Source organism: Bradyrhizobium sp. in8p8 (assembly GCF_000426845.1).
GTDB classification, from domain to species: domain Bacteria; phylum Pseudomonadota; class Alphaproteobacteria; order Rhizobiales; family Xanthobacteraceae; genus Bradyrhizobium; species Bradyrhizobium japonicum_C.
The window spans coordinates 856,956-971,272 of record NZ_AUGD01000001.1 but is presented as its reverse complement, the minus strand read 5'-3'; the positions used below and the strand labels follow the sequence as shown (position 1 = coordinate 971,272).

General features: G+C 64.8%; 101 protein-coding genes and 1 pseudogene (2 of these 102 cut by a window edge). 46 read left to right on the top strand and 56 right to left on the bottom strand.

The genetic code is table 11. The features are described from left to right. Positions 1–877, top strand: the 3' portion of a protein-coding gene (locus tag K408_RS0104635; RefSeq protein WP_024336983.1) for an aliphatic amidase. It extends 164 nt beyond the left edge of the window; only the last 877 of its 1,041 coding nucleotides appear in the window; the start codon falls outside the window, past its left edge; the stop codon is at positions 875–877. Positions 878–943: 66 nt separating this feature from the next. On the opposite strand, the gene K408_RS0104630 is transcribed toward K408_RS0104635, so the two are convergent. The 4 genes and pseudogenes from K408_RS0104630 to K408_RS37575 form a co-directional block, all read right to left on the bottom strand. Then, on the bottom strand, positions 944–1,765 hold the full coding sequence (locus K408_RS0104630) for an MlaD family protein (protein WP_024336984.1): 822 nt from the start codon (positions 1,763–1,765) through the stop codon (positions 944–946). Between the two features lie 146 nt (positions 1,766–1,911). Then, positions 1,912–4,128 (bottom strand): acetate--CoA ligase family protein, encoded by a 2,217-nt coding sequence (locus K408_RS0104625; protein WP_024336985.1) that lies wholly within the window; start codon positions 4,126–4,128, stop codon positions 1,912–1,914. Between the two features lie 141 nt (positions 4,129–4,269). Continuing rightward, positions 4,270–4,839 (bottom strand): class GN sortase, encoded by a 570-nt coding sequence (locus tag K408_RS0104620; RefSeq protein ID WP_024336986.1) that lies wholly within the window; start codon positions 4,837–4,839, stop codon positions 4,270–4,272. 136 nt (positions 4,840–4,975) lie between these two features. After that, positions 4,976–7,236, bottom strand: a pseudogene (locus K408_RS37575) (marine proteobacterial sortase target protein). Between the two features lie 187 nt (positions 7,237–7,423). Between K408_RS37575 and K408_RS0104610 the strand changes: the two are divergent. Beyond that, on the top strand, positions 7,424–8,194 hold the full coding sequence (locus K408_RS0104610) for a helix-turn-helix domain-containing protein (RefSeq protein ID WP_024336987.1): 771 nt from the start codon (positions 7,424–7,426) through the stop codon (positions 8,192–8,194). Between the two features lie 78 nt (positions 8,195–8,272). Here the strand turns inward: K408_RS0104610 and K408_RS0104605 are convergent, their stop codons facing one another. After that, a complete protein-coding gene (locus tag K408_RS0104605; RefSeq protein WP_024336988.1) occupies positions 8,273–9,496 on the bottom strand; it encodes an ABC transporter substrate-binding protein in 1,224 nt (407 codons plus the stop codon). Positions 9,497–9,569: 73 nt separating this feature from the next. After that, positions 9,570–11,120 (bottom strand): acyl-CoA synthetase, encoded by a 1,551-nt coding sequence (locus tag K408_RS0104600; RefSeq protein ID WP_024336989.1) that lies wholly within the window; start codon positions 11,118–11,120, stop codon positions 9,570–9,572. Between the two features lie 263 nt (positions 11,121–11,383). On the opposite strand from K408_RS0104600, the gene K408_RS0104595 reads away from it, so the two are divergent. The 8 genes from K408_RS0104595 (at position 11,384) to K408_RS0104560 (ending at position 21,180) form a co-directional block, all read left to right on the top strand. After that, positions 11,384–12,520 carry an acyl-CoA dehydrogenase family protein gene (locus tag K408_RS0104595; protein WP_024336990.1) on the top strand — a complete coding sequence of 379 codons (1,137 nt, stop codon included), beginning with the start codon at positions 11,384–11,386 and terminating at the stop codon, positions 12,518–12,520. 126 nt (positions 12,521–12,646) lie between these two features. After that, positions 12,647–13,813, top strand: coding sequence for an acyl-CoA dehydrogenase family protein (locus K408_RS0104590; RefSeq protein ID WP_024336991.1), 1,167 nt, complete (start codon positions 12,647–12,649; stop codon positions 13,811–13,813). Next, positions 13,810–14,466 carry a glutathione S-transferase family protein gene (locus tag K408_RS0104585; protein WP_024336992.1) on the top strand — a complete coding sequence of 219 codons (657 nt, stop codon included), beginning with the start codon at positions 13,810–13,812 and terminating at the stop codon, positions 14,464–14,466. Before K408_RS0104590 ends, K408_RS0104585 begins: the two co-directional genes overlap by 4 nt. Positions 14,467–14,678: 212 nt before the next feature. After that, positions 14,679–15,479: a helix-turn-helix domain-containing protein gene (locus K408_RS0104580; protein ID WP_024336993.1), complete on the top strand. Its 801-nt coding sequence runs from the start codon at positions 14,679–14,681 to the stop codon at positions 15,477–15,479. Between the two features lie 137 nt (positions 15,480–15,616). After that, positions 15,617–16,483, top strand: coding sequence for a beta-keto acid cleavage family enzyme (locus K408_RS0104575; RefSeq protein ID WP_024336994.1), 867 nt, complete (start codon positions 15,617–15,619; stop codon positions 16,481–16,483). Between the two features lie 114 nt (positions 16,484–16,597). Then, positions 16,598–18,214, top strand: coding sequence for an acyl-CoA carboxylase subunit beta (locus K408_RS0104570; RefSeq protein WP_024336995.1), 1,617 nt, complete (start codon positions 16,598–16,600; stop codon positions 18,212–18,214). Further along, positions 18,211–20,187, top strand: coding sequence for an acetyl/propionyl/methylcrotonyl-CoA carboxylase subunit alpha (locus K408_RS0104565; RefSeq protein ID WP_024336996.1), 1,977 nt, complete (start codon positions 18,211–18,213; stop codon positions 20,185–20,187). The genes K408_RS0104570 and K408_RS0104565 overlap by 4 nt, the downstream gene beginning before the upstream one ends. Before the next feature lie 180 nt (positions 20,188–20,367). After that, the gene (locus tag K408_RS0104560; RefSeq protein ID WP_024336997.1) at positions 20,368–21,180 is read left to right on the top strand and encodes a hypothetical protein; all 813 of its coding nucleotides are present in this window, start codon (positions 20,368–20,370) and stop codon (positions 21,178–21,180) included. On the opposite strand, the gene K408_RS0104555 is transcribed toward K408_RS0104560, so the two are convergent. The 7 genes from K408_RS0104555 to K408_RS0104525 all read right to left on the bottom strand — a co-directional run bounded on the left by K408_RS0104555 (position 21,152) and on the right by K408_RS0104525 (position 29,729). Then, a complete protein-coding gene (locus K408_RS0104555) occupies positions 21,152–22,138 on the bottom strand; it encodes an ABC transporter ATP-binding protein (RefSeq protein ID WP_024336998.1) in 987 nt (328 codons plus the stop codon). The two genes, K408_RS0104560 and K408_RS0104555, sit on opposite strands and share 29 nt — an antisense overlap. Next, positions 22,135–23,142 (bottom strand): ABC transporter ATP-binding protein, encoded by a 1,008-nt coding sequence (locus K408_RS0104550; protein ID WP_024336999.1) that lies wholly within the window; start codon positions 23,140–23,142, stop codon positions 22,135–22,137. The genes K408_RS0104555 and K408_RS0104550 overlap by 4 nt, the downstream gene beginning before the upstream one ends. Then, on the bottom strand, positions 23,142–24,035 hold the full coding sequence (locus K408_RS0104545) for an ABC transporter permease (RefSeq protein WP_024337000.1): 894 nt from the start codon (positions 24,033–24,035) through the stop codon (positions 23,142–23,144). The genes K408_RS0104550 and K408_RS0104545 overlap by 1 nt, the downstream gene beginning before the upstream one ends. Before the next feature lie 9 nt (positions 24,036–24,044). Next, a complete protein-coding gene (locus K408_RS0104540) occupies positions 24,045–24,992 on the bottom strand; it encodes an ABC transporter permease (RefSeq protein WP_024337001.1) in 948 nt (315 codons plus the stop codon). Between the two features lie 42 nt (positions 24,993–25,034). Next, positions 25,035–26,633: an ABC transporter substrate-binding protein gene (locus K408_RS0104535; RefSeq protein ID WP_024337002.1), complete on the bottom strand. Its 1,599-nt coding sequence runs from the start codon at positions 26,631–26,633 to the stop codon at positions 25,035–25,037. A 372-nt stretch (positions 26,634–27,005) separates the two neighbouring features. Beyond that, entirely contained in the window at positions 27,006–28,556 is a 1,551-nt protein-coding gene (locus K408_RS0104530; protein ID WP_024337003.1) for an AMP-binding protein, read from the bottom strand. An 18-nt stretch (positions 28,557–28,574) separates the two neighbouring features. After that, on the bottom strand, positions 28,575–29,729 hold the full coding sequence (locus tag K408_RS0104525; protein WP_024337004.1) for an iron-containing alcohol dehydrogenase: 1,155 nt from the start codon (positions 29,727–29,729) through the stop codon (positions 28,575–28,577). Positions 29,730–30,037: 308 nt separating this feature from the next. On the opposite strand from K408_RS0104525, the gene K408_RS0104520 reads away from it, so the two are divergent. From K408_RS0104520 to K408_RS0104510, 3 genes are all read left to right on the top strand, one after another. Next, positions 30,038–31,243, top strand: coding sequence for an efflux RND transporter periplasmic adaptor subunit (locus tag K408_RS0104520; protein WP_024337005.1), 1,206 nt, complete (start codon positions 30,038–30,040; stop codon positions 31,241–31,243). After that, on the top strand, positions 31,240–34,401 hold the full coding sequence (locus tag K408_RS0104515; protein ID WP_024337006.1) for an efflux RND transporter permease subunit: 3,162 nt from the start codon (positions 31,240–31,242) through the stop codon (positions 34,399–34,401). The genes K408_RS0104520 and K408_RS0104515 overlap by 4 nt, the downstream gene beginning before the upstream one ends. A 296-nt stretch (positions 34,402–34,697) precedes the next feature. Then, entirely contained in the window at positions 34,698–35,891 is a 1,194-nt protein-coding gene (locus K408_RS0104510) for an ABC transporter substrate-binding protein (protein WP_024337007.1), read from the top strand. Between the two features lie 66 nt (positions 35,892–35,957). Here K408_RS0104510 and K408_RS0104505 read toward each other — a convergent pair whose 3' ends face one another. The 4 genes from K408_RS0104505 to K408_RS0104490 are packed head-to-tail and all read right to left on the bottom strand — an operon-like array spanning position 35,958 to position 40,556. Then, positions 35,958–36,344 carry an MAPEG family protein gene (locus K408_RS0104505; RefSeq protein ID WP_024337008.1) on the bottom strand — a complete coding sequence of 129 codons (387 nt, stop codon included), beginning with the start codon at positions 36,342–36,344 and terminating at the stop codon, positions 35,958–35,960. Positions 36,345–36,371: 27 nt separating this feature from the next. Further along, positions 36,372–37,454: a lipocalin-like domain-containing protein gene (locus K408_RS0104500; RefSeq protein WP_024337009.1), complete on the bottom strand. Its 1,083-nt coding sequence runs from the start codon at positions 37,452–37,454 to the stop codon at positions 36,372–36,374. Continuing rightward, positions 37,444–39,906, bottom strand: coding sequence for an FtsX-like permease family protein (locus tag K408_RS0104495; RefSeq protein ID WP_024337010.1), 2,463 nt, complete (start codon positions 39,904–39,906; stop codon positions 37,444–37,446). The genes K408_RS0104500 and K408_RS0104495 overlap by 11 nt, the downstream gene beginning before the upstream one ends. Continuing rightward, positions 39,903–40,556 carry an ABC transporter ATP-binding protein gene (locus tag K408_RS0104490; RefSeq protein WP_024337011.1) on the bottom strand — a complete coding sequence of 218 codons (654 nt, stop codon included), beginning with the start codon at positions 40,554–40,556 and terminating at the stop codon, positions 39,903–39,905. The genes K408_RS0104495 and K408_RS0104490 overlap by 4 nt, the downstream gene beginning before the upstream one ends. A 144-nt stretch (positions 40,557–40,700) precedes the next feature. On the opposite strand from K408_RS0104490, the gene K408_RS0104485 reads away from it, so the two are divergent. Continuing rightward, a complete protein-coding gene (locus K408_RS0104485) occupies positions 40,701–42,026 on the top strand; it encodes an MFS transporter (protein WP_024337012.1) in 1,326 nt (441 codons plus the stop codon). 216 nt (positions 42,027–42,242) lie between these two features. Here the strand turns inward: K408_RS0104485 and K408_RS0104480 are convergent, their stop codons facing one another. The 11 genes from K408_RS0104480 to soxX form a co-directional block, all read right to left on the bottom strand. Further along, the gene (locus K408_RS0104480; RefSeq protein WP_024337013.1) at positions 42,243–43,961 is read right to left on the bottom strand and encodes an N-acyl-D-amino-acid deacylase family protein; all 1,719 of its coding nucleotides are present in this window, start codon (positions 43,959–43,961) and stop codon (positions 42,243–42,245) included. A gap of 185 nt (positions 43,962–44,146) precedes the next feature. Beyond that, on the bottom strand, positions 44,147–45,349 hold the full coding sequence (locus K408_RS0104475) for an MFS transporter (RefSeq protein ID WP_024337014.1): 1,203 nt from the start codon (positions 45,347–45,349) through the stop codon (positions 44,147–44,149). 144 nt (positions 45,350–45,493) lie between these two features. Continuing rightward, positions 45,494–45,673: a hypothetical protein gene (locus K408_RS0104470; RefSeq protein WP_024337015.1), complete on the bottom strand. Its 180-nt coding sequence runs from the start codon at positions 45,671–45,673 to the stop codon at positions 45,494–45,496. Positions 45,674–45,744: 71 nt separating this feature from the next. Beyond that, on the bottom strand, positions 45,745–46,782 hold the full coding sequence (locus K408_RS0104465) for an MBL fold metallo-hydrolase (protein ID WP_024337016.1): 1,038 nt from the start codon (positions 46,780–46,782) through the stop codon (positions 45,745–45,747). Positions 46,783–46,983: 201 nt separating this feature from the next. Then, positions 46,984–47,442, bottom strand: a complete 459-nt coding sequence (locus K408_RS0104460; RefSeq protein WP_024337017.1) for a DsrE family protein — start codon at positions 47,440–47,442, stop codon at positions 46,984–46,986. Further along, positions 47,439–49,190: a thiosulfohydrolase SoxB gene (gene soxB, locus K408_RS0104455; protein WP_024337018.1), complete on the bottom strand. Its 1,752-nt coding sequence runs from the start codon at positions 49,188–49,190 to the stop codon at positions 47,439–47,441. The genes K408_RS0104460 and soxB overlap by 4 nt, the downstream gene beginning before the upstream one ends. Positions 49,191–49,244: 54 nt before the next feature. Beyond that, positions 49,245–49,550, bottom strand: coding sequence for a hypothetical protein (locus K408_RS0104450; RefSeq protein ID WP_024337019.1), 306 nt, complete (start codon positions 49,548–49,550; stop codon positions 49,245–49,247). Then, complete coding sequence (gene soxA, locus K408_RS0104445) at positions 49,547–50,410, bottom strand: sulfur oxidation c-type cytochrome SoxA (RefSeq protein WP_024337020.1); 864 nt, start codon at positions 50,408–50,410, stop codon at positions 49,547–49,549. The genes K408_RS0104450 and soxA overlap by 4 nt, the downstream gene beginning before the upstream one ends. Before the next feature lie 2 nt (positions 50,411–50,412). Continuing rightward, the gene (gene soxZ / locus K408_RS0104440) at positions 50,413–50,724 is read right to left on the bottom strand and encodes a thiosulfate oxidation carrier complex protein SoxZ (protein ID WP_024337021.1); all 312 of its coding nucleotides are present in this window, start codon (positions 50,722–50,724) and stop codon (positions 50,413–50,415) included. 16 nt (positions 50,725–50,740) lie between these two features. Further along, positions 50,741–51,238: a thiosulfate oxidation carrier protein SoxY gene (soxY, locus tag K408_RS0104435; RefSeq protein WP_024337022.1), complete on the bottom strand. Its 498-nt coding sequence runs from the start codon at positions 51,236–51,238 to the stop codon at positions 50,741–50,743. A 25-nt stretch (positions 51,239–51,263) separates the two neighbouring features. After that, positions 51,264–51,620 carry a sulfur oxidation c-type cytochrome SoxX gene (gene soxX / locus K408_RS0104430; RefSeq protein ID WP_024337023.1) on the bottom strand — a complete coding sequence of 119 codons (357 nt, stop codon included), beginning with the start codon at positions 51,618–51,620 and terminating at the stop codon, positions 51,264–51,266. A 231-nt stretch (positions 51,621–51,851) separates the two neighbouring features. Between soxX and K408_RS0104425 the strand changes: the two genes are divergently transcribed. Then, positions 51,852–52,523 (top strand): DUF938 domain-containing protein, encoded by a 672-nt coding sequence (locus K408_RS0104425; protein WP_024337024.1) that lies wholly within the window; start codon positions 51,852–51,854, stop codon positions 52,521–52,523. Between the two features lie 106 nt (positions 52,524–52,629). Here the strand turns inward: K408_RS0104425 and K408_RS0104420 are convergent, their stop codons facing one another. Next, positions 52,630–54,696: a prolyl oligopeptidase family serine peptidase gene (locus K408_RS0104420; protein WP_024337025.1), complete on the bottom strand. Its 2,067-nt coding sequence runs from the start codon at positions 54,694–54,696 to the stop codon at positions 52,630–52,632. Positions 54,697–54,895: 199 nt separating this feature from the next. Here K408_RS0104420 and K408_RS0104415 point away from each other — a divergent pair, with 199 nt between their 5' ends. Both K408_RS0104415 and K408_RS0104410 read left to right on the top strand, forming a co-directional pair. Continuing rightward, a complete protein-coding gene (locus tag K408_RS0104415; RefSeq protein WP_024337026.1) occupies positions 54,896–56,143 on the top strand; it encodes an MFS transporter in 1,248 nt (415 codons plus the stop codon). A gap of 212 nt (positions 56,144–56,355) precedes the next feature. Beyond that, positions 56,356–57,591, top strand: a complete 1,236-nt coding sequence (locus tag K408_RS0104410; RefSeq protein WP_024337027.1) for an MFS transporter — start codon at positions 56,356–56,358, stop codon at positions 57,589–57,591. Between the two features lie 179 nt (positions 57,592–57,770). Here K408_RS0104410 and K408_RS0104405 read toward each other — a convergent pair whose 3' ends face one another. Then, entirely contained in the window at positions 57,771–58,265 is a 495-nt protein-coding gene (locus K408_RS0104405; protein ID WP_024337028.1) for a VOC family protein, read from the bottom strand. A 90-nt stretch (positions 58,266–58,355) separates the two neighbouring features. After that, on the bottom strand, positions 58,356–58,901 hold the full coding sequence (locus tag K408_RS0104400; RefSeq protein WP_024337029.1) for a carboxymuconolactone decarboxylase family protein: 546 nt from the start codon (positions 58,899–58,901) through the stop codon (positions 58,356–58,358). A 138-nt stretch (positions 58,902–59,039) separates the two neighbouring features. On the opposite strand from K408_RS0104400, the gene K408_RS0104395 reads away from it, so the two are divergent. The 3 genes from K408_RS0104395 to K408_RS41895 all read left to right on the top strand — a co-directional run bounded on the left by K408_RS0104395 (position 59,040) and on the right by K408_RS41895 (position 61,810). Then, positions 59,040–60,239: an acyl-CoA dehydrogenase family protein gene (locus K408_RS0104395; protein ID WP_024337030.1), complete on the top strand. Its 1,200-nt coding sequence runs from the start codon at positions 59,040–59,042 to the stop codon at positions 60,237–60,239. Positions 60,240–60,393: 154 nt separating this feature from the next. Beyond that, positions 60,394–61,533, top strand: coding sequence for an acyl-CoA dehydrogenase family protein (locus K408_RS0104390; protein ID WP_024337031.1), 1,140 nt, complete (start codon positions 60,394–60,396; stop codon positions 61,531–61,533). A 118-nt stretch (positions 61,534–61,651) separates the two neighbouring features. Next, positions 61,652–61,810 carry a hypothetical protein gene (locus K408_RS41895; RefSeq protein ID WP_155248213.1) on the top strand — a complete coding sequence of 53 codons (159 nt, stop codon included), beginning with the start codon at positions 61,652–61,654 and terminating at the stop codon, positions 61,808–61,810. 21 nt (positions 61,811–61,831) lie between these two features. Here K408_RS41895 and K408_RS0104385 read toward each other — a convergent pair whose 3' ends face one another. The 10 genes from K408_RS0104385 to K408_RS0104340 all read right to left on the bottom strand — a co-directional run bounded on the left by K408_RS0104385 (position 61,832) and on the right by K408_RS0104340 (position 72,949). Beyond that, entirely contained in the window at positions 61,832–62,869 is a 1,038-nt protein-coding gene (locus tag K408_RS0104385) for an amino acid ABC transporter substrate-binding protein (protein ID WP_024337032.1), read from the bottom strand. A gap of 85 nt (positions 62,870–62,954) precedes the next feature. Then, positions 62,955–63,548, bottom strand: a complete 594-nt coding sequence (locus K408_RS0104380) for a L,D-transpeptidase (RefSeq protein ID WP_024337033.1) — start codon at positions 63,546–63,548, stop codon at positions 62,955–62,957. Between the two features lie 208 nt (positions 63,549–63,756). Beyond that, positions 63,757–64,731 carry a hypothetical protein gene (locus K408_RS0104375; protein ID WP_024337034.1) on the bottom strand — a complete coding sequence of 325 codons (975 nt, stop codon included), beginning with the start codon at positions 64,729–64,731 and terminating at the stop codon, positions 63,757–63,759. Between the two features lie 100 nt (positions 64,732–64,831). Beyond that, positions 64,832–65,395, bottom strand: coding sequence for a thioredoxin family protein (locus tag K408_RS0104370; protein ID WP_024337035.1), 564 nt, complete (start codon positions 65,393–65,395; stop codon positions 64,832–64,834). A gap of 29 nt (positions 65,396–65,424) precedes the next feature. Beyond that, on the bottom strand, positions 65,425–66,123 hold the full coding sequence (locus tag K408_RS0104365; protein ID WP_024337036.1) for a cytochrome c biogenesis CcdA family protein: 699 nt from the start codon (positions 66,121–66,123) through the stop codon (positions 65,425–65,427). A 293-nt stretch (positions 66,124–66,416) separates the two neighbouring features. Next, positions 66,417–67,028: a sigma-70 family RNA polymerase sigma factor gene (locus tag K408_RS0104360; RefSeq protein WP_024337037.1), complete on the bottom strand. Its 612-nt coding sequence runs from the start codon at positions 67,026–67,028 to the stop codon at positions 66,417–66,419. Between the two features lie 377 nt (positions 67,029–67,405). Further along, on the bottom strand, positions 67,406–68,143 hold the full coding sequence (locus tag K408_RS0104355; protein ID WP_024337038.1) for a response regulator: 738 nt from the start codon (positions 68,141–68,143) through the stop codon (positions 67,406–67,408). A gap of 10 nt (positions 68,144–68,153) precedes the next feature. Continuing rightward, positions 68,154–69,899 carry an ATP-binding response regulator gene (locus K408_RS0104350; protein ID WP_024337039.1) on the bottom strand — a complete coding sequence of 582 codons (1,746 nt, stop codon included), beginning with the start codon at positions 69,897–69,899 and terminating at the stop codon, positions 68,154–68,156. Next, positions 69,869–71,947 (bottom strand): sensor histidine kinase, encoded by a 2,079-nt coding sequence (locus tag K408_RS0104345; protein WP_024337040.1) that lies wholly within the window; start codon positions 71,945–71,947, stop codon positions 69,869–69,871. Before K408_RS0104345 ends, K408_RS0104350 begins: the two co-directional genes overlap by 31 nt. Before the next feature lie 6 nt (positions 71,948–71,953). Further along, positions 71,954–72,949 carry a TRAP transporter substrate-binding protein gene (locus tag K408_RS0104340; RefSeq protein ID WP_024337041.1) on the bottom strand — a complete coding sequence of 332 codons (996 nt, stop codon included), beginning with the start codon at positions 72,947–72,949 and terminating at the stop codon, positions 71,954–71,956. 296 nt (positions 72,950–73,245) lie between these two features. On the opposite strand from K408_RS0104340, the gene ugpB reads away from it, so the two are divergent. The 11 genes from ugpB to K408_RS0104285 all read left to right on the top strand — a co-directional run bounded on the left by ugpB (position 73,246) and on the right by K408_RS0104285 (position 84,625). Beyond that, entirely contained in the window at positions 73,246–74,568 is a 1,323-nt protein-coding gene (ugpB, locus tag K408_RS0104335) for a sn-glycerol-3-phosphate ABC transporter substrate-binding protein UgpB (protein WP_028145796.1), read from the top strand. Positions 74,569–74,753: 185 nt separating this feature from the next. Then, positions 74,754–75,695 carry an aminoglycoside phosphotransferase family protein gene (locus K408_RS0104330; protein ID WP_028145795.1) on the top strand — a complete coding sequence of 314 codons (942 nt, stop codon included), beginning with the start codon at positions 74,754–74,756 and terminating at the stop codon, positions 75,693–75,695. 288 nt (positions 75,696–75,983) lie between these two features. Next, positions 75,984–77,606 carry an ABC transporter substrate-binding protein gene (locus tag K408_RS0104325; RefSeq protein ID WP_024337044.1) on the top strand — a complete coding sequence of 541 codons (1,623 nt, stop codon included), beginning with the start codon at positions 75,984–75,986 and terminating at the stop codon, positions 77,604–77,606. Positions 77,607–77,800: 194 nt separating this feature from the next. After that, a complete protein-coding gene (locus tag K408_RS0104320; RefSeq protein WP_024337045.1) occupies positions 77,801–78,814 on the top strand; it encodes an ABC transporter permease in 1,014 nt (337 codons plus the stop codon). A 9-nt stretch (positions 78,815–78,823) separates the two neighbouring features. Next, positions 78,824–79,723, top strand: coding sequence for an ABC transporter permease (locus tag K408_RS0104315; protein WP_024337046.1), 900 nt, complete (start codon positions 78,824–78,826; stop codon positions 79,721–79,723). A 94-nt stretch (positions 79,724–79,817) separates the two neighbouring features. Continuing rightward, the gene (locus K408_RS0104310) at positions 79,818–81,584 is read left to right on the top strand and encodes a dipeptide ABC transporter ATP-binding protein (protein ID WP_024337047.1); all 1,767 of its coding nucleotides are present in this window, start codon (positions 79,818–79,820) and stop codon (positions 81,582–81,584) included. Between the two features lie 15 nt (positions 81,585–81,599). Continuing rightward, complete coding sequence (locus K408_RS0104305) at positions 81,600–81,779, top strand: DUF4089 domain-containing protein (protein ID WP_024337048.1); 180 nt, start codon at positions 81,600–81,602, stop codon at positions 81,777–81,779. A gap of 7 nt (positions 81,780–81,786) precedes the next feature. Further along, positions 81,787–83,181, top strand: a complete 1,395-nt coding sequence (locus tag K408_RS0104300) for an AtzE family amidohydrolase (RefSeq protein ID WP_024337049.1) — start codon at positions 81,787–81,789, stop codon at positions 83,179–83,181. A 12-nt stretch (positions 83,182–83,193) separates the two neighbouring features. Beyond that, positions 83,194–83,589 (top strand): oxalurate catabolism protein HpxZ, encoded by a 396-nt coding sequence (gene hpxZ / locus K408_RS0104295; protein WP_024337050.1) that lies wholly within the window; start codon positions 83,194–83,196, stop codon positions 83,587–83,589. Continuing rightward, the gene (locus tag K408_RS0104290) at positions 83,586–84,308 is read left to right on the top strand and encodes a GntR family transcriptional regulator (RefSeq protein ID WP_024337051.1); all 723 of its coding nucleotides are present in this window, start codon (positions 83,586–83,588) and stop codon (positions 84,306–84,308) included. Before hpxZ ends, K408_RS0104290 begins: the two co-directional genes overlap by 4 nt. 101 nt (positions 84,309–84,409) lie before the next feature. Continuing rightward, positions 84,410–84,625: a hypothetical protein gene (locus tag K408_RS0104285; protein WP_029673845.1), complete on the top strand. Its 216-nt coding sequence runs from the start codon at positions 84,410–84,412 to the stop codon at positions 84,623–84,625. A gap of 15 nt (positions 84,626–84,640) precedes the next feature. Here the strand turns inward: K408_RS0104285 and atzF are convergent, their stop codons facing one another. Then, positions 84,641–86,446 carry an allophanate hydrolase gene (atzF, locus tag K408_RS0104280; protein WP_024337053.1) on the bottom strand — a complete coding sequence of 602 codons (1,806 nt, stop codon included), beginning with the start codon at positions 86,444–86,446 and terminating at the stop codon, positions 84,641–84,643. A 182-nt stretch (positions 86,447–86,628) separates the two neighbouring features. Next, positions 86,629–87,135 carry a MarR family winged helix-turn-helix transcriptional regulator gene (locus tag K408_RS0104275; protein WP_024337054.1) on the bottom strand — a complete coding sequence of 169 codons (507 nt, stop codon included), beginning with the start codon at positions 87,133–87,135 and terminating at the stop codon, positions 86,629–86,631. A 148-nt stretch (positions 87,136–87,283) separates the two neighbouring features. On the opposite strand from K408_RS0104275, the gene K408_RS0104270 reads away from it, so the two are divergent. Next, positions 87,284–89,137: a feruloyl-CoA synthase gene (locus tag K408_RS0104270; RefSeq protein WP_024337055.1), complete on the top strand. Its 1,854-nt coding sequence runs from the start codon at positions 87,284–87,286 to the stop codon at positions 89,135–89,137. A gap of 379 nt (positions 89,138–89,516) precedes the next feature. Here the strand turns inward: K408_RS0104270 and K408_RS0104265 are convergent, their stop codons facing one another. Further along, a complete protein-coding gene (locus K408_RS0104265; protein WP_024337056.1) occupies positions 89,517–90,023 on the bottom strand; it encodes a MarR family winged helix-turn-helix transcriptional regulator in 507 nt (168 codons plus the stop codon). Positions 90,024–90,106: 83 nt separating this feature from the next. Here K408_RS0104265 and K408_RS0104260 point away from each other — a divergent pair, with 83 nt between their 5' ends. The 3 genes from K408_RS0104260 to K408_RS0104250 all read left to right on the top strand — a co-directional run bounded on the left by K408_RS0104260 (position 90,107) and on the right by K408_RS0104250 (position 92,935). Beyond that, positions 90,107–91,315, top strand: coding sequence for a cytochrome P450 (locus tag K408_RS0104260; protein WP_024337057.1), 1,209 nt, complete (start codon positions 90,107–90,109; stop codon positions 91,313–91,315). Positions 91,316–91,327: 12 nt separating this feature from the next. After that, positions 91,328–91,651: a 2Fe-2S iron-sulfur cluster-binding protein gene (locus tag K408_RS0104255; protein WP_024337058.1), complete on the top strand. Its 324-nt coding sequence runs from the start codon at positions 91,328–91,330 to the stop codon at positions 91,649–91,651. A 72-nt stretch (positions 91,652–91,723) separates the two neighbouring features. Beyond that, positions 91,724–92,935, top strand: coding sequence for an ABC transporter substrate-binding protein (locus K408_RS0104250; RefSeq protein ID WP_024337059.1), 1,212 nt, complete (start codon positions 91,724–91,726; stop codon positions 92,933–92,935). A gap of 51 nt (positions 92,936–92,986) precedes the next feature. On the opposite strand, the gene K408_RS0104245 is transcribed toward K408_RS0104250, so the two are convergent. Then, positions 92,987–94,249, bottom strand: coding sequence for an NAD(P)/FAD-dependent oxidoreductase (locus K408_RS0104245; RefSeq protein WP_024337060.1), 1,263 nt, complete (start codon positions 94,247–94,249; stop codon positions 92,987–92,989). Positions 94,250–94,551: 302 nt separating this feature from the next. Between K408_RS0104245 and K408_RS0104240 the strand changes: the two genes are divergently transcribed. Continuing rightward, complete coding sequence (locus tag K408_RS0104240; protein WP_024337061.1) at positions 94,552–95,724, top strand: ABC transporter substrate-binding protein; 1,173 nt, start codon at positions 94,552–94,554, stop codon at positions 95,722–95,724. Positions 95,725–96,084: 360 nt separating this feature from the next. Here the strand turns inward: K408_RS0104240 and K408_RS0104235 are convergent, their stop codons facing one another. From K408_RS0104235 to kaiC, 3 genes are read right to left on the bottom strand one after another with little or no spacing between them, the layout of a single operon-like run. Then, positions 96,085–97,569, bottom strand: a complete 1,485-nt coding sequence (locus K408_RS0104235; protein ID WP_063828462.1) for a sensor histidine kinase — start codon at positions 97,567–97,569, stop codon at positions 96,085–96,087. Then, positions 97,569–97,856, bottom strand: a complete 288-nt coding sequence (locus K408_RS0104230; RefSeq protein ID WP_024337063.1) for a circadian clock KaiB family protein — start codon at positions 97,854–97,856, stop codon at positions 97,569–97,571. The genes K408_RS0104235 and K408_RS0104230 overlap by 1 nt, the downstream gene beginning before the upstream one ends. A gap of 3 nt (positions 97,857–97,859) precedes the next feature. Continuing rightward, on the bottom strand, positions 97,860–99,557 hold the full coding sequence (gene kaiC, locus K408_RS0104225) for a circadian clock protein KaiC (protein ID WP_024337064.1): 1,698 nt from the start codon (positions 99,555–99,557) through the stop codon (positions 97,860–97,862). A 319-nt stretch (positions 99,558–99,876) separates the two neighbouring features. Between kaiC and K408_RS0104220 the strand changes: the two genes are divergently transcribed. Beyond that, complete coding sequence (locus K408_RS0104220) at positions 99,877–100,089, top strand: hypothetical protein (RefSeq protein ID WP_024337065.1); 213 nt, start codon at positions 99,877–99,879, stop codon at positions 100,087–100,089. 154 nt (positions 100,090–100,243) lie between these two features. On the opposite strand, the gene K408_RS41890 is transcribed toward K408_RS0104220, so the two are convergent. Further along, positions 100,244–100,420, bottom strand: coding sequence for a hypothetical protein (locus tag K408_RS41890; RefSeq protein WP_035697786.1), 177 nt, complete (start codon positions 100,418–100,420; stop codon positions 100,244–100,246). Positions 100,421–100,587: 167 nt separating this feature from the next. Between K408_RS41890 and K408_RS0104210 the strand changes: the two genes are divergently transcribed. The 7 genes from K408_RS0104210 to K408_RS0104175 all read left to right on the top strand — a co-directional run bounded on the left by K408_RS0104210 (position 100,588) and on the right by K408_RS0104175 (position 106,074). Then, on the top strand, positions 100,588–101,319 hold the full coding sequence (locus tag K408_RS0104210; protein ID WP_024337066.1) for a helix-turn-helix transcriptional regulator: 732 nt from the start codon (positions 100,588–100,590) through the stop codon (positions 101,317–101,319). Positions 101,320–101,401: 82 nt separating this feature from the next. Further along, positions 101,402–102,061, top strand: a complete 660-nt coding sequence (locus K408_RS0104205; protein ID WP_024337067.1) for an acyl-homoserine-lactone synthase — start codon at positions 101,402–101,404, stop codon at positions 102,059–102,061. A 1-nt stretch (position 102,062) separates the two neighbouring features. Next, positions 102,063–102,281, top strand: coding sequence for a hypothetical protein (locus K408_RS0104200; protein ID WP_024337068.1), 219 nt, complete (start codon positions 102,063–102,065; stop codon positions 102,279–102,281). Positions 102,282–102,749: 468 nt separating this feature from the next. Beyond that, positions 102,750–103,667, top strand: a complete 918-nt coding sequence (locus K408_RS0104190) for a branched-chain amino acid ABC transporter permease (protein WP_024337070.1) — start codon at positions 102,750–102,752, stop codon at positions 103,665–103,667. Next, complete coding sequence (locus tag K408_RS0104185) at positions 103,664–104,608, top strand: branched-chain amino acid ABC transporter permease (RefSeq protein WP_024337071.1); 945 nt, start codon at positions 103,664–103,666, stop codon at positions 104,606–104,608. Before K408_RS0104190 ends, K408_RS0104185 begins: the two co-directional genes overlap by 4 nt. Continuing rightward, positions 104,601–105,368 (top strand): ABC transporter ATP-binding protein, encoded by a 768-nt coding sequence (locus tag K408_RS0104180; protein WP_024337072.1) that lies wholly within the window; start codon positions 104,601–104,603, stop codon positions 105,366–105,368. Before K408_RS0104185 ends, K408_RS0104180 begins: the two co-directional genes overlap by 8 nt. Continuing rightward, entirely contained in the window at positions 105,361–106,074 is a 714-nt protein-coding gene (locus K408_RS0104175; protein WP_024337073.1) for an ABC transporter ATP-binding protein, read from the top strand. The genes K408_RS0104180 and K408_RS0104175 overlap by 8 nt, the downstream gene beginning before the upstream one ends. Positions 106,075–106,195: 121 nt before the next feature. On the opposite strand, the gene K408_RS0104170 is transcribed toward K408_RS0104175, so the two are convergent. Together K408_RS0104170 and K408_RS0104165 are read right to left on the bottom strand one after the other, a co-directional pair. Continuing rightward, the gene (locus tag K408_RS0104170) at positions 106,196–107,632 is read right to left on the bottom strand and encodes a glutamine synthetase family protein (RefSeq protein ID WP_024337074.1); all 1,437 of its coding nucleotides are present in this window, start codon (positions 107,630–107,632) and stop codon (positions 106,196–106,198) included. A 161-nt stretch (positions 107,633–107,793) separates the two neighbouring features. Beyond that, positions 107,794–109,152 carry an aromatic ring-hydroxylating dioxygenase subunit alpha gene (locus K408_RS0104165; RefSeq protein ID WP_024337075.1) on the bottom strand — a complete coding sequence of 453 codons (1,359 nt, stop codon included), beginning with the start codon at positions 109,150–109,152 and terminating at the stop codon, positions 107,794–107,796. Positions 109,153–109,263: 111 nt separating this feature from the next. On the opposite strand from K408_RS0104165, the gene K408_RS0104160 reads away from it, so the two are divergent. Next, complete coding sequence (locus K408_RS0104160) at positions 109,264–110,049, top strand: IclR family transcriptional regulator domain-containing protein (protein ID WP_024337076.1); 786 nt, start codon at positions 109,264–109,266, stop codon at positions 110,047–110,049. Positions 110,050–110,094: 45 nt separating this feature from the next. On the opposite strand, the gene K408_RS37565 is transcribed toward K408_RS0104160, so the two are convergent. The 5 genes from K408_RS37565 to K408_RS0104135 form a co-directional block, all read right to left on the bottom strand. Further along, complete coding sequence (locus K408_RS37565; protein WP_024337077.1) at positions 110,095–110,817, bottom strand: transglutaminase-like domain-containing protein; 723 nt, start codon at positions 110,815–110,817, stop codon at positions 110,095–110,097. Positions 110,818–110,908: 91 nt separating this feature from the next. Next, positions 110,909–111,298, bottom strand: a complete 390-nt coding sequence (locus K408_RS0104150) for a VOC family protein (protein ID WP_349509752.1) — start codon at positions 111,296–111,298, stop codon at positions 110,909–110,911. Between the two features lie 120 nt (positions 111,299–111,418). After that, positions 111,419–112,252: a helix-turn-helix domain-containing protein gene (locus K408_RS0104145; protein ID WP_024337079.1), complete on the bottom strand. Its 834-nt coding sequence runs from the start codon at positions 112,250–112,252 to the stop codon at positions 111,419–111,421. Positions 112,253–112,319: 67 nt separating this feature from the next. Beyond that, positions 112,320–112,715, bottom strand: coding sequence for a group II truncated hemoglobin (locus tag K408_RS0104140; protein ID WP_024337080.1), 396 nt, complete (start codon positions 112,713–112,715; stop codon positions 112,320–112,322). A gap of 13 nt (positions 112,716–112,728) precedes the next feature. Further along, on the bottom strand, positions 112,729–113,637 hold the full coding sequence (locus K408_RS0104135; RefSeq protein ID WP_024337081.1) for a helix-turn-helix transcriptional regulator: 909 nt from the start codon (positions 113,635–113,637) through the stop codon (positions 112,729–112,731). 121 nt (positions 113,638–113,758) lie between these two features. Here K408_RS0104135 and K408_RS0104130 point away from each other — a divergent pair, with 121 nt between their 5' ends. Continuing rightward, on the top strand, positions 113,759–114,317 hold the start of the coding sequence (locus K408_RS0104130; protein WP_024337082.1) for a benzoate-CoA ligase family protein. 983 nt of this gene lie beyond the right edge of the window; the window shows 559 of its 1,542 coding nt (coding positions 1–559); it begins with the start codon at positions 113,759–113,761; the stop codon falls past the right edge of the window.

Below are 114,317 nucleotides of genomic sequence, written 5' to 3'. Positions count from 1 at the left end.
GATTTTCCCGGAATATTCCACGCAAGGCATCATGTACGACTCCAAGGAGATGTACGAGACGGCGTCCATGGTGCCGGGCGAGGAAACCGCGATTTTCGCCGAGGCCTGCCGCAAGGCGAAAGTGTGGGGCGTGTTCTCGCTCACCGGTGAACGCCACGAGGAGCATCCGCACAAGGCGCCCTACAACACTCTCATCCTGATGAACGACAAGGGTGAGATCGTGCAGAAGTACCGCAAGATCATGCCCTGGGTCCCGATCGAGGGCTGGTATCCCGGCAATTGCACCTATGTCTCGGAGGGGCCAAAGGGTCTCAAGGTCAGCCTGATCATCTGCGACGACGGCAATTATCCGGAAATCTGGCGCGACTGCGCCATGAAGGGCGCCGAACTGATCGTGCGTTGCCAGGGCTACATGTATCCGGCCAAGGAGCAGCAGGTCATGATCTCCAAGGCGATGGCGTGGGCCAACAACGTCTATGTCGCGGTCGCCAATGCGGCCGGCTTCGACGGCGTCTATTCCTATTTCGGCCATTCCGCCATCATCGGCTTCGACGGCCGCACGCTCGGCGAGTGCGGCGAGGAGGATTACGGCATCCAGTACGCCCAGCTCTCCAAGCATCTGATCCGGGATGCGCGCCGCAACGGTCAGTCCCAGAATCATCTCTACAAGCTGGTCCACCGCGGCTACACCGGCATGATCAATTCCGGTGACAGTCCGCGTGGCGTCGCGGCGTGCCCGTATGACTTCTACAAGAACTGGATCAAGGACCCCGAGGGCACGCGGGACATGGTCGAGGCGATGACCCGCTCGACACCGGGGACCGACGAGTGTCCGATCGATGGCATTCCGAACGGAGCGGCTCCAAGCAATTACTGAGGCATTGCTGCCGCACGTCGCGGGATCGTACGCCGACAGAGCCTTGTGCGCCACGCGTGGGCTGAGCTAGCGCCTCTGCTCCGTAGGCCTGCGCGGTGGTCGCGGCGGCACGGGGGTCCCCGCCATCTTGTTGGCGGTCTCGCTGACATCGAGCAGCGAGCGGCGGATGTCCTCGATGTAGCCCGCCGACTTCTTCTTCATGGTGCCGGCAAGCTCATGCAGTTCCTTGATCTTCTCGAACAGTTCGTCGGCCTTGCCATCGACGAAGCCTGGGACCGCGCCCTCGATCTTCGCGACCGCCTTGTCGAAGCCCGCGAAGGCGCTGTCGACCTTGGCCATGACGGAGTCGATTTCTCCGCCCTTGCTCCTGAGGTCGGCGGTATAGCTCTCGAACGTGTGCAGTCCTTCCTTGATCGCGGGGGCGTTGCTCACGATGGTGCGATCGACACTGTGCAGCGTCTCCACGATGGACTCGGCGTCGCTGAGATCGGCGGTCAATATGGGGATGCCGTCCGCGTCAAGCGGCACCGGCGGTGCGGAGGGGGCGCCGCCGATCAGCGAGATCGCGGCGATGCCGGTGAGACCCTGGAACTCGATGCCTGCGACGGTGTCCTTGCGGATCGGCGCGCTGTTGTCGAGCATCACCAGCGCCACGATCCTGCGGGGACTATCCAGCTTGATCGACTGGATTTGGCCGACCGGTACACCGTCGAAATTGACCGGCCCGCCGCGCCGCAGTCCGCTCGCGGAACCGCCTTCGAACACCACGCGCAATTGGCTGCGGCTCTGGATGGTGCGCCATTTCTGCACGCCGAGCAGGCCGCCGAATGCCACGGCGATCGCCGCCAGCATCGCCGTTCCGATCACAAGATTGCTCGCGCGTGCCATGGAGGGCGATTCTAGGCCCAAAGCGGGGAAGTTGGAAGGAGTTCGCTACGTTAAGTAGGCCGGGTTAGCGAAGCGTAACGCACCGATGCTCATGCGGATGGACCGAGTTGGCGGACGATCCCAGTGGCAATCCTCCCAATGGCACCTCAATGTCCGGCCGCGTGCCTCGCCGCGGCGTTGTTGAGGACGATCAGGGCATCGACCGCCACGCCCGTCCTGGTGTTGATGAGAAACGGGTTGATGTCGACCGAGGCGATCCGGTCGCCGGCGTCTGCGATCAGGTTGGACAGGCCGACCAGCGCCTTTAGCGCCGAGGCTTCGTGCAAGGCCGGCTTGCCGCGATAGCCGCGCATCTTGATGCCGGCCTTGGTGCGGCCGATCAGGAGCTGCGCCTCGGCTTCATCCAGGGGCGCGCCGGCGAGTGCGACGTCCTTCATCAGTTCGATGTCGATGCCGCCGGTCCCGAACAGCACGACCGGCCCCATCTCGGCGTCGAGCGAGGCGCCGATCACGAGCTCCAGCTCCGCCTTGACCTGCTGCGCGATCAGAATGCCGTCGAGCCTCGGCTTGCCCTTGAGCTTCGTCACCCGCGCCGTGATGTCGGCGAACGCCTTTTTCACCTCCGCCGCGCTGTTGATATTCAGGACCACGCCGCCGATGTCGGACTTGTGCAGAATCTCTGCGCTGACGACCTTTGCCACGACCGGGAATCCGATCTGCCTGGCGATCTTCACGGCCTCCGCCGCAGTCTGTGCGATCGCCTCCTTCGAAATCGGAATGCCATAGGCCTTGAGGAGCTTCTTCGAGGCGACCTCGTCGAGCGCGGCGCCGGTCGCCGATCTCAAGGTCTTCTCCAGCACGGCGCGCGCGGCGGGTTTCGAGCCCGAGACGATCTCAGGCACCTCCTTGCGCAGTTTCGCATAGTCGAGCAGCGACTTAATCGCGGTCACCGCGCGGTCGAGGCCCTGCATGACCGCGAGATGCGGCAGCGATTTGCGCAATTCTTTAGTGAATTCAGTGAAACCGATCGACATCGCGCTGATATAGATCACGGGCTTTCCGGCCTTGCTCGCCATATCGTTGACGATACGCAAATTGCGCTCGCGCAGCTCGTGCGGCGCTTTCGGCAGCTCCGCATCGACGATGACGATGTCGATATCGGGGTCGTCGATCATCAGCTTGATCGACTTCATATAGACAGAGGGATCGACGACTGCGGCAAAGCCGGCGTCGAGCGGATTGCCGACGATCGAGCCCGGACCGAGCATCTTCGCCAGCTCGGAGCTGACATGCGCGCTCAGCGGCGCGAAGTTCAGGCCTGCTGCGTAGAAGGCGTCGATCAGCATGCCGCGCTTGCCGCCGGAGAGCGTGACGGCGGCGAGCCGGTCGCCTTTGGGCACGGTCGCGTGAACGAAGCATTCGGTCGTCTCGATCAGTTCGTCGAGCCCGGCGACCCGGATCACGCCCTCGCGCGTGGCAATCGCGTCGAACGTCTCTATCGAGCCCGCGAGCGCGCCGGTATGCGCCATCGCCGCGGCGCGGCCGCCCTCGGACGCGCCGAGCTTGAGGGCGATGACCGGCTTGCTCGCGGCGCGCGCCGCCTTGCAGGCATCGCGAAAAGCCTTCGTGTTCCGCACGCCTTCGAGGTAGACGACGATCACCTTGATGCTCGGGTCTTCGGCGAAATAGCGCATCAGGTCCGGCGTCTCGAGCCCGGCCTCGTTGCCCGTCGTCACCATGTAGCCGACACCGACGCCGCGATCCTCGAGCGCCTGACGGATCGCCATGACGATGGCGCCGGATTGTCCGGCGATCGCCACCGCGCCCTGTTTCATGGTGACGATACGATCGTCGATATTGGTGAAGAGCTTTTCGCCGGCGCTCAGATTGCCGAGGCAATTCGGCCCGGTGACGGCAAGACCCGTCTCGCGCACGGCCGCCTGCAATTCGGCGGCAAGCTTTTGGCTTTCCTCATCCTGCAGTTCGCTGAAGCCTGAGGTAACGATGGTGGCAGAACGAGCGCCGGCCGCGGCAGCGTCGCGAATCACCTGCACGGCGAAACGTGCAGGCACCAGCACCAGGACGTGATCGGGCTTTTCGGGTAGGCTCGCAAAGTCCTTGTAGCAGGGCACGCCCCAGATGGCTTCGCGCTTGGCGTTGACCGGGTAGAGACCGCCCTCAAATCCGTATTTGACCAGATTGTTCCAGATGCGCTCGGCGTAGTTGCCGGGCTTGTCGGTCGCACCTACCAGCACGATGTTGCGCGGGTGCAGCATGGCGTGGATGCCCTTGACGATGTCACTGGCATCGGGCGGCGGAGACCATGGATGGAACGCGGACGCAGCAGACACCTGGGCTTCCATGGCGTGACCTCACCTGTTGTTCTTCTTGGTTGAGCGCCACTCCGTTCTATGGCGAGTCCTTCGGAGTCGCAACCTCGCGGGCGGTATGCCGCCAGATGGAATGAGCGATCCAGGGCGCGTGTCGTCGATTCGGTAAGCGATCTACCTATCGGCTCCAATCAATGTTGCATGCAGAATGTAGCGCTCGGGACCGGGGGTGACGGCGTCGAACGGCCAGCAGGTCGCGAGAATGAGTTCGAAGCCCTGCGTCGTGGCTTCGATGCCCGATGCATCGAAACGGACCACGGCGGAGGCGTCCGCGCGATAGCGAAAATGTTGACCGTCGCGACGTGTGACGTCGATGACGTCGCCAATGGCAACGTTCCGCAGGAAGCGGAAATGAGTGTCGCGATGGGCTGCATAGACGGCAATCCCGCGTTCGCCGGCATCGGCCGTTTGGTGGACGTGGCCGGGTCCAAAAGCGAGGGCCTGTCCGCTGGTGCCTTCCAGCACAATGGCGCTGGCGCCGATCCGCTTGACCTCGATCCGCGCGACCGGCCAGGTGTCAGCCCACGACCATGGCTTGACGGCCTCTCCCGTCGCAACGCTCCGGTCGAACGCCCGCTCCAACAACACCTGCGCCAGCCAGGCCTTGGCGTGGATGTAAGCGCCGTCGCCGAGCAGGACGAGACCGATCAAGGCCAGGACGAGGGGGAAGATGAAGCGGGGCATCTGCTTCTCTTTGGTGGTCATTCCGGGATCGATGCTTCGCATCCCCGAAGCGGCATTTCCTAAAAAGGCGCGCGCGGCCGTTTGCAGGGGACGGGCAGCCGCGCGCGCTGACAGAGGAGTTCGGGGAGCTCCTCTCTCAAACGGAGTCGGTGAGCAAGGTCCGACGCCGGTTGAACACGAACAGGGTCAAGGCGAGCAGGATCAGGATTGCGCCTGCGAACATCCTGAGCTCGGCCGGAGTTGAGGTTTTGGGCAGGCGGATCGCATCGGGCGCGGCGGGTGTCGGGCGCCTCACCGCTGGCGGAGTGCCCGCATCGGCGTGGCGTTCGCGCAATTGCGCCGGGACCTGCGGCCGTTCGCCGAGATCTTCTCGAAGTCCCAGCCCGCCGGCAGGTTGATCGGCAATTCTTCGAGCTTGAGCGGCGCGCCTTCGGGCCGGCTCGGCGTCTTGTCGACCGCAACGAGGCTGGTGAGCCGCGTGACGATCTGGTGATCGAGCGCCAGCGCCAGGATCGTCTTGTCGGCGTCCTCCGGCGACGTCTCGCGCAGCGTGCGCGCCACTTCCGCATCAGCGATCTTGCGCCTGGCCCAGAGCTTGGAGAGGCCCTTGCCTTCGGCTGCGTTTTGCAGCGGCAACGTTACCGTCCAGGAACGGTCGCCGACGCGGCCCTTGATCTCGAGCGAGCCTGCGAGCTTGTCGAGTTTCGCCGCCAGCACCAACGGCTCGTCGCGATAGACGTCGGGAATGATCGCGGGAGTGACATCGGCGGTGGCTTCGGAGAACCTTGCGGTGAGGCCGGTCACGGCCGGGTTCTCCAGCTTGGCGAACAGACCGCGCATGCGCTCCTCCACCTGCTCGACGGAGCCGATGTGGGTGAAGGCACCGCGGCCGAGCTCGGCGGCGCGTGTCATCAGATAGGTGTTGGGCGCGGAACCGATGCCGACCATGAACACGCGCGAGCGGCCGCGCATCGCCGTGATCGTCTCGAACAATTGCTGCTCGTTGCCGATCGCGCCGTCTGTCAGGAACACGATCTGACGAACCATGTCGGTGCCGCCCAGCTTGTCGGTGAGGGCCGCGCGCATTGCCGGCACCATCTCGGTGCCGCCCCGCGCCTGCAAGGCGCTGACAAAGGAGGTCGCCTCACCGACATGCGCGGCATCCGCCGGCACGGAAGCCGGAAACAGCACGTCCATGGTGTCATCGAAGCGGATGACGTTGAAGCGGTCATTCGGCTGCAGGCGACCGAGAGCATAAAGGAGGCTCGCTTTGGCTTGAACGATGGACGTGCCGCCCATCGAGCCCGAATTGTCGATCACGAACACCACCTCGCGCGCCGGCGGCTTGCGCGCCGCCTGGTCCGCGCCAGGCGGGGTGACGAAGGCGAGCAGGTAGTCGGCATCACCGATCCGCTCGTGGAACAGGCCGACCGAAGGCGCCTTCTCCGCGGCCGGTTTCCAGGTGAGTTCAAAGTCGCGGTCGGCGGGGACGGCGCCGTCGGAAAGCGTGACGATGCGCGTAGCGCTGTCCGGACTCTCGACCTTGACGTTATGATGGTGGCTCTTGATATCGCCGAGCGGGAAGCCAGCCTTCAAGCGCACCGTGATGCTGGTAGGATTGACCGGCGCATGTTTTGCGGGATCCAGCACCTCCGGCGAAATACGCTCACGATCCGGAACCGGATCTGACGTCGCTGCGCCCCAGCCGGAGCCGTCCTTGCGGAAGTCGACGCTCTGCACGATCGGTGCCGGATTGTAGCGCGGTCCGGCCACGAGCGGCAGGCGCAACGAATATTCCCTGCCGGATTGATGCACCGGCTCCTGGTACTCGATCTGAACCAGCACGGTTTCGCCAGGCCCGATATTGGCCACCGAGTTGGTGAAGATGTTCGGTCGTTCCTGCTCGGTAAGGGCGGCCTTCCGGCCGGTGCGGCGCGCCTCCTCGTAGATCACGCGCGCCTGCTGCCGCTCCTTGATGTTGCCGATGATGACGCGGTCGCCGACCACCATCTTCAGCGTATCGACGGCGCCGCCGGTCGCGAGCGGATAGACGTAAGTCGCCTCGACCCAGTCCTTGCTCGTGTTGCGGAAGACCTGCGTGACACGGGCGCGCAGCGTCGGGCCGGACACCGTGATGTCAACGTCGGTGCCGAGGCGGACTGCTTCGGCATACGCGCCGTCTTCCTTCAGGCGCAGGGTACCAGACCTTGCATCGCCGGGCTGGAGCAGACTGGCCTGTTCGGTTGTTGCCGACAAACTTGTCCCGAAGCTCACCAGCAGGGCGATGAAGGCGACCAGCATCACCGCAACGCCTTGCGCGAGGAGGAACAATCCGACCTTGATGAGACGACTCAACAAGGGGTGCTCGTCGCTATCGGCCGTGTCGTAGGTGTCCATTTGCATTGCTCCCGAAGCATGTTCTGCTAGCCCTCAGCATCGGTTCGGAGAGGCTGATCTCGCGAGCAGAATGATCGGCAATGTTCCGCCGCGCCCGGCCCGGGATCGTTCGTCGGGGACGGTCATGTGCGGTTTTGTGCTGGTTTGTCCGCCCTGCTAGAATGGCGCTGCTGGAGCAGGGCTAACGATGCAGACGCAGGATAAAGTCACCGACAAGCAACTTACGGACGAGCAAAGCCGCGAGATTGCCGAGACCATTCGCGAGGAGCTCGCCAGACGGCGGATCTCCCGGCAGGCGCTGGCCGAGCAGGCCAAGCTCAGCCTGTCGACGCTGGAAAAGGTGCTTGGCGGCCGACGGCCGTTCACGCTCGCGACCACGGTCCGGCTGGAGCAGGCACTCGGCGTCTCCCTGCGCAGAAGCGCAGTCATGGTGACGCCTCTTGCCGCGAGCGATGTCGCGCCCGACAGCCTCGGCTCCTATGCGCATCGCGCGGTCACCTGGCTCGAGGACGTCTATGTCACCCTGCGGCCCTCGTTCGGCGACAAGGATGCGATCTTTGCCTATCGCACCGAGATCGTGTGGGAGCCGAAGGTCTCGTCGCTGGTCTTTCGGGAGGGCGATCGGACCGATGCCGCCTACGAGCATACCGGCGAAGTCGCCGTTCCCCATCAGTCCGGCTTCATCTACCTCGTCATCATCAAGCACGGCCAGCACCGCGTGATCACGGTGTCGCGGCCGACGGTTTCCGGCGAGATGTACGGCATCATCTCGACGCTCCGCGCCGGGCCCGGTTCGCAGCTCACGCCGATCGCTGCGCCCATTGCCTATGTGCCGGTCAGGAACATCCCGAACCCGTCCTTGGGGCGCGTCGCGCCCGACGACGGCAACTACGCCCTGTATCGAAAGCATTTGCGTCGGACGGTGGAAGAGTCCTTTGCGCTCTTCCTGCCGGCATAGCCTGGCTCCGAGATCACCTGCACAAAAGATAGCGGCCTTCCGGCCGCTATCTGGGTTGGTTAATTCAGCTGATGCGAGCTAGCCGCCCGTTTCCGCGCTGATGATATCACCGAACAGCTCCCACTGGCCGGCCTTGAAGCGGATCATCTTGAGCTGCTCGATCGGCGCGAAGTCGTTGGGACCGGTGTTGATCTTGATACCTGGAATCAACGTGTCGGGCGCAAAGTCCTTCAGGCTCGCGGCCTGCTTCATCACGTTCTCCCGCGTCAGGTTGTCGCCGCACTGCTTCAAGGTCTGGACCAGGGTCTGCGCGGCGGCATAGCCGTAGACGATGTTGGTGTCGGCGACGTTGGCGCCCGGCATGTACTTGTCGACGAAGGCGAGAAACTTCTTCATGCCCTCGTCGTCCTTCCATTGCGGGTCCGATGCGTCCTTCAGATAGCTCGCCGACAGCACGCCTTCCGACGCGTCGAGCCCGGCAGGCTTCATCACTGCGCCGATCGAGATCGAGACGTCCGTCATCACGTGCATCGGCCTCCATTCGAGCTCGGCGATCTTCTTGATCGCCTGCGCGGCAAATTTCGGCGTCGAGATGTTGACGAACACGTTGGCGCCGGTGCCCTTCAGCTTCACGATGTGGGAATCGATCGACGGCTCGGTGGTCTCGTAGCTCTCCTCCGCGACGATCAGCGAAGAGGCCTTCTCGCCAAAGATCTCCTTGATGCCGGCGACGTAATCCTTGCCGAAATCGTCATTGGCATAGAAGATCGCGACCTTGGCATCGGGCTTCGCCTGCAGGATGTACTTGGCGAAGATCCGCGCCTCGACCCGGTAGCTTGGCTGGAAGCCCATCGTCCAGGGAAAGCCCTTCGGGTCGTTCCATTTGCTGGCACCCGTGGCCAGGAAGAGCTGCGGCACTTTCTTCGCGTTGTGATATTTCTGCACGGCCGTCTGTGTCGGCGTGCCCAGCGCGTTGAAGACCAGAAATACCTCGTCGCTCTCGATCAGCTTGCGCACCTGCTCCACGGTCTTGGGCGGCGAATAGCCGTCATCATAGGAGATCCAGTTGATCTTGCGCCCGTTGATGCCGCCCTGGTCATTGATCATCTTGAAATAGGCTTCCTCGGTCTTGCCGATGATGCCGTAGGCGGAAGCCGGACCGGAATAGGCTTCTACATTGCCGATCTTGATCTCGGTGTCGCTGGCGCCGGTGTCGTACTTCTTCTGCGCAAAGGCACTTTGAGCCGAGAGCAAGGTCAGGGCCGTTGCCGCCGCGAGCAGGGCGATTTTCTTGTTCTTCATGGAAATTCCTTGGAGTTTCTTGTTGAGTAGGCAGGCACGTCAAAAGAAAAGCGCCCCGCGAGGGGCGCTTCGATCAGGCGTTGGCGACTTTCTTGTCGATCTCTGAGGCGACCGAGAACTCCTTGCGCAAGGTGGGTTTGTGGATCTTGCCGGTGGCGTTGCGCGGCAGCGCATCGACGAAGCGGATTTGGCGCGGGCATTTGAAACGCGCGAGATTGGCCGCGCAATGGGCGAAGACCTCGCCCTCCGTCAGCTTCTGTCCTGGCTTGACGGCGACGATGGCAAGGCCCACCTCGCCCCACTGAGCATCAGGGATGCCGATCACGGCAGCCTCGGCGATGGCATTGAGCTGGTGCAGGACGTTCTCGACCTCGGCCGGGTAGACGTTCTCGCCGCCGGAAATGTACATGTCCTTCCAGCGATCGACGATGTAGTAGAAGCCTTCTTCGTCCACGCGCGTGGCGTCACCCGTATGCAGCCAGCCGTCGGTGAAGGAGGTCTTGTTCGCCTCCGGCCTGTTCCAATAGCCGGGCGTGATGTTGGGGCCCTTGACCCAGAGCTCGCCGAGTTCGCCGACATCGGCATCGCTGCCGTCGGGGCGGACGATACGCACCTCGGTGTGCAGCACCGGCTTGCCGGCGGAGCCGGCCTTGCGCGCCGCGTCCTCGCGGTCGAGCACCAGCACGGCCGGTGAGGTCTCGGTCATGCCGTAGCCCTGCTGTAGCGCGACACCGCGCGCCTCCCACACTTTCAGCAGCGGTACCGGCATTGGTGCGCCGCCGACACCGCCGACAATGAGCCGGCTGAGATCGGTGGTCGCGAATGCCGGATGCTGCGCCATGAACTGGTAGATCGCGGGCACGCCGAAGAACACGTTGATGCCCTGCGCGGGATCGTTGATCAGGCCGAGTGCGATGCCGGGATCGAAGGCGCGCATGATCATCACGGTGCCGCCGGCATGCAGCACGGGATTGGTATAGCAGTTGAGCCCGCCGGTGTGGAACAGCGGCAGCACGGTGAGCAGCACCGAGGCGGGGCCGATGCAGGCGGGACCGCCGAGATTGACGCAATTCCAGAAGGTCATGCCATGGGTGATGGTCGCGCCCTTGGGATGCCCGGTCGTGCCGGACGTGTACATGACGGTCGAGACGTCATCGAGCGTGACTTCCTCGGCTCGGTCGAGCGGGTTTGCGGCGGCGATTGCGGCCTCGTAGGCGCCACCCGGGCCGAGCAGCAGGCTGGTCGGAACGTTGCAGAGCTTTGCGACGGCGAGCGCGGTCTCGGCCAGGTCGGCGTCATGGATCATCACCTTCGGCGCGCAGTCGGACGTGATGAACTGGAGCTCGGGAACGGTAAGGCGGGTGTTCAGCGGCACGAAGATGGCGCCTAGCCGTCCGCACGCGAATTGCACCTCGAGCGTATCGGTCGTGTTCAACGCCAGCACTGCGACGCGATCGTCGCGCGAGACGCCGAGCCGGTGGCGCAGAAACGAGGCCAGGCGCGAGACGCGGGCATCCAGCTGAGAGTAGGTGAAGCGGCGATCGCTCGCGAGATCGATCACCGCGACCTTGTTCGGCGTGCGGCGGCCATGATGGGCGATCCAATCGTAGTAACGAACGGCCAAGAATTCCTCCATCGGCGGCCTTGTGCCGCCCACTTCCTGCTGCACGATGCACCATGCCCGGCGTGGCCCTCGGGCCAGCCGGAGTCTGTGCAGCAACGTTTTTTTGCGCCAGAGTTGGCCTGTGCGCGGCGAAAATCGTCTTGCGTTGAGTTGCTAGTTTGCTCCTCGCCCGGAAGCTCGACTGCGGTCAGCCACTCCGCGCAAGTGAGCCGTCAAGGTTCCAGCCATGGTGGACGAGCGAATCCCAACAGGGCGAGACTGCGATGAAGAGCCCGTTCTATACCGCCGAGCATGACGCCTTCCGCGACGTCATGCGCCGTTTCGTCGAGAAGGAGATCACCCCGTTCGCTCATGAATGGGACGAGGCCGGTGAATTCCCGCGCGCGCTCTATCGCAAGGCCGCCGAGATCGGCCTCTTGGGACTCGGCTTTCCCGAGGAATATGGCGGGATTGCCGCCGATCAGTTCATGAAGATCGTTGCGAGCCAAGAGCTCGCACGGCCCGGTGCCGGCGGCGTCAGTGCCAGCCTGATGAGCCACACCATCGGCTCGCCGCCGATCGCCCGGGCAGCCCGCCCCGCGGTCAAGGCACGGGTGTTGCCGCAAATTCTTGCAGGCGAGAAGATCTCCGCGCTCGCGATCACCGAGCCGGGCGGCGGCTCCGACGTCGCGAACCTGAGCACCCGGGCGCGGCGCGACGGCGATCACTACGTCGTGAGCGGCGAAAAGACCTTCATCACCTCGGGGATGCGCGCCGACTATCTGACCGTTGCGGTGCGCACCGGCGGCGAGGGCGCTGGCGGCGTCAGCCTGCTCCTGATCGAGGGCAACACGCCCGGCCTGTCCAGGACCAAGCTCAAGAAGATGGGCTGGTGGGCCTCCGACACCGCGACGCTGCATTTCGACGAGTGCCGCGTGCCGGCCGAAAACCTCATCGGCGAGGAGGGGCAGGGCTTCAAGATCATCATGCAGAACTTCAACAGCGAGCGCATGGGCATGGCGGCGAGTTGCACCGCTTTCGCCCGTGTCTGCCTCGATGAGGCGATCGCTTACGCAAAGGAGCGCAAGACCTTCGGCAAGCCGCTGGCGCAGCACCAGATCATCAGGCACAAGATCGTCGACATGGCGCAGAAGGTTGCGGCCTCGCAAGCGATGCTGGAGATGCTGGCCTGGCGGCTTGAGCAGGGCGAAAGCCCGGTCGCGGAGATCTGCATGATGAAGAACCAGGCGACGCAGACCATGGCCTTCTGCGCCTCCGAGGCGGTGCAGATCTTCGGCGGTGCCGGCTTCATGCGCGGCATCAAGGCCGAGCGCATCTACCGCGAGGTCAAAGTCAACGCCATCGGCGGCGGCACCGAGGAGATCATGAAGGATCTGGCGTCGCGGCAGATGGGGCTGTGATCGATGCCGTCGTTCCGGGGCGTGCGCGGCGCGCATGAGCCCGGAATCCATCGGGCCGCACGTGTCTTAGAAGAATGTATTCCGGGTTTGACGCTGCGCGTCGCCCCGGAATGACGAGAGGATCGAATGCTATTCAAAGCTGACCACGACGATATCCGCCGCAGCCTGCAAAAGTTCATCGCGAACGAGATCAATCCTCATGTCGATGAATGGGAGAAGGCCGACATCTTCCCGGCGCATGAACTGTTCAAGAAAATGGGCAATCTCGGCTTCCTCGGGCTGAACAAGCCCGTGGAGTTCGGCGGATCGGGCCTCGACTATTCCTATGCGCTGATGATGGCGGAGGAGCTTGGCGCGATTACCTGCGGCGGCGTGCCGATGGCGATCGGGGTCCAGACCGACATGGCGACGCCCGCGCTGGCGCGGTTCGGCTCGGATGAGGTGCGGCGCGAGTTTCTGGCGCCCTCGATTGCCGGCGACTACGTGGCCTGCATCGGCGTCTCCGAGCCAGGTGCAGGCTCCGACGTCGCCTCGATCAAGACCCAGGCGCGATCGGATGGCGACGATTACGTCATCAACGGCGGCAAGATGTGGATCACCAACGGCACCCAGGCCGACTGGATCTGCCTGCTCGCGAATACCGGCGACGGGCCGGTTCATCGCAACAAGTCGCTGATCTGCGTTCCCATGAAGAGCAAGGGCGTCACCGTGGCGCGGAAGCTCGACAAGATGGGCATGCGCTCCTCCGACACCGCGCAGATATTCTTTGACAACGTCCGCGTGCCCAAGCGCAACCGGATCGGCGAGGAAGGCAAGGGTTTTACCTACCAGATGATCCAGTTCCAGGAGGAGCGGCTGTGGGGCGCGGCCGCCTGTCTCAAGGCGCATGAGTACATCATCAACGAAACCATCGAGTACACCCGCAATCGCAAGGCTTTCGGCCAGAGCATTCTCGACAACCAGGTCGTGCACTTCAAGCTCGCGGAGATGCAGACCGAGGTCGAGCTGCTGCGTGCGCTGATCTATCGTGCGGGCGAGCAGCTGGTCGCAGGCGAGGACGTGACCAGGCTCGCCACCATGGCCAAGCTGAAGGCCGGCCGACTCGGCCGCGAGCTCACCGACGCCTGCTTGCAATATTGGGGCGGAATGGGCTTTACCAACGAGACGCCGGTCAGCCGGGCCTATCGCGACAGCCGCCTGACCTCGATCGGCGGCGGCGCCGACGAGGTCATGCTGATGGTTCTATGCAAGATGATGGGCACGCTGCCCGGCAGCAAAGGGAAGGCCTCATGATCACGCTCTATCACTGCGACGCGGCGCGCTCGTTTCGTCCGCTCTGGATGCTGGAAGAGATGGGGCTGCCGTATGAACTGAAGATGCTGCCCTTCCCGCCGCGGATGTTTGCCAAGGAATATCTTGCGCTCAATCCGCTCGGCACCATTCCCTTCATGGTCGACGGCGAGACCAAAATGACGGAGTCCTCCGGCATCTGCCATTATCTCGGCATCAAATACGGCCCGACCCCCTTGATGGTCGGTCCCGAAGATCCCGCCTATGGCGCTTTCCTGAACTGGATGTATTTCAGCGACGCTACGTTAACCTTTCCGCAAACGCTGGTGCTCCGATACACCCAGCTCGAGCCGGAGGAGCGCCGCAACCCGCAGGTCGCCGGCGACTACGCCAAATGGTTCCTGGGCCGGTTGCGTGCGGTGGAGGCAGCGACGGCAAATGCCGAAACATTGTGCGGGGGCCGCTTCACCGCCGCCGACATTGTGATCGGTTATGCACTCCGGCTTGCCGAGAACATCGGGCTTGCCAAGGATTTTGGGCCAAATGTCGCAGCCTATTGGGCTCGTCTGCAGCAGCGTGACGGATTTAAGCGTGCAGTTGCGGCGGAACAGAAGGCTGGCGCCGAGCAGAATGTTGCGCCGAGGGTGAGGGCGTAAGTCTCGGAAGCCACTCCGGAGCGATGCACAGCGTCGAACTCCGGTGAGCCTTGCGCACCTGAGGATCTTAAGGTTCCGGGTTCGGTCTTGTGGGCCTCCGGAACGGCTCACCGTGTTTCCGTGACAGCGCTATCCTATCGTGACAGCGCGCAAATTTCCGCTAAGGTGACCTCCGTCCGCAGCGGCCAGAGAGCCGCGCGAGGAGGACCCCAATGGAAGATAAAGGTCGCGAATCCGACCATCTGATGCTGATCACGCCGGAGCGGGTATTCTATGCCGGCCTGCTCGGTCGCCCCCGCAAGCGAACCCCGGGCTGCTGCCACGTCTATGTTGCGGTGAAGGGCAGCCTGCACCTGACGATCGACGACGTCCATCTCTCGGACGAGTTGATCGTGACCCTGCCGAACCAGCGGCACACCATCGCCAGCGACTATCGCACCGTCATCAGCGTAACCCTGGAGCCGGAGAGCATGCCGGATGGCGTGATCGAGGCTTTGGCCGAGCGGCTGCGCGGGCCGGACAAGGCGGCCTATGCCCGCAAGATCCTCGCCGCCTATGCGTTGCTGCGTCAGCGCCGCTATGGCGACATCACCACAGCTGAATTCGACGAAATGTGCTTTGGCGAGGCGCTGCCGCGCCGCGTGCTCGATCCGCGCGTGATGCGTGCCGTTGCTCGCATCGAGCGCTTCTCCGGCGAGCCGGTGACGGCGGACACCTGTGCCGCTGAAGCTGGCCTCTCCGCCTCGCGCTTCCTGCACCTGTTCAAGGAAGAGACCGGCATCTCGTTCCGGTCCTTCCGCGCCTGGAAGCGCGCGCGGCATTTGCTGCACTTCGCCAACCAGGACCTCAACCTCGCCCATCTCGCGCAGGATATCGGTTATCCCGATTCCACGCATTTCAGCCACTCGATCCGTCGCTTCTACGGCTTGAAGCCGCGCGCGATCTTCGTCGGCTCGCGAGACCTGGCGATCTATCGCAGCACCGAGACGGTGCGGCTGGCGGAGGCTTCGTAGCTTCGTAGGGTGGGTTACGCCATCGGCTGACTCACCCTATAACCGCTCGCTTTTCCAGCTTCTCCGCGCAAGAAGCCGCATGTCGCGCGTCACATGATCGCAAGCGTTGAATCCTCAACCTGCGAGACATTACGGGCATGACCGACAAGGCCGTCATCACCTGCGCGCTGAACGGCGTGCTCACCGATCCGAAGCAGCACAACGTGCCCGTGACGCCTGAGCAGATGGCGCGCGAGGCCAAGGCTGCGTTCGATGCCGGCGCATCCATCATGCACATCCATCTGCGCCAGCAGGCGCCGGGCAAGGGGCACCTGCCGTCCTGGGAGGTCGCAGTCAGCAAGGAGATCCAGCAGGCGATCCGCGAAGCGTGCCCCGGCGTGATCATCAACCACACTTCGGGCGTGTCGGGGCCGAACTATTCGGGCGCGCTCGATTGCATTCGCGAGACCAGGCCGGAGATCGCCGCCTGCAACGCCGGCTCGCTGAACTACCTGAAGGTGAAGGCCGACAACACCTGGGCGTGGCCGCCGATGATGTTCGACAATGCGGTCGAGAAGGTGAAGGACTATCTCGACGTCATGAACGCGGTCGGCACCATCCCCGAGTTCGAGTGCTTCGACGTCGGCATCGTCCGCTGCGTTGGCATGTATCATCAGGTCGGCATGTACAAGGGCCCGCTCGAATACAACTTCGTGATGGGTGTGGCGTCGGGAATGCCCGCTGATCCCGAGCTGCTGCCGATCCTGATCAAGCTCAAGCGTCCCGAGGCGCATTTTCAGGTCACCGCAATCGGCCGCGAAGAGATCTGGCCGCTGCACCAGCGCTGCGCCGAACTCGGCGGTCATTTGCGCACGGGGCTCGAGGACACCTTCTACCTCGCCGACGGCAAGAAGGTGACGTCGAACGGGCAGCTGATCGAAGCCGTCGCCGCATGCGCCAGGCGCGCAGGTCGCGAGATCGCGAGCCCGGCGGAGGCACGGAAGATCTTCGGGACGAATCGGTAAAGTATCGCCTCACCCGTCATTGCGAGCGAAGCGAAGCAATCCAGAGTCTCTCCGCGGAAGCAGTCTGGATCGCTTCGTCGCTTCGCTCCTCGCAATGACGAGCAGGATCAAGTGATGTCCATCCTCGAAAATACCATCTCCCCCGGCAGCGCCGCCTACCAGGCCAACCGCGACGGCATGCTCGGCCTGATCGACCGCATGCGCGCGCTGGAGGATCGCACACGCGCGGCCTCCGCCGCGGCAAAGGACCGCTTCCACACGCGCGGGCAGCTGCTGCCGCGCGAACGTGTCGCCCTGGTGCTCGATCCCGGCGCGCCGTTCATCGAACTGTCGACGCTTGCCGGCTACTTGTTCGACGTTCCCGATCCCAACAAGAGCGTGCCCGGCGGGGGTGTCATCGCCGGCATCGGCTTCGTCTCGGGCGTCCGCTGCATGGTCAGCGCCAACGACGCCGGCATCGACGCCGGCGCGCTCCAGCCTTATGGCCTCGACAAGACGCTGCGGGTGCAGGAGCTTGCGCTGGAGAACAAGCTGCCTTACGTGCAGCTCGTCGAAAGCGCCGGCGCCAACCTCTTGCGCTATCGCGTCGAGGATTTTATCCGCGGTGGCAACATCTTTCGCAATCTTGCCCGGCTCTCGGCGGCAGGGCTTCCCGTCGTCACCGTCACGCACGGCTCCTCCACGGCGGGCGGCGCTTACCAGACCGGCCTCTCAGACTACATCGTCATGGTCCGCGGCCGCACCCGCGCCTTCCTGGCCGGCCCGCCGCTGCTGAAGGCTGCGACCGGTGAGATCGCGACCGAAGAGGAACTCGGCGGCGCCGAGATGCACACCCAGGTCTCAGGCCTCGGAGACTATCTCGCCGAGGACGATCGCGATGCACTGCGCATCGCGCGCGAGATCATGGCCGCGATGGAATGGGAGCGGCCGGGCAGGGTGGCTCCGCAGTTCAAGCCGCCGCGCTATGACCAGGACGAGTTGCTCGGCATCATGCCCATGGACCACAAGCGTCCGGTCGACATGAAGCAGGTGATCGCGCGCATCGTCGACGATTCCGATTTTACCGAGATGGCGCCGAACTACGGCCCGGCCACTGTCTGCGGTCACGCCCGCATCGGGGGACAGGCGATCGGTATCATCACCAACAATGGCCCGCTCGATCCCGCCGGCGCGAATAAGGCGACGCATTTCATCCAGGCTTGCTGCCAGACCGGCACGCCGCTGCTCTATCTCAACAACACCACCGGCTACATGGTCGGCAAGGCCTATGAGGAAGCCGGCATGATCAAGCACGGCTCCAAGATGATCCAGGCGGTGACGTCGGCGACCGTGCCGCAGATCACCATCTATTGCGGTGCCTCGTTCGGCGCGGGCAATTACGGCATGTGCGGCCGCGGCTTCCATCCGCGCTTCTGCTTCTCCTGGCCCAACGCCAAGACCGCGGTGATGGGTGGCGAGCAGGCCGCTGAAACCATGGCGATCGTGACCGAAGCTGCCGCCGCGCGGCGCGGCAAGCCGGTCGAGAAGGACAAGCTCGATGCGATGAAGGCACAGATCATCGGCGTGTTCGACGGCCAGATGGACGTGTTCTCCACCAGCGCGCGCGTGCTCGACGATGGCGTGATCGATCCACGTGACACCCGCGCGGTGCTGTCCGAAGTGCTCGCGATCTGTCGCGAGGGCGACGCACGCACGCCCCAGCGCATGCAGTTTTCGGTGGCCCGCCCATGAGGAACGGATCAGTGCAGCACCGGCCGTTCTCTAGGGTTCTGGTGGCCAATCGCGGCGAGATCGCGCTGCGCGTGATGCGCAGCGCGCGAAAGCTCGGCCTCGGCGTCGTCGCGGTCTATTCGGACGCCGATCGCGATGCGCTCCACGTGCGTCAGGCCGATCGGGCCGTGCGCATCGGAGAAGCCTTGCCGGCGCAATCCTATCTCAACATCCAAGCGATCATTGCAGCGGCAAGGGCCAGCGGCGCGGAGGCGATCCATCCCGGCTACGGCTTTCTCGCCGAGAACGAGGAATTTGCGCGCGCTTGCAAGGAAGCGGGCCTCGTCTTCATCGGCCCTTCGCCGCAGGCGATCGAGGCAATGGGCAACAAGGCCGGCGCCAAGGAGATCATGAAGAAGGCCGGCGTTCCCATCGTGCCCGGCTACCAGGGAGCCGATCAGAGCGACGAGGTCATGCTCGCGGAGGCCAAGAAGATCGGCTTCCCCGTGATGATCAAGGCGGTTGCCGGCGGCGGCGGGCGCGGCATGCGGCTCGTCACTGACGCCGCATCTTTCCCCGATGCGCTACGCAGTGCGCGTTCGGAAGCGAAGGCCGCATTCGGCGATTCTACCGTCATCCTGGAACGCGCCATTCAGAACCCGCGCCACATCGAGATCCAGGTGTTCGGGGACAGCCACGGCAACGCCATCCACCTCGGCGAGCGCGATTGCTCGGTGCAGCGGCGGCACCAGAAGCTGATCGAGGAAGCGCCCTCGCCCGCGGTCACGCCGGAGCTGCGCGAGAAGATGGGCGAGGTCGCGGTCGCTGCGGTAAAGGCGTTGCGTTACGAGGGCGCCGGCACGCTCGAGTTCCTGCTCGACGCCCGCGGCGAGTTCTACTTCATGGAGATGAACACGCGGCTCCAGGTCGAGCATCCCGTAACGGAAGCGATCACCGGGCTCGATCTCGTCGAGTTGCAGCTGCGCGTCGCGCGCGGCGAGCCGCTGCCGATCAAGCAGCAGGACATCAAGTTTTCCGGCCATGCCATCGAGGTGCGGCTCTGTTCGGAAGACGCCGCGCAGGATTTCATGCCGCAGTCCGGCCGCATGGCGCGCTGGCAGGTGCCGGACGGCATACGCGTTGAGCATGCACTGCAATCCGGCACGGAGATCCCGCCGTTCTACGATTCCATGATCGCCAAGGTCATCAGCCATGGCACTACACGCGAGGAGGCGCGGGGGCGGCTGATCGTCGGTCTCGAGCAACTCACCGCGTTCGGTGTGACCACCAACCAGGCATTCCTGATGTCCTGCTTGCGTCATCCCGGTTTCGCCAGGGGTGAGGCGACCACGGCCTTCATCGGCGCGCATCGCGACGAACTGCTGGCGCCGGATGCGAACGGTGCATTCGACGTGGCGCTGGCGGGCTTGCTACTCTACGTCACCAATCCACGCGCGCCGTCTTGGCAGGTCGGGCGAAGCCTCGCGGCGACGTTTCCGCTGCCGGCGAAGATCGAAATCGCCGGCCACGCCCATGAGCTCGACATCACGCGAGAGCGCGATGGCGGCTACACCGTCGCCTCCAGTGACCGCCAGGACAGATTCGAAATCGACCAGCTCGCGGCCGATATGATCCGCTTTCGCCATGACGGCCTGATGGACAGCGCCAACTTCCTCCGTGACGGCGATCGGCTCTACGTCCAGCATCGCGGGATCCCGCTCGCGGTCGTCGATCTCACGCTCGCGGCGCCGAAGGCTGCAGCCAGCAATGGTGGCGACGGCAAGGTTCGCGCCGCGATGAACGGCCGCGTCGTCGCCGTCCTGGTGAAGCCGGGCGACCGCGTCACCGCCGGCCAGCCAGTGCTGACGCTGGAGGCGATGAAAATGGAGCACGTCCACAAGGCGGGCATCGACGGCGTCGTCACGGCGATCGACGCTGCCGAGGGCGAGCAGGTGACCACGGGCCGGATCGTGGCGGAGATCGGGGCGGGCTAGCGCCCCGAATGCGGAGTTGGCCGGGCGAATGGGCACACCCCAGCCCAGCGTCTGTTGATCAGGAAAAGCAAACGCTCTCAGAGAGATGTGGCGCGCGATCGCACGCTTGCAGGCAATATTGAACTTTGTTCATTTTCAGGCTACAAATATTGAACGCTGTTCAATAATCTGGAGGCTCGTATGTTGCGCGCAACTGATTCCGCCCGAGACGCCGCTGCTGCGCTCCCGACATCGTCGAGCGCGCTGGCGTTTGCCGCACCAACCATGCGCGAAAGCTGGCTGTTCGGCGCTCTCTTCGTCCTGACGCTGGCCGCGCTCCTCGCACCGGCGCTGCCTCCCGCCGCCTGGCACGTCGCGCATTTTGTCGATAACCGCTCCTGGCTGGGTATACCCAATGCGGGGGACGTGCTGAGCAACCTCGCGTTCGTTGCGATGGGTGTCTGGGGCTCCGAGCGGCTGCGCGCCCGCAATGATGCGCCTGTGGGCGCAAGCTGGTTCTTCGTGGGACTGATCCTCACTGGCCTGGGCTCGGGCTTCTATCATCTGGACCCATATGCGCCGGAGCGACTCGTAGCCGATCGCCTCGGCATGGCGGTGGCGTTTGCGGGATTCCTTGGGATTGCTGCCAGCGAGCGGATCAGCACACGCGCAGGCGAAGCGGTGCTGGTGCTGACGATGATCGCGGGCCTGCTGGCTGCCTGGGTGGCACGCGAGAATCTCGCGCCTTGGGTGGTGGTGCAGTTCGGCGGCATGGTGCTCGCCATGGGGCTGGCGTTGACGCGGCCGCGGCGGGGCGCGATTGGGGTGCGGCTCGGCGGCGTGCTGCTCTTCTACGTGCTGGCCAAACTGTTTGAGCTCGGCGATGCAGCCGTGTTCGAAGCGACCGGGCACGTCATCTCGGGCCACACGCTCAAGCATCTTGCCGCGGCTCTGGCGGCGTGGCCGGTGATCCGAGTGTTGAACCCTACTGGCTCCGTCCCGTGCCCTCGTTGAGCAGACACGCCACCTGATGCCCGTCGCCCGCATCCACCAGCGCCGGCCGCTCCGTCCTGCACCGATCCAACGCAAACCGGCAGCGCGTGTGAAACGCGCAGCCGGAAGGCGGATTGACGGGGCTCGGCACATCCCCATCAACCAGCGGCGCGAGCTTCTTGGCGAGCGGATTGGCGATCGGCACGGAGGCGAGCAGGGCCTGCGTGTAGGGATGCCGCGGATTGCGGAACAGCTCATCCTTGCCGGCGATCTCCACGATGCGGCCGAGATACATCACGGCCACGCGGTGACTGATATGAGCGACCACGGCGAGATCGTGGGCGATGAAGAGATAGGAGAAGCCGTGCTGGCGCTGCAGATCGATCAGGAGGTTGATCACCTGCGCCTGGATCGAAACGTCGAGCGCGGACACCGGCTCGTCGCACACGATCAGGCGAGGCCCCAGCGCCAGCGCCCGCGCGATGCAGATGCGCTGGCGCTGGCCGCCGGAGAATTGATGCGGGAAGTTGCGCATCTGGTCGGGCCTTAAGCCCACCTGATCGAACAGCTGCGCGACGCGGGCCTCCAGCGCCTTGCCGGTCGCGAGGCCATGCACGGCGAGCGGCTCGCCGACGATGTCGCCCGCCGTCATGCGCGGATTGAGCGAAGCAAAAGGATCCTGAAATACGATCTGCATCGAGCGGCGGTGCGGACGAAGATCGGACTTGGAGAGATGGGTGATGTCTTCTCCCACGAGGCGGATCCGCCCCGATGTCGGCTCGACCAGCCGCAGCACGCTCCGCGCCACAGTGGATTTGCCGCAGCCGGATTCGCCGACCAGGCCGAGCGTCTCCCCTACGCCAACCGCGAATGAAACGCCATCGACCGCATGCACCGTGCCGACTTGCCGGCGCAGCACGCCGGCGCGCACCGCATAGTGCTTCTTGAGGTCGGTGACTTCGAGCAGCGCCTCTGTCATGCCACCTCCGCAACCTCTTCCGCGCGCCAGCACGCCGCGAGATGGCCGCCGCCCCAGTCCGCCAGCGGCGGATATTCGGCCTCGCAACGCTTGATGGCGAGCTTGCAGCGCGGTGCGAAGGCGCAGCCCTTCGGCAGCCGCACCAGCGATGGCACGGTACCGGGGATTTCGTTCAGTCGCGCCTGCGCCGGGACTCCGGATGCCGGCACCGTCGGGATCGAGGCCATCAGCCCGCGCGTATAGGGATGCTTGGGCGAGGCGAAAAGCGCCTCGACGCTCGCCTCCTCCACCTTTCGGCCTGCATACATCACGATCACACGCTGCGCCGTTTGCGCGACGACACCGAGATCGTGCGTGATCAGCACGAGACCGGTGCCGAGTTCCTTCTGGAGATCGAGGATCAGCGCCAGGATCTGCGCCTGGATGGTGACGTCGAGCGCGGTGGTCGGCTCGTCCGCGATCAGCAGCACCGGCCGGCACGCCAGCGCCATCGCGATCATCGCGCGCTGGCGCATGCCGCCGGACAGCTGATGCGGATATTCCCGTGCGCGCCGCGCCGGCTCGGGGATGCGCACCAGCCGCAGCATCTCGACCGCGATGCCTTGTGCCTCTTTCGAAGGGATGTTCCGGTGCAGCCGCACCGCCTCGACGATCTGGTCGCCGATCCGCATCACCGGATTGAGCGAGGTCATCGGCTCCTGGAAGATCATCGAGATGCGATTGCCTCTGACGGACCGCATCTCCGCTTCGCTCAGCGCCAGCAGGTCGGTGCCTTCGAGCGAGACGGAGCCCCCCACGATACGACCGGGCGGATCGGGCACGAGCCGCATCAGGGAAAGCGCGGTCACGCTCTTGCCGCACCCGGATTCGCCGACGATCGCCAGCGTCTCGCCGCGTTTCACGCTGAAGGAAAGATCGTCGACGGCCTTGAACAGGCCGGAATTGGTGAAGAACACCGTCTTCAGGTTCTTCACGTCGAGCACGAGATCGGTTGTGTCCGCCATCAGCCGCGTTGCCTTGGATCCAGGATGTCGCGCAGAGCGTCGCCGAACAGGTTGGCGCCGAACACGGCGAGGCTGATCGCGATACCCGGGAAGATCACGAGCCACGGCGCGGTGCGGACATATTCGGCGGCGGATTCGGAGAGCATGCGCCCCCACGACGGATAAGGCTCGGGGATGCCGAGGCCGAGGAAGGACAGCGAGGCTTCCGTGAGGATGGTCGAGCCGAGCTGAGCGGTCGCCAGCACGATCAGCGGCGCCAGCGTGTTCGGCAGCACATGGCGCAGCGCGATCCGCGTCTCGCTCATGCCGATCGATTTGGCGGCCTCCACGAAGGGCTGTTCGCGCAGCGCGAGCGTGTTGGCGCGGATCACGCGGGCGACCGTCGGGATCAGCGGAATGGCGATGGCGATGATGACATTGGGCAGCGAGGGCCCGAGCGCCGCTGTCATTACCAGGGCCAGCACCAGCAGCGGCAGCGCCTGGAGAACGTCGGAGACGCGCTGGAACACGAGGTCGACCCAGCCGGAGAGATAGCCCGAAGTCAGCCCGACGATCACGCCGATCGTGCCGCCGAGAGCGGTCGAGCCGAGGCCGACCGCAAGCGAGATCCGCGCCCCGTGGATGATGCGGCTGAACACGTCGCGGCCGAATGAATCGGTGCCCATCCAGTGTGCCAGGCTCGGGCGGGCCAGCGCGCGAGCGGAATCGACCGTCAGCGGATCATAACGCGCGATGAAGTCGGCGAAGATCGCAGTCAACACGAACAATGTCATGATGACGAGGCCGGCTGCGCCCAGCACATGCCGCTGCGCCATGAACAGCACGCGACGCCAGCCGCCGGTCGCATGCGCGCCGGCCCGCCTTAGTTCAACGTCGAAGTCGATCGCGGCCAAGCTGATCTCCTAATCCGTATACCTGATCCGCGGGTCGAACACCGCATAGAGCATGTCGACGGTGAAATTGGCGAACACCACCACCACCGCGATGAACATCACGAGGTTCTGCACGATCGGATAGTCGCGCCAGCGGATCGCCTCGACCAAATAGCGCGCGACGCCCGGTATGTTGAACACTGTCTCTGTCACGATCAGGCCGCCGATCAGGAATGCCGCCTCGATGCCGATCACGGTGATGACCGGCAGGATCGCGTTCTTCAGCGCGTGCTGATAGTTTACCGTCGCCTCGGACGCGCCCTTGGCGCGGGCCGTGCGGATATAGTCCTGCCGCAGCACCTCCAGCATAGAGGATCGCGTAATGCGCATGGTCAGCGCCGCGCTGCGGAAGCCCACGGCGGCGGCCGGAACGGCGTAGGTTGCGAACGCTTCCAGCCAGGTCTGCGGATTCGGGTTGAAGATCGGCATCTGGCCGAACATCGCCACGGAGGCGGTCAGGATCAGAAGACCAAGCCAGAACGAGGGCAGCGACAATCCGCTGAGACTGACGACGCGCAAAGCGTAGTCGAGCTTCGTCCCCTGTTTCACCGCGCTGATGACGCCGAGCGGGATGCCGATCGATGCCGAGAACAGCAGCGCGAGGCCGGCGAGGCGCGCCGTGATCGGAATCCGCGGCAGGATCTCCTGAAGCGCCGGCTTTTCCGAGACGTAGGAATACCCGAAATCGCCGCGCAGGAAGCCGCTGATCCAGTGCCAGTATTGCACGATCAGCGGCCGGTCGATGCCGAGCTCCTTTTCCAGATTGGCTTTGTCGGCGGGATCGACATAGCCGGCGGCGGCGAACAGGATGTCGACGATGTTGCCGGGGACGATGCGCAGCAGGAAGAAGATGACGATCGAGATCCCGAACAGGGTCACGAGCATCAGGAACAGGCGCCGCACCAGATAGGCAAACATGCACCGCCTCCCGTCGAACCCGTCAACCGCCCGCGGCGTGCGCTACTTGTCCAGCCACACATCCTCGTAGCGATAGCCGTTATAGGAGCTGTTGGTCATGACGGTGAGACCCTTGACGTAGGGCTGCCAGCAGCTGCCCATGCGGCTGTGGAAGACGATGGGGCGCGCGACGTCCTCCTGCAGCTTCTTGTCGATGTCCCAGACCAGCTTCTTGCGCTTCTCGATATTGGTCTCCTGCGACTGCACGTCGAACAGCTTCTCGATCTCCTTGTTGCAGTAATTGGTGTAGTTGCGCTCCGAGCCGCAGGAATAGTTTTCGTAGAAGGACTGGTCGGGATCGTCCACCGCGTTGCCCGTGAGATTGAGCCCGATCATGTAGTCCTTGCGCGCGACCTTCGGGAACCAGTTCGCGGTCTCGACGACGTCGACCTCGCCGTCGATATAGATCGTCTTGAGCTGGTCGATCAGGATCACCGCGGGGTCGCGATAGATCGGGATGTTGCGTGTGGAGACCTTCACGGCCAGATGCTTGTCTGGCCCGTAGCCGGCCTTCTGCATCAGCTTCTTCGCCTCCTCGCGGTTGGCCTTCACGTCGGGCCCGTAGCCGGGAATGGTCTCCAGCATCTCCTTGGGCATGCCCCACAGGCCGTTCGGCGGCGGCAGCATGGTCCCGCCGATGTCGCCCTGGCCCTCGAACATGATGGAGATGAAAGCCTTGCGGTCGAGCGCCATCGCCATGGCGCGGCGAATGTCGACATTGTCGAACGGCGGCGAGGACGAATTGACGATGATGTTGGTCGACACGTTCGTCGGCGCGATCTCGCAGATCGCGTTCGGGGCCTGCTGTTTGACGTCCCTCACCAGCGGGATCGTCACCTCCGTCGGAAACGTCATGTCGAACTTGCCGGCGACGAAGGCGAGGATCGCGGTCGAGCGGTTCGGGATGATGGTGAGCTCGATGCCGTCGAGGTAAGGCCGGCCCTTGCGCCAATAGTCCGGATTGCGGGTCAGCTTGATGGATTCATTGGCCTTGAACTCGACGAACTTGAAGGGGCCGGTGCCGATTGGATGCGTGCGCATCTCCGCCGGCGAGACATGGCAGGGATAGACCGGGGTGTAGCCGGAGGCGAGCAGCGCCAGCAGCGAGGGCTGCGGCCGCTTCAGATTGAACGAGACCTCGGACTCGCCGTTGGTCGAGATGTCGCTGACCTGGTCGTACCAGCTCTTGCGCGGGTTCTGCCGGAACTTCTGCTGCGCCTTGCCCATCAGCATGTCGAAGGTGCATTTGACGTCGGCCGAGGTGAATGGCTTGCCGTCGTGCCATTTCACGCCCTGGCGCAGCTTGAAGGTCAGCGTCTTGTTGCCGTTCACCCAGGCCCAGCTCTCCGCGAGCTCGGGGACGATGCTGTCCATGCTGTTCTGCGCCACGTCCTGCTTGTAGATGACGAGGTTGTTGAACACGGGCATGAAGGGAACGTTGAGCGAGTAGGTCGCGCCTTCGTGGATCGAGGCATTGCCGGGACTGTCGCGGTGATACATCCGCAGAATCCCGCCCTGCTTGGGCTCGGCGGCGAGCGTTGCGGTTGAGATCGTCAGCAAAGATAACGCCGCCGTCGCGGCGAGCGCCCACACGCTCCGCATGCTCATCCTCCCTGGACACGACCTTTTGCGGCCTGTTTGTCTGACGATAGCGAGGCGCGCGCATCGAGGCAACCCGCAAGGCGCGGGCCGCCTCGACAATTCGGATGACGCAAGGCCGCAGGGCTTTCGTCTTCGCACAATGTGAGAGTGCAGTGCGAAGGGAAGGTTCCTGCATCATATTGCGCGCAGCTGCTTCGCCAATCTCACTGTCGTCCCGGGGCGCGACGACGTCGCCAACCCGAGACCATACCCACAGGGAGAAGTTGCGGAGCGAACTGGCAACTCCGAATCTTCGCCAAACCACTCCCTATGGCCAAAGTGCCGGATCTGCGCTGCGCTTGTCCGGGACGACGGCGGATGGAGTTGCAGCCCTCAGACGATCCGCGACGCCTTGTTGCCCCAGTAGCGGTCCCGCAGCAGCCTCTTGTAGAGCTTGCCGGTCGGCAGCCGCGGCAACTCCTTCTCGAAATCGACCGAGCGCGGCACCTTCTGCCGCGAAAGTGATTTGGCGCAGAACGCGATCAGCTCTTCGGCCAGGGCCGGCCCGGGCACCACACCGGGCATCGGTTGCACCACGGCCTTCACCTCTTCGCCGAGATCGGCGTTGGGCACGCCGAACACGGCGGCATCGGCCACCTTGGGATGCGTGATCAGCAGATTCTCGCATTCCTGAGGATAGATGTTCACCCCGCCTGAAATGATCATGAAGGTCGCGCGGTCGGTGAGATAGAGAAAGCGGTCCTTGTCGACATAGCCGACGTCGCCGACGGTGCTCATGCTGCCGTCGGGCGAACGCGCCTCCCTGGTCTTCTCGGGATCGTTGAAATATTCGAACGGCGTTGCCGTCTTGAACCAGACCTGGCCAGGCGTGCCGGTCGGGCACTCCTGCATGTTCTCGTCGAGGATGTGCAGGTCGCCGAGCAGCACTTTGCCCACGGTGCCGCGATGACCAAGCCATTCCTCGCTGTTGCAGGCCGTGAAGCCGAGGCCCTCGGTCGCGCCGTAATATTCGTGGATGATCGGTCCCCACCATTTGATCATGTCGTCCTTGACCTGGGCCGGGCAGGGCGCGGCCGCGTGGATCGCAATCTCCAGCGAGGACACGTCGTAGCGATTTCGCACTTCATCCGGCAGCTTCAGCATGCGCGAGAACATCGTCGGCACCAGCTGGGTGTGGGTGATGCCCCATTGCTCGACCAGCTGAAGGTAACGCTCGGGGTCGAAGCTTTCCATGATGATGACGGTGCCGCCCATGCGGATCGTCAGGTTCACGGCGGCTTGCGGCGCGGAATGATAGAGCGGTGCGGGCGACAGATAGACCATGCCCTCACGGTAGTGCCAGAGCTTGGTCAGGAAATCGAACAGCGGCAGATTGTGCTTCGGCGGCTCCTGCGGCAGGGGCCGCAGGATTCCTTTCGGCCGTCCCGTCGTGCCGGACGAATAGAGCATGGCGGTGCCGAGCCATTCATCCGAGATCGGCGTTGTCGGCAGGCCGGCGGTCACCTCGGCAAGACCGACGATGCGCTCGCTCTCTCCGGGGCCATCGGCCACGATGCAGAGCTTGATATCGGGGCAGGCCTGGATCGCCTCCCGCGCGATGTCGAGCTTGGCGACAGACGTGATCAAGATCTGCGACTGGCTGTTGGCGAGGAGATAGGCGAGCTCGCCCGGCGTCAGGAAGGAGTTGATGCAGGTGTAGTAGAGACCGGAGCGTTCGCCCGCGCCGCAGGCTTCAAGGTAGCGCGAATTGTTCTCCATGAAGACCGAATAATGATCGAGCCGCTTCAGGCCGTGCCTGCGAAACAGATGTGCCAGCCGATTGCTGCGTGCCTCGAGTTCGCGATAGGTGACTGACTCGCCTGTGCCCGCCATGATGAAGGCGGGCTGGAGCGGGCGCAGGCGGGCATGGTGACCAGTGTACATCAATCCTCCGGCTTTGGTTCATGCGGCAAGAAGCAGGATTTCGCGCACGTCGGCGGGACCCTCGATCTTGCGCGGATTACGCGGGATCCAGTTCGTGCGCATTGCCTGCTCGGCGATGGAGTCGAAATGTTCCGGCGAAACCCGAACGTCGGCGAGGCTGCGCGGCATGCCGAGCGAGCGGATGAAGGCATCGAGCACGTCGGCGGCGTCGTGGCCGGGATAGCCCATGGCGGCCGCGACGATCGTCTGGCGCTCGGCATTGTCGCGCGCGTTCCAACGCATCACCGCTGGCAGCATGATGCAGGATGTGTAGCCGTGCGGCACGTCTAAGGCCGCTCCCAGGACGTAGCCGATGCCATGGCTCGCCCCCATGGGAACGCCGGCTGCGAGCGCGCCCATCGACAGCCAGGTGCCGATCTGCGCATCCATCCGGGCATCGAGATCGGCAGGGTTCGCCTTCACCCGCGGCAATGCGTCGGCAAGCATGGCGAGGCCCTTCACCGATTGCGCGTCGGCATAAGGGTGGGTCTCATGCGAGCAGATCGCCTCGACGCAATGGTCGACGGCGCGGATGCCGGTCGAGATGAACAGCCATTCCGGCGTGTGCACGGTGATGGCAGGGTCGAGGATGGTCGCGCGCGGCACCGCCAGCGGATGGCGCAGCATCTGCTTCACATGCGCAGCCCGGTCGGTGACGCCGGCAATCGCGCTGAACTCGCCGCCGGCGATCGTGGTCGGTACGCTGATCTGCCGCACGGTCGGCGCGATCATCTCGGGCGCGACGCCCTTGTGCACGCGGATGCGCTCGATGCCCTCGATATCGTCGATGCCGTTGGCGAGGCAGAGCTGCACCGCCTTGGCGCCGTCGGTGATGGAGCCGCCCCCGACAGTGACGATGAGGTCGGCGTCCGCCTCACGCGCCGCTCGGGTTGCCGCGATCACCGCCTCCCGCGGCGTATGCGCCGGCATGGCATCGAACAAGCCGGCGCAGCGCGGGCCAAGTGCTTGCCTGATCTTCGTAATCTCGTCGGTCTGCCGGTTCAGCGTGCCGGAAACCATCAGGAAGGCCCGGCTGGCTCCGAGCCGGTCCATCTGTGCGACGATGGCTCCGGCCGCAGGATGGCCGAACACGACCTCCTCGATCGCGCCGAAAACGACACGTCCCTGGTGCACGCCTGTCCTCCCGGACATCTTATTGTTGTGATTGGCAATCTAGCCGAGGAGTCTGCGCCCGTCATGTGTGAAGACGCTGGCCCGCACCGACCCTCCCCCTCGAAGAGATGGCTAACTCGCTCGGTCTTGTGACGCGCCGACCTCAAGGTCGCGGCCATTTTCGCCTGTCAATCCGCCGTCCGGGCAAGGCGGCCTTCCAGCCATTGCGGCAGCCGCATCTTGAAGAGATCATCATCGCAACCCATCTTGTGGCGCCCGCAGGTAGAAGCGTACCATGCTTTTCTGCGGCTTTGATGTGAGGACCTGGGATGGGTGGACCGGACGGAAGCGAGCAGTTTGTCAAAAGACACGATTTCGTTCAGCCTCGTCGCAGCGCAATCGCCGGACTTGTCGCCGCAGCGTTCGCCATCACCGGTTGCGACAAGCCGGCGTCGCAGGCCGCCGCGCCAGCGCCCGCGTCAGTGACGGTCGCGCAGCCGGTCAAGCGCACCGTCACCGACTGGGACGAATTCACCGGCCGCTTCGAGGCCATGGAGGAGGTGCAAGTGCGGCCGCGCGTCGGCGGCTTCGTCAACTCCGTCAACTTCCAGGATGGCGCCATCGTGCGTCAGGGCGATCTGCTCTACGTGATCGACCCGCGTCCGTTCGAGGCGGTGGCCACGCAGGCGGAAGGCCAGCTGGCCGACGCGCGCGCCAGGGTCGAGCTCGCAAAGCGCGAGCTGGACCGCGCCTTGAGCCTGGTGCAGACCAGTGCAGTCTCCGAGCAAGTCGTCGATCAGCGCCGCCAGGCCTTGCAGGCCGCGCATGCGGCCGAAACGCAGGCCGATGGCGCATTGAAGGCCGCCAAGCTCAACATCGAGTTCACGCATGTCACGGCGCCGCTGACGGGCCGTGTCAGCCGCCATCTCGTCAGCCCCGGCAATCTCGTGCAGGGCAGCGACAGCGGATCGTCGACCTTGCTGACATCCATCGTGACACTCGATCCGATCTACATCTATTTCGACATGGATGAGGCGACCTTCATCAAATACAGCAAGCTGTGGTTCGAAGGCCGGCGCCCGAGCTCGCGCGATACGGCGAACCCGGTGCAGGTGTCTCTCGTCGGCGAGACCAAGCAATCGCGTGAAGGCACCATCAACTTCCTCGACAACCGCCTCGACGTCTCCACGGGAACGCTGCGCAGCCGCGCCGTCGTCAAGAACACCGATCAGTCGATCCTGCCCGGCCAGTTCGGCCGCGTCCGCCTGATCGCCAGTGCGCCCTACGAGGCGCTGCTGATCCCGGATGCCGCCATCGCGACCGACCAGTCCCGCAAGATCGTGTTCGTGGTCAAGCCCGACGACACCGTCGAGGCGCGCCCGGTCGTGCTCGGGCCGCTTGACGACGGCCTGCGCGTGATCCGTGACGGGCTCAAGGCCGACGATCGCGTCATCGTCAACGGCATCCAGCGCGCCCGCGTCGGCGCCAAGGTCGCTCCGCAGACTGCGCAAGCCCCGACCGGTGGCAAGTCATGAACCTCGGTCGCCTCTCCATCAACCAGCCCATCCTGGCGATGGTGCTGTCGATCGTGCTCTTGATCGTCGGTGCACTTGCCTACACCACGCTGCCAGTCTCCGAATATCCGCAAGTGGTGCCGCCGACCGTCGTCGTCACGACGCAATATCCCGGCGCCTCCGCGCAGACCGTGTCCGACACGGTCGCGGCTCCGATCGAGCAGGAGATCAACGGCGTCGAGGACATGCTGTATCTCTACAGCCAGGCGACCTCGAACGGCCAGCTCACCATCACGGTCACCTTCAAGCTCGGAACCGATCTCGACAAGGCCCAGGTGCTGGTGCAGAACCGCGTCGCGATCGCGCAGCCGCGCCTTCCCGAGGAGGTGCAGCGCAACGGGGTCACCACACGCAAGAACTCGCCCGACATCCTGATGGTCGTGTTCATGCTGTCGCCGGACGACACCTTCGACCAGCTCTACATCTCCAACTATGCGCTGCTCCAGGTCCGCGACCAGCTGCTGCGCCTCGACGGCGTCGGCGACATCCAGATCTTTGGCGCGCGCGACTATTCGATGCGGCTGTGGCTCGATCCCGATCGGATCGCCAATCTCGGCCTGACCTCGGCCGAGGTGCTGGCGGCGATCCGCGCCCAGAACGTGCAGATCGCGGGCGGCCAGATCGCCGAGCCGCCGATCGCGGACCGTGCCTTCCAGCCGAACCTGACTTTCACGGGCCGGCTGAAGGACCAGAAGCAGTTCGAGGACATTTTGATCAAGGCGGGATCCGACGGCCGGATCGTCCGCTTGCGCGACGTTGCCCGCATCGAGCTCGGTGCCTTGTCCTACTCCACCAACAGCTTCCTGCTGCGGAAATCGGCGGTCGCCATGCTGGTGACGCAGCGGCCCGGATCGAACGCGCTCGCAACGGCGAAGAACATCTCCGACACCATGACAAGGCTGAAGGAGAACTTTCCGAAGGGGCTCGACTACAACATCGGCTATAATCCGACCGAGTTCATCGCGCAGTCCGTGCACGAACTGATCAAGACGATCTACGAGGCCATGCTGCTCGTGGTCGTCGTGGTGCTGGTGTTCCTGCAGGGCTGGCGGCCGGCGATCATTCCGATCATCGCCATCCCGGTCTCGCTGGTTGGCACTTTCGCGGTCATGGCGGCGCTCGGCTTCTCCATCAACAATCTCACGCTGTTCGGGCTCGTCCTCGCCGTCGGGATCGTGGTCGACGACGCCATCGTGGTGGTCGAGAATGTCGAGCGTCATCTCGAGCACGGCTTGGGCCGGCGCGACGCCGCGCTGAAGACCATGGAGGAGGTCGGCAGCGCGCTGGTCTCGATCGCGCTGGTGTTGTGCGCGGTGTTCGTCCCGACCGCCTTCCTCGGCGGAATTTCCGGGCAGTTCTTCCAGCAGTTCGCCGTCACGATCGCGGTCGCGACCGCGATCTCCTGCTTCTGCTCGCTGACGCTGTCGCCGGCACTGGCTTCGCTGATCCTCACCCCGCATGAGGACAAGAAGCCGCCCGCCGCGTGGAACGTCGTCGCGCGCGGCTGGAACGCCTTCACGGGCGTGTTCAACCGCGTGTTCGATCGTCTTGCGCATGGCTATGCGAGCCTCGCAAACTTCGTGATCCGCCATGCGGTGGTGATGCTGCTGTTCTATGTCGTGCTGATCGGCAGCGCCGGCTGGCTGATCGTGACCACGCCGCAGGGCTTCATTCCCTCGCAGGATCGAGGCTACGTCATCATCTCCGTGCAACTGCCCGGCGCGGCCTCGCTGGCGCGCACCACGGAGGTCGTGCGCGAGATCGAGCGGATCTCGCTGGACACGCCCGGCATCGTCCGCGTCGCCGCTTTCGCCGGCTTCTCCGGCGCCACGCGCACGCAGGCCGGCAATGCCGCGGCGCTATTCCCCGTGTTCGACGAGCCGGAGACCCGGCTGAAGAAGGGGCTGTCCGCGAACGCAATCACGGCCGAGCTGCGCAAGCGCCTGTCCGCGATCCAGGGCGCGTTCATCATCGTGATTCCGCCGCCGGCCGTGCCCGGCATCGGCACCGGAGGCGGCTTCACCATCCGTATCCAGGACCGACAGGGCCGCGGGCCCGAAATGCTCGCAGCCGCGACCGACGAGCTGGTCGCTGCCGCGCGCAAGGCGCCGAGCCTCACCTCGGTGTTCTCGCCGTTTACGGCCAATACGCCGCAACTCTTCGTCGACATCGACCGCACCAAGGCGCAGAAGCTGGGCGTTCCCATCGCCAACATCAACGACACGATCCAGACCTATTTCGGATCGACCTACGTCAACGACTTCAACCTGTTCGGCCGCACCTACCACGTCACCGCGCAGGCGGACTTCCCGTACCGCAAGGAGCAGAGCGACCTTGCGCGCCTGCGCACGCGCAATGCGTCCGGCGACATGGTGATGCTCGGCAGCGTCGTCGAATTCAAGGACGCCTCGGGCCCTGACCGCGTCGCGCGCTACAATCTCTATGCAGCCTCCGAGCTCCAGGGCGAGCCGGCGCCGGGCATCAGCTCGACCACTGCGCTCGACACCATCAAGCAGCTCGCGAACGACACGCTGCCGAGCGGCTTCACCTTCGAATGGACAGATCTGTCCTATCAGCAGGTCACCGGCGGCAATGCAGGTCTCTATGTGTTCCCGATCTGCGTGCTGTTCGTCTATCTCGTGCTCGCCGCGCAATATGGCAGCTGGACGCTGCCGTTCGCTGTGATCCTGATCGTGCCGATGTGCCTGCTCGCGGCCACCCTCGGCGTCGGGATCATGGGGCAGGACGTCAACATTCTCACCCAGATCGGCTTCGTCGTGCTGGTGGGACTGGCGGCGAAGAATGCGATCCTGATCGTCGAGTTCGCGCGCGACATCGAGAATGAGGGCAAATCGCGGCTGGAGGCGGTGATCGAGGCCTGCCGCCTGCGCCTGCGGCCGATCCTGATGACGTCGTTCGCCTTCATCCTCGGCGTGCTGCCGCTGGTGATCTCGAGCGGCTCCGGCTCTGAGATGCGTCAGGCCGTCGGCGTCGCCGTGTTTTTCGGCATGATCGGCGTCACGCTGTTCGGGCTTCTGTTCACGCCGATCTTCTACGTGGTAGTGCGGAACCTGGCGGAGGGACGCAGAGACAAGAAGCCGAAGATCGTGGCCTCCTAGGTGCCGGCCATTGCCAACAGCGCACCCGCATTCACGCTGTCGTCCCCGCCTCCTGCGCAATCGCGCATGGGGACCCATACCACAGGGAGACGTTTTGAGCGAAGGAGCAACTTCGACTCTTCGCCAAATCTCTCCCTGCGGCCAGGTCCGGATCTGCGCTGTGCTTGTCCGGGGCGACACCGGTTGTTGGCGCGTACCCTCCATACTAATGACCAACGTGAAACGGATGGGCACGCGCGCGGTTCTTCACTAGTATTCGCGCGATTTCACAACAGAAGACTGTCGGGAGCTAACACATGAAATCAGCCCTTTTGGCCGCCGTCGCAACCTCTGCCGTATTGCTCGCCGCACCGGCCGCCGCGCAAGGCGTCAAGATCGGCATTCTCAACGACCAATCCGGCGTCTATGCCGACTACGGCGGCAAGTGGTCGGTCGAGGCAGCCAGGATGGCGATCGAGGATTTCGGCGGCGAGGTGCTGGGCCAGAAGATCGAGCTTGTCACCGCCGATCACCAGAACAAGCCGGACCTTGCAACCTCGATCGCGCGGCGCTGGTACGATGTCGAGAATGTCGACATGATCACGGAGCTGACGACCTCCTCGGTTGCGCTCGCGATCCACGAACTCTCCAAGGAAAAGAAGAAGATCGACATCGTCGTCGGGGCCGCGACCTCGCGCCTGACAGGCGATGCCTGCCAGCCCTACGGCTTCCATTGGGCCTACGACACCCGGGCGCTCGGTGTCGGCACCGGCGGCGCGCTGACCAAGGCCGGCGGCGATACCTGGTTCTTCCTCACCGCGGACTACGCCTTCGGCTACGCGCTGGAGAAGGACACCAGCGAGATCGTCACCGCCAATGGCGGCAAGGTGGTCGGATCGGTGCGCGTGCCGCTCAATTCCTCGGACTTCTCCTCCTTCCTGCTGCAGGCGCAGAGTTCCAAGGCCAAGATCGTCGGCCTGGCCAATGCCGGCCTCGACACCACCAACTCGATCAAGCAGGCATCCGAGTTCGGCATCGTCTCCGGCGGCCAGAAGCTCGCCGGCCTGTTGATGACGCTCGCCGAAGTGCATGGCCTCGGCCTGCAGGCCGCGCAGGGCCTGGTGCTGACGGAGGGCTATTATTGGGACGTCAATGACAAGAGCCGCAATCTCGGCGAGCGATTCCTCAAGCGTACGGGGCGGATGCCGAACATGATCCAGGCCGGCACCTATTCGGCGACGCTGAGCTATCTGAAAGCGGTCAAGGCCGCCGGCACCAAGGATCCGGATGCCGTCGCCAAGAAGCTGAAGGAGCTGCCGGTCGACGACGACTTCGCGCAGGGCGGCAAGGTGCTGGAGAACGGCCGCATGGTCCACGACATGTATCTGTTCGAGGTCAAGAAGCCCTCGGAATCGAAGAAGCCCTGGGACTATTACAAGCTGCTCGCCACCGTCCCCGGCGACAAGGCCTTCTTCACCGCCAAGGAAAGCGGCTGCCCGCTGACGAAGTGACGCGCAGCGTCATTCCGGGTTCGGCGCTAGCGCGCCGCCCCGGAATGCCGGCTTGTGTCTCACCCCTCACACCAGCCGCAACACCACCGCGCCCAGCGCTCCTGCCCACAACGCCATGGCGGCGATGCTCTGGATCGCGAATCCCGGGCCACGCTTGGCCGCAGCCTTCGAATAACCGACGAAGTAGACGATGCGGCCGATGATCCAGACCACGCCGATACCAGCCGCAATGGCATCGCTGATATAGACCGCGAACAGCCACAGCGCCGGCAGGAAGATCGGCATCCATTCCAGCGTGTTCATCTGGATGCGGAAGGCACGTTCGAAATCGGGATGGCCCGACATCGCAGGCACCTTGACACCGGTCGCGGTGCGCGAGCGCGACACGTTGATGGCAGTGAAGAAATAAAACGCGATCGCCAGCAGCGTGACGAGAGCGGTGAGATGATACATCGTAAATCCCCTTGAAGCGAGTGCGCTTCAATAGCCGGTCAGCTCGAGATAGCCAACGCCGTCATGCGTCCCGGCAAAGCTGATCGGTCCCTCCCAATAGGAGAAGCCGGTCCCCATCCAGGCCTTCGGGTTGAGCGGCTTGCAGGCGATCGAGAGCGAGCGCGAGGGGATCGCGATTTGCCATTCCACGGGCACCTTGCGTCCCGCGATATCCGCCGTGCCTTTCGGCATCATCTGAATATCACTACCTGCAATCATCTGTGTCTCGCCCGTGGCGCTGATCCAGTTGCCGAACGGATAGTCCCTGCCGTCCTTCTGCCGCAGCCGGTACAGCATCAGCTTGTCGCCGGATGCGAGATGCAGCGATAGCCAGTCCCAGCCGGTCTGGTCGGCGTCGAGCGGCTGGCTGCTCCATTCCCTGTCCATCCAGGCCTGGCCCGAGACATCGATCGGCTTGTCGTCGATGATGAGCGTGCCTCGGGCCCGGTAGAACGGCTGGCTGTAATAGTAGGACGCCTGTCCGCGCTCCGACTTGCGGCTGTAGCCCCCGTCGCCTTGCAAGACCACCGGCCGTTCGGCCTCCAGCGTCAGCGCATAGCTGAAATCGGTGCCGGACGCCTTCAGCGTCAGCGGCGCCAGTGTGCGATCGTCAGTGCGCTCCAAGCCCTTCATCTCCCAATCGTCGATCCAGGCATCGAACGGCTTGGCCGTGACGCCGGCCTGACCCACGCCGCCGCGCGAAAACGTTTCGGAGAAGCGGTGGGTGTCTGCGCGCGTCGCCGCGGCATGCGCCATCCACACCTGTTGATTGGCCCAGCCTTCGCCTTGCGGACCCGGCTGCGCGGCCTGGCGGAACAGCGTCCATTGCAGCCCGCATGCTGCGCCGCTGCCGTCGACGAGGTTTGCCGTGAGATACCACCACTCGATCCGAAACTCGGGATGCGGCCCGTGATCGGCGGGAAAGGTGAATGTCCGTCCCGGCGTGACCTTGGCGAAGCCGTCGGCGGCCTCGCCGAGGCCGGCATAGCCTTGCGCGCTGGCGCGCCGTACGAATGCCAGGGCGGCGATGCTGGCGGCGAAGGTACGTCGCGAGATCCTGTCAGCGCTCATTGGCGAACACCTTGACGAGGCTGGCCGGCCGCATTCGCGCCAGCCGCGCCACCGGCAGCAGCGCCGCAACCAGCGAAGCGAGCAACGCCACCGCGACGAGCTCGATCAATTGTAACGGAAACACGTGGAACGGCAGTCGCCAGCCGAACGCCTTCACATTGACGATGGCGATCAGGCACCACGCCACCAGTAGGCCGAGCGGCACGGCCAGCAGCGCCGTGAAGAGTGCGACCGAAAGCGTCTTGGTCAATTCGATCGCGGCAAGGCGCGGCCGCGTGATGCCGATCGCCCAAAGCGGCGCGAGCTGCGGCAGACGGGAGGTGGCCAGCGTGAGCAGGCTCGTGAAAAGCGCAATGCCGGCAACGCCGAGCGTGAAGGCGTTCAGCGCCGAGGTTACCGCGAAGGTGCGGTTGAAGATGCGAATCGATTCCGCCTTCACCGTCGCCTGGTCGGCGACACCGCGGTCATCGAGCGCGAACTGCTTCTGCAAGGCTGCGATCAGGCCAGGGATATGGTCCTTCGCGACGACGAGGCCCATCCGCGTCTGCGGCGTCTGCGGAAACTGCCGGATCAGCGCCGCGACATTCACCGTGAGCTGCCCCTTTGGGTTGCCGTAGTCGGCATAGATGCCGACGACGTCGAGCGCCCAGGCGCCGCCCGGCGCCGGCACTTCGATCACGTCGCCGATCCGCAGATTCAGCTGGCGGCTCAATTGCTCGCTGACGAAGGCGGCGTTGCCCGGCACCAGCCGGGTCCAGGCGCGCGGCACGCTCTCCAGCAGCGGCCAGCGCTCGCGATAGAGCGCGTGATCGGGCAGGCCCAGCACTTCGACCGATTGGCCCCGGATCTGCGTCTCGGCGCGTCCGCCCGAGAGGACCGCCTGAACGTCGCCGCGCTCCTTCAGCCAGTTTCGAATCGCGGTGCCTTGCGCATTGTCGGACGCGCTGATGTAGACGTCGGCGGCGAGCCGCCCCTCGAGCCAGCCGATGAAGGTACGGCTGAAAGTTTCCACCATGGTGGACACCCCGACATTGACGGCGAGCGCGAGCAGCAGCGCCATCAGCGCGAGCGAAAGGCCGGAGAGCTGCTGCCGGCTGTCCGCCCAGAACCACAGCGCGAGCGGCCCTCGCGCGGCGCGCTGGCCGGCGAGCAGGATGATCTCGAGGAAGGCCGGCAGGATCAGCGCCGCGCCCAGCATCAGCGCGGCCAGTACGCCGAACCCTGCGATCAGCGATTGTCCGTAGTGGAGGAGCAGCAGCGCAACGGCGAATACGGCGCAGGCGGCGAGGCTCTGCAGCAGCAGCCAGCGCCGCTGCCGCTGCTGCCAGGCGCGCGGCTGCGCGGTCGCCAGCACCGGCATCCTGATGGCCTTGATCAGGCTCGTCGCGGCCGCCACCAGTGCGCCCGCGACGCTGATGCCGATCCCGGCAAGCCACCATTCGGGGCGCAACGTGAGCTGCCCCGGGATCTGCGCGCCATAGAGCCCGCGCAACGACGCCGCGACGTCCGGCAGGAGCGCCGCAGCGATGAAATAGCCGCATGCAAGCCCGATCAGTCCGGCGACCAGCGCCAGCGCGACCAGCTCGATCACCAGGACGGTGTTGACCAGCCGCGCCGAGGCACCGCAGGCCCGCAGCGTCCGCAGCATCGGCAGCCGCTGCTCGAAAGCGAGGCCGACCGCCGAGTTGACGATGAAGAGGCCGACGAAGAAAGACAACAGGCCGAATGCAGTCAGGTTGAGATGAAAGCTGTCGGTGAGGCGCTCAAGCTCCGTTTCGGCATCCGGCTCGACCCGCTGCAGTTGATCGCCGACGACGCTGGCCAGCGGCGCCGGTTTGCCCCTGGGCTTACCGATCAGCAGCCGCGACACTTGGCCCGGCTTGTTGAGAAGGCGCTGCGCCACGCCGATATCGACCACCAGTACGTCCGGCACGAGCTGCGGCAGCACGCGCAGCGGTGGCAGTTTTGCGCCGTTGCTGATCGCCGGCGCCGCGCCTTCCGACTCCCCCAGGCCGCTCAGCGTCTCCCGTGCCAGTAGCGTCTGGCCCGGCGCGGCAACGAAGCTGCTCAGATCCGCAGCGCCAAGGCGCGGCGCGTTGCCGACATCAGTCGGCAATGTCACCGGCTCAATGCCGAGCAGCCGGAGCGAGCGTCCGTTGATCTGCACCCGTCCCTCCAGCGCCGGTGACACCGGCCAGCCCGCCCGGCGGAGTTTGACGAACAGCTCCTGCGGAAAAGTCGCCGCATTGGGCGCGACCAGCATCGCCGTGCGGGCGCCGCCGAACGTCGCCGCAGCGCGGTCATAGGCATTGCGGGCTTGCTGGTTGATCGCCTGCACGCCGCTCCACAGCGCCGTCGCTGCGATCAGTCCGACCAGCAGCGTGGCGAACTGCATCTTGTGGCGCCGCCAATGGCTGAGCAGCACGGCGAGGATCCACAGCGCGCGTCTCATGCGATACGTCCGGCATGCAAGGTGAGGTGACGGTCGAGGGTGGCAGCCAGATGCAGGCTGTGCGTCACCATCAGGAAGCCGCAGCCGGTGCGCGCGACGAGGTCGCGCGTCAGCGCCAGCACGTCCTCGGCGGTGGTTTCGTCCAGATTGCCGGTCGGCTCGTCCGCCAGCAGCAGCGAAGGCTTTGTCGCCAGCGCCCGGCCGATCGCGACCCGCTGTTGCTGGCCGCCTGATATTTGTTCTGGATAACGTTTGAGCAGGCTGCCGAGCCCGAGTCGCTCGACGAGCTCTTTTGTCCAGGCCGCATCGTGCCGGCCCGCGATCCGGGCCTGGAAGGCGAGATTGTCCGCCACCGAGAGGCTCGGGATGAGATTGAATTGCTGAAAGACCAGCCCGATGCGGTCGCGCCGCAGGCTGGCACGCCCCGCATCCGACAGCCTGGTGACTTCGATTTCCTCCAGCCTGATCGTGCCGCCATCGGCGGCATCGAGCCCCGCGATCAGGTGCAACAATGTGCTCTTGCCGCTGCCGGACTCGCCGGTCAGCGCGACGCGCTCGCCGTGCCTGAGATCGAGATCGACGCCGCGCAGCACGTGGACCGGCTCGCCGGCGGAGGAGAAGGTCTTGGAGAGATTTCGGATGCTCAGCACGATGAATGGCGCCAGACGGAATTGACGGAATTGCTGCGTAGCACACCTGCTGCGGAAATGCCGGGTTGCGTTGGTTGTGGAGCCGTTGTTAGCTTTCAAGGCGGCCAAATCAAAAAAGTGCCGAAAAACCATTCGGGGAGAATCATGAGCGCTCAGGGAACGTCGGCGGTGGCGGGCAAGTCGGCGAGGACGCCAAGAGGCGCCTGGACCATCACCTTTCTCCTGTTCCTCTTCATGGTGGTGAACTTCGCCGACAAGATCGTCGTCGGTCTCGCCGGCGTGCCGATCATGACCGACATGAAGCTCAGCGCAGAGCAATTCGGCCTGCTGGGCTCCTCCTTCTTCTTCCTGTTCTCGATCTCGGCCATCGTGGTCGGCTTCGTCGTCAACAAGGTGCCGACGCGCTGGGTCCTGCTGGTGATGGCGGTGATCTGGGCGCTGGCGCAGTTCCCGATGGTCGGCACCGTCTCCTTCACCACGCTTTTGATCTGCCGCATCGTGCTGGGCGCCGGCGAAGGTCCGGCCTTCTCGGTCGCCGCCCACGCCATCTACAAATGGTTCCCCGACGAGAAGCGTACGCTGCCGACCGCGATCCTGTCGCAGGGCTCCGCCTTCGGCGTGATCCTGGCGGTGCCGGCGCTGAATTGGATCATCGTCAACCATTCCTGGCACTACGCCTTCGGCGCGCTTGGGGTCGTCGGCCTGATCTGGGTCGCGGCCTGGCTCGCCCTCGGCAAGGAGGGACCGCTCGAGGACACGGAGGTCCTCGCCGTCACCGAGCCGAAGATCCCGTATGTGCAGCTTCTGACCTCGCGCACCTTCCTCGGCTGCGTGTTTGCAACCTTTGGCGCCTATTGGGCGCTGTCGCTCGGGCTCACCTGGTTCACGCCCTTTATCGTCAAGGGGCTCGGCTTCTCGCAGAGTCAGGCGGGCTTCATCTCGGTCCTGCCCTGGGTGTTCGGTGCCACCATCGTCATGCTCACCGGCTGGATCTCGCAAGTGATGATGGCCCGCGGTTACACCACGCGCATCTCGCGCGGCGTGCTCGGCTCGGTGCCGCTGATCATCGGCGGCCTGATCCTCGGCATGATGCCGCATGTGCAGGGCGCCGGCCTGCAGATCGCGTTGCTCGTCGTCGGCTCCGGCCTGTGCGGCGCGATCTACGTGGTCTGCCCGCCGATGCTCGGCGAGTTCACCCCGGCCTCGCAGCGCGGCGCCGTGATCGCGATCTACGGGGCGCTCTACACGCTCTCGGGCATCATCGCGCCCAGCGTGATGGGCACCGTGATCCAGCGCGCAGGCAGCATGCTCGACGGCTACTTGACCGGCTTCACGATCAATGCGGCGGTCATGATGGCCTCCGGCGTCATCGGTCTGGTGCTGCTCTGGCCGAACACGGAAAAGACGAGACTGACGCGTGGTGCGTCGGCGCAAAGGGCGGCGCTGAAAGGTGCTATCTCGCCGACTTAGGATGCTCCGCTCCAGGGGAAGGTGCGATAGCACACACGGGGAAACGCGGCGGGAAGGTCGCCTGCGGCCATCCCTCGCGACGCCCGCCTCCGGCGGACCCTCAGGATGAGGACCACGTGCTCAGCAGTGTCAGCGGACGCGGCGCTCGCTCAGCCTCTTCCGAAAGCTCATATGCGAGTGCCATGCCTTCCAGGGAAGGGCCAGCAGGCAGCCTCGCTAATTCACTCCCTGCGCGCCACGAATCAGCTTGCCCGGCCGCCGTCCCGTGGCCTCGCCGTGCCGCCGCGTCACCACGCCCGAGACGATGGTCGCCTCATAGCCGTCGACATCCTGCAACAGCCGCCGTCCGCCGACAGGCAGGTCGTAATGCACCTTGGGCGGATGCAGATGCAGGCGGTCGTAATCGATCACGTTGACGTCGGCCTTGTAGCCCGGAGCGATAAGCCCGCGGTCCGTCAGGCCTACCGAGAGCGCGGTCTTGCGTGACTGCGCCGCCACCACGAACGGGATCGTGAGCTTCTCGCCGCGCTTGCGGTCGCGCGTCCAGTGGGTCAGCAGATAAGTCGGGAAGCTGGCATCGCAGATGATGCCGCAATGTGCGCCGCCATCCGAGAGGCCCGGCACGGACCGAGGATCGAGCAGCATCTCGCGCGTCGCATCGAGATTGCCGTCGGAATAGTTCAGGAAAGGCACGTAGAGCATGCCGCGGCCCTCGTCCGACAGCATGGCGTCATAGGCGAGCTCCTCCGGCTGACGGCCTTGCCTGCGCGCTTGCGGCCCCAGCGCGTTCTCCGGCGGCTGCTCGTAATCGGGGGGATCACCGAGCAGGAACATCTTGTCGTAGTTGGGACGGAAGAACAGCGGATCGTCGGTCGCCGTTGCCGTCTCGCTCAGGATCGCCTTGCGTACGTCGCTCTGACGCAGCAGCGCCAATCGTTCCTGCAGCGGCAGATGCGCGATCGCCCTGTAGCTCGGATGGGTCTGGAACGGATTGCGCGACAGCTCGAGCCCGAGCAGGAGGCCGACGGGACGCGCCGCGATCTGTGCCGTGACGGAGAGGCCGCGCCGCGCCGCCGCATTGATCTCGTCCAGGGTCTGGCGCCAACGCTGCGGCGCCTTGTCGTTCTGCGTGATCGAGAAGGAGATCGGGCAGTTCGTGCTATCGGCCACCCTCAGCATCATCGGCAGGTCCTCGTGGATGGTCGAGAGGTCCAGCACGAACTGCAGCACGCTGCGGCCCTCGCGATGCATCGCGCCGGCGATGGCCGTGAGCTCGTCTTCGCCCGCCTTCAGGGTCGGCGTGAAGTCGCCGGTCGAGGTCCGATGGTTGAGCGTGCGCGAGGTCGAGAAGCCGAGCGCGCCGGAGCGCACCGCCTCGCCCGCGAGCTTTGCCATCGTCGCATTGTCCTCGGCGGTCGATGGATCGCGGCGGGCGCCGCGCTCGCCCATGACATAGACGCGCAGCGCCGCATGCGGCAGCTGTGCGCCGACATCGATGTCGAAATCGCGCTTGGCGAGCCAGTCCATGTAATCGGGAAAGCTTTCCCAGGCCCAGGGAATGCCGGCGCTCAGCACCGGCTCCGGAATATCCTCGACGCCCTCCATGAGCTGGATCAGGCGGGTGTGATCATCGGGCTTGCACGGGGCAAAGCCGACGCCGCAATTGCCCATGATTGCAGTGGTGACGCCGTTCTGCGACGACGGCGTGATGTCCTGGCTCCAGGTGACCTGGCCGTCATAATGCGTGTGCACGTCGACGAAGCCCGGCGTGACGAGCTTGCCGCGCGCGTCGATCTCTTCGCGGCCCCTCGCGGAGACCTTGCCGACCTCGCTTATCTTCCCGCCGGTGATCGCAACGTCGGCCTCGAACAGCTCTCCGCCACTTCCGTCCGCGACATTGCCGCCGCGGATCACGAGATCAGGGGTGGTGCTCATGTGTTTCTTCCCGTCTTGTTGTGTTGTTTATTTTGTCGTCCCGGACAAGCGCGTCAAAGCGCACACCGATCCGAGCCCCGCAAACGAGGGGCGAAGTTTGGTGAAGACTCGGAGAGATCGGCTTCGCGCGCCACTACTCCCTGTCGTTATGGGTCCCTGCGCGGCGACGACAGCTCAGCTCCTGGTTACCCTTGCCGCTTCCGTTCCGTGAACGGCGACAGCAGCACCGTCGCCAGCATGAAGATCACGGACGCGCCGAACACCCAGTGCGGTGCATTCTGGTCCATGATCCAGCCGAACAGCAGCGGACTGACGATGCCGCCGAGATTGAAGCCGGTGGAGACGATGCCGAAGGCCCGTCCTGCAGCGCCGGCGGGCGCTGCGTTGCGCACCAGCATGTCGCGCGAAGGGGCGATGACGCCGGAGAGGAAGCCCGCCGCCGTCATTGCGGCGGTCAGAGCCCAGCCCGGCAGCGTGACCAGCGCGATCAGCAGCACGATCGCGGCATTGGCGGCAAAGCAGGCCGCGGCGACCTGGCCGTGACGCTCGGTCCGGTCGGCGAGGAAGCCGCCTGCGAGCACCCCAATGGCGCTGGCGCCAAGGAAAGCCGTCAGCGCGATGTTGGCGGCGGAGTAGGAGGCGCCGTAGCCGCTCATCAGCGCCACCACGCCGAAATTGTTGATGCCGGCGACCGACAGGCTCAGCAGCATGAACAGCGCAGTCAGCGTGATAAGCACCGGCGTGATGACGGCCTGCTTTGGCGCGCTCTCGCTGCCGGGCTTCTTCTTGTGCGCACCGGCATCGGGAATGTTCACGACGATCAGCAGCAGCGCCACCGCAATGCCGATCGCGCCGGAGGCGATCAGTGCGCCGGTGCCGCCGGACAGCGTGACGAGCGCGGCCACGATCGCCGGTGCGACGGCGCCGCCGAGAAAGCCGGCAAAGGTATGGATCGAGAAGGCGCGGCCCATTCGCGCCTCGTCCATGTGCTCGGCCAGGATCGCATAGTCGGCGGGATGATAGACGCTGTTGGCGAGGCCGAGCAGCACTGCGCACGCGATCAGCGAGGCGTAGCTGAGATGCAGGCCGAGCAGGATCAGCGCGGCGCCGCCGAGCGCAAGCCCGGCCAAGAGAATGCGCCGCGCGCCAAAATGGTCGACGAGATAGCCGGTCGGCGCCTGGGTCAACCCCGATACCACCGCGAACACGGTGAGCGCTAAGCCGAGCTCGATATAGCCGACCCCGAGCTGGCCCTTGAGGAACGGGAACAGCATCGGGAGCACCAGCAGATGGAAATGGCTGACCCAATGCGCGATCGAGATTCCCGTCAGCGTACGCAGTGCGCTGTCCGCCTTGCCTTGCTGCGGTGCGGCGAGAACGTCGACCATTGCAGTTCCGTTTCACTCCCGATGGAGGCGCAAACTATCGGGGAGAGCGGTTATTTGTCCATGAACGCAGGCGCATGGCAGGTAGCGAGGGCAGGTAGCGAGGGCAGGGGACGACAGCAAAGCGCGGGGTGCCGGCGTAGACCCTCACAACGGCTCGTCATCGGGGCCGTATCGATCGCGTTTCGGCGTTGCGATGTCGCCATCCTCGTAATCGTCGTCATCGAGGGCCGGCGGTGGCACCTTCGGATTGTTGTCCGCCTGCTGCTTCTCGGCGGTCTTGTCGTCGACGAATTTGGGCGGCTCGCTCAGCTTGCCAATGGCCATGGTTTTTCCGGATGGTGATGCTGCATCCGCTCCTATCCGGAACATATGTGCAGGTCCTGACCTATCGCAAGTCAGTGCAACACCGGTCCGCCGGCCTTCTTCCAGGCGTCGATGCCGCCGGCGATATGGGCGGTGTTGAGAAGCCCTGCCTCCTTTGCAGCCGCCACCGCCATTGCCGAGCGTTCGCCGAAGGCGCAGAAGAAGACGACGCGGCGGCCGGTAGCGGCGGCGACCTCGCGCAGCATGCCGCCGGGCTTGAGGCTCTCCTCGACTGAGGGATAGGGCGTGTGCAGTGCGCCTTCGAGCATGCCGTGCTTCAGCCGCTCGTTGGTTTCGCGCAAGTCCACCAGCAGGATGTCGGGCCGGCCGAGGATGCGGATCGCCTCGGTTGCGCTGAGCGCGCGCCCTTCCTTCTCGAGTTCTTCCTGATGCAGACCGACATGCATGTTGGCGGGCACCGCCACGTCCATCATCTTGGGATTGGGCAGCTTCAGGTTCGCCATCAGCTCGATATATTCGTCGACCGAGCGCACCTGCAGCCGCGGATTGTAGCGCTTCTCCTCGCCGATGGTGGAGACGGTGTCGCCCTTGTAGTCGTGTGCCGGAAACACCATCGTCTCGTCCGGCAGCTTCAAGAGGCGGTTGAAGATCGAGTCATATTGCGCGCGCGCCGAGCCGTTCTGGAAATCGGTGCGGCCGGTGCCGCGGATCAGCAGCGTGTCGCCGGTGAAGACGCGGTCGCCCATCAGGTAGGAGTAGGAATCGTCGGTATGGCCCGGCGTGTACATCACGTCGAGCGACAGGCCCTCGATCGTCACCTTGTCGCCGTCGGCAACCCGCATCGCCACCACGTCGGCCTTGGTCTGATCGCCCATCACGGTCATGCAATGGGTTCGGTCGCGCAACTCGCCAAGCCCGGTGACGTGGTCGGCATGCAGATGGGTGTCCACCGCCTTCACCAGCTTGAGGTCGAGCTCGCGCAGCAATTGGCAGTAGCGGTCGACCTTCTCCAGAACGGGATCGAGGATGAGCGCCTCGCCGCCGTGGCGGCTGGCCAACAGGTAGCTGTAGGTGCCCGAAACGCTGTCGAAGAGTTGGCGGAAGATCATGGCAGGACCCGGCAGTGGAACTGGTTTCGAGGATTTTACTACGGCGGAGGCCAAAAGGAGAATTAATTCACTGCCATGAGAAAACAATCGGAAGATTTTCATTGCGATCTGACCCGTCATTCCGGGTGATGCGCAGCTTCGTAGCGGAGTCTCGAGATTCGGATTCGGCTCTGCGAGCCGCCCGGAATGACGGCGAGGTGCCTACGGCCGCACCAATGTGTACCCGTTCTCCGCCAGGAACAGGATTTGCCCGACGCCCACCTGCACTGGCGTCGCCGCTTGGATGAAGTCAGGCCGCTTGCCCGTTTCCCGTTCGATCGTATCGACCGTATTGAGGCAGATGTCGAAGCGCACGCCCTGTGCGATCAGGCTCTCGACCTGCTTGCGGCGCTCGCCGCCGGCGAGAAGCAGGTCGATGCCAGGACCGAACGCCACCACTTCGATCGCGATCTTGTCGGGACCGTAGGCTTTCAGCAGGTTGTTGGCGACGCTCAGCACCAGGGACTGCTTCTTCGCATCGCCATCGGAGAGCTGCAGCACGATCCTGTGCTCGGCGAACGGCTTGTCCTGCAGCGGCACCTGTTGTGCAAGAGCAGGCGGCACCGCTGCCCAGACGAGCAGCGCCAGCATCATCGCGAATTTGAGCTGCAGCCGCATCATCCGCGTCCCGCAATCCCTGGATTGCCCTCGACCCCCTTCAACGTCACGCCGGAGCCGAGTCGCTCCTGCAACATCCGGCCTGAGCGCAGATATTTGCCGACGACGTCCCACACAGGCGCGCCCTGCCGGGTGTTGACCGAAGCCCAACCCGCCACCTTGTAGCGGTGGCTGGCGCTGAGCGGCTTGCCGTTGCCGAGCTTCAGCTCGGAGATGCGAGCCCCGATCGCAGCCTCCGGCGTGCAGGTGTAGCTGAGACCGCCGGCGCGCACCATGTCGCCGCCCTGCTGGTAATACGGGTCGGCGTTGAAGAGATTGTCGCAGACGTCTTCGAGCACATCCTTGATCTCGGCGCCCGTCATCTCCTGAACATAGGTCTCGGGATAGCTGATCGCGGTCTCCGCCAGCAGATCCTCCATGGTCATCGCCTGTCCCGACAGCACGGTGACGCCCCAGCGAAAGCCGGGAGACAGCGCGATCTCGGCATCGAGCTCGGTGCGGAGCGCAGTGCAGATCAATTCGTCCATGGATCCCGAGAAATTGCCGCGGCGATAGAGCAGCCGGTCGGGCGTTGCGATCTTTTCCGACCAATCGGCCACGTGCTGCGCACGGACCCGACCGATCAGCTCGGCCATCGCCGGATCGGGCTTCAGCAGCTCCGAATAGACCGGCAGCAGATGATACCTGACATCGCTGACCTTGCCCCTGTCGAGCGCGAGATCCAGCACGGCCAGGAATTTCCCGTTGGAGCCGGCATTGGTGACGAGCGTCGTGCCGCCCGCATTCCTCACGGCCATCGGCTGCGGCACGGCATCATGGGTGTGGCCACCGAGGATGACGTCGATCCCGGTGACCCGGCCTGCGAGCTTGAGGTCGACATCCATGCCGTTGTGCGACAGCAGGACGACGGCGTCGACCTTGTCGGCGCCGCGCAACGCATCGACATGCTTCTGCAGCTCCTCCTCGCGGATGCCGAAGCTCCAGTCCGGCGTAAATCTCTTGGGATGCGCGATCGGGACGTAGGGGAAGGCCTGCCCGACGATCGCAATACGATGCCCGCCCATCTCCTTGATCATCGACGGCTTGAACACCCGCCCGCTGGCCTTGTCGAAGGCGGGCGCGTCGTTGAACGCGGCTTCCTCGGTCAGGAACACGTTCTGCGCCAGGAACTCGCCCTTGAATCGCTCGAGATTGTCGCGCAGCGCCTGCTCGCCATAGGTGAATTCCCAATGCCCGGTCATCGCATCGATGCCGAGCAAATTGGCAACCTCGACCATGTCGCGGCCCTGCATGACGTTGGCAAGCCCGGTGCCCTGCCAGAGATCGCCGCCATCGAGGAGGAGCGAACGCCGCTCGCCGACTTCGCCGCGCAAGCGATCGACCAGCGTCTTCAGATAGGCGAAGCCGCCGAGCTTGCCGAAGCGGCCGGCGGACTTCTCGAACTCGACGCAGGTGAAGGCATAGGCATCGGCGCTATCTGGCCGGATGCCGAACCGCTCCAGGAAGGCGCGGCCGACCAGATGCGGCGGCCGCCCCGCCATCTCGCCGATGCCGATATTGACGCTGGGCTCGCGAAAATAGACCGGGTTGAGCTGCGCATGCGTGTCGGTGATGTGCAGGATTCTTGCGTTGCCGAACCGCTCGAGGTCGTAGATGCCGGCGGTCTCAGTGCCGCGGGCCAGCCGCGGCAGGGCGAGCGTTGCGGCGGCGAGGCCTGCACTTTTCAAAACATCGCGGCGGCGGATCGCCATCCAAGAATTCTCCGCGCCTCTCGGGATCGCTAAACGGCTACTGTCCCAAACAGTCTAGCGGATTTCCATCGCCTTCCAGGCTTCTTTTTCCGATGTGGCCTGGAAAATCGAGGCCTTCGCCAGCGCCTCGGCCTCCCTGGCGGCGGCAACAGCACGATCGAAATCGCCGCCGTCGGCCGCCTTCTTGGCCGCGGCCAATGCCGAGACGGTGACGGTCCACTGGTTGCGCATGCCGGCCGCCTCCCTGGAGGCCGCTTCGGCGGCGGCATAGGCCGCCTTGTAATCCGCCTCGTTCGCCGCGCGCGCGGATGGCGCAAGGCTCAAGGCAAGCAGCATGGCGAGAGCAAGTGACCGCTTCATGGCCGTGCTCCCGGTCCCGAGATCGGCAGGCCATTGGCGACGTAGGACAGGAAGTACTCGACGTCGCGATATTCGTCCGATTGCGGCTCCAGCGGAACCGCGCGGGTCTGGCTGTTGCAGGTCACGAAGCGGCGGCTGGTGGTGCCCATGCCGCTCCATTCGGAGCGGTAGATCGGCATCGCGTTGAGGATGCCGAGCGCCGGCGCCAGGGTTTCGGCGCGGATGCGCTCGCCCGGGCTCTGCACATGACAGCTTGCGCAGGAGAAGTTCATCTGGCCGCGTCGCGTGTAGAAATACCGCTTGCCGTTCTCGAACGCCGCAAGCGCACGGGGATCGTCGGGGATCCTGATGTCCATCGGCTTGCCGCGCGAGGTATAGGCCATGTAGGCGGTCAGCGAGGCCATCTCGTCCTTGACATAGGAATAGGGCGCTTCGCCGTTGGCCTCGCGGCAGCGGTTGAGCGCGAGCTCCAGCGTGACGACCTTGCCTTCCTTCTCGTCGAAATAGGGATAGTTCTGCCGGATGCCGATGCCGCCGTTGGGGAAGCAGTCGGCATAGGTCTTGCCGTTCTTGAACGGCGTCGCGAACATCTCCTTGCCGGCTTCGAGCGCGAACTCGTAAGGCGGGAATTCCTCCTTCTCGCGCCACTGCCGCTTCATGTCCTCGTTCATGGAATAAGGACCGTTGACGAAATCCTCGCGCTTCACGTTCGGAAACTTCTGGAAGAAGAAGTTCTGGAACGCCTTGGCATCGGCAACGGGATCGACCTTGTCGGCCGCGGCCACGCGCGGAGGCGCGGCCGCGAGCGCGACAAGTGCGGCGCACACGGAGCCGAGCAGAAGTGAGAGGCGGACCTTCATCGTCACGCGATCTTCGCGGTCGTCGTGTCCGACGCACCCTTGTTGTCGATCCAGGAGATCTTGAGCTCGTCGCCCTTCTTGGCGCCCTTGAAGCTGAACTTGACGTATGGGTCCTTCGAGACCGCAGTGCCCCAATTGGCGACGAAGACGTCCTTGCCGTTACATTCGAACTTCAGCTCCTGGATGAAGTGCGCCGGAACCAGTTCGCCGTTGGGGTTCTTGACGAGGCCGGTGTCCATGGGGTGCTGGATCAGCGCCTGCACCTCGGTGATGTCGCCGTTGGACGTTGCGCGGACGCGAATGCTGGATGCCATCTCGAACTCCCTTCGCTCAACCGCCGCAGCCGCCGACGGTGACCTTGACCTCTTTGGTCGCGCTGTAGAGCTTGCCGTCCGCTTCCACGACCGCGGTCAATCTGGTGGTCTTGGCCATCTTCAGACGGTTGGCGACGGCAGGGATCGTGCCGTCCGGGATCTTGTAGCTTGCCGCGAGCGCATTCGGGTTCTCGGCCACGAAGAACGAGATCGATGTCACCTTCTCGAGTGACGTCGTCACCGAGATCGGCACCACGCCGCCATTCTCGGCGATCTCCGGCGCGTCGAGCTTGACCTTGTCGGACGGCTCGGCAGTCTTGCCATAAAGCGCCTTGATCGCGTCGGCCTCGTTCTTCTGCTTGAACGCCTCTTCCGGATATTTGTCGTTGGCCGCAGCGCGCGCGGGAGCGGCGCCGAACGGCAGATTGCCGAGGCCGAGCAGCGCGACGGAAGCTGCGCCCTGCAGGATCAGGCGTCGCGTCGGATGAGGACCGGTGGTGGTGGTGGTGGTCATCTCAAGTCTCCTGGGCAGCCGGCCGTCACAGGGTCTGCAGGAAATCAACGATCGCGTTGATCTCCTGTTCGGTCAAAATCCGGTTCCGGCCAAATGGCGGCATCATGGTCAGCGGATTGCGCTTGGTCTCGTCGAAGATGATTGCGACCAGCTCGTTGCGATCGGGGTACCTAGCCTTGATATCCTTCAGTTCCGGCCCGATCGTTCCCGGCAGGTCGCCGCCTTGCATGGCGTGGCAGGTCAGGCAATTGCCCTTGCTGCGGTCGAAAGCGAGCTTCCGGCCCTCGATCACGGTGGACTGCGCCTCCGCCGTCGCCACCGCAGCGCCGGCGAACAGGGCCAGCGCAACAAGCAAGGCGGGCTTGCGAGGAAAGACGGTCAAGGCATCGTCCTGAAGCGGTATGTCGATGATCTCATTTGCGGAATGGTTCAAAAGCACAAAGGGCAGAGCCTGACAATCAAGACTATGCATACGGCAAAATGGGGTTAATATCCTCGGCATTGCAACTGATGAGATAGTTCGTTCATCAGCCGGGTCGGGATTGGCAGATTATTCTCGGACGTTCGGCCCGCATGGCCATCTTTTCTGTTTCGCATTTTTTGGGGACGTCACTTGGCTGAATATGTCGTCGAATTTGGCAGGGACGGCGGAAGGGTCGAGCCGGATGGGCGGCTCGATGCGCCGGCCTTCCATCGCAATCACGAGCCGATCTGGGCTGCGCTGGAAAAGCATCTCGCCGGCGCGACCGGAAACGTGGTGGAACTCGGCAGCGGAACAGGTCAGCACGTGGTTCATTTCGCGCGCCACACGCCCGGCCTGATCTGGTGGCCGAGCGACCTCAACCAGCGCCACCTCAAGAGCATCGAAGCCTGGCGGGTATATGCGGCTCTGCCGAACATCCGCCCGCCCCTGCGGATCGACCTCATCGATCCCCATTGGTGTCCGGAGATGAAGAGCGGGCAGGGCCCGACGAGCCTTGCAGCCGTGTTCTGCGCCAATGTCATCCACATCGCGCCCTGGGTCGTCGCCGAAGGCCTGTTCGCCGGCGCGGGTCGATACTTGCGCGCCGACGGCAAGCTGTTCCTCTACGGCCCCTTCAAGCGCGACGGCAAGCACACTGCGCTCAGCAATGCGGTGTTCGACACCTCATTGCGCGAAGGCAATCCCGAATGGGGCGTGCGCGACATCGGTGACGTCGAGAGTCTCGCGCGGGGCGCGGACCTTCGTCTCGTCGATACGATCGATATGCCCGCGAACAACCTCACGCTGGTGTTCGCGCGCTAGAAGGTCGTCGTGCCCGGGCTTCCACGTTCGCCGTTCGACACGTCAAGTCGTGGATGGCCGGGTCAAGCCCGGCCATGACGATGTGGAGACGTCCGCGCCCCTAGCGCTAGTCGCCATCCCGCCACCCGATCCTCTCCTTCAAAAACCGATAGCCCAGCACCTCGAAGCCGGCGCGCTCCTTGTTGTCCTTGCCGTAGCCGTGGCCGCCGGCCGCCGGTTCGTAGAGCCAGGCCTCATAGCCCATCGCCTGGAGCTTCGCCGCCATCTTGCGGGCATGGCCGGGATGAACGCGGTCGTCGCGTCGCGTGGTGGCGATCAGGATCGGCGGATAGGGCTGGCCGGCCTTCACATTGTGATAGGCCGAGTAGGTCTGCAGCCACTCCCATTCGTCGGGCTTGTCGGGATCGCCATATTCGGCGATCCAGCTCGCGCCCGCGAGCAGCTTGGTGTAGCGGCGCATGTCGATCAGCGGGATGGTGCAGAACAGCGCACCGAAGCGCTCGGGGTAGCGCACCAGCATGTTGGTGATGAGGATGCCGCCGTTCGATCCGCCCTGCGCCGCGATGCGCTTCGGCTGCGTCACGCCGCGGCGGACGAGATCGGCAGCGACCGCGGCGAAATCGTCATGCGACAGCTTCTTGCCTGCGAGCCGGCCGGCATCGTGCCAGCGCGTGCCGAACTCGCCGCCGCCGCGCAAATTGGCCTGCACCGTCGTGCCGCCGCGCTCCAGCCACAGCTTGCCGAGCGAGGCGTTGTAATACGGCTTCACGGAAAGTCCGAAACCGCCATAGGCGCTCATATAGACCGGCGCGTCGCCGGTCTCTGCGGCGGGGCCGGTCTGGACATAGGGAATGCGCTCGCCGTCGATCGAGATCGCCTCGTGCTGGGTCACCACGAGCCCGTCTGGGGTGAACGTCTTCGGTGCCTGCTTCAGCACGGTTGGGCTGGCGACGCCACGCTCGATCAGCAGCAGCGATGGCGGTGTCAGCGGGTCCTGCACATTGGCGAGCAGATCGCCGTTGCTCTCGGACGGATGGCGATCGAGCGGCCAGACGTCGACGACCCCGATTCCCGGCAGGCCGGGAAGCATCTCGCGGCTCCAGCCGGTTATGGACGGCGTGCGGATCTCGAAGCGCGGCTTCAGCTCGTCGAGAATCGAGAGGACCAGCTTGCCGGCGACCCAAAACAGGCCTTGCAGCGCCCGCCGTGGTGCGGGTTCGAACAGGATTGCGAAATCGCGGCTGCCGGCGAGGAACGCCGAAAGCGAAATGCCGAGCACGGTATCGGTGGCGTAGGTCCGCCCCTCGACCGTCCAGTCCTTGCGCAGCTTCATCGCGAACCAGTCGCCATGCGCCTGCATCCAGATTCCGGTCGGCAGATCGAGCCTGGTCGTCACGCCAGCGGCATCGCGCAGCCAGATCGCATGATTGAAGAAGTCGATCTGGTCTATGATCCAGGTTCGCGGCGCAGTGCCGGTGTCGTCGACGCTGCCATAAATCATCATGTGATCGGGCGTTGTCTCGATGATCACCTGCGCCTCATCGACAGGCTGGCCGCGTCGCCACAGCCGAACGGTCCGAGCATATCCCGAGCTCGTCGTCATGCCCTCGCCATGCGCGCTCGACAGCAGCAGCGTGTCGGCATCGAGCCAGTCGACGCCGCCCTTGGCTTCCGGCAGCGTGAAGCCGTCCGCAACGAAGCTCTTCGTGGCGAGGTCGAACTCGCGAAGCGTGACGGCATCGCTGCCGCCGCGCGACAGGCTCAGCATGGCGCGCGAGCTTCCCGGCATGGTGGCGATCTGGCTCAACAGCCAGTCCTCGCCTTCGCTTGCTGCGAGCTGGTCGATGTCCAGCATGGTCTCCCAGTCCGGGCTGGCCTTGCGAAATTCCGCCATTGTCGTCCGCCGCCACAGGCCGCGCGGATGGCTCGCGTCCTTCCAGAGGTTGTGCAGATCGTTGCCGCGCCGGCTCACATAGGGGATGTTGTCCGGCCGGTCGTAGATCGCGGCGAGGATGTCGCGGTCGTGCTCGAAGGTTTTGCCGCCGAACGCGGCGAGCGTCAGGCTGTTCTGCCGCTCGACGAAATCGAGCGCCTGGGTGCCTTCGATCTCCTCCAGCCACAGCCAGGGATCGTCGTCGGGGGCGGTGAGCGTGGGCCTGTCGTCGACCGACATGAAATGAAACTCCCGGAAGTCGCGGCGGATAGGATTTGATCGAACTCAAGCCGTCAAGGGTGCCGCCCGGTATCATCCGTTCGATTGCGTCGGAGGCATGGCCTGCGCCCATTTGCGCCGGTTGCTTACCCTCTTGCGCCCCACCATAGTCCCGGGAATCAACGAGAGCCCCTGACGAGCCCTTCGGGCGGGAATGCCGATGATCGATGTGACGTCTACTGCCGAAATCGCCGACGACGCCCGCGTGCGTGCCAATGTGGTGCGCCTTGCCGCCGCGCAGGCATTGACCGGCGCCAACTCGGCGGTGATCTTCGCAACCGGCGCGATCGTCGGCGCGACGCTTGCGCCGGACATGTCGTTCGCGACGGTGCCGATCTCGATGTATGTGGTCGGGCTTGCTGCGGGCACGCTGCCGACCGGCACGATCTCGCGGCGCTTCGGTCGTCGCGCGGCTTTCATCATCGGCACGGGCCTCGGCACGCTCACCGGCCTGCTCGGCTCGTTCGCGATCCTGCGCGGTTCGTTCGCGCTGTTCTGCTTCGCAACCTTCCTCGGCGGCCTCTACGGCGCCGTGGCGCAATCCTATCGCTTCGCCGCCGCGGATGGCGCCAGCGCGGCTTACCGTCCCAAGGCGGTGTCGTGGGTGATGGCCGGCGGCGTGTTCGCTGGCGTGCTCGGCCCGCAGCTCGTGCAATGGACCATGGACGTCTGGCAGCCCTATCTGTTCGCCTTCAGCTTCCTGGTGCAGGCGGCCGTCGCGCTGGTCGCGATGGGCATCGTCGCCGGCGTCGACATGCCCAAGCCCGCGCCGGCCGATCTGCACGGCGGACGGCCGCTGCTCACCATCGTGACTCAGCCGCGCTTCATCGCGGCGGCGCTCTGCGGTGCGATCTCCTATCCCATGATGAATCTGGTGATGACCTCGGCGCCGCTCGCGATGCAGATGTGCGGCCTCAGCGTGTCCGATTCCAATTTCGGCCTGCAATGGCACATCGTCGCGATGTATGGGCCGAGCTTCTTCACCGGCTCGCTGATCGCCCGCTTCGGTGCGCCGAAGATCGTGGCCGCCGGCCTCCTGCTGGAAGCCGCCGCCGCCGGTATCGGCCTCTCCGGCCTCACCGCCATGCATTTCTGGGCCACGCTGGTTGTCCTCGGCGTGGGCTGGAATTTCTCCTTCATCGGCGCTTCCGCGCTGGTGCTGGAGACGCACCAGCCGCAGGAGCGCAACAAGGTGCAGGCGTTCAACGATTTCCTGGTGTTCGGCATGATGGCGATCGGCTCGTTCTCCTCGGGCCAGTTGCTGGCCAGTTACGGCTGGTCTGCGGTCAACCTCGTGGTGTTCCCACCGGTCGTGCTGGGCCTTGTCATTCTCTCGCTCGTCTCTTGGGCTCGTCGCCGCAAGGCGCGGCTGGACGCGGCCATGGGCGAGTTTCCGGACGCGGTCTAGGCTGGCGGGAGCCTGTCAGCAGCGTTGATACTTCGATCCCGCTCGAAGTGATTTTCGGGTGAGGGTCGGTTAGATGTCGTCATGGCCGGGCTTGTCCCGGCCATCCACGTCCTGCTACGTCGAAGGAAGAGCGTGGATGTCCCGGGCATAGGCGAGCGTGAAGCGACGCCGTCCTTCGAACGGCTATGCCCGGCATGACGGAGTAGGCGGCCATGCTCGATAATCCTCAACAGCCCCGAATTGACGAATCCTCCCTCCGTTACGAAGGCTGGCGCATCGTCGCGGTCTGTTTCCTGCTCGCCACCTTCGGCTGGGGTCTCGGCTTCTACGGCCAGAGCGTCTACGTCGCCGAGCTCCAGCGCGCGCGCGGCTGGCCGACGTCGTTGATCTCCTCCGGCACCACGTTCTTCTATCTCTTCGGCGCGCTGCTCGTCGTCTTCGTCGGCGAAGCCGTGCGAAAGTACGGGCCGCGGCTCTGCCTGATCGCTGGCACGCTGGCGATGGCGGCCGCGGCCGTTGCGATCGGCGCGGTGCGCGAACCCTGGCAGCTCTATCTTGCCAATGCCGTGCTCGCCTTCGGCTGGGCCGGCACCAGCCTCGGCATGATCACGAACACGATCAGCCTGTGGTTCGACCACAGGCGCGGCATGGCGATCAGCCTTGCGCTGAACGGTGCGAGCTTCGGCGGCATCGCCGGCGTTCCGCTGCTGGTGATGCTGATCGGCCATGTCGGCTTTGCCAGCGCGATGTACGCCGCTGCCGGAGCCATGCTGGTGCTGCTGCTGCCCGTCATTCTCCTTCTCGTCGGCCGACCGCCCGACCGCCACGGCCGGCACGCGACCGCGAAGGCAAGACCGCAATCCTCGACGCAGATCCGCGCATGGGCATTGCGTGACGTCGGCTTCCTCACGGTGACGACAGCCTTCGCCCTCGTGCTGTTCGCGCAGGTCGGCTTCATCGTGCACCTGATCTCGTTCCTCGATCCCGTGATCGGCCGGGAGCGGGCAGCTCTTGCCGTCGCCGTGCTGACGGCGATGGCCGTGGTCGGCCGTGTACTGTTCTCACTGGTGATCGACCGCCTCGACCAGCGGCTCGCCTCCGCGCTGTCGTTCCTCAGCCAGGCTGCGGCGCTTCTCGTCGTCATCAATCTGCACGACGACTACGTGCTGATCGCGGCCTGCGCGGTGTTCGGCTTCTCGGTTGGCAACCTCATAACGCTGCCTTCGCTGATCGTGCAGCAGGAGTTCGAGTCGGCCGCCTTCGGTGTGCTGATCAGCCTCAACACCGCGATCAACCAGGTCACCTACGCATTCGGCCCCGGCGTGGTCGGGGCCTTGCGCGATTGGTCCGGCGGCTATTCGCTGCCGTTCTATCTCTGCATCGTGCTGGAGGTGATGGCAGCTGCACTGATCATGGTGCGAGGCAAGCCAGGAGCAAGGCTATCGTAGCATGGGCAGAGACGCGTTGCGCCGTGCCCACCCTTCGGCATCGCGCTTGATGTTTCGATGTCCCCTCATCACACTCCGTCATTGCGAGCGTAGCGAAGCAATCCAGAATTGTTCCTCAGAGACAGTCTGGATTGCTTCGTCGCTACGCTCCTCGCAATGACGGGAGGAGAGAGCAGAGTTCACAATTCACGCTGCCGCAACAATGCCTCCACATCCAGCCGCTTGGTGAACATTGCGAGCTTTCCATCCGGTCCGAACGGCCATTGTTCCCTCGGCTTGTCCCAGTACAGTTCGACGCCGTTCTGGTCGGGATCGCGCAAGTACAGCGCTTCGCTGACGCCGTGGTCGCTCGCGCCATCGAGCGCAATGCCGGCCGAGAGCACACGGTGCAGCGCATTCGCCAGCGCGGGGCGCGTCGGATAGAGGATCGCGGTGTGGAAGAGCCCCGTCGTGCCCGGGGGCGGCGGCGAGCCGCCCTTGCTCTCCCAGGTGTTGAGGCCGATGTGGTGATGATAGCCGCCGGCCGCGATGAAGGCCGCGCCCGAGCCCATGCGCTGCATCAGCTCGAAACCGAGCACGCCGCAATAGAAGCCGAGCGCACGATCGAGATCGGCGACCTTGAGATGAACGTGGCCGATTCGGGTGCCGGCAGGAACGGCTGGGCTTTGCGACATGTGAATGCTCCCTTGCTGAACTCCAAATAGGCAAGGCCCGAGGCGAGTGCTACTCGCCCGTCCTGAAACTCATCGTTTCCGAATGGGCGGTTAAGCCAGCTCCGACACCTCACCTTCCGGCAGCTCGAACTCGAACGTATTCAGCGTCATCGACACCAGCGTGTAATAGCCGCAGAGTCCGATCACCTCGACCACGCCGCGCTCGCCGAGCAGCTTCACCGCCTCATCATACAGGCCCTTCTCGACGCCGTGGCCTTCGTGCAGCGACTTCGCGAGGTCGTAGATCATCCTGGCCTTGGGGTCGTCGAAGTCGGGCGTGCGGCGGTCGCGGATCGCCTCGATGATCTCAGGGGCCATCCCGCCGGCAAGTGCGAGGCGCTTGTGCGCATACCATTCGTAATGCGCGGTCCAGTGCCGCGCCGTCACCAGGATCGCGATCTCCGAGAGCTTGGCCGGGAATACCGTATCGAATCGAAGGACCTCGCCGAGCCGTGTGGCGTGACGGGCCATGTCGGGGCTGTTCAACCAGGCCATCATCGGCGGCGGCGGCTTGCCGCGCTTGCCGGCGATCGATTCGTCATAGGTCTGGCGCTGGCTCTCGTTCATTTCGCCAGGCGAAAGAAGCTTCAGGCGCATTCTCGTTTCCTCTTTGTTTTCAAGCTCGCCGTAACGGCGACTATAGCCGAATGCGGGCTGCGGAAGTGGTTGAATTCCGCGGAGCGTTGGCCCAGAGTCGCCGGCAACAAGCTGAATTCCGATGCGATGGAAACGACCATGAGCGATACAGAAACCACCGATCTCGAGACCTTCCGCAACGAGACGCGCGCCTGGCTGGAAGCCAATTGTCCGCCCGAAATGCGCAAGCCCGCAACATCGGATGCGGATGTGTTCTGGGGCGGTCGCAACGCGAAGTTCTCGTCGGAGCCGCAGCGCATCTGGTTCGAGCGCATGCGCGACAAGGGCTGGACCGTGCCCGACTGGCCGAAGGAGTATGGCGGCGGCGGCCTCAGCGCCGCCGAGCACAAGGTGCTGCGCGCGGAGATGGCGCGGATCGGCGCCCGTCCGCCGCTGTCGAGCTTCGGCATCTGGATGCTCGGGCCGGCGCTCCTGAAGTACGGCAACGAAGCCCAGAAGAAGGAGCATCTGCCGAAGATCGCAGCGGGCGAGATCCGCTGGTGCCAGGGCTATTCCGAGCCGAACGCCGGATCCGATCTCGCCTCGCTCCAGACCCGCGCCGAGAGCGACGGCGACGACTTCATCATCAACGGCCAGAAGATCTGGACCTCCTACGCCAACTACGCCGACTGGATCTTCTGCCTGGTGCGCACCGATCCCGCCGCGAAGAAGCATGACGGCATCAGCTTCATCCTGTTCGACATGACCTCCAAGGGTGTTTCGACCAAGCCGATCCTGCTGATCTCGGGCTATTCGCCGTTCTGCGAAACCTTCTTCGACAATGTCCGGGTGCCGAAGTCGCACGTGGTCGGCACCATCAACCGCGGCTGGGACGTCGCGAAATATCTGCTCCAGCACGAGCGCGCGATGATCTCGGGCATGGGCGAGCGCGGCGTCGGCCGTCCGCTCGGTCAGATCGCGGCTGACACCGTCGGCACCGATGCGCAGGGTCGGCTCGACGATGTCATGCTGCGCGGCCAGATCGCGCGCTTCGACGTTGACGAAGCCGCGCTCGCGGCCTGCGCCGAGCGCGCCGTCGATCTCGCCAAGGCAGGGCAGGCGCATCCGGCGTTTTCCTCGGCCATGAAATATTACGGCACCGAGCTCAACAAGCGTCGCCACGAGATCCTGATGTCGGCCGGCGGCGTCGATGCGCTGGAATGGGAGAGCGAGCGCTCCAAGCAGGGCGCGAAGCCGCGCGCCTGGCTGCGCACCAAGGCCAACTCGATCGAGGGCGGCACGTCCGAGGTCATGCTCGGCATCGTCGCCAAGCGCATCCTGGATCTGCCGGGGGCGTGAGCGGCGCTCTCACCAAATGTCACTCCGGGGCGCGCGTAGCGCGAGCCCGCAATCCATCTGCCCGCGGAAATGCCGTCTGATGGATTCCGGGCCTGGCCCTTAGGGCCATCCCGGAATGACGACAACGAATAGATTTCGAACGGGAAACACGTACATGGCCCTCGTCCTCACCGAAGAACAATCCATGCTCCGCGACTCCGCGCGCGGACTGATCAGCGGCAAGGCGCCGGTGTCGCACCTGCGCCATCTGCGCGACAGCAAGGATCGCGTCGGGTTCTCGAAAGAGCTCTGGCACGCCTTCGCCGAGATGGGCTTTGCCGGCCTCCTGGTGCCGGAGGACTTCGGCGGCAGCGGCCTCGGCTATGTCGAGGCGGGCGTCGTCATGGAGGAGATCGGCCGCACGCTGATGCCCTCGCCCTTTCTTGCCACCAGCGTGGTTGCGGCCTCGGCGCTGAATCGCGGCGGCAATGCCGCGCAGAAGTCGGAATACCTGCCGAAGATTGCAAGCGGTTCGCTGCTCGCGACGCTCGCGATCGACGAGGGTGCAAAACATCGCCCGCTGCAGACCAGTCTCCAGGCCGTTCGCGCGGGCAACGGCTTCAGGCTCTCGGGCGCCAAGGCTCTGGTGGTCGACGGCCATGTCGTCGACCTCCTGATCGTCGCCGCGCGCACGGCTGGGGCCGCCGGCGAGCGCGAGGGCCTGACCTTGTTCCTGGTCGACCCGAAGGCCAAGGGTGTTGCGATCGAGCGCACCATCATGGTCGATGCGCACAACGCGGCGCGGATCGACTTCGCCAATGTCGAGGTCGATGCCGACAGCGTGCTCGGCGAAGTCGACCAGGCCGCCAACCTGCTCGATGGCGTTCTCGACATCGGCCGCGGCGCCGTCGCTGCCGAGATGGTCGGCCTCAGCGAGGAGGTCTTTGGCCGCACCGTCGAATATCTGAAGAGCCGCAAACAATTCGGCAAGCTGATCGGCGAATTCCAGGCGCTGCAGCATCGCGCCGCCGAACTCTACATCGACATCGAGATAACCCGCGCCGCCACCATGAAGGCGCTGCAGGCACTGGACGCCGATGTTGCCAAGGCCGCATCGAGCGTCGCCGTCGCAAAGGCCCGCGCCGGCACCACCGCCACGCGCGCGGTGCAGGAGGGCGTGCAGATGCACGGCGGCATGGGCATGACCGACCAGTTCGACATCGGCTTCTTCATGAAGCGTGCGAGAGTCTGCGAGGAGCTGTTCGGCGATGCGAATTACCACACCGAGCAGCTGGCCAGGGCGCGCGGGTATTGAGGCAAGCGGCAGAGACGAGGCTAGAGAGGACCAGCGCGAGCCGTCATGGCCAGGCTCGTCCCGGCCATTCACGTTCTCAAGTGCTGCAAGAGCGCGGATGCCCGGGACAAGCCCGGGCATGACGACCAAGAGTGTGGTGCGCGTCTACGTCAACATCGTCATTGCGAGGAGCGCTTGCGACGACGCAATCCAGGCTGTTGCCGGGGAGGCATTCTGGACTGCCTCGCGGAGCCTGTCACCGGGCCGCGCTTCGCGCGGACCCGTTGGCGCGCAATGACGACGGCGGCGAGAGCCGCCGTTATCTCATCGGCGGTGCGTACTGCACCCCGCCCGCGTTCCACAGCTGGTTCATGCCGCGCGGAATCTTCAGCTTTGACTTCTCGCCGATGTTGCGGTCGTACATCTCGCCGTAATTGCCGACGTGGCGGATGATGCGCGCCGCCCAGTCCTTGGTCAGGCCGAGCTTCTCGCCGTAATTGCCTTCGGTGCCGACGAGGCGCATCACTTCCGGCTTCTTCGACTTCAGCGCTTCGTCGATGTTCTCCGAGGTGACTCCCAGCTCCTCGGCGTTGATCATCGCGTACAGCGTCCACTTCACGATCATCATCCAGTCGTCGTCGCGCTGGCGCACGACGGGCGCCAGCGGCTCCTTGGAGATCATGTCCGGCAGGATCATGTGGTCGCCGGGCTTGGAGAGGTTGAGCCTGAGCGCATAGAGCTGCGAGACGTCGGCGCTGAACGTGTCGCACTTGCCGGTGTCGTAGGCCTTCACCACGTCGGCGAGGTTTTCGAACTTCACCTCTTCGTATTTCATGTTGTTGATGCGGAAGTAGTCGGCGATGTTGAGCGCCGTCGTCGTGTTGGCCTGCACGCAAACCTTGCTGCCGGTCAGATCCAGCGATGTCTCCTTGTTGCGCGAGCGCGGCAGCATGAAGCCTGCGCCGTCGTAATAGGCGACGGCGGGGAAATAGAGATCGTAGTCGAGCTCGCGCGCCATGCTCCAGGTCGTGTTGCGCGAGAGAATGTCGACCTTCCGGCTCTGCAATTCCTTGAAGCGCTCGTTGGCGTCGAGCGGGATGAACTTCGCCTTGCCCGGGTCGTCGAAGATCGCCGCCGCCACCGCGCGGCAGAAATCGACGTCGAAGCCGGTCCAATTCTTGTTGTCTTCCGAATATGAGAAGCCCGGCAGTCCCTTGTTGACGCCGCACAGCACCTCGCCGCGGCGCACTGTGCGCTTCAAGGTGCGGGTGTCGTAGAATTCATAGATGATCGCCGCGACGGCGACCACCACGGCGAGGGCGAGCCCGATCAGCAGGCCGCCACGAAAAGTGCGCATCATGTTGCTCTCTCGAAAATCGGAAAATGGGAATTGCAGGAGGGGCGGAGCATGATCCTGGAGATCATGCTCCTATCCATAGCCCTCAGAGTTCGGGCTTCTGCCGGATGACCACCTTGGTGCCGATCGGGACGCGATCGTAGAGATCGGCGACGTCGGCGTTGACCAGGCGGAAGCAGCCCGAGGACACCTTGGTGCCGATCGTGTCGGGTCGGTTGGTGCCGTGGATGCGGTAGACCGTGGTGCCGAGATACATGGCGCGGGCGCCCAGCGGATTGCCCGGGCCGCCGGCCATGAAGCGCGGGAGATAGGGCTGGCGCTGGATCATCTCCGGCGGCGGCGTCCAGTCCGGCCACTCCTTCTTGTTGGTGATGGTCACCAGCCCTTGCCACTGGAAGCCGTCGCGCCCCACCCCGATGCCGTAGCGAATCGCGCGGCCGCCGGGCTGCACAAGATAAAGGTGACGTTCGGCCGTCGAGACGATGATCGTGCCCGGGGGCTCGGTGGTGCGGAAGTAGACCACCTGCTTCTGCCATTCCGGCTCGAGCTGATAGCCGTCATCAGCAATCAAGCCCGGCTCGTCGCCGCGGTCAGGTTGCTGCGCGAGGGCCTGCGGCGCGGACAGGATCAGCCCCATCGCAGCCATGAAAACCCCGGTCAGGCGACGAAAATCCGTCATTTCAAGCTCTCCCCGCTGCCACAGCGCAAATCATTCGGAACCATCAAACCTGAGGGGCAAGTTCATGGCAAGTTGATGGCGCGGGCCCTTGGCATGTCACGAGAATGCTTTGGCTTTTTGAGGCGGTCCTGGCAATGCCACAAACGGGGGATGGCGCGAAAAGCAGTGCTTGTCGCCATGGGTCCGGTGCCTCCCTCCCCTGCACAAGCTAGATCTTGTTGCTCTCCGCCGCGATTCCCAGCCGGCGCACGATCTCCGTGCCCACGGCGCGGGCCTCGACCCGCGAACCGATCCGCGGGCTGCGAAACCGTCGTCCCGAGTGCAGACGGATCACCACGATGCAGTGCTCGTCCTCGGAGCGGCCGCGGCGCTCCACCGTGATCGTCTTCACGTCGGGCCCTTCGATGTGGTCCGCGCGGGGCGTGCCGTCGCCCCACAATCGCTCGACGCGAATATGGTCCTGCCGGATGATCCAGAATGCGCCGATCGCGAGGTTGGCGTAGCGGTAGACGGCCAGCCCGGCGATCACGCCGAGCGGCAGCAACAGGATATCGACATGGCTGGGCGGCAGGCCTCGCCAGAGCTTGTAGGCATAGGGACCAGCGCACAAGGCGATCGCGATCAACGCGACGATGCGGACGTCCCTCACAGGAAAAGGCTCGGCCGGCTCGCCGAGATGCATCTCGGGATTGCGGGCGTCGAGCGGATTGCTGGGTGCCTCGACATTGGGGACCTCGAACTGTGTGACGATCCTGTCCACGGTGTCGCGAACATGGGTCACGTCCGAGATCGGCGGCGACGTCAGGCGTTCTCCCGATGCCAGCGTGAAGACCAGCTGGAAACGGGCTTTCACCCTCTTGCTGCCGGGAACCTGCAATCCGCTGATGTCGTGCTTCGGGACGACACGCGTGCGGAGCTTTCCGAACGGACGCTGCTGCCCGATCAGGATCTCGTTGGGCGTGATGATCCACACCACCGCCGGCGCCATCATGATGCCGACGACGAATCCCGCCCCCACCAGGAGCGCCACCGCCGAGACGATGATCTCCAGCGTATCGTGCGTGAGCAGGCCGGGCGTGAAGCACAGCGCCACCGCGGCCGCACAGCCGGCCATGATCAGCCGTTGCGCGATCGAGGAGCCTTCACGAAGGCGGATGTCGGTGCTGGTGGTCGAGTCGTCCATCGCGGGCGGCTAATTCCGTCGCCCGCGAAACTCTACGGGCGGGTCCGCGGTGTCAAGCAACAAGGGACAGCGGAGACCCGCCGCGCGATGGCTGCGCGCGTCAGCTGGCGACGTTCAGCAGCTTTGCCACGGTGCGCTCGATCTGGTCGTAACTGCCTTCGCCGGCGTGCCGGAATACGATCTTGCCGCTCTGGTCGATGATGTATTGCGCCGGCCAATATTGGTTGCGGTAGGCGTTCCAGGTCTTGGAATTATTGTCCTGAGCCACCGGATAGGCGATGCCGTGGCGCTTCAGCGCGGCCTGCACGTTCGAAGCCGAGCGCTCGAACGGGAACTCCGGCGTGTGCACGCCGACCACGACGAGGCCCTTGTCCTTGTACTTGGCGTAGAGGTCGTTGACGTGCGGCAGCGTGTTGACGCAGTTGACGCAGCCATAGGTCCAGAAATCAACCATCACGACCTTGCCGCGGAGGTCGGCCATGGTCAGCGGTTTCGAATTGAACCAGTTGGTGATTCCGGTGAAATCGGGCGCGTTCTCCTGGCTCGCGGCAGCGACGCGCAAGGGTGCCGCGCCGGACACCTCGTCGCAGACGCCGGGGATAACGGCCCCGGTGACGGTGAAGCCGGTCAGTGCGGCGGCCATGGCGAGCAGTTTGAAAGTCATGAAGGGTTCTCCGGTGAATGAGGCGATGATCACAGGCCGATCTGGCCGGTGGGATAGAAGCTGGTAAGCCAGGCCACGATCAGCGTGTCGTATTGGAAGTAGGCGGAGAGGGCGAAGCCGATCACGACGACGCCAAAGCCCTGCTGCAGCCGCGGCGATATCCGCGCGAGGCTGCGCACACGCGTGGTCGCGGCCTGTCCGCCATAAGCGATCGCGAGCATCGGGATCGCCGCGCCCATGGCATAGGCGACCAGCAGCGTGCTGGCCCAGGCAAGGTTCTTCGAGCTTGCGACCAGCGTCAGGATCGAGCCGAGCACGGGCCCGGCGCAGGGTGTCCATACCAGGCCCAGCGTGGTGCCGAGCACGAGACCGCCGAGCGCGCCCTCGCGCTGCACTCCGCTGGATGCGCCGAGATCGAGCCAGCCGTTGAGCCGGATCGAGAGCCATTCGAACGGCGCCGGCCACAGCATCAACAGGCCGAAGCCCAACAGCAGGATCGATGCGGCCTCGCGCAAAACGGTCGGATCGAAGTCGAACAATTGTGTGATCGCGCCGAGCAGCAGCGCGGTCGCTGAGAACGACATGACGAAGCCGAGCGCGATCATCGCCGGCCGCAAATGTCCTGCGCGTCCGATCGAAGCGCCGAGCAAAATCGGCAGCATCGGCAGCGTGCAGGGCGCCGCGACGGTGAAGATGCCGGCAAGGACGGCGAGGCTGAGTTCGAGCATCGGGGCACTCGTGAGGGAAGTCACGAGCAATTCGGGCGCGATGCGTCGGGCGTTACCTGGCGTCACACGTTCGTGACCCGCGGGCACCCAAATACAAAACGACCCGGAGGGGGGCATCCCGTCCGGGTCGTTGGAGGTCTTGGAGGTCTAAGCAAAACCGTATGCGAAGTTTATAGGGCGGAAGTTTTTCCGGCTGATGTTGTGCTTTGTTTCAATTGTTTCGTCGGCGGTAACGCTTCCGTGTCCCTGGAGAGGGGCAGATCGATGCCCCTATCCAATTGAATTCGTTGAATTTAGGCGGCGAAGCGGTCGACGCCGGCGCCCTTAAGCAAATCGGCCAATTGCTTGCGGGCATAGAACATCCGGGTCTTCACCGTGCTCTGGGGAATGCCGATGATCTGGCCGACCTCCTCCACCGACTTCTCGTGGTAGTAGACGAGGTTGATGATCTCGCGATGTGCGGGCGACAGCTTCTGCACGCAGGCGCGCAGGATGGCGCTGGTGTCGCTGCGGTCAAGCGAGGTCTCCGGCGTATCGTTACCATCGGGAATCTGGCGCACGTCTTCCTGGTCGATGTCCTCGAAGCGGCGCTGGCGCATTGCGGTGAGTGCCTTGAAGCGGGCGATCGAGAGCAGCCAGGTCGAGACCTGCGAGCGGCCCTGGAATTGGCCGGCGGTGCGCCACACGTCGAGAAAAACCTGGCTGACCAGGTCTTCCGCCGTGGTCGCATCGCGCACGATGCGCAGGATGAAGCGGTACACCCGCACATTGTGCCGGCAATAGAGGATGTGCATGGCCGTCCGATTGCCGTCGGCAATGCTTTCGAGAAGCATGTCGTCCGAAGTCGCCTGAGCGGCAACGATGCTCTGGCTGGCCTGGGCGTTGATGGCGATGACGTTCGGCATGGACTTGGCTCCCCGTAGCGCCGCAACCGAGCGGCGTTTCCTTGAGCCGATGTGTTAATGAGCCAACGTTTCGGGACGTCTGCACGAAAAGGGAAAAATGGTTTCGTGCGCCGCCAAATTGTTTCGTCAGAACAGCCGGGACGAAACATTCGAGGCAAAAAGACGTGCAATTTCAATGTGCGGAAAATACGGGGTCAGGGATCTGGAGGCGGACGGGGCCGCCGCGGAACGTATTTCGGGGATTTGCGTTCGGCCGAGCCGTTTACCCCTTCATTCCGGGACGATGCACGGCGTCGAGCCAGGGTGCGCAATTGCGCATCTGAGAATCTCGAGAGTCCGGGTCCGCCCTTGGGGCGCCCCGGAATGACGTTAAAGCCCTACGCCTTCTCGCCCTGCGGCGAGAACAGGTAGCCGCCGCCGCGGATGGTGCGGATCACGGCGGGCTTTGCCGGATCGGGCTCGATCTTGCGGCGGATGCGCATGATGCGCAGGTCCACCGCGCGGTCGAAGGCTTCGGCATCGCGCGCATTGGCGAGCTCCAGCAGGCGCTCGCGCGACAGCACGCGCTTCGGGTTGGCCGCGAACACCTTGAGCAGCCCGAACTCGGAGGCCGTCAGCGGATGCTCGTTGCCCTCGTCGTCGCGCAAGGCCTGGGCTTCGAGGTCGAGCCATTTGGTGCCGAAGCGCACCAGCTGCTCCTTGTCCGATTTCGCCGCCGCCGCGTCGGGCGCGGCGGCCTTGGCCGGCACGCTCCGCCGCAGCACCGAGCGGATGCGCGCCATCAGCTCGCGCAGCTCGCACGGCTTTGCCACGTAATCGTCGGCGCCGAGTTCGAGCCCGACCACGCGGTCGATCGGGCTCGCGGTCGCCGTCAGCATGATGACCGGCACGTTGATGCGGCTCTTGAGGTCGCGAATGATCGAGAGCCCGTCTTCCTCGGGCATGTTGAGGTCGAGCACCACGAGATCGGGCATGCTGCCCTGGATCGCTGCCCGCAGCGACTTGCCGCCGTCGCACAGCGTCACGGTGAAGCCGTGCATCTTGAGGTAATCGCCGACCATCTCCCGGGCCGGGGCCTCGTCGTCGACGATCATGATGTGCTGGCTTTGGGTCATGGTCTTTGCATCACGGCATTTCGGTCGCGGGGAGGGTCATGGTGAAGGTCGAGCCCTTGCCGGGGCCGTCGCTGTCGGCGGTCACCTCGCCGCCGTGCATGTCGATGATGCGCTTGACGATGGAGAGCCCGAGCCCCGTCGAACTCTCGCCGGCGGTCGGCTTTGCCGACAGCCGCTGGAACCGGCCGAACAGGCGGCCGAGATCCTCGGGCGACAGGCCGGCGCCCTCGTCGCTGACGCGCACGATCGTGTCGCTGCCTTCATGGGTGACGGTCACGTCGATCCTGCCGCCGATCGGAGAGTACTTGATGGCGTTGCTGATGAGGTTGTCGATCGCTTCGCGGATGCGGTCGATGTCGCACATTGTGACGATATTGGGCGGGGCGGTGACGCTGATCGTCTGCTGCTTGTTGACCGCGAGCGGCTGGTTGGCCTCGGCGACCTCCTTGACCAGGGTGGCGACATCGACCGGCTCGCGGCGGATGGTGATGTCGAAGGCATCGGCCATCGCATCCGAGATCAGATGGTCAACCATCGTGGTCAGTCGCTTGGTGGCGTCGCGGATGTGATCGACCTGGGCGACCACGCCGGCTTCCGATGCGCCGGTCGAGATCAGCTCCTTCAGCATCTCGGTGCGGCCGAGGATGACGCCGAGCGGATTCTTCAAGTCGTGGGCAACGGTGCCCAGGATCTCGTTCTTGAAGCCGTTGGCGCGCTGCAGCCGCAGCCATTGCGCCGAGAGGCGGCGGTTGGCCTGCATCAGCGCGCGGGTGCGCTGGGCGACGCGGTCTTCCAGCTGCGCGTTGGCGTCCTGGAGCTGCTGGTAGAGGATCACGTTGTCGAAGGCGATCGAGAGCCGGCTGGAGAAGATCTCGACCAGCGAGCGGTCGGTCTCGGAGAGCTCGCGCTCGGCCTGCAGCAGCACCACGACCTCGCGTCCGCTTCCGGTGCGCAGGTAGATCACGCTGCGGTGGTCGGCGAATTCGTTCTTGCGGCGCTGGAACGCCGCCTCCACCATCTCGCGCAGCTCGGGGTCGAGCGCCTTCGACGAGGTGAAGCCGATGAAGCGGCTGTAGCAGCCGCTGCCGGCGAGCACCGAGAGCTCGGGATCGATGCCGCCGTTGTCGCGCAAGACCAGGATGCCGGCGCAATCGACGTTGAGCAGCGAGGCGAGCTGGGTCAGCACGCCCTCGGCGAGGCGCTGCATCGACTTGAAGTCGTACAGCGTCGAGGCGGCGTCGATGATGATCTCCAGCCCGCGCCGGGTCTGCACCATGCGCTCGAGCTGCTGATAGGAGCGCAGCGCGGCGGTCAGCGAGGTGAACAGCTTGTCTGCGGTGAGCTCGGTCTTGGCCTTGTAGTCGTTGATGTCGTACTGCACGATCACGCGCCGCTCCGGCGCCTGACCCGGCTGGCCGGTACGCAGGATGATGCGGACGGTCTCGTTCCTGATCTCGTTGCGGATGTACTCGACCAGTTCGAGCCCGGCGACGTCGGTCTCCATGATGACGTCGAGCAGCACGGCGGCGATGTCGCTGTGCTCGGCCATCAGCTTGCGGCCTTCCGCCGCGGAATAGGCCGACAGAATCTCCAGGCTCTGGCCGTTCAGGCTGTAGTCCGAGAGGGCAAAGCGCGTGCCGTCATGCACGGCCGGATCGTCGTCGATGACGGCGATTTTCCATTTCCGGGCGTTGGCATCCTCCGGCGCGATACCGGTATCGTCGATCAGGTGGAGGACATCGTCCTGTTCGGCCATTGAGAAGTCCCGTCGGTCTCTGTGCTTTGCGCGCCGCCCTTGGCGATGCGGGGCATGATAATGCGAAAAGTAGTGCCTTGTCCCAGCTTGGATTCCAGCATCATGCGGCCGCCGAGCTGCTGGGTGACGAGGTTATAGACGATATGCAGGCCGAGTCCCGTGCCGCCTTCATTGCGCCGGGTGGTAAAGAAAGGGTCAAAGGCCTGGCGCTGCACGTCCGGGGTCATGCCGGCCCCGTCATCGCTGAAGATGATCTCGATGTCCTCCGTCCCGCGCGGCCGCGCCGAGATCGTGATTGTGCCGGCGCGCCCGTCGGCGAAGGCGTGGTTGGCGGCGTTGAGGAACAAATTGGTCAGGATCTGGCCGTAGGAGCCGGGATAGCCGTCCAGCAGCAGCCCTTCGGGCACGTCGACCTCCAGCGTGATCGGCGAGCGCTTCAGCACCGGGCGCAGGCTGGCGATGATCTGGTCGGTGGCTTCGCTCAGGCTGAACTGCCGCCGCTCGGCGTGCGAGCGGTCGACCGCGACCTGCTTGAAGGACTGGATCAGCTCGCCGGCGCGCTGGAGGTTGGCGACCAGCTGCTGCGAGGCGTCGCGCGAGGATTGCACGAACTCCTCCAGCTGCGAGCGGCGCAAGCCGCCCTCGCCCTTGAGCTGGGCCTCGAAGATCTCGGTGCGCCGGGCAAGACTCGAAGCAACGGTCAGGCTGATCCCGATCGGATTGTTGACCTCGTGGGCCACGCCGGCGACCAGTCCGCCGAGCGCGGCGAGCCGCTCCGCGTCGATCAGGTTCTGCTGGGCGGCGTTGAGCTCGAGCAGCGCGCTCTCGGCCTTTTCCTTGGACGCACGCAGCTCGTCCTCGGTCTGGCGCTTGGCGATCGCGTTCTCGCGGAACACTTCCACCGCGCGCGCCATGGCGCCGACCTCATCGCGTGCCTTGGTGCCCTGTACCTCGCGGTCGAGATCGCCGAGCGTGATCGCGCGCATCGCTGCCATGATCTGCTGCAGCGGCAGGCGAATCGACAGCGCGATCAGCACGCCGGCGGTGAGGATGATGCCGAGGAAGATCACCGCGATCGACAGCACGCGGCGGGAAATGTCGGCAAGCGTGCGGTCAAACGTCTCCTGCGCCTTCTGCTCGCGCTGGCGCATCTTGGTCGAGAGATCGTCGATGGCGCCGATCGCCTCGGCCTGGCTGGCGTCGATGGTGTTGCGCAGGAGCTCGGTGCGGCTGGCAAGCTGCTCGGACAGCTTGGCAAATCCCTCGCGCAGCGCTGCAGTGCGGGACGCGAGCCGCCGCAGCGCCATCCTCTGGAGGTCGTTGTCGGCGAGATCGATCATCACGGGGATGGTCTTCTCGATCGTCTCGGTGTTGCGGCGCGCGTCGTCGGCCGCGCCTGACGACAGCGAAAGATAGTAGGAATTGGCCGCCACCAGCATCGCGGTGAAGGCCTCCCGGGATTTCCCCAGCGAGGGCCAGATCAGCGCGTCGCGATGGCCAGTGGCGCCCTCGATGATGGAGTAGAGGCCGGCCATGTCCCTGGCCGGGCCCTGCACCTGCTCCTCGTAGGTCTTGGCGATGGTGGCCTGCACGCTGCGCAGCTCGCCGAAACCGTTGAGGAAGCGGTCGGTGGTGCGCTCCAGCTCCTCGACCGAGCCTGCGAGCATCGGGTCCTTGGCGGCGCGGTTTGTCAGGGTGCCCAGCACCGCCTCGCGCAGCAGGAGGATCTCGGCGAACAGGTCCGGGCTCGGCTGATTGATGTAGCGGTGAATCAGGTTTTGCAGCCGCCCGGTCTCGCTTTCGAGCAGCGCGAGGATACGGTCGGACTCGCGCACCTGGCGCACATCGTCCCAGGCCGACCCCAGCACCTGCGCGCCGTTCCAGATCATCGCCACCAGGACGACGACAACGGCGGAGTTCAGCCCGGCGATCGACAGGATGCGCCAGCGGATCGGCACTGCCCGCAGGACGCCGACGAGTCGCGCCCGCAGCTGCCCGATCGAGCCGGGCGGCCTGTCCGCGTGTTCGCTATGTCCGAGCCCGGGCAAGAAGCTCTACTCCACCTTGCGAATACGTTCGATCAGCGCGGCCGCGGCCGGATCGCGCCCGGCCTTGTCGTAGATCGCCGTCATCGCCTCCTCGAACGGCCTGCGGTCGATCTCCTTGATGATGGTCACGCCCGCGTCCTGCGCCTTGCGCTGCGACTGCTCCTCGAGGTCGCGCCACTTCTCGCGCATGAACCGGCTGGAGCGTTCCGCCGCCTCCTTGAAGATCGTCTGCTCCTCCGCCGAGAGGCTTTTCCAGGCCTTGAGCGAGATCACCAGCACCTCCGGGCTCATCGTGTGCTCGGTGAGCGTGTAGTGGCCGGCATGCTTGTAATGGTCCGTCGTCACGAAAGATGGCCAGTTGTTCTCGGCGCCGTCGATCAGCTGGTTGGCGAGCCCGGTGAGCACCTGTCCGTATGGCAGCTCGACCGGTTCGGCGCCGAGCGCGCGCATCATCTGGCTCATCAACTCCGACTGCTGCACCCGGATCCGCAATCCCTTGAGATCGGCGACAGTCTTCACCGGGCGAACGCCATTGTAGATCGACCGCGCGCCGGAATCGTAGAAGGTGAGCCCGACGAAGCCGTAGGGCTCGAAGCTGTTCAGGATCTCGCTGCCGATGGGTCCGTCCAGCACCTTCTGCATGTGCTCGATGGACCGGAACAGGAACGGCATCGCGAGCACGTTCATCGCCGGAACGAAATTGCCGATCAGCGCCACGTTGGTCCGGTTGAGGTCGATCGCGCCGGCCCGGGTCTGCTCGATGGTCTCCTTTTCCTCGCCGAGCTGGCGGGAATGGAACACCTTGATCTCATGCCGGCCACTGGAGCGCTCGGCGATCAGGGCGCCCATGTAGCGCAGCGCCTGGACGGTCGGGTAATCCTCGGCCTGGGTGTCGGCGGCGCGAAATTCGCGCGCAACGGCGCCCGTCGTCCAGACGGCAAGCACAAGCGCGACGAAGATCACCCCGGTCCGCGAGAGTTCGGCACGGCTCAGCACTGGCACACTCAACCCCTCAGTGGTGGAGTCTATGGCAGATGGAAAAGGTTCAATGCAATCTAAAGCGTTTTCAAGCGAAGTGGAGACCGGTTGTCGTCAGCAAAACGTGTCAGAATAACAGTCCGGAGCCCGGTCCGATCGGAACGGCCCCCGGCAGATGGTCAAGGGACGGCCATCCCGCGTGATTCCGCAGGCCGATTGTGCGGCGCGGCCGGCGTTCATTCCCGGTTGAAACTGGGTATGTCGCGCCTTAAGCAGGGCAGCGGCGTTTTTTCGACCGCGGGCCGGGAAGAGCCATCCTGATGTCAGCCTTACGCCTCTTGCAGCTCGTTGCCGTCCTTGCGGCGCTTTCATTGGCCGCCCCCGCGCGTGCCGCGACCGAGATCGCGTGGTGGCACGCCATGTCCGGCGAACTCGGGCGGCAGCTCGAGAAGCTGGCCTCGGACTTCAACGCTTCGCAGTCCGATTACCGCATCGTGCCCGTCTACAAGGGCAATTACACCGAGACGGTCACAGCGGCGATCTTTGCCTTCCGCTCGCGCAGCCAGCCCGCGATCGTCCAGGTCAACGAGGTCGCCACCGCGACCATGACCGCGGCCAAGGGCGCGATCTATCCGGTGTTCAGCCTGATGCGGGACCAGGGCGAGCCGTTCTCGCTGGGCGATTACCTGCCCGCGGTTTCCGGCTACTACACCGATGCCGCCGGCAATCTCCTGTCCTTCCCGTTCAATTCCTCGACGCCGATTCTCTACTACAACAAGACCATGTTCCGCGACGCGGGCCTCGATCCTGACAAGCCGCCGAAAACCTGGCCGGACTTGGGGGCGGCTGCGAAGCGCCTGCGCGACCGTGGCGCTGCGTGCGGCTTCACCACGTCCTGGCCGTCCTGGATCCATGTCGAGAATTTCTCCGCCTTCCACAATCTGCCGCTGGCGACGCGGGCGAACGGCTTTGCCGGATTGGATGCGGGACTGACCATCGACAATCCGGTGCTCGTCCATCATGTCGCGGCGCTCAGCGAGTGGCAGAAGACGAAGGTGTTCGACTACAGCGGCCGCGGGCAATCGGCCGAGCCGCGCTTCCAGAAGGGCGAATGCGGCATCTTCATCGGCTCCTCGGCGACCCGCGCCGACATCAAGGCCAATTCGAAGTTCGAGATCGGCTACGGCATGATGCCGTACTGGCCCGACGTGAAGGGCGCGCCGCAGAACTCGATCATCGGCGGTGCCACCTTGTGGGTGCTGCGCGACCGTCCTCGCGAGGAATACAAGGGTGTGGCGCGGTTCTTCGCCTACCTGTCGCAGCCCGGCGTGCAGGCTGCCTGGCATCAGAACACCGGCTATCTGCCTGTGACCCGCGCCGCCTTCGAGCTGACGCGCTCGCAAGGCTTCTACGAGCGCAATCCGGGCTCGGCGATCTCGTTCGAGCAGATCACGCTCAATCCGCCGACGGAGAATTCCAAGGGCATCCGGCTCGGCTCCTTCGTCCTGATCCGCGGCGCGATCGAGGACGAGCTCGAGCGCGCCTTCGCCGGCCAGAAGAGCGCGCAGGAAGCGCTTAGTTCCGCTGTCGAGCGCGGCAACAAGATCCTGCGCCAGTTCGAGCGTGCAAGTCCGGAGCGCTAGGGACGATCTGAGCGCGCGCCTCGTCCTTCGAGACGCCCGCCTCCGGCGGGCTCCTCAGGATGAGGCTAGGCAGCGCCGGTGCCGGTGACAATGCTGCCGCGCAACAGCTCCTCATCTGAGGAGCCCGCAAAGCGGGCGTCTCGAAGGACGGCCCGCAAGGACACTGTTTGCAGAATGCAAGCCCGATGAGATTGCCAGACCTCACCGACGCCGAAAGCTTCCGCGCCTTCCGCTCCGATGCGGCGCGTTGGTTGCCGGTCGCGCTCGACATCGCGCGCAGCCACGGGCTCGACGCCAGCGCGCCGCATGTGTTTCCAACCGGGACCAACCTCGTCGTCGGGCTCGGCGGCGGGCTGATCCTCAAGATCTTCCCCCCGCTCTTGCGTGCGCAATTCGTCTCCGAGCGCGCCTCGCTGGCACAGCTCAAGGGTCGCCTCGATCTGCCGATCCCGGAGATCGTCGCCGAGGGCGTGCGAGACGGCTGGCGCTATCTGATCATGACGCGCCTTGCCGGCACGCTCGGTTCGGAAGTCTGGCCGCAGCTGCCGGAAGACCAGAAGGAGCGCCTGCTGCGCCAGATCGGGGAGACCATCGCGAGCGTGCAGCGCGCCCCGCTCGGCGCGCTCGCGCATCTCGAGCCGCGCTGGGACGAATTCATGCGCGCCCAGATGCAGGGCTGCGAGGCACGGCATACGCGTCTTGGCCTCGCGCCCAAATTCCTGAGGGGCCTCGACGATCTCCTGCGCGATGCCGCCGAGCTCATCCCGATGGATGCGCCGCCGGTGATCCTGATCGGCGAATACATTCCCGAGAACTTCTTGCTCGCCTGCGATGACGGCCAGTGGTCGCTCGCCGGGCTGTTCGACTTCGGCGACGTGCTGGCGGGATGGCGCGATTACGACCTGCTCGGCCCCAGCGCCTTCATGGCGGCGGGCCGGCCGGGGAGGGTCAAAAGCCTGCTCGAGGGTTTTGGCTATGAGAAGCTCGACTTCGTCCTCAAGCGGCGCCTGATGGCTCTGATGCTGCTGCACCGCGCCAGCGACCTCAACGGGCACATCTGCGTCGAGGGCTGGCAGGGGAGGGCGAAGGATTTGGTCGAGCTGCAGGAGCTGATCTGGGCGGGCTGATGACTCGACGCGCCTCGGAATGACGCCGATGGTGCCGCTGTATCGCGACGTTCAGAAGGATCATTCTGCTGCCGCCCTTCGAATGAGCGGCCGTACTAATTGCACATATTGTGTGCAGTATGCCGATCATTGTATGCAATCTAAGCTGCCCTCCCCACGTCGCGGTTTGCGGCTTTGGCGGCTAGATAAGAGCAATATCAGTGGCTTATGGGCTATGTAACGCCTCGTTAAGCTCTGGCACGAACCTTGCGAATCCGGTTCCAACGAAACATTGTTTTGGAGCCTTTCATGAAGCGCCGCGATTTTCTCAAATCCGTTTCCGGACTGGCCGCCGGAGCGGCGCTTCCGGCCATGCCCTCGGTGATCTCCTCGGCCAAGGCCGACGCGCGTTCGGAGACACTCCTGATCGTCTCGGAGGGCGGCCCCAACAATCTCGACATCCACGGCGTCGGCACCAACGTGCCCGGCTATGAGGTGTCCTGGAACTGCTACGACCGCCTGATCACCCACGAGATGAAGAGCGGCCCCGGCGGGGTGCCCTATTACGACCGTGACAAGTTCAAGGGCGAGCTCGCCGACGACATGAAGATCGACGACATGTCGGTCACCTTCAAGCTGAAGAAGAACGCCAAATTCCACGACGGCACGCCGGTTACCGCGAAAGACGTGAAATGGTCGCTCGATCGCGCCGTCAGCGTCGGCGGCTTCCCGACCTTCCAGATGAGCGCGGGATCGCTCACCAAGGCCGAGCAGTTCGTCGTCATCGACGACCACACGGTGCGTGTCGACTTCCTGAAGAAGGACAGGCTGACGATCCCAGATCTTGCCGTCATCGTGCCCTGCATCGTCAATTCCGAGCTGGTGAAGAAGAACGCCAGCGAGAAGGACCCCTGGGGCCTCGAATTCACCAAGCAGCAGACCGCGGGCTCCGGCGCCTACAAGGTGGTGAAGTGGACGGCCGGCACCGAAGTGGTGATGGAGCGCAACGACGCCTGGGTCGGCGGTCCCCTGCCGAAGATCAAGCGCGTGATCTGGCGCATGGTGCCGCAGGCCGGCAACCGCCGGGCGCTGCTCGAGCGCGGCGATGCCGACATCTCCTATGAGCTGCCCTTCAAGGATTTCCAGGAGATGAAGGCCAACGGCAAGCTCAACGTGGTGTCGCTGCCGTTCTCCAACGGTATTCAGTATATCGGCATGAACGTGACCAAGCCGCCGTTCGACAATCCGAAGGTGCGGCAGGCCATGGCCTATGCGATGCCGTATCAGAAGATCATGGATGCCGTGCTGTTCGGCCTCGGCAATCCCATGTTCGGTGCGGCCAAGGACAAGCCGACCGAGGTCGCCTGGCCGCAGCCGCACAAGTTCAACACGGACATGGAGAAGGCGAAGGCGCTGCTGGCCGAGGCCGGTTACGCCAACGGCTTCGAGACCACGATCTCGTTCGACCTCAACTTCGCCGGCGTCAACGAGCCGCTCTGCGTGCTGGTGCAGGAGAGCCTCGCGCAGCTCGGCATCAAGACCACCATCAACAAGGTGCCCGGCGCCAACTGGCGCACCGAACTGAACAAGAAGGAGATGCCGCTCTTCACCAACGTGTTCTCGGGCTGGCTCGATTACCCCGAATACTTCTTCTACTGGTGCTATCACGGCAACAATTCCGTGTTCAACACCATGAGCTACAAGTCGGCCGCGATGGACAAGCTCATCGACGGTGCGCGCACCGCGGCGGCTGCCGGCGACAAGGCCGCCTACGATGCCGACGTCAAGGGCTTCGTCGACCTCGCCTACGCCGACATGCCGCGCATCCCGCTGTACCAGCCCTACGTCAACGTCGCGATGCAGAAGAACATCAGCGGCTATCAATACTGGTTCCATCGGAGGCTCGACTATCGCGCGATGGCGAAGGGGTGAGGGGATATGGGCGAGGTGAGCACGCTCTTCAGGCTCCCTCCCCCCTTGTGGCGGAGGGGTGGGGAGAGGGGTAGCCACGAACTCCGACCTCTCCCGGAGCCACCCCCCTCCCTAGCCCTCCCCCACAAGGGGGGAAGGAACGCAGCGGCGCACGGAGCGCGATCTCGTTTCAAAGCAAAGCGCGAGACGCCCTCATGCTGACCATGATCGCCAAGCGCCTGATGTTCGCGATACCCTCGCTGATCGGCGTCGTCATAGTCACCTTCCTGCTGACGCGGGCGCTGCCCGGGGACCCCGCCGCCTATTTCGCCGGTCCCGCCGCAACGAAGGAAGCCGTCGAGCAGATCCGCAAGAAACTCGGCCTCGACAAGCCGCTGATCGAGCAGTTCTTCCGCTACACCAATGATCTCGCGCGCGGCGATTTCGGCAACTCGCTCACCACGGGACAACCGGTCGCGGCCGAGATCCGCAACCGCCTGCCGGCCTCTGCTGAACTCACGCTGCTCGGCCTGTTCGTCTCGGTGGCGATCGCGATCCCGCTCGGCGTGCTCGCCGCGACGCGGCCGGGGTCATGGATCGATCATCTCTGCCGTGTCACGACCACGGCCGGCGTGTCGCTGCCGGTGTTCTTCACCGGCCTCGTGCTGGTCTATGTGTTCTACTTCCGCCTCGGCTGGTCGCCGGCGCCGCTCGGGCGCCTCGACGTGTTCTACAGCGCGCCGCCGACCGTCACCGGCTTCTATCTGATCGACACCCTGGTCGCGCGCGATGTCGAGGCGTTTCGCTCCGCGCTGAGCCAGCTCATCCTGCCTGCAACCACGCTCGCGATCTTCTCCCTGGCGCCGATCGCGCGCATGACGCGCGCCTCGATGCTGGCGGTGCTGGCTTCGGAGTTCGTGCGCACCGCCCGCGCCAGCGGCCTGTCGCCATCGACCGTCATCGTCACCTACGCCTTCCGCAATGCGATGCTGCCCGTGATCACCACGCTCAGCATGGTGTTCTCGTTCCTGCTCGGCGCCAATGTGCTGGTCGAGAAGGTGTTCGCCTGGCCTGGCATCGGCTCCTACGCCGTCGAAGCGTTGATCTCGTCGGATTTCGCGCCGGTGCAGGGCTTCGTGCTGACCATGGCCGTCATGTACGTGCTGCTCAATCTCGTCATCGACATTCTCTACGGCGTGATTGATCCGCGTGTGCGACTGGAAGGGTAGGGGGATTCGATGAGCACCGTTGCGCCTGCCGTTGAACCTGTCGGTCCCGCGCGGACCTCGGGATGGGTCGCGATCCTCGATCAGACCCGCTACGTGCTGAGCGAGAACAAGGTCACCGGCTTTGCCTTCGCGCTATTGATCCTGATCCTCGCCGCCGCGATCCTCGGCCCCTACGTGGTCCCCTACGATCCGCTCGCCTCCGACACCGCCGCCGCCTTGAAGCCGCCATCGGCGGCGCATTGGTTCGGCACCGATCAGCTTGGGCGCGACATTTTCAGCCGGGTCATCGTCGCGACACGCCTCGATCTCTTCATCGCGGTCGCCTCGGTCGCGCTGGTGTTCCTGATGGGGGGCCTCGCCGGCATCGCGGCCGGCTATTTCGGCGGCTGGACCGATCGCATCGTCGGCCGCATCGCCGATACCATCATGGCCTTCCCGCTCTTCGTGCTGGCGATGGGCATCGTCGCGGCGCTCGGCAACACCGTGCAGAACATCATCCTTGCCACCGCGATCGTGAATTTTCCGCTCTATGCCCGCGTCGCGCGCGCCGAGGCCAATGTCCGCCGCAACGCCGGCTTCGTGCAGGCCGCGCGGCTGTCCGGCAACGGCGAATTCCGCATCCTCCTGGTGCACATCCTCCCGAACATCATGCCGATCATGATCGTGCAGATGTCGCTGACCATGGGCTACGCCATCCTCAACGCCGCGGGCCTGTCCTTCATCGGCCTTGGCGTGCGTCCGCCGACTGCCGAATGGGGTATCATGGTCGCCGAAGGCGCCGGCTTCATGGTCTCAGGCGAATGGTGGATCGCGCTGTTTCCGGGCCTTGCCCTGATGATCGCCGTGTTCTGCTTCAACCTTCTCGGCGACGGCCTGCGCGACATCGTCGACCCGCAGCGGAGGACGTGATGGCAAACGCCTGTCGCAAATTCTCCAACGATTTCAGTCGCGCCTCTACTGTGCATGGGGTTGTTTTCGAACTCTCGAGCGATGGGACGCGTTCATGACCGCCCCGCCTCTGCTCGACGTCCAGGATCTCACGGTCGAGTTCAGCACTCGCCGCGGCATCGTCAAGGCGGTGCAGCACGTCAACGTTTCCGTCGCCAAGGGCGAGACGCTGGCCATCGTCGGCGAGTCCGGCTCCGGCAAGTCGGTGACGTCCTATGCAGTGATGCGCATCCTCGACCGCGCCGGGCGGATCGCCGAGGGCTCGGTGATGTTTTCGGGCATCGACGTCAAGGCGGCGACCGAAGACCAGATGCGTGACCTGCGCGGGCGCGAAGTCTCGATGATCTTCCAGAACCCGCGCGCCGCGCTCAATCCGATCCGGAAGGTCGGCGACCAGATCGAGGATGTGCTGCGCACCCATGTGCAGCAGGCGATGGTTTCCGATCGCGGCGAGAAGGCCATCGAGGCGCTGGAGCAGGTCAAGATAGCCCGTCCGCGCGAGCGCTACCACGCCTATCCGTTCGAGCTTTCGGGGGGCATGTGCCAGCGCGTCGTCATCGCGCTCGCGCTCGCCTGCAATCCGCAGCTGCTGATCGCCGACGAGCCGACCACCGGCCTCGACGTCACCACCCAGAAGGCGGTGATGGACCTGATCGTCGAGCTGACCAAGCGACGTGCGATGTCGACAATCCTGATCACCCACGACCTGGGCCTCGCCGCCGCCTATTGCGACCGCGTCGTGGTGATGGAGAAGGGCCGCGTGGTCGAGACCGCCAAGGCCGTCGACATCTTCGCCAACCCGCAGCACCCCTACACCAGGAAGCTGATGCGTGCGACGCCGCGACTCGGCGTGTCCTTGCGAGACTTGCTGCCGGAGGAGGAGGGCGCAGCGGCGCAATCTCCGTCTGTCATGGCCGGGCCCGAACCGGCCATCCATCGAACTTCGAAAGACGCCCTTCCCTCGATGGGGGGGGACGAGAGTGCAAGGCCCCTCCTCTTCGTCGACAAGCTCGTGAAGGAATACCCCCGCCAGGGCGCGACCGCCGTACTGGGCAAATTGTTCAGCCGCAGGCCGCCGGTCGAGCCTGACGTGTTCCGCGCCGTCGACGGCATCTCCTTTGCCGTCGGCCATGGCGAGAGCGTCGGCCTGGTCGGCGAATCCGGCTGCGGCAAATCGACGACGTCGATGATGGTGATGCGGCTCCTGGACCAGACCTCCGGCCTGATCCAGTTCGACGGCGAGGACATATCCGCCATCGCACCATCGGCCTTTGCCCGGATGCCGCAGCGCAGCCGCATCCAGATGGTGTTCCAGGACCCCACCGACAGCCTCAACCCCCGCTTCACCGCCGCGCGCGCAATTGCCGATCCCATTATGCAGCTCGGCGACATCAAGGGCCGCGACGCGCTGCGAGCGCGCTGCGAGGAACTGGCCACCATGGTCGGCCTGCCGCACAATCTGCTCGACCGCTTCCCGCATCAATTGTCGGGCGGCCAGAAGGCCCGCGTCGGCATCGCCCGCGCCATCGCGCTGCATCCAAAACTCGTCATCCTGGACGAGCCGACCGCAGCGCTCGACGTCTCGGTACAGGCCGTGGTGCTCAATCTGCTCCAGGACCTGAAGCAGCGCCTAGGTATGAGCTATCTGTTCGTCTCGCATGATTTGAATGTGGTGCGCTTGTTGTGCGATCGTGTCATTGTGATGCGGACGGGACGGATCGTCGAGGAGGGCTCTTCCGAGCAGGTGCTCAGCGATCCCAAGGACGATTACACCAAGGAGCTGCTGACGGCGATCCCGCATCCGCCGTTGCCGGTGCACTGATTGCTTGAGAGCGTGATGGCCGAACCCCTGGACGACTATATCGACGCCGTATCGAAAGCTCTGGCGCTTCCGGTCGAGGAGGCCTGGCGGCCTTCGGTGCGTGCCAATCTCGACGTCTCGCTGCGGCTCGCCCGCCTCGTCGACGAATTCGCGCTGCCGGACGAGACCGAGCCGGCACCGATCTTCACGGCCTGATGCTGCCATGACCACAAAGCCGGAAATGACAGCCTCCGAGATCGCCAGCGCGGTTGCCGGCGGCAAGATGTCGGCGCTCGACGCCACCGAAGCCGCGCTTGCGCGCATCAAGCAGCATGATGGTGTCCTTAATTCCTTCACCGACGTCACTGCCGATCGCGCCCGCGCGAAAGCCCGCGCGATCGATGCGGATATCGCAGCGGGCAAGACAGTCGGCCCGCTCGCCGGCGTGCCGTTCGCGGTGAAGAACCTGTTCGACGTCGCTGGTCTGCCGACGAGGGCCGGCTCCAAGATCAACCGCGACCTCGCGCCCGCCAAGCGCGATGCCACGCTGATCGAGCGCATGGAAGCGGCCGGAGCTGTTCTCGTCGGCGCCCTCAACATGGGCGAATATGCCTACGACTTCACCGGCGAGAACATCCACGACGGGCCCTCGCGCAACCCGCACGACACGACGCGGATGAGCGGCGGCTCCTCCGGCGGTTCGGGCAGCGCCGTCGGTGGCGCGCTGGTGCCGATCGCGCTCGGATCGGACACCAACGGCTCGATCCGCGTGCCGTCCTCCTTCTGCGGCATCTTTGGCCTGAAGCCGACCTATGGCCGGCTGTCGCGGGCGCGCTCGTTCCCGTTCGTGGCGAGCCTCGATCATCTCGGCCCGTTCGCGCGCTCGGCCGCCGATCTCGCGCTCGCCTATGATGCGATGCAGGGGCCGGACGCGGAGGACAGCGCCTGCACGACGCGCGGCCTCGAGCCGACGCTGCCTTTGATCACCAATCCCATCTCGGACTTGCGCATTGCCATCGCCGGCGGCCACTTCCAGAAGAACGTGTTTCCGGAAGCGGTGGAGGCGATCGGCCGCGTTGCCAAGGCGCTTGGCGCAACGCAGGTGGTCGATATCCCGGAAGCTTCGCGTGCCCGCGCGGCGGCCTATGTCATCACCACGACCGAAGGTGCTTCGCTGCATCTCGATCGCCTCCGCAAGCGTCCGAACGATTTCGATCCGGCGGTACGTGACCGGCTGATCGCGGGCGCCATGGTGCCCGCCCCAATGGTCGATCGCGCGCAAAAGTTTCGCCGCTGGTATCGCGCGCAGCTTGCCGAGATCTTCAAGTCCGTCGACGTGCTGCTTGCGCCGGCGACGCCCTGCACCGCGCCGAAGCTCGGCCAGGTCAATTTCAATCTCGACGGCGTCGAGCTGCCGGTGCGTGCCAATATCGGCATCCACACGCAGCCGATCTCGTTCGTCGGCCTCCCTGTCGTCGCCGTGCCGGTGCCGCTCGAACCGCTGCCGATCGGCGTGCAGATCATCGCCGCGCCCTGGCGAGAGGACATCGCGTTGCGCGTCGCCCACACGCTGGAAAAGATGGGCGTAGCCGCCGCGCCCGCGCCGAGGGGACTTTGAGAGGATTTTGAGATGGAGATTGATCTCCCCGACGTGATCGCGGAAGTCAAAGCCGCGTTCGAACGCTATGAGCAGGCCCTCGTCAGCAACGACGTCGCTGTGCTCGGTGAGCTCTTCCGCAACGATCCCCGCACGCTGCGCTATGGCATCGGCGAGAACCTTTATGGCTACGAGGCGATCTCAGGCTTCCGCGCCGCCCGCTCCCCCGTCGGGCTGAATCGGCGCACCGCAAAGACCGTCATCAGCAGCTATGGCCGCGACACGGCCGTGGCCTCCACCCTGTTCTATCGCGACACGGCGCCCGGCAAGGTCGGCCGGCAGATGCAGACCTGGATACGCTTTCCGGAGGGATGGCGGGTCGTCGCCGCCCATGTCAGCATGATCGACGAGCCGAAAGAGACCGCATGACGCTTGATGATCTTCCGCGGGGAACACTACCGTCAGAGCCGGTAGTGCCGCGCGTTGACCGGGCGTTGCCGTCGCTGCAGAAGGTCACGCGCGCCGAGGAACTGCGCCTGCAGCTTGCCGACGAGATCGTGCGGGGAGCGCTGGCGCCGGGTGCGCCGCTCGACGAGACCGACATCGCGCGCCGCTTCAGTGTCTCGCGGACGCCGGTCCGCGAGGCGCTGCGCCAGCTCGTGGCGAGCGGGCTGGTCGAGGCGCGGCCCCATCGCGGCGCGGTGGTGGCGCGGCCATCCATCGCGCGGCTCAAGAGCATGTTCGAGGCGATGGCCGAGCTCGAGGCATTGTGCGCAGGCCTTGCCGCCGAACGCATGTCGGCGGCCGAGCGCCACGGCCTGGAAGCCATCCACGAGGAGCTGCGGGTGCTGAGCTACGCCGGCAATCCCGATCGCTTCCACGAGGTCAACGAACGCTTCCACAACGCGATCTATGCCGGTTCGCAGAACGGCTACATCGCCGAGATCACGTTGGCGACACGCGTGCGCGTGCAGCCGTTCCGCCGCGCCCAATTCCGCAATCTCGGTCGATTGGCGAAATCGCAGGCCGAGCACGACCGCGTCGTCGTCGCCATCATGCGCGGCGACAAGCAGGGTGCGGCCGCCGCGATGCGCGCGCATATCGAACTGGTGCGCGGCGAGTATGAGATCTACGCCGTTTCGGTTTGATGGTTATGCGTTCACCAGGAGGTGAAGGAGCGAGCTCTCCCGTCGGGAACCCGGCTTTGCGGCGATCGTTTGCTCCCATCGATCCGATGAGGAGAAGCATCATGGCGTCGTCCGAGAAAGATCCCCGGCATCACACCCAGAAAATGAAGCAACGTCTGCAGGAGACCGTGACGCATCTGCGCGAAGACATCCGCAAGGTCGACGAGCCGCAGCTCACTGCCATGTTCGAGACGTCGGCCGAGGTGCTGTCGGGCCTCGTCAAGGCATTCGACGATTACGAGAAGAAGAACGAAGCCGCCTGGCGCAAATCGGCGTGAGATCGCAACTGTCTTCTACGCCGTCGCGGCTTCCGCCATGTAGGCGCGCCAGCCGCCGTAAGCGGTGATTTCGCGGGCGTCGCCCAGCGCTTCGGGCTCGACGAGAAACCCCTTCACCGGGCGCCCATCCGCAAGGCGCACCGTGCCGATCGCCATCGGTGCGGGGATCGCGCTGACGAACCTGCCGAAGGCGGACGGCGACAGCGACCAGATCTCCAGATCGATGGCGGCGCCCTTGCCGGCTGCGACGCGCAGCATGCCCGGTTTTGGCGGTGTAGTCTTGAGTGCGTAGAGCTTGTAGTCGGGGGCCGTCTTCGTCGCCTCGATCAGGCGTCCGTTCAGTGCGGTCAATTCGCCGTTGAGCGCCATGCCGGACAGATGCGCGCCGACGACTGCGATCGGTATGTCGTCGCCGGTGCTGGTGGCGAGCGCTGCGAGCGGGGGCTGCGCCGCACCCTTTGCGCCGATGGTCAGCTTCGTATCGGCATGGAACGCGCGGCCGATGCTCGCCAGCATCGCATCGCGTCCTGCGGGCGCGAGCAGCGTGACGCCGAACGGGATGCCGTCCGCGCGCATAGCCGCCGGCACCGCGAGGCCGCAGAGGTCGAGCAGGTTGACGAAATTGGTGTAGGTGCCGAGCCGGCTGTTGAGCTCGATCGGATTGGCCAGGACCTGCGCGGTCGTATAGGCCGTCGGCGCGGTCGGCAGCACCAGCGCGTCGATGCCTGCAAACGTCCGCTCGGCAATCTTGCGCAAGCCTTGCAGGCGGTATAGCGCGGAAAAGGTCTCCGCCGCGGTCAGTCGCGCGCCGGCCGCGGTGATCTCGCGCGTCACGGGATGGATGGCATCGGGCGCGGAGGCGAGCAGATCCTTGATCACGAGATAGCGCTCCGCGACCCACGGTCCCTCATAGAGCAGCCGCGCGGTCTCGTAGAACGGCTCGAGGTCGAATTCGACCAGCGTGGCGCCAAGCGCAGTGCATCGCTTCAGCGCATCGGCGTAAGCGGCTTCCGATTCCTTGTCGCCGAAGAAGATCAGCTGCCCGTTGCGCGGCACGCCCAGACGCAAGCTCGCAGGCAACGGCGTGAGGGCACCGAGCGGCCGGTCGCGCGAGAACGGATCCGCCGGGTCAGGTCCGGCCATCACCGACAGCGCGAGGGCAGCGTCGTCCACCGTCAGTGCGAACACCGAGATGCAGTCGAGCGTGCGGCAGGCCGGCACCAGGCCCGCATTGGAGATCATGCCGAGGCTCGGCTTCAGCCCGACGATGTTGTTGAGCATTGCCGGCACGCGGCCCGAGCCGGCGGTGTCGGTGCCGAGCGAAAGCGGCACGAGCCCGGCGCCGACGGCGACCGCGGAGCCCGAGCTCGAGCCGCCGGGAACGAGATCGTCACGGATCGGGTTTCTCGGGATGCCGTAGGGTGAGCGCACCCCGACAAGCCCGGTCGCGAACTGGTCGAGATTGGTCTTGCCGATGATGATGGCGCCGGCGGCACGCAGGCGCGCCACGGCGGTCGAGTCGCGTGCCGGCGAGTAGGAGAAGGCCGGGCAGGCCGCTGTGGTCGGAAAGCCCAGCGCGTCGATATTGTCCTTCACCGCGACCGGCACGCCGTAGAGCGGCAGACGCGCAGCATCCGCCGTGGCCAGTCTCTCGGCGTCCGCGATCGCGTCCTTCTCGTCGCGCAGGCTGATGAAGATTGCTGGGTCGCCGTGGTCGCGGATGCGCTGATAAGTCCGCGCTACCGTCTCTGCCGGCGTCCGCGTCCCCGCGCGATGCGCGGCCACAATCGCGGCAATCGTTTCAGGCTGCTCAGCCCCCATGGCGACAAAACTCCGGCAATCTGTCCTCGCCCGAGGGAAGCAAGCGATGTGCCATTGTGTACAGGATCAACGACGGCCGCGCGATCCCAAAACTGTAGTTTTCTGAGTAGCTTGCGTCTCGCTTGGAGAGCGCGCGTCAACCCGCGGCCATGCGCATCTGCTTAAATTATGAGCAGATTGGGTCAGGTGAAGTCGGCGAGGATCCTGAGCAGGTGTTGTCGGTTCTCCCGGCCTATCTTCGCCTCGACGTGGCGCTCGTGCTCGGCCGCGAGCCGCTTGAACTTCGCCAGCGCGGTCTCGCCCTGCGCGGTGAGGTGCAAGGCGTGGGAGCGCCGGTCCGTCTTCGACTTGATCCGCTTCACCAGCTTCCGCTGTTCGAGGCTGTCGAGCAGATGCACCAGTCGGGCGCGCTCGATGCCGAGCCGCTTTGCCACGGCCATCTGCGACAGTCCTGGATTGGCGCCGATCACCGTCAGCACCGAATATTGCGTCGGCCGGATGTCCACCTCGCCGAGCGTCTTGATGAAGTCCTGGAAGATCCAGATCTGGAAGCGCCGCACCGCATAGCCGGCGTGGCCGGCCAGCGCGTCGAGGCCGACGCCGTCGGCGGCATCGCGAGCCGCCGCACCATTGCCGGCACGCTTGCGAGGGGAAGGGCGATTGTCCGCCCGGGCTACGCTGGCTGTCACGTCGGTGTCTCCTGTCGCGCGACCCTAACGCCTCGTGGTCCCGAGAGAAAGATTGTTGTTGACGACAACAATTGCCGTGCCCAACATTATGGAAAGCGGCCCGAACGAGGCTGCGGCCGGACCCGTATCCGGGCGGAGGAGGAAACACATGACGGTCGTCCCAGACGGTGACGTTGCAGGCCTGTTCGCAACACCAAGGACCGTTGCAGAGCATCGCGCCGACGGCAGTATCGTGCTGCGCTCGCCCGAGCCACTGCGCGCGAGCGCGCGTTGCATCGGCGACTGGCTGGAGCAGTGGGCGCGGCAAACGCCGGATACGATCTTCCTGGCCGAACGTGGCGGTGTCGAGGCGCCCTGGATCACCGTCACCTACGCGCAGGCGCTGCGGCAGGTGCGCGCGGCGGCGTCGTGGATGCTGGCGCAGGGCCTCAGCGCCGAACGCCCGCTCGTGATCCTCTCCGACAACAGTATCGACCACGCGTTGCTCGCGCTTGCCGCCCAGCAAGTGGGCGTTCCCTCGGCCGCGATCTCGCCCGCCTATTCGCTGATGTCGAAAGACTTCGACAAGCTCAAGAGCATGATCGCATTGCTCGAGCCGGGCGCGATCTATGTTTCCGCAACCAAGCCTTTCGCAGCGGCGCTGGCCGCGATCAGGCCGCTGCACACGGCCCAGATCATCAGCGGCCATGACAAGGACGCCGATTCGCTGTCCTTCCGCACCATTGTGGAATCGCCAGAGACGTCCGAGGTCGCAAAGGCCTTTGCCGCGGTGACGCCGGACACGATCGCAAAGTTCCTGTTCACCTCGGGTTCGACCGGCACGCCCAAGGCGGTCATCAACACCCAGCGCATGCTGACCTCCAGCCAGCAGGCCAAGGCGCAGACCTGGACCTTCCTCGAAGAGAGCCGCGGCAATCTCGTCATTCTCGACTGGCTGCCCTGGAGTCACACCTTCGGCGCCAACCACAATTTCAATCTCGTGCTGCGCAACGGCGGCTCACTCTATATCGACGGCGGCAAGCCTGCTCCCGGCCTGTTCGCGATGTCACTCGCCAATCTGAAGAGCGTGATGCCGACGGTCTATTTCAACGTGCCGCGCGGCTTCGACATGCTGATCGCGGCGCTGCGAAGCGACGAGGAATTGCGCCGCCGCTTCTTCGGCGAGGTGAAATTCGCCTTCTATGCCGGCGCGGCGCTGCCGCAGAATCTCTGGGATGCTCTTGAGCAGCTTTCCATCGAGACCGTCGGCCGTGCGTTGCCGATGGTTTCGGCCTGGGGCTCGACGGAGACCTCGCCGCTCGCGACGGACTGCCATTTCCTGGCCGAACGTTCCGGCAATATCGGCGTGCCGATTCCCGGCACCGAGCTGAAGCTGGTCACCTCCGGCGACAAGCTGGAGGTGCGGGTGCGCGGTCCCAACGTCACGCCGGGCTATTGGAAGGCGCCGGAGTTGACGAAGCAGGCGTTCGATGACGAAGGCTTTTATCTCATCGGCGATGCCGTGAAACTTGCCGATAGCGCGCGGCCCGAGCGCGGCCTGTTCTTCGACGGCCGCGTCGCGGAGGACTTCAAGCTCAATTCGGGCACCTGGGTCAGCGTCGGCACGCTGCGCATCGCAGGCATCGCCGCGCTGGCGCCGCTGGCGCAGGACATTGTGGTGTCCGGCCACGGCGGCGACGAGGTGCGCTTTCTGGTGTTTTCGAATATCGCGGCGTGCCGCGCCCATGCCGGGCTGCCGGAGACGGCTGATGTGAGTGACGTACTGGCGCATGAGCGGGTCAGGGATGCAGTCGCGCAAGGCCTGGCGAAACTGCAGCAGCAGGCCCCCAACTCCTCCGGCCACGCCACGCGCGCTCTGTTGCTCGCCGAGCCGCCATCCGTCGACGGCGGCGAGATCACCGACAAAGGTTATATCAACCAGCGCGCCGTGCTGACGCGGCGCGCCGATGCGGTGGCGCGGTTGAACGACGACGCATCGGGCGAGTGGATCGGCTGCAGCTAAGTCACTTCGGGCAAAGCTCCTTCCACGCCGTCATTGCGAGGGGCTCCTGCGACGAAGCAGATTCGTCCCCGCGGAAGGATTCTGGATTGCTTCGCGGATCCTGTCATCGGGCCGCGCTTCGCGCGGACCCGTTGGCTCGCAATGACGGAAGATAGGGCAAGCGGCCCGCAGAACACGCCAGCCACCCTGCCGCAATATATTTCTGATTCTTTTGTTGCCTAAGCAACTAATTTGTGCGAACCGTTCCAGCCAGCGATGACGGCGGGGAAACTGCCGCGTCCCAATCCTGGAGGAAACGATGCTCGGCCCGCGTGGTGCCGTCGGCAGGCGCCGGCGCATGCCTGGATGTGACCGAAGGTGGCGCCCGAGGCGCGGCCCGTCAGGCCCCAGTGCCGCCGGTGACCGCGCCGAGATTTTCGTGCAGCCGCCGCAAGAGATCGATCAGCACCTCGCGCTCGTCCTTGCTGAGGCAGGACAACAGGCGGCGCTCACGTTCGAGCGCGGCGACGATCACCCTGTCATGCGTGGTGCGGCCCTTCGCGGTGAGCGAGATCGAATGGGTGCGGCCGTCGTTCGGATCGGTGCGGATCGAGACCAGCCCGCGCTTCTCGAGCCCCGTGAGCGTCCTGCTCACCGGTCCCTTGTCGAAGCCGATGACGTGGCAGATGCGCGAGGCGGGAATGCCGGGCTCGATCGCAAGCAGCGACATGATCCGCCATTCCGTGACGTTGACACCGAATTGCTTCTGATAGAACGCCGTCGCGCTGTTCGAAAGCTTGTTGGCGATGAAGGTGATGAACGCTGGCACGTAGCGGTCGAGATCGAGCGTCGGTCTCGCATCTGTGGGCGTGGGCTTGTGGCGGGCTCTGGTCGAAGACGGCGGCATATCGGGTTTCTGACTCGCGGCGGGCGCAAAGACCTAAGGGCATGCACCACCCTTTCACAAGATCAAAATGAGGGAGACCTTCCATGACCGCATCCGGCGCCGCGGGATCGGGCGTCCCGCATCTCGACGTCGATCCTTTCGACATGAGGTTTCTTGCCGACCCCTATCCGGCACATGAGCTGCTGCGGGAAGCCGGGCCCGTGGTGTATCTCGACAAATGGAACGTCTACGGCGTGGCGCGCTATGCCGAGGTCCATGCCGTCTTGAACGACCCCGCGACCTTCTGCTCCAGCCGCGGTGTCGGCCTGTCCGACTTCAAGAAGGAGACGCCCTGGCGACCGCCGAGCCTGATCCTCGAGGCCGATCCGCCCGCGCACACCCGCACCCGCGCCGTCCTGTCAAAAGTGTTGTCGCCGACCGTGATGAAGCAGGTCCGTGACCGCTTTGCCGAGGCGGCCGAGGCGCGTGTCGATGCCCTGCTGCAGATGCGCAACTTCGATGCGATCGCGGATCTCGCGGAGGCCTACCCGCTCTCGATCTTCCCGGATGCGCTCGGCCTGAAACCGGAGGGGCGTGAGCACCTGATTCCCTATGCCAGTGTGGTGTTCAACGCGTTCGGCCCGCCCAACCGGCTGCGCCAGGAGGCGATCGAACGATCGGCGCCGCATCAGGCCTACGTCGCCGAGCAGTGCCAGCGCGAGAATCTGGCGCCCGGCGGCTTCGGCGCCTGCATCCATGCGCAGGTCGACGAGGGCGCCATCACGGCCAACGAAGCGCCGCTGCTGGTGCGCTCGCTGCTGTCGGCCGGCCTCGATACCACCGTCAACGGCATCGGCGCTGCCGTGTACTGCCTCGCCCGGTTCCCGGACCAATGGAGTCGGCTGCGCGACGACCCCTCGCTCGCGCGCGGCGCGTTCGAAGAAGCCGTGCGGTTCGAAAGCCCGGTGCAGACCTTCTTCCGCACCACCACGCGGGAGGTCGAGCTGTCAGGTGCGAAAATCGGCGAGGGCGAGAAGGTACTGATGTTCCTTGCCGCTGCCAACCGCGATCCCCGCCGCTGGGACAGACCGGACAGCTACGACATCACGCGCCGCACCTCCGGCCATGTCGGCTTCGGCTCCGGCATTCACATGTGCGTCGGGCAGCTCGTCGCGCGCCTCGAAGGCGAGGTGATGCTGACGGCACTGGCCAGGCGCATCGCGAAGATCGAGATCACGGGTGAGCCAAAGCGCCGCTTCAACAACACGCTGCGTGGGCTCGACAGCCTGCCTGTGACGATCACCCCGGCCTGACGAGGAGCTTTGATGCCTGCCATCACCTTCATCCATCCCGACGGCAAGTCCGACCGCGTCGAGACCGCGGGCGGCGAGAGCGTCATGCAGGCCGCGACCCGTCACGGCCTCGACGGCATTCTGGCCGAATGCGGCGGCAACGCGATGTGCGCGACCTGCCACGTCTATGTCGACGAGAGCTGGCTCGCGCGACTGCCTGCGATGGCCGGCGACGAGGATGCGCTGCTCGACGGCACCGCCGCTGAGCGGCGACCGACCAGCCGGCTGTCCTGCCAGATCACGATCACGCCCGATCTCGATGGGCTCGTCGTCAAGCTGCCGGAGCGGCAGGTCTGACCTGCCGCTCCGTCTGATTTTCAAGATGCCGGCAACGACCGGCGCTGCAAGATATCCAACAGGGAGGGAAGAATGAAACATCTGAAGTGGACGCTTGCGCTGGCCGCGAGCCTGTTGTCCGGCGCGGCGAGCGCCGAGATTTCCGACAATGTCGTTCGCATCGGCGTGCTCAACGACATCTCGGGCATCTTCCAGGACACCAACGGCATGGGCTCGGTCGAGGCCGCGCGCATGGCGGCCGAAGACTTCAAAGGCGGCGGCAAGGGCATCAAGGTGGAGATCGTCTACGCCGATCACCAGAACAAGGCCGATGTCGGCAACGCCATCGCGCGCAAATGGCTCGACGTCGAAGGCGTCGATGCCATCGTCGACGTGCCGAACTCGGCCGTCGGCCTCTCCATCAATGCGCTCCTGCGCGACAGCCGCATGACCTTCCTGGCGTCCTCGACTGCAAGCTCGGATCTCACCGGCAAGGCCTGTTCGCCAAACACCATCCAATGGGTCAACGACGCCTGGGCAACCGGCAACACCACCGCCGCGGCGATGATGTCGCGCGGCGGCAAGGACTGGTACTTCCTCACGGTCGATTATGCGCTCGGCAAGGGCATCGAGGCGGAGGCGCAGAAATACATCGAGGGCCACGGCGGCAAGGTGGTGGGCTCCTCCAAGCATCCGCTCGGCACCTCCGACTTCGCCTCCTTCCTGCTGCAGGCGCAGGGCTCGAAGGCGCAGGTGATCGGCCTTGCCAACGCCGGCGGCGACACCATCAACGCCGTGAAGCAGGCCGCCGAATTCGGCATCCAGCAGAACGGGCAGAAGCTCGTCGCCTTCCTGCTCTTCATCAACGACATTCACGGCATGGGAATCAAGGTCGCGCAGGGCCTGCAGCTGATGGAGGCCTTCTATTGGGACATGAACGAGGACACCCGTGCGTTCGCCAGGCGCTTCGCCGCGCGTCCCGGCATGAACGGCAAGATGCCGAGCGGCAACCAGGCCGGCGTCTATGCCTCCACCCTGGCCTATCTCAACGCGGTTGCGGCGACCGGCAGCGACAACGCCAGGAACGTCGTGCCCGAGATGAAGAAGTTCAAAGGCAGGGACAAGTTGTTCGGCGATACCACCATCCGCCAGGACGGCCGCGTCGTGCATCCTATGTACCTGTTCGAGGTGAAGAAGCCGGAGGAGTCGAAATATCCCTACGACTATTACAAGCTGGTCTCGACCATTCCCGCAGAACAGGCGTTCCGCCCGCTGGCGGAGGGCGGGTGTGAATTGGTGAAGTAGGGTCAGCGAGCGCTCCTGCACCTTCTCCCGCAAGGGAGAAAGGGAAGAGGGCTACACCACCTTGCTGCTCCCCTGCGTGATCAGTCGCGCGGCGCGCTGATCCCGGGCGTAGATCCAGAGCCAGCTGAGCGCAACGCTCAGGCGGTGGCGGAGGCCGATCAGGAAGTAGATGTGGGCGATGCCCCAGATCCACCATGCGATGGCGCCGCGCAGCTTGACGCGGCCGAAATCGATCACGGCGAGACGCTTGCCGATCTGGGCGAGGCTGCCGGCGTGCTTGTAGCGGAAGGGGCCGGTCGCAGCACGGCGCAGGCGCGCTCTGATGGTCTCGGCGACATGGCGGCCCTGCTGCTTGGCGGCAGGGGCAATGCCCGGCACCGGCTTGCCATTCCAGGCGTTGATGCTGACGGTATCGCCGATCGCAAAGATCTCGGGATGGCCGGGAATGGTGAGATCGGCCTCCACCTGCACGCGGCCGGCGCGGTCGCTCGGCGCGCCCAGCCATTCGGCCGCGGGGGAAGCGCGCACGCCGGCGGCCCAGATCCTGGTCCTTGCCTCGAGCAGCTTGCCGCCGAATACGACCCCGTCACGATTGATCTCGGTGACGGCCTGCCCGAGCACGACCTCGACGCCGATCTTTTCCAGCGAGGCCTGGGCATAGGCCGAGAGATCGTCGGGGAAGCCTGCGAGCACGCGGGGGCCTGCCTCGATCAGCACCACGCGCGCCTTGCGCGTGTCGATGCTGCGGAAATCGCCGGGCAGGGTGTGATGCGCCATCTCGGCGATGGTGCCCGCAAGCTCGACGCCGGTCGGGCCGCCGCCGACGATGACGAAGGTCAGCTGCGCGGCGCGCTTGGCGGGATCAATCTCGCGCTCGGCGCGCTCGAACGCCACCAGGATGTGCCGGCGCAGAGTGGTGGCATCCTCCAGCGTCTTCAGACCGGGCGCAAATTGCTCCCATTCGTCGTGGCCGAAATAGGCGTGCCGCGCGCCGGTGGCGAGCACCAGCGTGTCGTAGGGCACCTCGCTGCCGTCGTCGATCAGCACGCAACGACGTGCCGTATCCACCCCGCTTACAGTGGCAAACAGCGTCGTCACATCGCGGCGGTCCCGCATGAGATGGCGGATCGGCCAGGCGATCTCGCTGGTCGCGAGCGAGGCGGTCGCGACCTGGTAGAGCAGCGGCTGGAACAGATGATGGTTGCGGCGGTCGATCAGCGTGATCTGCACCGGTGCGCCCGCAAGCCGGTAGGTCGCCTCCAGCCCGCCGAAGCCGGCGCCGACGATGACGACGCGATGGGGAGTTGCGGCCATGATGCACCCTTTGATCTCGCTGCTGCTCTACGCCTTCATTTAAGTGCGGATCGGGCGCCGCGGTCCAATAGCCGTCATCAATGACCGCATAGGCTTGCTGTATCGATCCGGCGCGAAAAAGGGCCGCAGCCGTCCCAGAGGTGGGTAGAATTATATTTCTTGCCATCGTCGATTGAGGCGAAATATGGTGCAGGGGCGGACGCTGAGCCATTGGCGGCTCCACGGATTTTACGTTGAATAGAGACAGGCTTGGAGCGGCGATCACCCCGTTTCCGGGACCGATAATAAGGAGGAAGTTGGTTATGAGGACGGCATTTTGGCTGGCGGGCGCAGCGGCGCTGGTGCTGGCAAATCAGGCATTCGCCGGCGACACCATCAAGATCGGTTTCGTTTCGACGTTCAGCGGCCCGACCGCCGTGATCGGCAACGATATGCGCAATTCCTTCGAACTCGCGCTCGACCATCTCGGCCGCAAGATGGACGGCAAGCCGGTCGAGGTGATCTACGAGGACGACGGCCAGAAGCCGGACGTCGGCAAGCAGAAGACCGAGAAGCTGGTGCAGTCCGACAAGGTCGACTTCATCGTGGGCTATATCTGGTCGAACGTGCTGCTCGCCTCGCTGAAGACTGCAGTGGACTCGCAGACATTCCTGATCTCCGCCAATGCCGGCCCGTCGCAGCTCGCCGGCGAGCTGTGCTCGCCCTACGTGTTCTCGACCTCGTGGCAGAACGATCAGACGCCGGCCGCCATGGGCCTCTATATGAACCAGAAGGGCGTCAAGAGCGTGTTCCTCATCGGACCGAACTATGCGGCCGGCAAGGACATGCTCGCCGGCCTCAAGAGCACGTTCAAGGGTGAGGTCAAGGGCGAGGAGTACACGGTCTGGCCGAGCCAGCTCGACTTCTCCGCCGAGCTCTCCAAGGCCCGCGCCTCCGGCGCCGAATCGATCTTCGTGTTCTACCCGGGAGCTGCCGGCGTGCAGTTCCTCAATCAATATGCCCAGGCGGGCTTGAAGAGCACGATGCCGCTCTACACCGCTTTCACCATCGACGAGCTGTCGCTGCCGCTCCAGAAGGAGAACGCACTCGGCGTTCCCGGCGCGCAGGAATGGGTCAACGATCTCCCCAACGAGCAGAACAAGCGTTTCGTCGCCGACTACCGCAAGAAATATCCCGGCCTGCGCCCGACCTATTACGGCGCGCAATCCTACGACGCGGCGCAGCTGATCAATAGTGCGGTGGTCGCGGTGAAGGGCGACACCAGCAAGAAAGATGCGATGAAGGCCGAGATGGAGAAGGCCAACTTCAAGTCGCTGCGCGGCGCCTTCAAGTTCGGCAACAACCACATTCCGATTCAGAGCTTCTATCTTCAGGACGTCGTCAAGGACGCCGAAGGCCAGCTCGCCCTGAAGACCGTCGCCACCATCGTCGAGAACAACCAGGATCGGTTCCACGAGAAGTGCAAGATGAAGTGAGCTCGAACTCTGCGCCTCGTCCCGCTTGCGGCAGGGCAATCGCACAGGACACGCGGCGGGATACTCGCCTGCGGCCATCCTTCGAGACGCCCGTCTCCGGCCGGCCCTCAGGGTGAGGACCACGCGCGCGGCAGCAGTTCAGCGGCCGCGGTGCCACTTCGCCTCATCCTGAGGAGACCGCGAAGCGGTCGTCTCGAAGGATGAGGCGCTTGCTCATGCTCTTCCGAACGTCATACGCGATAGCCCTGCCGCTCGTGGGGAGAGGGGCGGGGTGACGGGGCTCTGCCGGACGGCCGGGGGGATGTGATAAGCCCACGCCGTCAGTGCGAGTGCTGGACAACGGCGCAGTCAGCGGCGGTATCAGGAAAGGAAGTGGCCGTATTTCGGAATCACGATCTGGCAAACCACGCCGCTCGGACGGTATTCGAGCTTCGTGCCGCCGTTGGGACCGCTACCCAGGCTGCGCGAGATCAAGGTCTGTCCGAAGCCTGAGGTCGTCGGCGGCGTCACCAGGGGGCCATCGCGTTCTTCCCATTCGATCTGCAGGGCGCCGTCCTCGAGCAGGCCAAGGCGCCGAACCGACAGCTTGCCGGATCGGGTCGAAAGCGCGCCGTATTTCACCGCGTTGGTCGTCAGCTCGTGGAAGACGAGCCCAAGGGAGACGGCCGTCTTGGAATCCACGGAAATGTCCAGTCCTTCCATGGTGATGCGTCCGCTGGATAGCGTTGCATAGGGCGCAAGCTCGACGCGAAGCACATCCTTGATCTGCAGGTTCTCCCAGGACGCGTTGGACAGCAGCGTGTGGGTGGCCGCCAAGGCCTGGATGCGGCCGGAAAAGGATTTCTGGAAGTCCTCGATCGTACGTTCGTGAGCTGCGGTGCGGGCCGAGATCGCCAGCACCATGGCAAGCGTGTTCTTGACGCGGTGGTCGAGCTCGCCCATCAGAAGAGCCTGGCGGCGCTCGGCGGCCTTGCGCTGCGACAGGTTGATCAGCGTGACCACGCAGCCCTGTGTCCGGTCGCCGGATACGATGAGCGGCGCTGCGCTGATCATGACGTCCGTGACGTCGATCGCCGATGTCTTCACGGCGGCTTCGAGTCCCTGAACCGGCGTGCCGCTGGTCGCCATCGCGACGATATCGGCGCCTGACATCAGCTCGGACGCATCGGCGAAGGTCAGCTCGATCGCCTCCTCGAACGGCTTTCCGATCGGAGCCTCGGCGCAGATCCGCTCGGCGGCAGCATTGATGTGAGTGACCCTGCCGGAGCGGTCGCAAACGATGACGGCCTCGTTGGCCGAGGCGAGCACGGACCGCGCCAGCCGCTCCGATTCCTTGGCGGCGGCGATCTGCTCCCGTTCGCTGATGTCTGTGAAGGTAATCGCGACCCCGCTCACGATGCCGAAATCGATCGGGGCTCCCGTGAGGAGAAAGCTGCGCTCGCTGTCACCCACGCGAACGTGGATTTCGGCGGATTGGCGTTCCTTCAACGCCTGTGTCAGCAGGCGGCGGAACGTGGTCTGATTGACGGCATCGAGGATGTCCAGCAGCGCCTGCCCCGACAATGCGCCGGCCGGCCGGTCCAGCAATTTGCACAGCGCCTGGTTGGCATAGAGCAGCTGGCCCTCGGCGTCGAAGGCCGCGGCGCCGATGTCCATCGCCTCCATGAAGGTGCGGTAGGACTGGCTGCCGCCTTCGAGCGTGAAGACCTGTTCGGTGGCTCCGCCCTTGATGACCACGGCATCGATCTCGCCCTCGCGGATGGCCCGGAGCGTCTCCTCGGCTTCATAAAGCCGAGCTTCGAGCTCATCCCGGGTCAACGCGGATACGAGCGACACCACCGTCATCATCCCTCAACCGACAGATGAACTAGAACCTTCTGGGTGTCCGAAAGGTCCCCGATGATCTTGCGAATGGGGACCGGAAGCTCCTTCACCAGGGTCGGGATGGCGACGATGCCGTGCTCGCGCGCCAGCTGCGGCTGCTTCTTGAGATCGACCACCTCGACCTTGTACTTGCCTGCCAGATGTTCGGAGCAGATCTTTTCGAGATTGCGGATCGCGGCGAGCGATTTGGGTGTCTCGCCGGCGACGTAGAGGACGAGCTTCACGGGCTCGTTGCTTGCTTGGGACATGGTTCAGTCCTGTCTTGTCTTGCCGGAGGGGGCTTCCATTCCCCGTCCCCGCGCAAGTGCTGCGGCGTCGTCCCGGCTCTGCTGAAGGTAATGCGTCTCGGCCGAAACGAGGCGGTTGAGTTCAGCCTCGTCGGCATCAATATCGGCCTTGAGGGCCTCGATCTGCGCGAGGGCACGCCGCCGCCGCTGCGTCACCTGGTCCTGCAGGCGCGCGACCTCGGACCGCCTCGTCGCTTCTGTCCGCCGGGCCCGCGCTTCCTCGTTTCGGCGGGCCGAACCGGTCAATGCGCCGCCTTCGCCGAGGTAGGGCTCCAGCAGGTGAATGCCGCTGCTCGACATCACGAACTCGCGAACCTGGTTGGAATGGGCGATGCCTCGCGCCTTCAGCAGATAGAGCTCTCTGTTGAACTCGCCGTTCGCCTCGCGGTTTAGCAACAGGATCCATCCGTCCATCAGTGACGACAGGCCGGCATCGGTTTCCGCCTGCTGGACGTTGGCAAGATGGGTGAAGACGGCCGTGACGCCATTGGATTTGAGGTAGTCGACGATGCGCAAAAGCATCGTCTGAACCTCGCTGATGTCAGCCGACCCGGTAAATGCGGAGATCGGATCGAGCACGACGAGCTGCGGCTTGAACCTGCCGATCTCGCGCAACATGATCGCGAGATGCATCTCGAGAGAATAGAACGTCGGGCGTGTCGCGATGTAACGCAACTGCCCGTCCTTCAGCCATTTGCCGAGGTCGGTGCCGATCGACTTCATGTTGCGAACGGTCTGAGCCTCGGACTCCTCGAACGACAAATAGAGTGCGCGCTCGCCACGTTCGCAGGCAGCGTTGGCCATCATGCAGGCCAGCGAGCTCTTGCCCGAGCCGGCGACGCCGGTGAGCAGGATGCTGCTGCCGCGATAGAAGCCGCCGCCGGTCAGCATGGCGTCGAGGTCAGGCACGCCGGTCGAGATGCGATCGTCGAATACCTTGTGGCCGAGGCCGAGCGAGGAAACCGGCAGCACGCTGAAACCGTCCTCGTCGATCAGGAACGGATATTCGTTGGTGCCGTGGGCGGTCCCGCGATATTTGACGATGCGCAGGCGGCGCGTCGAGATCTGGTTGTCGACACGGTGATCGAGCAGGATCACGCAGTCGGACACATATTCCTCCAGGCCCTGACGTGTCAGGCTGCCGTCGCCGCGCTCGCCGGTGATGACCGCGGTCAGGCCCTTCTGCTTGAGCCAGTCGAACAGGCGGCGGATCTCGGCACGCAGGATCGCTGGGTTGGAAAATGCGGAGAACAGGCTTTCGATCGTGTCGAGCACGATGCGCTTGGCGCCGATCTGGTCGACGGCGAATTCAAGCCGCAGGAAAAGGGCCTCGAGATCATAGTCGCCGATCTCCGCGACTTCCGCTGGATCGATTTCGATGTGCTCGATGTGAATCCGCGACTGATCGATCAGTCCCTGTAGATCAAAGCCAAGCGAGTCAACGTTGGCCACGATGTCGACGGGGCGCTCCTCGAAGGTTACGAAGACCCCAGGCTCGTCGTGGAGCCGCGCGCCGTTGAAGAGGAATGTCGACGCGAACAATGTCTTGCCGCAGCCGGCCGAACCGCAGACCAGAGTTGGCCGTCCGGTGGGAAGGCCTCCAAGTGTGAGATCGTCGAAGCCTTCGATGCCGGTTGCAGATTTCGTGATGCCTTCAGTCATGCCCTGTCCTGGTTCCGGGCATTTTTTCTAAGCAAAGAATGGCGGGCCGCATAGAGGGGAGCTTATGCAATTTTGCCGCCTCACCCTCGGAACAAACCTCGCTGATATCGGTTGTATTGCCTCTTCTTCGTGCAGCTATCAGCAGCTGAGGTCAGCTATTCGTCTCGCTGCCGTTTTGGGGCAGCGCGGTCGCGCTGATCTCCTCCGCTGGTCGCGACCAACCCCAATCAATCGCCGTACGTTCACTTGTGAACATACGATTTTACCGCGCAGGTCCATAAGTGCGCTCAGGCGGAGTGCTGAGGCGGGACGGGACAGGATGAGCGAGTTCGAAGGCCGCATGCAAACCATGCTGGATGCGGCACTCGATGCGGCCTTCAGTCACGTCAGGCATGGCGGCGATCATGAGAGCAGGAAGCTGATTGCCGCGCGGCTGATGGAAGCAGCCCGTTCCGGGACGACGGCTTTGGAGGAACTGACGTCAGTCGGCCGCCGTGCGCTGATCGATCTCACAAACAGTTCGTCTGATTGACGGAAGGCGACCCGCCGTCCAGTTCGTTCAGCTGGCACTTGCCCAAAGCGCGTGACTGACGTCGTCCGGTGAGATGGACCGGATATATGCACGACGATTGAATCGACGTGCGGAGTCGCTCACGCTGACGGCAATCGTCACAGCATGGCGCAGCTTAACTTGCCGGCCCCTCGGGCAATATGCTTTCGGCCAGCTCTGCGCGCTCGCCTCGCAGCACCTCGCGCGCAAACTCGATGATCTTCTGCTTGTTTGCCGTTGCGTGGACAGCAAAAAACACGCGGTTCAATTCCAGGCCGAGCACGCTGTTGAGGGCGATGTCCTCGTCTTGCATCGTGGCTTTCCCGCTTCGGACACGTTCAGGTGTAACCTGACGTCGCTTCTTCCACAAGTAGATTAAACTTTCGGAGCAGAGGAACACCGGCAAACTACGGGTGCAGCGAATTGAGGCAGCTGCCACATACGTGCTATAGCGGACAGCGAGGGTCAGGAAACGCACTGATGTCTGCCGTCGTGGATTATGGCCGGGAGGCGCTCGACTTCATCGAAGGCCTGGAGACCTATCGCAAGATACCTGACGCCATGAATGCGCTCGAAACAGCGTTCGGTCGCTTCGGCTTCGAAACCATCATCGTGACGGGATTGCCAAACCCTGACCAGCAGTTTGCACAAATGGTGCTCGCCAAGCGCTGGCCGGCTGGATGGTTCAGCCTCTACACCCAGAACAATTACGACCGCTTCGATCCGGTGGTGCGGCTGTGCCGGCAATCGATCAACCCGTTCGAATGGTCGGAAGCGCCGTATGATGCCGAACTCGAGCCGTACGCGGCCGAGGTGATGAATCGCGCCAGCGAGTTTCGCATGTCGCGCGGCTTCATCGTGCCAATCCACGGGCTCACCGGCTATGAGGCCGCAGTGTCGCTCGGCGGCGTCCACCTCGACCTCAATCCCCGCAGCAAGCCAGCGCTGCACCTGATGGCGATGTATGGCTTCGACCACATTCGCCGTCTGCTCCAGCCGGTGCCGCATTCGCCGGCGCGCCTCACCCCACGCGAGCGCGAGGTGATCGCCTGGGCCTCGCAGGGGAAGTCAGCCTGGGAAATCGGCGAGATCCTGCATATCACGCAGCGCACAGCCGAAGAGCATCTTGCTAGTGCTGCGCGCAAGCTCGGTGCCGTCAACCGTACGCATGCGGTGGCGCTGGCGATTCGGAACAAGATCATCAATCCCTAAGCGCCGTACTGGGAAATTTCCCAATACCGGACCTGCGCCTTTTCGCAGACCCTGTCTCCGTTGAGGATCAATGGGGGCTTTCATGATTCACGCAATTTCCGCGATCAACCGCCACCTTTACGAAGACGTGATCGAGCAGCATTTCCGGCTGCGTCACGACATCTTCGTCGAGGAGCGTCGCTGGGAGACTCTGCGCAGGCCGGATGGCCGCGAGATCGATTCCTATGACGACGAGGACACCGTCTATCTGCTGGCGCTGGAAGGGCGCCGCGTCGTCGGCGGTCACCGGCTCTACCCGACGACCAAGCCGTCGATGATGAGCGAGGTGTTCCCGCATCTGGCGTCGATGCGCGGGTGCCCCGCCGATCCGCTGATTTGGGAATGGTCGCGCTACTTCGTCGTTCGTGATCGCCGCGACGGCGCACTCAACGCGCAACTGATGGCGGCGGTGCAGGAGTTCTGCCTCAATCAGGGGATCGCGCAGGTCAGCGCGATCATGGAAACCTGGTGGTTGCCGCGCTTTCACGAAGCCGGGTTCGTCGTGACGCCGCTTGGCCTGCCGGCTCTGGTGGAGAACGCATGGACCATGGCGGCGACCATCGACATTCGTCGGCAAACGCTCGATGCCCTGCGTGATCGGATCGGCATGGCCTCGGTCGTTCGCCAGGACGGCCCGCGTCTGGATGCCGTCGCCCGTGCCAACCTCTGCGGCCTCGCTGCCGCGCAACGAAAGAGTGCCTGAGATGTCGAACATGATGCGGGACAGCCAGCTCATGGTGCAAATCAAGGACGAGAATCTCGGCTACATGTCCGACATGGCATTGGAGCTTGCTCAGATGGCGGAGGATTCCGGACTGATGACGCTCGCTTATCTGTTCCGGATGGCCGCGCTGGAGGCCTCGACGGCCAGCAGCGTGCTCGCCGAGCCGGACCAGCTTCCCCGGCAGGTGACGTCGCACTAGACGCAGCCACTCGATCCGACAATCGCAGCGCCCTCGCCCCGGCAATGGGGGAGGGTGCTCGCATTCAACGTTCACAAGAGGTCGTCATGCCCGGGCTCGTCCCGGGCATCCACGTTCTTCGTGCTGCAGGCAAGGTTGGATGGCCCCGACAGGCCCGGCCGTGACGCTGTGATCCTGTGGGGTGCTCCAACTGGCACCTCATATGAGATCCGCTTGGGCAAGCGCGCGAGGGTGATCCCTTGGCTGCGGCAGGTTGCCCCAGCCGTTCCGGCAGCCTTCTTGCAGGGCCGTTTCGACCGCATGCACCCGCATGCAACAAAGTGCATCTTTGGTGTCGAATCGCTCTTGCCTCGGAACGATACTGCCATTACCCATTTTTCGGCCTTGAAGAGGCAGGGGGAGCTCTTTCACTGATGGCGACTGTGTTCGAACATCGGCGTGACGCTGCGTGCGCCTGAGAGAGTCTTGATGCTGCTCGTCGTCGAACAATTCTTGAATGGGTTGCAGTTCGGGCTGCTGCTGTTCCTGCTCGCCGCCGGCCTGACGCTGGTGTTCGGGATCATGGATCTCGTCAATCTCGCGCACGGCTCGCTCTACATGATGGGTGCCTATTTCGCCGCGACGTTCGCGGCCTGGACCGGCAGCTTCCTGCTCGGCGCGCTGATGGCGTTAGGGGCCACGCTGGTGCTCGGCATCGTGCTGGAGGTGACGGCGCTGCGACACCTCTATGGCCGCGACCATCTCGACCATGTGCTCGCAACCTTCGGCCTGATCCTGTTCTTCAACGAAGCGGTGAGGCTGATCTGGGGCCCGGCGGGCCTTGCGCTGCCGCTGCCGGCCTGGCTCACCGTGCCGGTGCCGATCCTGCCCGGCATTCACTATCCCGCCTACCGCCTCGCCATCATCGCTGTGGCGCTGCTGGTCGCGCTGTTGCTCTATCTCGGCGTGATGCGTACCCGCATCGGCATGCTGATCCGGGCCGGCGCCTCCAATCGCGAGATGATCGGTGCGCTCGGAATCAACATCAAGCTGCTCTACACGCTGGTGTTCGGTTTGGGCGCCGCGCTCGCCGGCCTTGCCGGCCTGATGCAGGCGCCGATCCTCACCGTGCAGATCGGCATGGGCGAGAACATCCTGATCCTCGCCTTCGTCATCATCGTGATCGGCGGCATCGGATCGATCCGCGGCGCATTCCTCGCCGCGATCTTCGTCGGCATGATCGATACGCTCGGTCGTGCCTTCCTGCCGAACCTGCTCCGGCAGGTGCTGAGCGGCGCCGCCGCCTCCACCGCCGCGCCCGCGCTGTCGTCCATGCTTATCTATCTCGTGATGGCGATCGTGCTGGTGGTGCGGCCGGAGGGGCTGTTTCCGGCCAACCGTCGATGAAGGCTTTCACGGTGAGCAAGGCCGTCACGGCCCTGATGCTGGCGGGCCTCGTGCTGCTGCCGCTCTATTCGCACTTGTCCGGCAACATCTTCATCCTGACGCTGTTCACCCGCATCATCATCCTGGCGCTGGCGGCGGCGAGCCTCAACCTCATCATGGGATTTGCCGGCCTGATGAGCTTTGGCCACGCCGCCTATCTCGGCATCGGCGGCTACGCCGTCGGCATGCTCGCGCAGGAAGGCGTGGGAAGCGGGTTCATCCAGTTTCCGGTCGCCCTCGCCGCTTCCGCGATTTTCGCGCTGGTGATCGGCGCGCTGTCGCTGCGCACCCGCGGCGTCTACTTCATCATGATCACGCTCGCCTTCGCCCAGATGGCCTATTATGTCGCCTCGGGGCTGGCCCGCTACGGCGGCGATGACGGCCTCACGATCTACAAGCGCAGCGACTTCTCCGGCCTGATCGATCTCGGCAACCGCACCCAGTTCTACTATCTCTGCCTCGCCTGCCTGTTCGGCGTCATCTTCCTGATCTGGCGCATCGTCAACTCCCGCTTCGGCCTCGTCGTGCAGGGCCTGCGCTCCAACGAGCAGCGCATGCAGGCGATCGGCTTCCCGGCCAAGCGCTACCAGCTGGTCTGCTTCGTCATCTCGGGCACGATGTGCGGCCTCGCAGGCGCGCTGCTCGCCAACAACACCGATTTCGTCAGCCCGGCCGTGATGTACTGGACGCGTTCCGGCGACCTCATGGTGATGGTGATCCTGGGCGGCATGGGCACGCTGTTCGGCCCGGTCATGGGCGCGGTGGTGTTCCTGCTGCTGGAAGAGCTGCTGTCGCAGATCACCGAATACTGGGCGCTGATCCTGGGCCCGCTGCTGCTGCTGATCGTGCTGTTCGGCCGCGGCGGCATCATGGGTGCGCTGGGGAGGGCCAACCGTGGCTGAACCCCTGCTCCGCGTCGAGAAGCTGGTGCGCCGCTTCGGCGGCATCATCGCGACGGACAACATATCGCTCGACGTCGCCAGCGGCGAGCTGCATGCCATCATCGGTCCGAACGGCGCCGGCAAGACCACGCTGATCAGCCAGCTCACCGGGCATCTCGCGCCGCATTCCGGCAGCGTCTCGCTGGCGGGACGCGACATCACCTTTCTGCCGGCCTATCGCCGCTGCGCGCTGGGCCTTGCGCGTTCGTTCCAGATCACCTCGCTGCTGCTCGATTTCACCGCTGCCGACAACGTGGCGCTGGCGGCGCAGGCGCATGCGGGCACCTCGTTCCGCTTCTTTGCCAATGCCCGCAAGGAGAAGGGCCTGCGGGATGCCGCGCATGCCGCGCTCGATCGCGTCGGCCTGTTGCATCGCGCCGACGTCGTGGTGTCCAGGCTGAGCCATGGCGAACGCCGGGAGCTCGAGCTCGCGGTCGCGCTCGCAAGCAAGCCGAAGCTGTTGCTGCTCGACGAGCCGATGGCGGGCCTCGGGGTCACCGAATCCCAGCGCATGGTGAAGCTGCTCCAGGAGCTGCGCAAGGAAGTCTCGATCGTGCTGGTCGAGCACGACATGCCGGCGGTGTTCGCGCTCGCCGACCGCATCACGGTGCTGGTCTATGGCCGCGTCATTGCCTCGGACGATCCTGCCGCGATCCGCCAGAATGAGGACGTCAAGCGCGCCTATCTCGGCGATCAGCATGTGGTGACGCACCATGGCTGACACGCTGCTCGAGGTCGACGGCATCGAGACCTGCTACGGCCTGTCCCAGGTGCTGTTCGGCCTGTCGCTGTCGATCAAGCCCGGCGAGATGGTCTCGCTGATGGGCCGCAACGGCATGGGCAAGACCACCACCATCCGCTCCATCATGGGCCTGACGCCGGCGCGCGCCGGCAACATCCGCTTCGCGGGCACCGAGGTGCGGCAGCTTCCGTCCTACAGGATCGCAAAGCTCGGCGTCGGCCTCGTCCCGGAGGGCCGGCAGATCTTCCCGAACCTCACCGTGCGCGAGAACCTCGTTGCTGCCGCCGCCGACCGCTTCGGCAGCGGCAATCCCTGGACGCTGGCCGCGATCTACGTGATGTTCCCGCGCCTCGCCGAACGCGCGTCCAACATGGGCAACCAGCTCTCCGGCGGCGAGCAGCAGATGCTCGCCATCGGCCGTGCGCTGATGACCAACCCGAAGCTGCTCATTCTGGACGAAGCCACCGAGGGCCTCGCGCCGCTGATCCGCGAGGAGATCTGGAGCTGCCTGTCGCTGCTCAAGAGCCGCGGACAATCGATCCTGGTCGTCGACAAGAACGTCGATCACCTCGCCCGCATCTGCGACCGCCACTACATCATCGAGCGCGGCAAGACGGTGTGGAGCGGCAGCTCCGACGAGCTGATGGCCGAGCCGGATCTGCAGCATAAGTATCTGGGGATCTAGCCCCCGCTGTCTCCCCGTCATCGCGAGGAGCCCTTGTGACGAAGCAATCCAGAATCCCTCCGCGCAAAGATTCTGGCCTGCTTCGCTGCGCTCGCAATGACAGGGAGAGCGCTGCGTCAGCTCAAAACATCTCGAAATATTCGCGGTGCTCCCAGTCGGTCACTTCGGACAGGAAGCGGTCGATCTCGGCGTTCTTGATGTGGGTGTAGTAGTCGACGAACTCGGCTCCGAGCTTCTCGCGGAAGAACGGATCGTCCTTCAGCGCGGCGACGGCATCGCGGAGGCTCTTCGGCAGCAGCGGCGCCTTGGTCTCGTAGGGCGTGTCCGCCGACGGGCCGGGATCGAGCTTGCGCTCGACGCCGTCGAGGCCGGAGAGGATCTGCGAGGCCATGTAGAGATAGGGATTGGCGGCAGGCTCGCCGATCCGGTTCTCCAGCCGCGTGGCGGCATCGCCCGCGCCGCCAAGCACGCGGATCATCACGCCGCGATTGTCGCGGCCCCAGATCGCACGGTCCGGCGCCAGCGAATAGGAGCGGTAGCGCTTGTAGCCGTTGAGGGTCGGGGTGGTGAACACGGTGGACGCCCGGGCGTGATCAAGCAGTCCGGCGAGATAGGCCTGGCCGAACGCGCTGAGCGGTTCGGCGCCGTCTTTCGCCATGAACAGATTGTCGCCGCTCGCGCGCGAGACGACCGATTGATGCAGGTGCCAGCCGCTTGCGAACACGTTCGGCAGTTTCGGCCGGCACATGAAGGTGGCGTGATAGCCGTGGCGGCGCGCGATCTGCTTCACGGCGCTGCGGAACAGCACCATGTTGTCGGCGGGCGCGAGGCCTTTCTTCGGCGCGAAGGTGAACTCGCACTGGCTCGGCCCGAACTCGACCTCGACCGAGCGCAGGGGCAGGCCGAGCGCGACGATGTCGCGGCGCAGGATCTCGAGCACCGGCTCCATCTGATCGAAGCGCTGCTCGGTGAGATATTGATAGCCGTGGCTGAGCAGGCTGACCGATGGCGGCGTGCCGGGCTGGCCGGCATCTTCGGCGCGCATATGCGCATCCTCGAGCCTGAAGATGTGGAATTCCACTTCGAGGCCCGCGACGAAATCGTAACCGCGCGTGCCGAGTTCATCGAGCACGCGCCTGTAGAGCCCGCGCGTCGCGAACGGCACGGGGCGGCCGTCGTTGAAATACAGATCGCACAGCACCCACCCCGTCGTCGGCGCCCACGGCAAGACGCGAAACGTGGTGGGATCGGCGACCATCAGCACGTCCGCGGCGCCCTCCATCTCCTTCATGCCGAAGCCGCCGCCCGCGGTGAACACCGGAAACACCGTGCGGTGCGAGGTGTCCTTGGCGAGCATGGTCGTGGTGATGGAGCAGCCGCTCTCGAGCGAGGCGAGCGCCTCCGCTGCGATGATGGTCTTGCCGCGCAGGATGCCGTGCTGGTCGGGGAAGGCGAGGCGGATGACTTCGAGGTTCTTCTCCTCGGCGAGACGACGCATGCGCGAGGCGGCGTCCCTTTGCTCATCCGACCACAGCGCATGACGCGCGACGAAAGTCACTTCATCAACTCCTCAATCACCGCTGCTCAACTCGTGCAAGATATCTGCCACATCCGCCGTCATTGCGAGGATCGTAGCGACGTAGCAATCCAGAGTCTGCCCGCAGATACATTTCTGGCTTGCTTCGCTTCGCTCGCAATGACGATGGAGAGAGTTTCGCGCTATTCAGCCGCCGTCAGCCGATGCACCTTGGCGGCGATCTCCTTCGGCACCGGTGCCGTCCATGGCGCGCCGCGGCGGCGCTTGACGTCGACCTCCATCCAGTAGGTCTCCCAGCCCCGCGTCGGCCCGATTCCGTCCATGGTCGCGGGACCCTGGATGCTGCGCGCGTTGGCCTCGTCCAGGAACAGCATCGGCTTCTCGCCGCCCGAGACCTTCTCGATCTCCTGCCGCAGCAGGCGGCGATATTGCACGATCGCCTTGTCGCTCTGGCCGAGATGCTCCTTGGTGCGGTCCTGGATCGCGCCCATCGATTCCACCGCCCACTGGTCGTGAACGTTGATGTCGTTGCCCATGCCGGTATAGGTCGCGTTCTGCTGCTCGTGCGGATCGAAGCCGTAATCGTTGCTGCGGTTCTTGCGCGAGATGTAATCGGGCAGCTCGTAGAGCTCGAGCCGCTGGTCGCGCATTTTCTGCTTGTCGACCGGGTTCCTGTAGCTGGTGAAGATCGCGTACCAGTAGCAGTTCTCGTCGTCGACCGGCACGTGCCACTGCGTGATCGTCATCTCCGTGCTCATGGGGATGACGAAGCCGTGCGGGAAGAGCTGGTTGGTGACGCGCACATGCGTGCGCTCCTCGTCGATCTCGCGCAGGGCGATGAGGCGCAGGCCGTATTCGGTGTGCTCGACGTTGATGATCGGGCGGTCGTATTCCCGCAGGATCTTCGTCATCGGCAGATCGGAGCCGGCGGAGGCGCCGCGGAATTGCTTGCCGTAGGCGGTCGAGGTGTCCTCGTCCTCGAAGAAGCGGTGCAGATAGGAAGCGTGCGCGGGATCGATGCCGACTTCGAGCGCCTGCAGCCAGTTGCAGGCCATGTGCCCCTTGAAAGCGAACGTATGCGTGCCCGGCGCAACGAAGCAGTCGATCTCCGGAAATGCCGGCGGCTCGCCCTCGCCGAGATAGGCCCAGAGGATGCCGCTCTTCTCCACGACGGGATAGGAGCGCTGGCGGATGTTCTGGCAGAGCTTCGAATCCTTCGGCTCGGCCGGGGTCTCGATGCACTGCCCGGTCGCGTCGAACAGCCAGCCATGGAAGGAGCAGCGCAGGCCGCCATGCTCGAGCCGCCCGAAGGCGAGGTCGGCGCCGCGATGCGCGCAATGGCGGTCGATCAGGCCGTAGCGTCCGGTCTCGTCGCGAAACAGCACCAGGTTCTCGCCGAGCAGCCTGACGGGGCGGATCGGCCGCGCGCCCTCCAGCTCGTCCACCAGCGCCGCCGGCTGCCAGTAGCTTCGCATCAGCTTGCCGCAGGGATCCTTGGGCCCGGTGCGGGTGATCAGGTCGTTCTGCTCCTGGCTCATCATGGCGCGTGCATCCTCGTGGAGTAGCGTTTGTTCGCCTATTGAACGAATGGGCGAATTATGACATGCCTTGGAGCGGCAGCAAGCACTATTTTGCAGGATTGTCCCACACTCATGCCCAAGCTGAAGCGAGACGAGCGCGAGGAGCGTGCCACGGATTTCGTCGAGAGCCTCGATCGCGGGCTGCGCCTGCTGCAATGCTTCGGCACCACGGCAGGTCCCACGACGCTGAGCGATCTCGCCCGCGCCGCGGAGCTTCCGCGCGCCACCGCGCGGCGCATGCTGTTCACGCTGCAGCGTGGCGGCTTCGTCATTGGCGATGGAAAACTGTTCTCGCTGACGCCGCATGTGCTGACCTTGGCGGCCTCATATCTGCGATCCAACCAGCTCGTCGCGGTTCTTCAACCCGTGCTCGATCGCATCGCGACCGCGGCGCAGGAAATCTCCTCGCTCGCGGTGCTCGATGGCGATGAGGTCGTGTTCATCGCTCGCGGCAGTCCGGCGCGGGTGTTTTCCGGCGGGCTCGAAATCGGCTACCGGCTGCCGGCCTTCTGCACTTCGGTCGGCCGCGCCATGCTCGGCCAGTTCGATGATGCTGAGCTCACCGCGCGCCTGAAGATGATGAAACGCGAGCCCCTGACGCCGCAGACGGTGACGGACCCGAGGGCGCTGCTCGCGCGCATCGCAGCCGATCGCGCGCAAGGCTACTCGCTCGTCGACCGCGAGGCTGAACCCCATTTCCGCTCGATCTCGGTCCCGGTCCGCCGCTATGACGGCGTGATCGTCGCCGCCATCAACATGGGCGCGCATATCGACCGGGTGCCGGCGCAGGAATTGGTCGATCGATTCCTGCCGCTGCTGCGGGAGGGGGCAGGCTCTGTGCGCTCGCTATTGTTGTGATCGTCGGGTGGATTGGCCGAAGGCGTCATCCACCATCGTGTCCTGTCACGAGACGCGGTGGATTGCGCCTCGCTGACCCACCCTGCCGCTCTCACTGTCCGCTTCGCGCTCCATATCGCGTCCCGTGAGATCCTCGCCCTGCATGTCGGCGTAGACGCGCGCCATCTCGCGCATCAAGAATTTCGCAGGCACGTCGTGATAGGTGCCGCGGTCGTTGACATACTGCATGTAGGCGCGGCCTTCGCCGTCGAACGGATGCAGCAGCGCATCGCTGTGGCCGTCGAAATCGAGCGGCGCCACGCCGACCTTCGCACAGAGCGTATCGTTGAACGTCGGCGTCGCCTTGCGCCAGGCGCCGTCGACATGCACCTCGGTGAAACCGTGCCAGGTGAAGATGTCGGTGCCCATGCTGGCGCGGAGTTTCTCGGTGGTGAGATGGTTCTTCACGTCGGCAAAGCCGACGCGGGCCGGAATGCCGTGGACGCGGCAGGCGGCGGCATAGAGCGCGGCCTTGCCGACGCAATAGCCCTGCCCCGCAGCGAGGACGCTCGATGCGCGAAACGTCTCGGCGACGCGCATGCTGACATAGGGATTGTAGCGGATACCGTCGCGCACCGCCTTGTAGAGCACGCTCGCCTTCTCGCGTGCGTCCGCCTCCGGGCGTACGCTGGTTTCGGCGAAACGCTGCACCGCGGGATGATCGCTGTCGATGTATTCGCCGGGATCGGTGTAGAGGCGACGGATGGTATCGGGGAGGGTGTCGGTCATGCCCGCCAGTCTAATGCGGGCGCGCCGGTTGTCCACGCTGCGCGATTGCTCCGCCCCGATATCAGGCTTGCGCATTCCGTTTGGCTCGAGGTCAGGCCGGCAACGGATCTTCGCCGGCTTTCGGCCAGTAGGTGCCGAAGCTCCAGAGGCCGCCTTCGGGGTCCCGCGCCGAGAAGTCCCGGCTGCCGTAGTCGGTGTCTTGCAATTCCGTTTCGATTCGAGCTCCGGATGCCTTCACCCTGGCATAAAGCGCGTCGGGATCGTCAACGGCCAAGTACACCGCGTCGGTTCGGCGCCCGTCGAGTTCGCCGACGCTCCTGCCATAGCTATCCTGCCGATGCGCTCCGAGCATCAGAATGGATGACCCGAACGACAGTTCCGCATGCGCGACGATGTTCTCGCGCCGGTAGACCACCCGCTCGGTGAATCCCAGGACGTCCTTCAGCCACACGATCATCGCCTCCGCGTCCTTGCAGCGCATCGTGTGATAGAGGCGAGGGGGTTCGTTTCCGGTTGGACTGGACATGGCATTCTCCACTTGGATTGTGCGCTCAGCCTAGGCGAGCCGTCGTCTCGCGGCTTGAACAAATGGGACCTGAAACTATCCGCCGGCTTCGCGGATCAGGCGTGGATCAAGCTGCTCCAGCCGCGCGGCCCAGATGGTCGGCTTCTCGCCGCTGAACTCCTTGAAATCGCGGGCGAGATGCGCCTGGTCGGCAAAGCCGGCCTCGATCGCAATACCGGCCCAGCCTCGCCTATCCCCGTTGCGCGCCAGTTCGCAGGCGCGGTGAAAGCGCAGCATCCGCGCCAATGTCTTCGGTGAAACGCCGATCTCGTTGTGAAACCGGCGCGCGAGATGTTTACGGCTCCAGCCGATGTCCGATGCGATGTCCGATATGCGCGCTGCGCCAGCGCTGCGCCAGAGCTGGCTGAGCGCCGCAGCGATTGCGGGGGAGGGCTCGTGCACCGTCCGCTCAAGCACGAAAGTCTCGATGATGTCGAGGCGTCGCTGCCAATTGTCTGCTTCCGCCACCCGCTCGCCCAGTTCTCGACCGTCGCGGCCGAGCAAATCTCCGATATCGACCATGCGCGCGGTGAGGTCAGGTACGGCGCCGCCGTAGAACCGGTAAGCGCCGAGCGGCGTGAAGTCGATCTGGACACACATGGCGCGGCCATCGGATTCGATCTGCACGGGTCCGGGAAACAAGCCGGCAACGAAGCTCGGCTGGATATCCGACCGATCGGGCTCACGCCCGAGCGCGATGCGGAACGGGCTGCCAAGGTTGATCAGAAACGGCAGCGACAGCGGCGCGGCGTGGCGAAAATTGGTCAGGCCGGCCCCGCGCTCGCGATAGCAGGAGATCGACGAGACGATGTGCGTCATATGCGCGGGAACAGGACGTCTGATGACTTCCGGCGCGATGCTTGCGTCCATGGAGAAGCCTCCGTTGTCCTGCACAGCTTAGCCGGACGACGGGATCGCACCAAGAGACGGCGTCCAACTAAGGCCAGTTGCGCATCCAGTCGGCGAGGCCCGACATCGTGCGATCGAGATGCTGCCGCGCGGCGGCATCGGTGATCGTCTCCGCCAGCGCCCCGCGCATGCAGAGCATCCACGCATCGCGCTCGGCATCGCCGATGGCAAAGCCGAAGTGCCGCTGCCGCAATCTCGGATGACCTTTCTCGGGGGAATAGAGCTTCGGGCCACCCGTCCATTCGGTGAGATAGCGCTTCAGGACGTCGCGGATCGGACCGAGGTCGTCCGCATGCATCGCGCGGATGATCTTCGCCTCCGGTAGCGTGTCCATGCGGTCGTAGAAGCGGTCGACGAGGGCGTCGATCGTTGCGCTGCCGCCGATCCGATCGAACAGCGAGACCGAGGTGTCGATATTGGTCATGCGAAAACCGAGCTCACAGCGCCACGCTGCGCAGGCCGAAGCTGCGCGCCTCGTTCTGCAGCACGGGCCGCACCGCATCGATCAGCCGCACGGCGGCGGCATCGACGGACAGCCCCGCGGTATCCACCACCGCCGCCGCGCGCGAATACAGCGGCTCGCGGCTGAGCAGGATGTTGCGCAGCTCCGCCATGGCGGAGCGGTCATCGGCCATGGGGCGCAGATCGCCCTGGCGGCGCACGCGCGCCATATGCTCCTCGGGCTCGGCCTTCAGCCAGATCGTGTAGAACGAGGATAGCACCTGGTCGAAGGTGAGCGGCTCGGAGACGATGCCGCCGCCGGTTGCCAGCACCATCAGCTCGTTGCGCGCGAGCAACTGTTGCAGCGCCGCCTGTTCCATGCGGCGAAAGCCTTCCTGGCCGTAAAGCGCGATGATCTCGGCGACCGAGAGCCCGTTCTGCCGCTCGACCTCCTTGTTGAGCTCGACGAAGCTCCAGCCAATCTTCTTCGCCAGGATCTTGCCGAGGGTGGATTTGCCGGCGCCGCGCAGGCCGATCAGCGCGATGCCGCAGAATGGCGCGCGTCGCGGGGCGGAGGCGCTGCCGCCGGAGAGCAGCTCCTTGGCCTGAGCGATCTGCGCCGGGGTTGCCTTGCGCAAGAGATCGCGAAACATCTGCCAGTCCGGCGTTGGATCGGCCGAAGGGAGCAGGTCTTCGAGATGCGCGCCCATCGCGTCCGAGACGCGGCGCAGCAGCACGATCGAGACATTGCCCTTGCCGCTCTCGAGCTGCGCGATGTAGCGCTCCGATATTCCTGATACCTTGGCGAGCACCTTGCGCGACATGCCGCGCAGCGCGCGCATGGTGCGCACGCGCTGGCCGAGCTGTTCGAGGAAGCGGGATTCGGCGTCGGGACTTTCGCTCATGAGCCTTCTTTACAGGGGTCCTGCGGCGCGTTTTAATGAAACATAGTGCCTGCTGGCATTGACAGCAAGCCAATGCGATGTCTTTCTATGAATTATAATTCTAAATTCGGGGGAGATGTCTGTGAGCGAGGGATCCTATAACGCGGTGACCTGGCTGCTCGACCGTAACGTCGAGGAGGACCGCGGCAGCAAGCTCGCCTTCGACGACACCGTCTCGCGCATCACCTATGGCGAGCTCCAGCGCCAGACCCGGCGCGTCGCCAACATGCTGCGCCGGCTCGGCGTCCGCCGCGAGGAACGCGTCGCGATGATCATGCTGGATACGATCGACTTCCCGGTCGTGTTCCTGGGCGCAATCCGCGCCGGCATCGTGCCGGTGCCGCTGAACACGCTTTTGACCGCCGACCAATACGCCTACATCCTCGCCGATTGTCGTGCCCGCGTGCTGTTCGTGTCCGAGGCGCTCTATCCCGTCATCAAGGACGTCGTCGGCCGCATGCCCGATCTCGAGCATGTAGTCGTCTCCGGTGCCAAGCAGAACGGCCACAAGCAGCTGGCCGAAGAGATGGCCGGCGAGAGCGACCAGTTCACCACCGCCGTGACCCATCCGGATGAGCCGGCGTTCTGGCTCTATTCGTCGGGCTCGACCGGCATGCCCAAGGGCGTGCGCCATCTGCATT

Excerpts from the sequence above, each read along its gene's own strand:
- K408_RS0104630 (WP_024336984.1), bottom strand. The coding sequence starts at position 1,765 with ATGGCACGCGCGAGCAATCTTGTGATCGGAACGGCGATGCTGGCGGCG.
- K408_RS0104625 (WP_024336985.1), bottom strand. The coding sequence starts at position 4,128 with ATGGAAGCCCAGGTGTCTGCTGCGTCCGCGTTCCATCCATGGTCTCCG.
- K408_RS0104620 (WP_024336986.1), bottom strand. The coding sequence starts at position 4,839 with ATGCCCCGCTTCATCTTCCCCCTCGTCCTGGCCTTGATCGGTCTCGTC.
- K408_RS0104610 (WP_024336987.1), top strand. The coding sequence starts at position 7,424 with ATGCAGACGCAGGATAAAGTCACCGACAAGCAACTTACGGACGAGCAA.
- K408_RS0104605 (WP_024336988.1), bottom strand. The coding sequence starts at position 9,496 with ATGAAGAACAAGAAAATCGCCCTGCTCGCGGCGGCAACGGCCCTGACC.
- K408_RS0104595 (WP_024336990.1), top strand. The coding sequence starts at position 11,384 with ATGAAGAGCCCGTTCTATACCGCCGAGCATGACGCCTTCCGCGACGTC.
- K408_RS0104590 (WP_024336991.1), top strand. The coding sequence starts at position 12,647 with ATGCTATTCAAAGCTGACCACGACGATATCCGCCGCAGCCTGCAAAAG.
- K408_RS0104585 (WP_024336992.1), top strand. The coding sequence starts at position 13,810 with ATGATCACGCTCTATCACTGCGACGCGGCGCGCTCGTTTCGTCCGCTC.
- K408_RS0104580 (WP_024336993.1), top strand. The coding sequence starts at position 14,679 with ATGGAAGATAAAGGTCGCGAATCCGACCATCTGATGCTGATCACGCCG.
- K408_RS0104575 (WP_024336994.1), top strand. The coding sequence starts at position 15,617 with ATGACCGACAAGGCCGTCATCACCTGCGCGCTGAACGGCGTGCTCACC.
- K408_RS0104570 (WP_024336995.1), top strand. The coding sequence starts at position 16,598 with ATGTCCATCCTCGAAAATACCATCTCCCCCGGCAGCGCCGCCTACCAG.
- K408_RS0104565 (WP_024336996.1), top strand. The coding sequence starts at position 18,211 with ATGAGGAACGGATCAGTGCAGCACCGGCCGTTCTCTAGGGTTCTGGTG.
- K408_RS0104560 (WP_024336997.1), top strand. The coding sequence starts at position 20,368 with ATGTTGCGCGCAACTGATTCCGCCCGAGACGCCGCTGCTGCGCTCCCG.
- K408_RS0104555 (WP_024336998.1), bottom strand. The coding sequence starts at position 22,138 with ATGACAGAGGCGCTGCTCGAAGTCACCGACCTCAAGAAGCACTATGCG.
- K408_RS0104550 (WP_024336999.1), bottom strand. The coding sequence starts at position 23,142 with ATGGCGGACACAACCGATCTCGTGCTCGACGTGAAGAACCTGAAGACG.
- K408_RS0104540 (WP_024337001.1), bottom strand. The coding sequence starts at position 24,992 with ATGTTTGCCTATCTGGTGCGGCGCCTGTTCCTGATGCTCGTGACCCTG.
- K408_RS0104535 (WP_024337002.1), bottom strand. The coding sequence starts at position 26,633 with ATGCGGAGCGTGTGGGCGCTCGCCGCGACGGCGGCGTTATCTTTGCTG.
- K408_RS0104530 (WP_024337003.1), bottom strand. The coding sequence starts at position 28,556 with ATGTACACTGGTCACCATGCCCGCCTGCGCCCGCTCCAGCCCGCCTTC.
- K408_RS0104520 (WP_024337005.1), top strand. The coding sequence starts at position 30,038 with ATGGGTGGACCGGACGGAAGCGAGCAGTTTGTCAAAAGACACGATTTC.
- K408_RS0104515 (WP_024337006.1), top strand. The coding sequence starts at position 31,240 with ATGAACCTCGGTCGCCTCTCCATCAACCAGCCCATCCTGGCGATGGTG.
- K408_RS0104510 (WP_024337007.1), top strand. The coding sequence starts at position 34,698 with ATGAAATCAGCCCTTTTGGCCGCCGTCGCAACCTCTGCCGTATTGCTC.
- K408_RS0104505 (WP_024337008.1), bottom strand. The coding sequence starts at position 36,344 with ATGTATCATCTCACCGCTCTCGTCACGCTGCTGGCGATCGCGTTTTAT.
- K408_RS0104500 (WP_024337009.1), bottom strand. The coding sequence starts at position 37,454 with ATGAGCGCTGACAGGATCTCGCGACGTACCTTCGCCGCCAGCATCGCC.
- K408_RS0104495 (WP_024337010.1), bottom strand. The coding sequence starts at position 39,906 with ATGAGACGCGCGCTGTGGATCCTCGCCGTGCTGCTCAGCCATTGGCGG.
- K408_RS0104485 (WP_024337012.1), top strand. The coding sequence starts at position 40,701 with ATGAGCGCTCAGGGAACGTCGGCGGTGGCGGGCAAGTCGGCGAGGACG.
- K408_RS0104480 (WP_024337013.1), bottom strand. The coding sequence starts at position 43,961 with ATGAGCACCACCCCTGATCTCGTGATCCGCGGCGGCAATGTCGCGGAC.
- K408_RS0104475 (WP_024337014.1), bottom strand. The coding sequence starts at position 45,349 with ATGGTCGACGTTCTCGCCGCACCGCAGCAAGGCAAGGCGGACAGCGCA.
- K408_RS0104470 (WP_024337015.1), bottom strand. The coding sequence starts at position 45,673 with ATGGCCATTGGCAAGCTGAGCGAGCCGCCCAAATTCGTCGACGACAAG.
- K408_RS0104465 (WP_024337016.1), bottom strand. The coding sequence starts at position 46,782 with ATGATCTTCCGCCAACTCTTCGACAGCGTTTCGGGCACCTACAGCTAC.
- K408_RS0104460 (WP_024337017.1), bottom strand. The coding sequence starts at position 47,442 with ATGATGCGGCTGCAGCTCAAATTCGCGATGATGCTGGCGCTGCTCGTC.
- soxB (WP_024337018.1), bottom strand. The coding sequence starts at position 49,190 with ATGGCGATCCGCCGCCGCGATGTTTTGAAAAGTGCAGGCCTCGCCGCC.
- K408_RS0104450 (WP_024337019.1), bottom strand. The coding sequence starts at position 49,550 with ATGAAGCGGTCACTTGCTCTCGCCATGCTGCTTGCCTTGAGCCTTGCG.
- soxA (WP_024337020.1), bottom strand. The coding sequence starts at position 50,410 with ATGAAGGTCCGCCTCTCACTTCTGCTCGGCTCCGTGTGCGCCGCACTT.
- soxZ (WP_024337021.1), bottom strand. The coding sequence starts at position 50,724 with ATGGCATCCAGCATTCGCGTCCGCGCAACGTCCAACGGCGACATCACC.
- soxY (WP_024337022.1), bottom strand. The coding sequence starts at position 51,238 with ATGACCACCACCACCACCACCGGTCCTCATCCGACGCGACGCCTGATC.
- K408_RS0104420 (WP_024337025.1), bottom strand. The coding sequence starts at position 54,696 with ATGTCGGTCGACGACAGGCCCACGCTCACCGCCCCCGACGACGATCCC.
- K408_RS0104415 (WP_024337026.1), top strand. The coding sequence starts at position 54,896 with ATGATCGATGTGACGTCTACTGCCGAAATCGCCGACGACGCCCGCGTG.
- K408_RS0104410 (WP_024337027.1), top strand. The coding sequence starts at position 56,356 with ATGCTCGATAATCCTCAACAGCCCCGAATTGACGAATCCTCCCTCCGT.
- K408_RS0104405 (WP_024337028.1), bottom strand. The coding sequence starts at position 58,265 with ATGTCGCAAAGCCCAGCCGTTCCTGCCGGCACCCGAATCGGCCACGTT.
- K408_RS0104400 (WP_024337029.1), bottom strand. The coding sequence starts at position 58,901 with ATGCGCCTGAAGCTTCTTTCGCCTGGCGAAATGAACGAGAGCCAGCGC.
- K408_RS0104395 (WP_024337030.1), top strand. The coding sequence starts at position 59,040 with ATGAGCGATACAGAAACCACCGATCTCGAGACCTTCCGCAACGAGACG.
- K408_RS0104390 (WP_024337031.1), top strand. The coding sequence starts at position 60,394 with ATGGCCCTCGTCCTCACCGAAGAACAATCCATGCTCCGCGACTCCGCG.
- K408_RS41895 (WP_155248213.1), top strand. The coding sequence starts at position 61,652 with ATGACGACCAAGAGTGTGGTGCGCGTCTACGTCAACATCGTCATTGCG.
- K408_RS0104385 (WP_024337032.1), bottom strand. The coding sequence starts at position 62,869 with ATGCGCACTTTTCGTGGCGGCCTGCTGATCGGGCTCGCCCTCGCCGTG.
- K408_RS0104380 (WP_024337033.1), bottom strand. The coding sequence starts at position 63,548 with ATGACGGATTTTCGTCGCCTGACCGGGGTTTTCATGGCTGCGATGGGG.
- K408_RS0104375 (WP_024337034.1), bottom strand. The coding sequence starts at position 64,731 with ATGGACGACTCGACCACCAGCACCGACATCCGCCTTCGTGAAGGCTCC.
- K408_RS0104370 (WP_024337035.1), bottom strand. The coding sequence starts at position 65,395 with ATGACTTTCAAACTGCTCGCCATGGCCGCCGCACTGACCGGCTTCACC.
- K408_RS0104365 (WP_024337036.1), bottom strand. The coding sequence starts at position 66,123 with ATGCTCGAACTCAGCCTCGCCGTCCTTGCCGGCATCTTCACCGTCGCG.
- K408_RS0104360 (WP_024337037.1), bottom strand. The coding sequence starts at position 67,028 with ATGCCGAACGTCATCGCCATCAACGCCCAGGCCAGCCAGAGCATCGTT.
- K408_RS0104355 (WP_024337038.1), bottom strand. The coding sequence starts at position 68,143 with ATGACCCAAAGCCAGCACATCATGATCGTCGACGACGAGGCCCCGGCC.
- K408_RS0104350 (WP_024337039.1), bottom strand. The coding sequence starts at position 69,899 with ATGGCCGAACAGGACGATGTCCTCCACCTGATCGACGATACCGGTATC.
- ugpB (WP_028145796.1), top strand. The coding sequence starts at position 73,246 with ATGTCAGCCTTACGCCTCTTGCAGCTCGTTGCCGTCCTTGCGGCGCTT.
- K408_RS0104330 (WP_028145795.1), top strand. The coding sequence starts at position 74,754 with ATGAGATTGCCAGACCTCACCGACGCCGAAAGCTTCCGCGCCTTCCGC.
- K408_RS0104325 (WP_024337044.1), top strand. The coding sequence starts at position 75,984 with ATGAAGCGCCGCGATTTTCTCAAATCCGTTTCCGGACTGGCCGCCGGA.
- K408_RS0104320 (WP_024337045.1), top strand. The coding sequence starts at position 77,801 with ATGCTGACCATGATCGCCAAGCGCCTGATGTTCGCGATACCCTCGCTG.
- K408_RS0104315 (WP_024337046.1), top strand. The coding sequence starts at position 78,824 with ATGAGCACCGTTGCGCCTGCCGTTGAACCTGTCGGTCCCGCGCGGACC.
- K408_RS0104310 (WP_024337047.1), top strand. The coding sequence starts at position 79,818 with ATGACCGCCCCGCCTCTGCTCGACGTCCAGGATCTCACGGTCGAGTTC.
- K408_RS0104305 (WP_024337048.1), top strand. The coding sequence starts at position 81,600 with ATGGCCGAACCCCTGGACGACTATATCGACGCCGTATCGAAAGCTCTG.
- K408_RS0104300 (WP_024337049.1), top strand. The coding sequence starts at position 81,787 with ATGACCACAAAGCCGGAAATGACAGCCTCCGAGATCGCCAGCGCGGTT.
- hpxZ (WP_024337050.1), top strand. The coding sequence starts at position 83,194 with ATGGAGATTGATCTCCCCGACGTGATCGCGGAAGTCAAAGCCGCGTTC.
- K408_RS0104290 (WP_024337051.1), top strand. The coding sequence starts at position 83,586 with ATGACGCTTGATGATCTTCCGCGGGGAACACTACCGTCAGAGCCGGTA.
- K408_RS0104285 (WP_029673845.1), top strand. The coding sequence starts at position 84,410 with ATGGCGTCGTCCGAGAAAGATCCCCGGCATCACACCCAGAAAATGAAG.
- atzF (WP_024337053.1), bottom strand. The coding sequence starts at position 86,446 with ATGGGGGCTGAGCAGCCTGAAACGATTGCCGCGATTGTGGCCGCGCAT.
- K408_RS0104270 (WP_024337055.1), top strand. The coding sequence starts at position 87,284 with ATGACGGTCGTCCCAGACGGTGACGTTGCAGGCCTGTTCGCAACACCA.
- K408_RS0104265 (WP_024337056.1), bottom strand. The coding sequence starts at position 90,023 with ATGCCGCCGTCTTCGACCAGAGCCCGCCACAAGCCCACGCCCACAGAT.
- K408_RS0104260 (WP_024337057.1), top strand. The coding sequence starts at position 90,107 with ATGACCGCATCCGGCGCCGCGGGATCGGGCGTCCCGCATCTCGACGTC.
- K408_RS0104255 (WP_024337058.1), top strand. The coding sequence starts at position 91,328 with ATGCCTGCCATCACCTTCATCCATCCCGACGGCAAGTCCGACCGCGTC.
- K408_RS0104250 (WP_024337059.1), top strand. The coding sequence starts at position 91,724 with ATGAAACATCTGAAGTGGACGCTTGCGCTGGCCGCGAGCCTGTTGTCC.
- K408_RS0104245 (WP_024337060.1), bottom strand. The coding sequence starts at position 94,249 with ATGGCCGCAACTCCCCATCGCGTCGTCATCGTCGGCGCCGGCTTCGGC.
- K408_RS0104240 (WP_024337061.1), top strand. The coding sequence starts at position 94,552 with ATGAGGACGGCATTTTGGCTGGCGGGCGCAGCGGCGCTGGTGCTGGCA.
- K408_RS0104235 (WP_063828462.1), bottom strand. The coding sequence starts at position 97,569 with ATGACGGTGGTGTCGCTCGTATCCGCGTTGACCCGGGATGAGCTCGAA.
- K408_RS0104230 (WP_024337063.1), bottom strand. The coding sequence starts at position 97,856 with ATGTCCCAAGCAAGCAACGAGCCCGTGAAGCTCGTCCTCTACGTCGCC.
- kaiC (WP_024337064.1), bottom strand. The coding sequence starts at position 99,557 with ATGACTGAAGGCATCACGAAATCTGCAACCGGCATCGAAGGCTTCGAC.
- K408_RS0104220 (WP_024337065.1), top strand. The coding sequence starts at position 99,877 with ATGAGCGAGTTCGAAGGCCGCATGCAAACCATGCTGGATGCGGCACTC.
- K408_RS41890 (WP_035697786.1), bottom strand. The coding sequence starts at position 100,420 with ATGCAAGACGAGGACATCGCCCTCAACAGCGTGCTCGGCCTGGAATTG.
- K408_RS0104210 (WP_024337066.1), top strand. The coding sequence starts at position 100,588 with ATGTCTGCCGTCGTGGATTATGGCCGGGAGGCGCTCGACTTCATCGAA.
- K408_RS0104205 (WP_024337067.1), top strand. The coding sequence starts at position 101,402 with ATGATTCACGCAATTTCCGCGATCAACCGCCACCTTTACGAAGACGTG.
- K408_RS0104200 (WP_024337068.1), top strand. The coding sequence starts at position 102,063 with ATGTCGAACATGATGCGGGACAGCCAGCTCATGGTGCAAATCAAGGAC.
- K408_RS0104190 (WP_024337070.1), top strand. The coding sequence starts at position 102,750 with ATGCTGCTCGTCGTCGAACAATTCTTGAATGGGTTGCAGTTCGGGCTG.
- K408_RS0104185 (WP_024337071.1), top strand. The coding sequence starts at position 103,664 with ATGAAGGCTTTCACGGTGAGCAAGGCCGTCACGGCCCTGATGCTGGCG.
- K408_RS0104175 (WP_024337073.1), top strand. The coding sequence starts at position 105,361 with ATGGCTGACACGCTGCTCGAGGTCGACGGCATCGAGACCTGCTACGGC.
- K408_RS0104165 (WP_024337075.1), bottom strand. The coding sequence starts at position 109,152 with ATGATGAGCCAGGAGCAGAACGACCTGATCACCCGCACCGGGCCCAAG.
- K408_RS0104160 (WP_024337076.1), top strand. The coding sequence starts at position 109,264 with ATGCCCAAGCTGAAGCGAGACGAGCGCGAGGAGCGTGCCACGGATTTC.
- K408_RS37565 (WP_024337077.1), bottom strand. The coding sequence starts at position 110,817 with ATGACCGACACCCTCCCCGATACCATCCGTCGCCTCTACACCGATCCC.
- K408_RS0104150 (WP_349509752.1), bottom strand. The coding sequence starts at position 111,298 with ATGCGCTGCAAGGACGCGGAGGCGATGATCGTGTGGCTGAAGGACGTC.
- K408_RS0104145 (WP_024337079.1), bottom strand. The coding sequence starts at position 112,252 with ATGGACGCAAGCATCGCGCCGGAAGTCATCAGACGTCCTGTTCCCGCG.
- K408_RS0104140 (WP_024337080.1), bottom strand. The coding sequence starts at position 112,715 with ATGACCAATATCGACACCTCGGTCTCGCTGTTCGATCGGATCGGCGGC.
- K408_RS0104135 (WP_024337081.1), bottom strand. The coding sequence starts at position 113,637 with ATGAGCGAAAGTCCCGACGCCGAATCCCGCTTCCTCGAACAGCTCGGC.